Genomic DNA, 114,769 nt, shown 5'->3' with positions numbered 1-114,769 from the left:
CGCGTCCACCGGTCCCGGGTAGGGGCCGATCGGCGCATGCGTAAACTAACAAGAAACTTTCCTAAACAAAACCGCCCGTTAGCGGATTGAGACATCGAGGGGTGCCAAGGATGGCCAGACGCCCGGGAACGCCGCGGCTGCTGCGTGAGCTGAACGATCGCGCGGCGCTGGACCTGCTCGTGGAGCAGGGGCCGCTGACCCGCGCGCAGATCGGCGAGCACACCGGGCTGTCGAAGGTCACCGCCTCCCAACTGCTGTCCAGGCTCGAGGAGCGGGGGCTGGTGGCGGTGGTCGGGGAGCAGGCCGGAGGGCGCGGCCCGAACGCCGCCCTGTACGCCGTGGTGCCGTCGAGCGCCTATGTCGCGGGCCTCGAGGTGGGCCCGGACGGGGTCACCGCGGGCGTCGCCGACATCACCGGCCGGATGGTCGCCCAGGTTACCGTCGATCCGAACGGAGCGGACGATCCGGTCAAAACCGTACATAGTGCTGTAGTGAAGGCGTGCCGGTCGGCGAAGGTCGCGGTCGGACGGCTGAAGGCGTTCGTCATCGGCACCCCCGGCGTCGTCGACCCCCGCTCCGGCGACGTCCGGTTCTCCTTCGACCTGCCGTCCTGGCACGAGGGCGTCCTCGCGGCGCTGCGCACCGACCTGCGCCGCCCGGTGACGATCGAGAACGACGTCAACCTCGCCGCGCTGGCCGAGCGCGCGTACGGCGCCGCGCGCGACGCGGACGATTTCGCGCTCATGTGGTTCGACCGCGGCATCGGCCTGTCGGTGATGCTGGGCGGTCGGCTGATCCGCGGCCGGTCCGGCGGCGCGGGGGAGATCGGCTACCTGCCCGTCCCCGGGGCGCCGCTCCCGCTCGGCGCGGCCCGCCGCCCGCGGGACGAGGGCGTCACCGAGTCGACGACCTGGGGGATCCCGGCCCTCGCCGGCGGGTACGGCTCGCTCGTCGGCGCGGACGCCGTCCGCGCGCTGGCCCACGCGCACGGCCTCACCGAGCCGACCGCCGTCGAGTGCGTGCGCGCCGCGGCGGCCGACGAGGACCGCGGCGGCGCGTTCCTGGACGAGCTGGCCGACCGCATCTCCTACGGCGTCACCTCGGTCAACATCGTGCTGGACCCGGGCCTGGTCGTCCTGTCCGGGCATCTGGGGCACGCGGGCGGGGCGCCGCTGGCCGCGCGCATCGAGCGGGCCGTGGGCCGGCTCAGCCCGACGAGTCCGGTGGTCGCGGTGACCGAGGTGGAGGGCGACCCGGTGCTGCGCGGCGCCGTGCACGCCGCCCTGGAGCAGGCCCGCGACGACGTGTTCTCCGCCCCCGCGGAGGACTGAGCGGAGGACCGAGGGGACGGGACCGCCCCGGAAGCGCCGACGCCCCCGCCGGACGGACCGGCGGGGGCGTTCCGTGCTTCGCCGCTTCGGCGGCCCGGTGCGGCTACTTGTCCGCGGTGGACGGCGCGTCGGGCGCCTCGTCGTGGCGCCGCGGATCGTTCAGCGCGCGGTCGATGACGGTCTGGCTGATGATCTGGCGCTTGCGCCGCTGCGCGGCGGCCCACCGTGCGGTAGGTGTCATGCTGTTCCCCGTTCCGCGGCGAGCCCTTCCCCGACTCCCCGCAACCCCGTACCCCTTCATCATCCCAGAGAAAGGGCCCCGGGGTATCCGCCGCAAGGAGGAATCCGCAATCAGACTTCCCGCGTAGGCGGGGTCCGGCGGGAAAGGATCGCGTCGGCCGCGGTGCGCGCGATCGCCGCCGCGTCCCGCACGCCGCCGACGCTGTGGGCGATGTTCGCGCCCTCGTGGACGATCGCGAGCTGGTCGGCGAGCGTGCCGGTGGCGTCCTCCCCGGGGAGGGCCCGGACGAGCCGGGCGTACAGCTCGCGGGTCCACGCCTTCTGCTCGGCGGCCAGCCCGTGCACGGGATGGGACGCGTCGGGCAGCTCGGCGCACGCGTTGACCATCGAGCAGCCGCGTCCCGACCCGCCGGCGAGCCACTCGCCGAGCGCGTCGAACGAGGCGAGCACGCGCTCGCGCGGGTCGGCGACCGCCGCGAGCCGCTCTTCCATGAACGCGCGCCAGCGCTCGTCCCGGGCGCGCAGGTACGCCATGACCAGCGCGTCCTTCGAGCCGAACCGGTCGTAGACGGTCTTCTTCGTGACCCCGGCCTCGGCGGCGACGAGTTCCATCCCGACGCTCGTGATGCCGCGTTCGTAGAACAGCTCGCTCGCGACCTCCAGGACCCGGCGGGCGGCGGGGGTCAGCGGACGGTCCGTGTCGGTGGCGGGCATCGTGTGGCTCCTTCGGTCGGTGTGCACCACGAGTATACCCACCGGTATGGGTAGTGTGTAGGTATACCGGTATGTATACCTAGGGAGGAACGGATGACCCCGCGCCGCACGGACGCCCTGCTCGGCGCCGGTTTCGTCGTCCTGTGGAGCTCCGGCTTCATCGGCGCCGAACTCGGCGCGGCGAGCGCGCCCGCGAGCACCCTGCTCGCCTGGCGGTTCATCGTCGCGGTGGCACTGCTCGCCGTGTGGGCGGCATGGCGGCGCCCCCGCATACCCGCGCGCGAACTCGCCCTGCACGCGCTCATCGGCACGCTCGGGCAGGTCGGCTATCTCTACGGCGTCTTCCAGGCCGCCCAGGTGGGCGTCGACGCGGGCGTCAGCAGCCTGATCGCCGCCCTGCAGCCGCTCGTCGCCGTCGCCCTCGCCGCCCCGCTGCTCGGCGAGCCGATCGGCCGGTGGCAGCTCGCCGGTTTCGTCGGCGGGCTCGCCGGAGTCGGGCTGGTGGTCGGCGGCGAACTGCGCGGCGGCGTCCCCGCCTGGGCGTACCTGCTCCCGTTCGGGGCGATGCTCAGCCTCGTCGCCGCGACCCTGCTCGAACGCCGCACCCGCCCGAAGGCGGGGATCATGGAGGCGCTGGCGGTCCAGGCCGCCGTGAGCGCCGTGCTGTTCTCCGGGCTCGCGGCCGCCGACGGCGCGCTCGTCCCGCCCGCGGAGCCGGGCTTCTGGGCGGCCATCGCGGTGCTGGTGCTCCTGGCGATGTTCGGCGGATACGGCCTGTACTGGATCAACGTCCGCAGGACGGGCGTCGCCCGGGTGTCCGCGCTGCTCTACCTGACACCGCCCACCACCATGATCTGGGGCTGGGCGATGTTCGGCAGCACGCTCCCGCCGCTGTCGCTGCTGGGCGTGCTGGTGTGCGCCGTCGCGGTCGCCGTCGCGCTGCGCGCGGCGCCGGACGCCCGTCAGGCGCGCAGCCGCAGGCCCTTCGGCGTCGGATGGAAGCCCGCCGACTCCAGCGCGGCGGCGAGCGGCGACCCGGCGATCGCGGCGCCGTCCGCGCGCTCCACGGTGAGCTTGCCGAGCGCGCCCTCCCGGACGGCGAGGGCCAGCGCGTCCACCGCGGGCTGCAGGACGCCGGAGTCGTCGTCCCAGGTCAGCAGCGTGCGGCCGCCGCGCTCCACGTAGAGGACCAGCCGGCCCTCGACCAGCACGACCAGCGCCCCGGCCTTGCGGCCCGGCTTGTGCCCGCTGATCGCCTCGTCGGCGCGCGCCGGCCACGGCAGGGCGGCGCCGTAGGGGTTCGCGGGATCGGCGGCGGCCAGGACGAGCGCCCGGCCCGCCCCCTCCCGCCGCGCCCCCGGACGGGACGCGGGCGCCTCCCACAGCGCGGACAGGTCGTCCGGCGCGGCGGCGGCGGGGCGGAGCGCGCGGAGCCGGTCCACGGCGCCGGGCAGCGCGAACTGCGCGGCGCCGAGGCCCTCGACGAAGTAGCCCCGGCGGCACCGTCCGCTCTCCTCGAACGCGCGCAGCACCGGGTACACCCCGGCGAACCCGCCGGGCGTCCGCTCCGCCGCCACCGCGCCCCGGATGACGATGCCGTACCGCTCCAGCAGCGCCTCCGCCAGCGCGGTGGAGCGCAGCGTCGCGGTGCCCTCCCGCTCCGGCAGCGGCCACCAGCGGCCCCCGACCGTCGGCGGGCCGGTCCGCGACGGGAGCACCGGACGCCCGCGCCGCGCCGTGCGCGACCGGTGCGTCGGCCGCCCCGACCCGAGCGCGGCCCGCAGCGGGGCCAGCGTGTCGTTGGTGAGGACGCCCGCCCACACGAGGTCCCACACGGCGGTGACCAGGTCGGCGTCGGCCGCGGTGACGTCCCGGTTCACGCGGTCCGACAGCGTGCGGAAGAACAGCGCGCCGCCGTCGCCGAGCGCCGCCAGCACCGCCTCGTGCACCGGCGTGATCGTGATCTCGGCCGGTTCCGGCATGAGCAGCGGCGCGGTGTCGGCCAGGTACAGCGCGACCCAGCCGTCGCCGCCCGGCAGCCCGCCCTGCCCGGCCCAGACGACCTCGCCCGCCGACGTCAGCTCGTCCAGCATGGCGGGGGAGTAGCCGGGGACGCGCGACGGCAGGACGAGCGTCTCCAGCGCGGACGCCGGGACGGCCGCGCCCTGCAACTGCTCGATCGCCTGCGCCAGCGCGTCGATGCCGCGCAGCCGCGACCCGCCGGTGACGCCGTGCCACGCGGGCAGGAACCGCCCGAGCGACTCGGGCGGGGACGGCTCGACCTCCGCGCGCAGCCGCGCGAGGGAGCGGCGCCGCAGCGTCCGCAGCACCCCGGCGTCGCACCACTCGTTCGTCAGCGGACCGGACACCGCCTCGACCGGCAGGAACTCGCCCTCCGCGACGCGGCCCGCGCCCGCCAGCCGCCGCAGCGTCTCCACGACCACGGCCGGGCCCAGCCCGAACCGCGTGGCGGCGGCGGCCGCCCGGAACGGGCCGTGCGTCCGCGCGTACCGCGAGACCAGATCGCCGAGCGGGTCGTCCACCGGTTCCAGGAACGCCTCCGGGAGCCCGACGGGCAGCGGCGCGCCCAGCGCGTCGCGGAGCCGCCCGGCGTCCTCGATCGCGGCCCAGTGCTCGGTGCCCGCGATGCGCACCCGGATCGCCCGCCGGGTCGCCTCCAGTTCCGCGAGCCAGTGCGCCGGCTCCGTCCCGAGGGAGCGGTCGGCGACCTCGGCCGTCGTCAGCGGGCCGAGGGCGCGCAGCAGGTCGGCGACGCCCTCCAGGTCGCGGGCGCGCCGGTCCCCGGCGAGCCGCTGCAGCTCGCGTTCGGTGTCGGCGACGACCTCCGGGTCGAGCAGCTCCCGCAGGTCGGCCTGGCCCAGCAGCTCCGCCAGCAGCGAGGTGTCGAGCGCGAGCGCCTGCGCGCGGCGCTCCGCGAGCGGCGAGTCGCCCTCGTACATGAACGCGCCGACGTAGTGGAACAGGAGGGAACGCGCGTAGGGGGACGGCTGGGGCGTCTCCACCTCGACGAGCCGGACGCGGCGCCCCGACACGTCCCGCATGAGCTGGACGAACCCGGGGACGTCGAACACGTCCTGCAGGCACTCCCGCATCGTCTCCAGGACGATCGGGAACGACGGGTACTTGCTCGCGACCGCCAGGAGCTGCGCCGCCCGCTGCCGCTGCTGCCACAGCGGCATCCGCTTGCCCGGGCGGTTGCGCGGCAGCAGCAGCGAGCGCGCCGCGCACTCCCGGAACCTGGCCGCGAACAGCGCGGACCCGCCGAGCTCGTCGACGACGATCCGCTCGACGTCGTCCGGGTCGAACACGGCGACGTCCAGGCCGGGCGGTTCCTCCATGTCGGGGACGCGGATGACGATGCCGTCGTCGGCGTGCATGGCCTGCGCGTCGACGCCGTACCGTTCGCGCAGCCGCCCCGCGATGGCGAGCGCCCACGGCGCGTGGACGCGCGCGCCCAGCGGCGAATGCACCACCATCCGCCAGTCGCCCAGCTCGTCGCGGAACCGCTCCACGACCATCGTCCGGTCGTCGGGCACGTGCCCGGTCGACTCCCGCTGCTCCGCCAGGTACGACACGAGGTTCGCGGCGGCGAGCCCGTCCAGCCCGGCGGACGACGCCCGCCCGCGCGCGTCGTCCTCGTCCAGCCCGGACAGCTCGCGGGTGAACGAGCCGAGCGCCCGGCCCAGCTCCGCCGGGCGGCCGAGCGCGTCGCCGTGCCAGAACGGCAGCTTGCCCGGCTGCCCCGGCGCGGGCGACACCAGCACGCGGTCGGGCGTGATGTCCTCGATGCGCCACGAGCTGGCGCCGAGCACGAACACGTCGCCGACCCGCGACTCGTAGACCATCTCCTCGTCCAGCTCGCCGACGCGCGACGCCTTCTCGCCGACGAGGAACACGCCGAACAGGCCGCGGTCCGGGATGGTGCCGCCGCTGGTCACCGCGAGCCGCTGCGCGCCCGGACGGGCGTTGAGCGTGCCGTTCACCCGGTCCCACACGAGGCGGGGCCGCAGCTCGCCGAACTCGTCGCCCGGGTAGCGGCCCGCGAGCATGTCGAGGGTCGCCTCCAGCGCCGAGCGCGGCAGCGTCGCGTACGGGGCGGCCCGCTTGACCAGCGCCTCCAGGTCGTCGACCGGCCACTCGTCCATCGCCGTCATCGCGACGATCTGCTGCGCCAGGACGTCCAGGGGGTTGCGCGGGTACCGCAGCTCCTCGATCTCGCCGCCGCGCATCCGCTCGGCCACCACGGCCGTCTGCACCAGGTCGCCGCGGTACTTCGGGAAGATCACGCCCTTGGACACCGCGCCGACCCGGTGCCCGGCCCGCCCGACGCGCTGCAGCCCGTTCGCCACCGACGGCGGCGACTCCACCTGGACGACCAGGTCGACCGAGCCCATGTCGATGCCCAGCTCCAGGCTGGACGTCGCCACGACCGCGGGCAGCCGGCCCTCCTTCAGCGCGTTCTCGATCGCGGCGCGCTCCTCCTTGGACACCGACCCGTGGTGCGCGCGGGCGATCTCGCCGGGGGCGCCCTTCGCCGCCCCGGCCTGCGCCATCGCCTCGGCGGGGGAGTGGTTCTCCGGGAGCGCCTCGCCGGTCGCGCGCTCGTAGGCCAGCTCGTTGAGCCGCCCGCAGAGCCGTTCGGCGAGCCGCCGCGAGTTGGCGAAGACGAGCGTCGAGCGGGGCGCCTCGATCAGGTCGAGGAGGCGGTCCTCCACGTGCGGCCAGATGCTGCGCTGCCGCGGGTCCGCCGCGCCCGAGTCGTCCACGAACCGCCCGACCTCGCCCATGTCCTCGACGGGGACGACGATGTCGAGGTCGAAGACCTTGTCGGACGGGGGCTGCACGACCCGGGCGGGCCGCGTGCCGCCGAGGAACGCCGCGATCTCGTCCGCCGGGCGGACGGTCGCCGAGAGCCCGATCCGCTGCGCGGGCCGCTCCAGCAGCGCGTCCAGGCGTTCCAGCGACAGCGCCAGGTGGGCGCCGCGCTTGGTGCCCGCCACCGCGTGCACCTCGTCGACGATCACGGTCTCGACGCCGCGCAGCGACTCGCGCGCCTGCGAGGTGAGCAGCAGGAACAGCGACTCGGGCGTGGTGATGAGGATGTCGGGCGGCTTCGCGGCCAGCCGCCGCCGCTCGTCGGCCGGGGTGTCGCCCGACCGCATGCCGACCCGGGCGTCCGGTTCCGGGAGGCCGAGGCGGCGCGCGGCGTGCCGGATGCCGGTCAGCGGGGCCCGCAGGTTCCGCTCGACGTCCACGGCCAGGGCCTTCAGCGGCGAGACGTACAGGACGCGGCAGCGGCGCAGCGGGTCGGCGTCCGGCGGGGGACCGGCGGCGAGCCGGTCGAGCGACCACAGGAACGCCGCGAGCGTCTTGCCGGACCCGGTCGGCGCCACGACGAGCGTGTTGTCGCCGCCGGAAATGGAGTTCCACGCGCCGGCCTGGGCGGCGGTGGGCGCCGCGAACGCCCCCGCGAACCACTCACGGGTCGCCGGGGAGAAGCGTTCGAGCACGTCACCGCCCATGCCGCCATCTTGCCTCGCGGGTACGACAGAACGGGACGCGGGTGGCGCGCGTCACATTGTAAGCAAGCGCTTGTAAGGGCATGGTGGACGGCGACCGCCCCCAGGGAGCCGCCATGACCCACGTCCTCCTGGCACTCGGGATCCTGTTCGCCCTGCTCGCCGTCAACGCGCACCGGCCGAGCAGGCACCCGGTGCTGCTCGCGCCGAGCTTCTTCGCGGGCTGGTGGACGATCGAGCTCGCGCCGCACCTGCTCGCCGCCGAGGCCGCCGCGCTCGTCCTCACCGCCTGGAACGGCGGCCTGGACGGCTGGGCCGGCCGGGCGGGCCTCGTCCTCGGCGCCGCCGGGGCCGCCGGGCTCGCCGCGACCATCGCCGCCGCCCGCCGGACCACCGTCACCCTCCGGGAGTGCGGCGTCCCGTTCGAGCTCGACCCCGGGCCCGCGCCCCGCTACCCGCGCTCCCACCTGGTCGTCCCGCCGCTGTGCCTCATCCCGCGCAGGGGAGTGCGGGTGCAGCGCAACGTCACGTTCCACGAGGACGGACGGCTCCGCCTGAAGCTCGACGTGTACCGGCCGTCCGCCGAACCCGCCGAGGGAGAGCTGCGCCCAGGACTCATGCAGATCCACGGCGGAGGATGGATCATCGGCGACAAGCGCGAGCAAGGTCTGCCCCTGCTCAACCACATGGCCGTCCAAGGCTGGGTGGGTTTCAACGTCAACTACCGGCTCAGCCCCCGCGCCACCTGGCCCGACCACCTCATCGACCTGAAACGGTTCCTTGCCTGGTACCGCGAGCACGCGGCGGAATACGGCGCAGACCCCGACTTCCTCTGCGTGACCGGCGGTTCCGCCGGGGGCCACCTCACCGCGATGGTCGCGCTCACCGCGAACGACCCCGACTTCCAGCCCGGCTTCGAGGACGCGGACACGTCCGTCCAGGGCGCCGTCCCCTTCTACGGCGTGTACGACTTCTGCGAGCCCGGCCCCTGGCCCGTCCCATTCGGCTCCACCAGGCTCGTGGAACGGTGGGTCGTGAAACTGCCGTTCGCCGAGAACCGCGACGCGTACGCGAAGGCGTCGCCGGTCACCCACGTCCGCGAGGACGCGCCGCCCTTCTTCGTCGTCCACGGCAGCCACGACTCGCTCATCCCCGTCCCCGAGGCCCGCCGGTTCGTCGAACAGCTCCGCGCGACGTCCCGCGCGCCCGTCCTGTACGCGGAGATGAAAGGCGGCCAGCACGCGTTCGACGTGTTCCCCTCCTACCGGACCGCCCGCGTCGTCGAAGGCGTCGAGCGGTACCTCACCGGCCTGCACCGCCAGTACCGGCGGGGCACGGGACCGGCCGTCCCCGGCGAGGTCGCCGACTCCCTCGACCGGTCCGCGCAGGACGGACCCGTCGGATAGCGTGGGAGACGTGCGGCTCACGGTTTTCTGGGAACGGATGAACGAACAGTTCGGCAAGGGCTACGCCGACAGCGTCGCCAAGGATTACGTCATCGCCGACCTGGGCGGCCGCACCATCGAGCAGGCGCTCGCCGACGGCGAGTCCGCGAAGAGGGTCTGGCAGGCCGTCGTCGCCACGTTCGACGTCCCCTCACGGCTTCGATGACCACTCGGGCTTCAGCAGGCCCTCACGGCTTCAGCAGGGACGTCCTCTCCTTCACCAGGGACGTCTTCGCCGGCCCAACGACCCGATGCGGGACGAACGACGACGTGTCGTCGGTGATGAGCCCCGATGTCTCCCGGATGCCGATGCCCGCCGCCCCGTCATGGACGACCCACGCGCCCAGCACCGGATGCTCGCCGTCGAAGTCAGGCAGCGCGCAGAACTCCTGGAAGACGAACCCCTCCGCGCCGTACTCGCCCTGCGTGCGCTGCTCGCCGCCGTCCGGCGTCACGATCCGCATGCTGGCGCCCTCCCGGCCCAGCAGCGGCTTCTGCACGTAGGACGTGAGGTTCGACGGGGTGTTCAGATACGTCGGCAGCAGGTTCGGGTGATCCGGGAAGAGCTCCCACAGCAGCACCAGAAGCGCCTTGTTCGACAGCACCATCTTCCAGATGGGCTCGATCCAGGACGTGGACGCGAACCGGATGTTGCGGCCGAACGGCTCCGCGACGATCCACTCCCACGGGTACAGCTTGCAGAGCGTCCGGATCTCCCGCTCCTGCAGATCGACGAACCGGCGGCGCGCCGCGTCCCACCCGACGTCCTCCATGGCGATCGCCGTGCCCGGAAGCCCCGCCTCCTCGGCGGTCTCCTGCATGTAGGCGATCGTCATGACCTCCTCGCCGCTCTCGTCGTCGGTCGTCCACGCGAAGTGCGCCAGGTCCCCGTCCACGCTCGGCGCGATGTCCTTCCAGCGCGCGACCAGGCGCTCGTGGATCGAGTTCCACTGGTCGTCGTCCGGATAGACGTCCTGCAGCCAGAACCACTGGACGACCGAGCTCTCGACGAGCGCGGTCGGGGTGTCGGCGTTGTACTCCAGCAGCTTCGCGGGGCCGTCGCCGTCGTAACGCAGGTCGAACCGCCCGTACAGGTGCGGGTCGCCGCGCCGCCACGACGCCTCGATCAGCGGCGCGACCCACTCGGGTATGCCGAGCACGTGGTACCGGCCGGTGGACACCACGTGCTCGACCACCTGCAGGCACATGTCGTGCAGTTCCTCGACGACCCGCTCCAGCTCGAGGACCTCGTCCAGGTCGAAGACGTAGTGCACCGACTCGTCCCAGTAGGGACGGCTCAGATGCTCGGGGTGCGCGGTCCGGTGGAACGCCAGCCCGTGCGACTCGACCTTCTCGGCCCAGCCGTCCCGCGGCGTCGAACGCATGCGGCGCATCGGATCAGCCCCCGCCCCCGCCGCCGCGGCCCCCGAATCCGCCCCGGCTCAGCGTCGTCCCGCTCCGGGACTTGATCGTGCCCTTCGGGCGGACGGACGAGCCGCCCGACACGTAGCCGTTCCGGACGCTCCCGCCGTAGTACCAGTAGTACTGGCCGTACGAGCCGCCGTCGTCGATGTCGTCGGGGTCGCAGAACGAGTCGGACACCACCTTGCGGCCGCCCGGATCGTCGCGCTCGACGCAGCGCGCGACCGTCGACTTCGACCCGCAGGCGACCAGGGTCACCGACAGTGCGCTCACCATCCCGACCTTCACGGCACGGGACCTGAGCCGGCGGGCGGGCTCCTGAGGCGGCATGGAGAGCACATCCCTTCGGCGCGGAGGGGTTTTGAAGGATTGAGACGCGGCGAAACGGCGCCCGGTTCCCGCTGGAACGGAACAAAGGACTAATCGGGCACCGGGAGATGGGCGAACAGATCCATCGCGTCCACCGTGGACGGCAGATCGCTGACCTGGCCGTCGCCGACCTCCACCACCCGCCACCGGCCGTCCGACCGGTGCGCCAGGTCGGTGGTGATGAACCGGCAGCCGAGCGCCCGCACGGCGGGCGCCACGTCGGTCACGTCCGGGAGAGGCTCCACCTCGGGGCTGTCGGGATGCGGCCCCACCAGGACCGGCTCGCCGTCCACCCACCACACGCGGGCCTCGCCCGCGCCGGTGTACTCCTCGAACTCGCGGACCACCAGCCCGCCCTCGAGGAAGTCGCCGCGCAGGGCGATCATCTTCGCGGCGACGTCGCGGAGCCGGGCGGCGTTGTGCACGTCGGGCACGAAGCACGCCTCGTCCCACTCGTGCTTGCACGACTTCACGTAGTCCTTCACGACGCCCGGCCCCGGGCTCAGCGGCCGCACCAGCTCCGCCAGCTCGCCCGCCCCGCCGGGGTCGCCGCCCGGCGGCACCGGACGCCACACGCTGTGCGGCGTCAGCCCGGCGAACGTGTCGTGCCAGCCGGGCAGCTCGTGGGCGCGGCGGTAGTCGTCCGGGTGCGCCAGCAGCGCCGCCCCGCGCGCCTTCAGCGCGGACGCCAGCGCCGCGTACTCGCCCGCCGCCAGCATCCAGCCCCGGTACCAGACGGCGCCCAGGCCCTCCGGCACCCGGCGCACCGCCTCGCCCGCGTCACCGCGCCGGAGGGCGTCGTGGTCGATCAGGGCGATCTCGCCGTAGTGGTCCCGCACGGCCGCGGCCTCGCGGGCGAAGTGGGGGTCAACGCGCCGGGGGTGCAGCGGATCGACGCAGAAGAGGACGGTCAGCGTCATGATGGGATACCCCTCCGTGGACGCAGCCAGCGTACGGGGACGCGGCCCGGGCGCGCACGGAGATTCCGTCCGAAACGGCGCACCGGACGATGATCGAACGAGTGTTCGGTAAGCTGGTCCCGCCCGCGCCGTCGTCCACAGTCGCGCCGGGCGGTCGAAAATGTCGGTGGCCCGCCGTAACGTCGCCCTCGACATCGCAACCAGCGGCCCGAGAGCCGACAGTCACGACGAATAAGGACATCTCATGGCAGCGAACGACAGGGAGAAGGCTCTCGAGACCGCCCTCGCGCAGATCGAGCGGCAGTTCGGCAAGGGCTCGGTCATGCGGATGGGCGAGGAGGCCCGGGCCCCCGTCGAGATCATCCCGACCGGGGCGATCTCCCTCGACATCGCGCTCGGCATCGGCGGGCTGCCCCGGGGCCGCGTCGTCGAGGTCTACGGGCCGGAGGGCTCCGGCAAGACCTCGATCGCGCTGCACGCCGTGGCCAGCGTCCAGAAGAAGGGCGGCATCGCCGCGTTCGTGGACGCCGAGCACGCCCTCGACCCCGAGTACGCCAAGAACCTCGGCGTCGACATCGACGCCCTGCTGGTCTCCCAGCCCGACACCGGCGAGCAGGCCCTCGAGATCACCGACATGCTGATCCGCTCCGGCGCGATCGACATCGTCGTCATCGACTCCGTCGCGGCGCTCGTCCCGCGCGCCGAGATCGAGGGCGAGATGGGCGACAGCCACGTCGGCCTCCAGGCCCGCCTGATGTCGCAGGCGCTGCGCAAGCTCACCGGCGCGATCAACCAGACCAAGACCACGGCGATCTTCATCAACCAGCTCCGCGAGAAGGTCGGCGTCATGTTCGGCTCCCCGGAGACCACGACCGGCGGCCGGGCGCTGAAGTTCTACGCGTCCGTCCGGCTGGACGTGCGCCGCATCGAGACGCTCAAGGACGGCACCGAGGCCGTCGGCAACCGCGTCCGGGTCAAGGTCGTCAAGAACAAGATGGCCCCGCCCTTCCGCGTCGCCGACTTCGACCTGCTGTACGGCCAGGGCATCAGCCGCGAGGGCGGCCTGATCGACCTCGGCGTCGAGCACGGGTTCGTCCGCAAGTCCGGCGCCTGGTACACCTACGACGGCGACCAGCTCGGCCAGGGCAAGGAGAACGCCCGCAACTTCCTCAAGGCCAACCCCGACATGGCCGACGGGATCGAGAAGAAGATCAAGGAGAAGCTCGGCATCGGCCCGAAGGTCGACAAGGAGGCCGAGCCCGCCCCGGCGGACGCCGCCGCGGCGCCCCCGGCTCCCGCCGCCGCGCCCGTCAAGGCGCCGGCCGCCAAGAAGACCGCCAAGGCCAAGGCCGGTGAATCCTGACGGCGAATCCCGCGATATGGGTGACTCCTGACGATGAGTAGGCGATGATCTCGTATGTAGGGCGGCGGCGCCTGCTCCGGCACCGGCGCGCCGGTGCACGGACCTTCCCCGATGGCGCCGCCGCTCCCGCGGCATGACCGGCGACCCGAACGGCGACCCGACCGGCGACCCGGACGGCGCGGCCCCGTCCCGTCCGGTCGGCCGGGAGCGGGACCCGGAGGCCCGGGCCCGCGACATCTGCCTGCGGCTGCTGACCGGGTCCCCGCGGACCCGCGCCCAGCTCGCCGACGCCCTCCGCCGCAAGGAGATCCCGGACGACGTCGCCGAGCGCGTCCTGTCCCGGTTCACCGACGTCGGGCTCATCGACGACGAGGCGTTCGCCCAGGCGTGGGTGCAGTCCCGGCACGCCGGGCGCGGCCTCGCCAAGCGCGCCCTCGCCGCCGAGCTGCGCCGCCGCGGCGTCGCCGACGAGACCGTCAGCGACGCGGTCGAGAGCCTCGACCCGGGTCGGGAGGAGGAGACCGCCCGCGCCCTCGTCGCCCGCCGCCTTCCCGCCACCCGCGGCGTCGACCCCGCCAAGCGGATGCGCCGCCTCGTCGGCATGCTCGCCCGCAAGGGCTACCCGCCCGGCCTCGCCTACCGAGTCGTCAAGGACGCCCTCGCCGCCGAGGGGGCCGACATCGACGACCAGCCCGACGACCAGCCCGACGGCGATCCCGACGACATCCCCCTCGACTGACCGTCCCGCCGCCCTCTGGAGGCGGGGTTTCGGGCAGGGGAGGAGTGGGGCGGTCGTGACCGTAATGCCGCGGTGGCGGAGCGGAATCCGAGGGCGATTCGGCTTTCCCGCTGGGGCGGCCCCGGCCGGACGGGCGGCGCCCGCGGCGGCGCTGCCTGCGGCGATGCGGGAGACGGGTGGGTAAGGAAGGCGTCACGTCCGCGCGGGGTTAGTCCGGAATGCCCCGTGTTTGCTTGCTCATTACCTCCATGCCGCTTACCGTTACGGCAGTGAGGAGTTACTCCGCATAGCGCGGATTGCCATAGGACCGAACACGTTCGAGCAGCTGAGAGGCACCAGGGACACGTTCGCCGATCTGGACTCGGCCGGATCTCCGGGACGCGCGCGGCGCGGCCCGGTGATGGCGTCGCCGTGTCCCCGGCCGTCCGCAAGGCCGTCCGCAGGGCGCGAGTAAATCCTCGCTAGGCAGGGTTCCGAACTCCGGACGGGACCCGACGGCGAGGAAGGATCTGCCTCATGGAGAGCGTCCTGCTGGGTGCAGCGCTGCTGGTGACCCTGGTCGCTCTCGTCATCGTGATCCTGTGGCGCCCCGGTGCGTCGGGGAAGGCGGCCGCCGAGCTGGCGCTCGCGCGGAGCGAGGCCGACGAGGTCCGGGCGAAGGCCGAGCGGGAGGGCCGCGAACTCCTCGACCGGGCCGAGGGCGAGGCGCGGCGCCTCGAGTCGGAGTCCCGCGCGGCGGCCGAGCGGGAGGCCGTGGCCGTCCGGGACGAGCTGCGCGCCCTCCGCGCGGACCTCGAGCGCCGGGAGGCGCGGCTGGCCGAGCGGGAGCGGCGGCTGGACGGCGAGGCGCGGCGGCTGGAGACGTGGTCGGGCCGGCTCACCGTCACCGAGCGGGCCCTGGAGGAGCGCGGGCGGGAGCTGGACGGCGTCGAGGAGGAGCGGCGGCTGGTCCTGGAGCGGGCGGCGGGGCTCACCGCCGAGCAGGCCAAGGCGGAACTGGTCGCGTCCATCGAGAACCAGGCCAAGCGCGAGGCCATCCCGATCACGCGGGAGATCGAGAACTCGGCGCGGCAGGAGGGCGAGAAGCGCGCCCGCAAGATCGTCACGCTGGCGATCCAGCGGATCGCGAGCGAGCAGACCGCCGAGTCGGTCGTGTCGGTCCTGCACCTGCCCGGCGACGAGATGAAGGGCCGCATCATCGGCCGCGAGGGCCGCAACATCCGGGCGTTCGAGACGACCACCGGCGTGAACCTCATCATCGACGACACCCCCGAGGCCGTCCTGCTGAGCTGCTTCGACCCCGTGCGCCGCGAGGTCGGGCGGCTGACGCTGGAGAAGCTCGTCCTGGACGGGCGGATCCACCCGCAGCGCATCGAGGAGGTCTACGAGCGCAGCAAGCGGGACGTCGAGCAACTGTGCGTGCGGGCCGGTGAGGACGCCCTCGTCGACGTCGGCATCGCGGACATGCACCCGGAACTGATCGCGCTGCTCGGCCGGCTGCGGTACCGGACGTCCTACGGCCAGAACGTCCTCAAGCACCTCATCGAGTCGGCGCACATCGCCGGGATCATGGCGAGCGAGCTGCGGCTGCCCGTGGACGTCGCCAAGCGCGGCACCCTGCTGCACGACATCGGCAAGGCGCTCACCCACGAGGTCGAGGGCAGCCACGCGCTGATCGGTGCGGAGATCGCCCGCCGGTACGGCGAGCCCGAGGACGTGGTGCACGCGATCGAGGCGCACCACAACGAGGTCGAGGTGCGGACGGTGGAGGCGGTGCTGACGCAGGCCGCGGACGCCGTCAGCGGCAGCCGTCCGGGCGCGCGGCGGGAGTCGCTGGAGGCGTACGTGAAGCGGCTCGAGCGGCTCGAGGAGATCGCCCGCGACAAGCACGAGGGCGTGGAGAAGGTGTTCGCGATGCAGGCGGGCCGGGAGGTCCGGGTGATGGTCAAGCCGGACTCGGTCGACGACATCCAGGCGCAGGTGATCGCCCGCGACATCGCCAAGCAGGTCGAGGACGAGCTGACCTACCCGGGGCAGATCCGCGTCACGGTCGTGCGGGAGTCGCGGGCGACCGAGTACGCCCGCTGACCCGGGTTCCCGGCCCGGCGGCCCGCCGCGCGTCCGCGCCGGCCCGGGCACCGGCCGGGCAGGCGCCCGCTACCGCCGCCCGGCCGCCGGGTCCCCGACCGGCGGCTCCGGTGGCTCGGTGCCGCCCTCCCGGGTCGGCGAGGCACTTCTCGCAGGTGCTATTCGACGTCCGCTCCCGCATCGTCGCCCGAGCCCGCGCCGCCGTCGCGCTCCGCCTGCTTCGCCGGGGCGGCGCCCATCGTCAGCTCGATCGGGGTCACGTCGCGCGGCTCGAAGCCGAGGACCTGGCCGTAGAAGGCCAGCTCCGCCTCCAGGCACGCGACGATCGTGGCGCTCCTGCGGAAGCCGTGCGCCTCGCCCTCGAACGTCAGGTACGCGTGCGGGGTCTCGCCGGCGCCCAGCGCCATCGCGAACCGCTCGGACTGGTCCGGCGGGACGATCGGGTCGTCCAGCCCCTGCAGGAGCAGGACGGGGCACGCGGCCTCGTGGGCCCGGTTCAGCGGCGAGCGCTCCTCGTAGGCCCGCTCGAATCCGGGCAGCGGGCCGATCAGGCCGAACAGGTAGCGCGACTCGAAGTCGTGGGTGCCCTCGGCGAAACTCTGCAGGTCGGTGACGCCGAAGTAGGACGTGGCGGCCCTGAACACCCGCGTCTGCGTCACCGCCGCGAGCGTCGTCCAGCCGCCCGCGGAGCCGCCGCGGATGGCGAGCCTCTCCGGGTCGGCGAGGCCGCGGTCCACGAGCGCCCGGGCGGCCGCGACGGCGTCCTCGACGTCGACGACCCCCCACTGGCGGCTGAGCCGCTCGCGGTAGGTGCGGCCGTATCCGCTGGAGCCGCCGTAGTTGACGTCGACGACGCCGATGCCGCGGCTGGTGAAGTACGCCCGCTCGAGGTCGAGCACCGTGGAGACGCGGGAGGTCGGGCCGCCGTGGACGAACACGACGTACGGGGGGAGCTCGTCGGCGGGACCGGCGGCGAACGGGTTGGCGGGCGGGAAGACGTACGCGTGGACGGGACGCCCGAACGGGCCCTCCAGCCGTTCGGCGCGCGGCGCCGGCAGGTACGCGGCGTCGGGCACGTCCTCCAGTTCGGCCCGCAGCTCCTCGGCGCGGCCCGTCGCGGTGTCGATCCGCACGACGGTGCGGGGGGTGTCGGGGCCGCCGCCGATGCCGACGATCGTGGTGCCGTCCGCGGAGAGCTGCGGCAGCCAGTCCGCGTAGGGGACGTCGAGGTCCTCGAGGTCGAGGGTCTCGGGGTCGTAGATCCCGATGCGCAGGTCGCCCTCGCCGTGCAGGACCGCCAGGCGCCCGTCGCCCAGGAGCGCGTACGGCATGCCGCCCAGTTGCCAGAGCGGGCCGGCGAACTCCTCCTCGGCGGGGTAGAGCGCCTGGGCGGACTCTCCGTGCAGGCCCACCTGGTAGATGTTCCACCAGCCGGGCCAGTCCGAGATGACGTACAGGGTCTCGTCGTCCGCCCACAGCGGCGCCAGGACCGACTCCTTGAGCCCGCCTTTGACGGTGCGGGGCGAGACGGCGGCGCCGTCCTCGATCGCGGCGACGCGCAGCTCCGTCCCGTCCCAGGGCATGCGGGGGTGGTTCCACTGGACCCAGGCGAGGTGCCCGCCGCCGGGGGAGGGGGCGGGCGAGGCGTAGAAGTCCGCGCCGGACACCAGCTCGCGGATCGCGCCGGGGTCGTCCGCGGCGCTCCCGTCGAGCGGCACGGCGACGATGGCGCGCCGGATCCCGGTGCCGGCGCCGTCCTCGGCGGCGCCCTGCCCGGCGATGTGGCCCTCGCAGACGCACCAGACCTCGGCGCCGTCGGGGGACAGCACGTAGTCGGCGTAGCGGAGGCCGCCGGGGACCGCCGGTTCCGGGGTGAGCGGGTACGGCTTGGCGTCGCCCTCGTCGAGCCGGTGCAGCCGCTGGTCCTCGTAGTTGGAGAACACGATCGAGGTGCCCTCGGCGGTCGGCACCGGCAGGTACGACCGCCCGCCGTACTCGTGGACGCGCGTGCGCGCGTCCCACGGCGCGTGCAGGAGCTCCGTGCGCCGGCCGTCCCGCAGGCGGACCACCGTGTTCCGCCCGCCCTCCTCGGGGCGGGTCTCCTGCCACCACACGTCGTCGCCCGCGATGGAGGGGAAGGCGAGACGCAGCCGAGCGCGGGCGACGTCGGCCGCGGAGATGGGAGACGGCCAGGAGCCGTGGGGAAGGGTCGCACGAGCGGTCATACCGGAATCGTCCCGCATACGGGGATGCAGTGGGGCCATGACGGGCGGTTTGACTTCGGAAAGATACGCGCCGCCGACCCGGTGAAGCCACCCCCGGACCCCGTCTCACGTGCGAGGGGGCGCCGCCGGACGGTTCCGGCGGCGCCCCCTCGGGTCCCGTGCGCCCGCGTTCGCGGACGCGCGGGGAACGCTACTTCTTCTCGACTTCGCCGGGCTCCATCCCCGGTGCCGCGGGGACCCCCGCGGCGGGCGCGACGGAGTGCCCGGTCGTCCGGCGGTTGCGGCGCAGGCGCCCCTCCAGCCACGTCGCGAGCGCGCTCAGCGACATGTTGATCCCGATGTAGATGATCGAGACGACGATCGCCGCGGCGAGCAGGTTCTGGAAGTTCGGGCCGACCACCTTGAAGCCCGCGTGCAGCAGGTCCTCGAAGGCGATGATGAACCCGAGCGCGGTGTCCTTGAGCAGGACGACGAGCTGGCTGACGATCGCGGGCATCATGGCCGTGACCGCCTGGGGCAGCAGCACCAGCCGCATGACCCCGTTCTTGCGCAGCCCGATCGAGTAGGCGGCCTCCGACTGCCCCTTGGGCAGCGACAGGACGCCCGCCCGGACGACCTCGGCGAGCACCGAGCCGTTGTACAGCGTCAGCCCGAACACCAGCGCGGCGAACGCGGGGACGGTCACCACGCCGTAGTTGATCTCCACACCGAAGACGAACAGGAAGTTCTCCACGATGACGCGCTGCGCCTGCCCCAGCGGCGATTCGGCGATGACCGGGCTGACCAGCGGCGGCGCGAAGAACGCCAGGAAGATCAGGATCAGCAGCGGGATGGCGCGGAAGAACTCCACCACCGCGCCCGCGGGGCCCCGGATCCACCAGTGGTCCGACAGCCGGGCGAGACCGAACACCGCGCCGAACAGCATCGCCAGCACCGACGCGACGGCGGCGGCCTTCAGCGTGTTCCACAGGCCCGGCAGGATCAGGTTCGACCAGACATCGCCGCGCAGGAACGGTTTCCACAGCTTGGCGGCGAACTGGTCGAGCGTGTACAGCTTCCAGACCACCGCCGCCGCGACGGCCAGCAGGACGACGACCGAAACGACCGCCAGGATCCTGTTGCGCGCCTCGGCCCTCGGGCCGGGCGCGTCGAAGAGGACGTTGGCCTCCCTGCTCATCGCGCCACCGCCATTCGCTTGGCCAGCCAGCCGAAGAAGAACCCGGTCGGCAGGGTGAGGACCATGAAGCCGGCCGCGATCGTCAGGAACAGGGGGATGGCGGGCGGCTGGTTGTTGGGATCGTCGAACAGGGCGTACATCACCGCGGCGGCCTCGAGGTACCCGGCCGCGATCACCACGGTCGTGTTCTTGATCATGGCGATCAGCGTGCTGCCGAGCGGCGCGATCACCGCGCGGAACGCCTGCGGCAGGATGACCATCCGCAGCGACTGGGCGAAGGTCAGCCCGATCGACCGTGCGGCCTCGGCCTGGCCGAGCGGCACGGTGTTGATCCCCGAGCGCAGCACCTCGCAGATGAACGCCCCGGTGTAGAAGGACAGCCCGATGACCGCCCACCAGTAGGCGTCCACGGTGTTCTGCTCGGAGAACTTGAGCTGCAGGGTTGTGGAGATGCCCAGGCTGCACAGCAGCAGGACCAGTGTCAGCGGCGTGTTGCGCACCACGTTGACGTAGACGGTCCCCACCATCCGCAGCAGCGGGATGGGGGCGACCCGGAACGACACGGCGATCGTCCCGATCACCATCGACAGCAGCGCCGACATCAGCGCCAGCCGGATGGTCCCCCAGAAGCCTTCGAGGATGCGGTCGCCGTTCTCGAAGACCGGGCCGAAGTCGAGGAGGCCGAGCAGGTCTTCCATGACACTCCAGCGTGTTCAGGGCCGCGCCGGCGCCCCGAGCGGACGGGACGCCGGCGCGGCGCGGCCGGTCGTTACGGTCAGGCGCAGCCCTCGAACTGCGGAACCGTCGTCGTCGGCTTCAGGCCGGTGCCCCCGAACCACTTGTCCAGCAGCTTGGCGGCGGTGCCGTCCTCGTACATCTTCGTGATGGCCGCGTTGACGGCCTCGCAGGTCTCGGTGTCGCCCTTGCGCATGCCGACGCCGTACTTCTCGTCGGTGAAGGGGTCGTTGATGACCGTGAACTCGCCCTCCTGCTGCTTGGCGAAGCCCGCGAGGATCAGGTCGTCGGTGGTCACCGCGTCCAGGTCGCCGGCCTTCAGCTTCGCCACGCACTCGGAGTAGCTGGAGGCGGGGACCGGGGTCGCGTCGATGTCGAGCTTGCCGTCCGGCGGCGGGTCGATGACGCGCTTGTAGGAGTTGGAGCCGGCGGCCTGGCAGAGCTTCTTGCCCTTGAGGTCCGCGGCCTTCTTGATCGATTCGTCGTCGGCCCGGACCATGGTGTCCTGGTGGGCGACGTAGTACGGGCCGCCGAAGGTGACCTGCTTCTTGCGGGAGTCCGTGATCGAGTAGGTGGCGAAGATCAGGTCGACCTGGCCGCCGGTGATGAAGGTCTCCCGGTTGGCGGACCGGGTCTCCTTGAACGTGATGCCGTCCTCGGGGACGCCCATCTCCTTGGCGACGTACTTGGCGACGTCGACGTCGAAGCCCTCGACACCGCCGCTCGGCGTCTTCAGGCCCAGCGCGGGCTGGTCGTACTTGACGCCGATCGTGATCTTCTTGTTCTCCTTGACCCGGTCCACGATGCTCTGCGCATCGGTGGCCTCGGTGTCGCTGCCGCAGGCGCTCAGCACCAGCGAGAGCGCGGCCGCCGCGCCGATGGCGCCGCTGAAACGACGTGCTCGCATTTCTCTTCCTCTGCTTCTTTCGGGGCCGGTGGGCTCGGTGCTCGCTGTTCGCGGAGCCGGAACTCAGTGGGTCAGGATCTTGGACAGGAAGTCCTTCGCGCGGTCGGTTCGCGCGTTGGTGAAGAACTCGTCCGGAGTGTTCTCCTCCACGATCTGGCCGTCCGCCATGAACACGACCTTGCGCGCGGCCTTACGGGCGAACCCCATCTCGTGGGTGACGACGATCATCGTCATGCCCTCGCGGGCCAGGCCCGTCATGACGTCGAGGACCTCGTTGACCATCTCCGGGTCGAGCGCCGAGGTCGGCTCGTCGAAGAGCATCACCTTCGGCTTCATGGCGAGGGAGCGCGCGATCGCCGCGCGCTGCTGCTGCCCGCCGGAGAGCTGCGCCGGATACTTGTGGGCCTGGTTGGCGATGCCGACCCGCTCCAGCAGTTCCATCGCGTGCTTCTCGGACTCCTGCTTGCCCTGCTTGCGGACCTTGATCGGCCCGAGCGTGACGTTCTCGAGGATGGTCTTGTGGGCGAACAGGTTGAACGACTGGAACACCATGCCGACGTCCGAGCGGAGCTTCGCGAGCTCCTTGCCCTCCTTCGGCAGTTCCTTGCCGTCCACCTTGATCGTGCCGCCGTCGATGGGCTCCAGCCGGTTGATGGACCGGCACAGGGTCGACTTGCCGCCGCCCGACGGGCCGATGACGACGACGACCTCGCCGCGGTCCACGGTGAGGTTGATGTCGCGGAGAACGTGCAGATCGCCGAAGTGCTTGTTGACGTTCTCCATCACGACGAGGGGCCCGCCGCCCTGGGTCTTCCCCTGCGGGGCGGAGTCGTCCGGCCCGTCGCCCTTGGTGAGCTCGGGCCCGCCTTCGCTGTCCGTCATGGGCTCGGACTTTACGACATGGAATTCGCAGGGCAAGTTTCCGCGGGGTACCGATACGATCACGAAAACCCATGTCCGCAAGGGGTTGCGGCCCTATCGGGTGTAACCGGTGGGGTGCGCGTGACCACGGCGGCGTCCCGTTCCGTGATGCGACGGTTACCGCCATGAGACCCGGGGCGGCGCGTACCCTTGGGGACGTCATGAGTGCGCCTATGGAGACAGGCCCCCGCACGTACGAGATTCGTACCTACGGGTGCCAGATGAACGTTCACGACTCGGAGCGGCTGTCCGGCCTCTTGGAGGACGCCGGATACGTCCGCGCCGGCGAGGCCGAGCCCGACGTGGTCGTGTTCAACACCTGCGCCGTCCGGGAGAACGCCGACAACCGCCTGTACGGCAACCTGGGCCATTTGCGTCCGGTGAAGGACGGCCACCCGGGCATGCAGATCGCCGTGGGCGGTTGCCTCGCGCAGAAGGACCGGGACACGATCGTCAAGCGGGCCCCCTGGGTGGACGTCGTGTTCGGCACCCACAACATCGGGTCGCTTCCCGCGCTCCTGGAACGATCGCGCGTGCAGAGCGAGGCGCAGGTCGAGATCGAGGAGTCCCTGGTCACGTTCCCGTCGACGCTGCCGACGCGCCGGGAGTCCCCCTACGCGGCCTGGGTGTCGATCTCCGTGGGCTGCAACAACACGTGCACTTTCTGCATCGTGCCGTCCCTGCGCGGCAAGGAGAAGGACCGCCGGCCCGGCGAGATCCTCGCCGAGGTCGAGGCGCTGGTGGGCGAGGGCGTCCTGGAGGTCACCCTCCTCGGGCAGAACGTGAACGCCTACGGTTCGGGGTTCGGCGCCCTGGCGGCGGCCACGGACGGCGTGCGCGACGAGGTGCGCGCCCTGACGTCCGGCGGCGGTTCGGCGTTCGCGGGGCTGCTGCGCGCCGCCGGGCGGGTCGAGGGACTGGAGCGCGTCCGGTTCACCTCGCCGCACCCCAAGGACTTCACCGACGACGTCATCGCCGCGATGGCCGAGACCCCGAACGTGATGCCGTCGCTGCACATGCCCCTGCAGTCCGGTTCGGACGCGGTGCTGCGCGCCATGCGCCGCTCCTACCGGCAGGAGCGCTTCCTCGGCATCATCGACAAGGTCCGGGCGGCGATCCCGGACGCGGCGATCACCACCGACATCATCGTCGGGTTCCCCGGCGAGACCGACGCCGACTTCGAGGAGACGCTCCACGTCGTCCGGGAGGCGCGGTTCGCCTCGGCGTTCACGTTCCAGTACTCCAAGCGGCCCGGCACCCCGGCGGCCACCATGGACGGCCAGTTGCCGAAGGAGGTCGTGCAGGAGCGGTACGAGCGGCTCGTCGCGCTCCAGGAGGAGATCTCCTGGGCGGAGAACAAGAAGCAGCTCGGCCGCACGCTCGAGGTCCTGGTCGCCGAGGGGGAGGGCCGCAAGGACGGCGAGACCCGCCGGCTGTCCGGCCGTGCCCCCGACAACCGCCTCGTGCACTTCCGGGCCCCCGACGAGCACGTCCGTCCCGGCGACATGGTCACCGTCGAGGTCACCTACGCCGCGCCGCACCACCTCGTCGCCGACGGCGACGTCCGGTCCGTGCGGCGCACCCGCGCGGGCGACGCGTGGGAGGCGCGGCAGGGCGGCGGCGACGCACCGAAGGGCGTCGCGCTCGGGATGCCGTCCATCGGCCGCCCCGCCCCGGCCGCCGCGCCGTCCGGCCCCGGCTGCGCCACCGGCCGCTGAGGAGGCTCCGCGACGTGCTCATCTCGGCGGCGGTGTGCCCGCATCCGCCCCTCCTGGTGCCCGCCATGGCGGGGGGAGCGGCGCCGGAGCTCCAGGGGCTCCGCGCGGCCTGCGACGAGGCCGTCGGCCGCCTGGCCGCCGCACGGCCGGACGCGCTGGCCGTCGTGGGCGGCGCCCCGGGCACCGTCGCGTACGGGAGCGACGCCTACGCGACCCTGCGCCCGTACGGGCTGCCGTGGACCAGTCCCGAGGTTCCGGACGGCGGCGGCGAGCCGCTGCCGCTGTCGCTGACGATCGGGCGGTGGCTGCTCGAGCGCGCCGGTGCTCCGCTCGTCCGGGGGGCGGACGCCGGCGCGCGCTACCGCTCGGTCGCGTTCGACGCCCCGCCGGAGGAGTGCCTGGCGCTCGGCCGGGAAATCGCTGGATCCGCCGGCCGCGTCGCCCTGCTGGTGCTGGGCGACGGTTCGGCGTGCCGTTCCGAGAAGGCCCCCGGCTACCTCGACGAACGGGCGGGACCGTACGACGATTCGGTGGCCCGCGCGCTCGGGAGGGCCGACGCCGCGGCGCTGGCCGCGCTCGACGCCGGGACGTCCCGGGAGCTGCGGGCGGCCGGGCGGGCGGCGTGGCAGGTGCTCGCGGGCGCGGCCGCCGCGGGCCGGTTCACCGGCGAGCTTCTCGCCGACGAGGCGCCCTACGGGGTCGGCTACTTCGTGGCGTCCTGGACGGCGGACCCCGGGCGGTAGCGGGTCAGGCGCGGCCTCCGGGCTCGTTCGGGCCGGGCTCGTCCATGCCGTGCCGCCGCGGCTCGCCCTGCCCCATGTCACCCTGCCCCATGTCGCCCTGGCCCATGTCGGCCTGGCCCCTGTCGCCCTGGCCCGTGTCGGCCCGCCCCATGTCGCCCTGGCGCGCGTCGCCCTGGCCGCCGGTGGGCTCGTTCCCGCCCTCGCCCTGCCGGTCGATGTAGTCCCCGGCCTTGCTCTGGGCCTTGTCGACCTTGTCGGAGTACTTGCCGCCGGTGCGCTGGTCGACCATGTCCCCGGCCTTCTCCACGCCCTGCTTGGCCTTGTCGGCGTTCTGCCCGAGCATCTGCTTGACCTTGTCGACGATGGACATTGGAACATCCCCCCGGATCCCTCGTCTCGGACGGCGCCGCGCGACGTTCCCGCACGGCACCCGTACATCCCGGCTATACCCGTTCTGTTGCCACAATTAAGCCCGTGACCTCTCCTGATGTGATCGCGGTCGTGGGCGCGACCGCCGCCGGCAAGTCCGACCTCGCCGTGGAACTGGCCCTGCGGCTCGGCGGCGAGGCGGTCAACGCCGACTCGATGCAGCTCTACCGGGGCATGGACATCGGCACCGCCAAGCTCGCGCGCGACGAGATGCGCGGCGTCCCGCACCACCTCCTGGACGTCTGGGACGTGACCGCGACCGCGAGCGTCGCCGAGTACCAGCGGCTCGCCGCCGAGGCGATCGCCGCGGTCCGGGGGCGCGGCCGCGCGCCGATCCTGGTCGGCGGGTCCGGGCTGTACGTCCGGGCCGCGATCGACGAGATGGAGTTCCCGGGGACGGACCCGGCCGTCCGGGCGCGGCTCGAGGAGGAACTGGCGCGCGAAGGACCCGCCGTCCTGCACGAGCGTCTTCGCGGGGCCGACCCGGCGGCGGCGGAGGCGATCCTGCCGAGCAACGGGCGCCGCATCGTGCGGGCCCTGGAGGTCATCGAGATAACGGGACGCCCGTTCACCGCCACCCTGCCCGAGCACCGGTACCGCTACGACACGGTCGTGCAGATCGGCCTCGGCGTGCCCAGAGACGAGCTGGACGAGCGCATCGCCGTGCGGGTGCAACGGATGTGGGACGCCGGCCTGGTCGACGAGGTACGGGCCCTGGAGAAGCGGGGGCTGCGCGACGGCCTGACCGCCGGGCGCGCGCTCGGGTACGCGCAGGTGCTGCGTTACCTGGCGGGGGAGTGGACCGAGGAGCAGGCCAAGGAGGACACGATCCGCACCACGCGACGCTTCGCGCGCAGGCAGGAGTCGTGGTTCCGCCGCGACCCGCGCGTCCAATGGCTTCCGTACGACGCACCGGACCTCGTCGCGCGCGCGCTCGCGCTCGTCCACGGATGAGGACCCGCGCCCGGTCCCGGATCGATCGGGACAACTGTCCCTCGGCACCGGGACCCGTCACCGCGTAACTTCTTCCTTGCACACCCTCTGGTGAAATGGCCCGTACGGACCGAGATGGGAGCCTCGGTCCAGTGCGGTGCCAGAGGGCCGGTGGCGACCTTCTTGGCGGGGGGCGGTCACCGGCCCTCCCACCGGGTGCGGCATCTCCCCGATCGGGCAGCGGCCGGATCAGGCGGCGTCGAGGGGCTGGACCCCGTTGACGGGGAGACGGGCGCGGACGAGCGTGCCGCCCTTCGGGCCGGGGCCCACGGTGCAGGAGCCGCCGAGTTCCGTCGCGCGTTCGCGCATCGACGCCATGCCGATCCCCGCGCGCATCCGCTCGGGCAGCCCCACGCCGTCGTCGTCCACCGTGACGTGCAGATCCCCGTTCAGGCACAACTTCACCTCGGCCGACCGCGCGTTGGCGTGCCGGTGCACGTTGGTGAGGGCCTCCTGGACGATCCGGTACGCGGCGACCTCGGCGGCGGCGGGCAGGCACCCGACCTCCCCCTCCACGCGCACGTCCACTCTGGGGCCGTCCCCGGAGGCGACGACGCCGCCGAGCGCCCGGATCGCCCCGGCCAGGCCCAGGTCGTCCAGCGCGGGCGGCCGCAGTCCCTGCACCAGCTCGCGGATGTCGCCGATCGTGCGGCCCATGGTCGCCCGCAGATCCTCCAGCAGCGCGTCCGCGGCCTCCGGGTCGGTCCTGAGCGTGATGCGGGCGGCGTCCACGGTCATCGCGAGACTCGCCAGCGTCGGCCCGAGCCCGTCGTGCAGGTCGCGGCGCAGCCGGCGCCGCTCGTCCTCCCGGGCCCGCAGGATGCGCTCCTTGGAGCGCTGCACGTCGGCGGCCAGCCGCGCCGCGTTCGCGAGCTCCGCGAGGTTGCGGGCCAGGATGCCCGACAGGCGGGCGTCCGGCGGGCGGGTGACGCCGAACCGCAGCCGCCCCACCGGCTCCCCGTGCCACACCAGGGGGATGAGGTGCGGACGCTCGCCCGGGACGCCGTCCTCCGCCGAGATCGTCCGGCCGTCGCGGTCCAGGACCTCGATGACCACGCCCGTCGCGTGCAGCGCGGACCGCGCCACCTCGGCGCCGACGGCCAGCGCCGCGCCGGGATCGGCGGCGGTCTGGAGCCGCCGGTTGAGCCGGTCGGCGATCCGGTACGGGTCGCGCTCGCCGTGCACGACCCGGTCCACCGTCCGCTGGATGCGACGCCGCGCCGGCTCGAACAGCGCGCCCGCCGCGATCGCGCCCACCAGGCCGGCCAGCGCGCCGTGCCCCGCCACGAGCATGCTCGTCATGCCGAGCAGCGCGAAGTACACGCCGGTGATCACCACGGCGAGCCCCGCGTACACGAGCGTCCGGCCGACCACGAGGTCGATGTCGTACAGCCGGTACCGGGTGATGGCGATCGCGATGCAGATCGGGACGGCCACGATCGTCAGGCTGCGCAGCGGATCGCCGATCGCGGTGTTCTCCCCGGCGTAGATGACCGCCTCGGCGAGCACGCCCGGGTACACGACCCAGCCGATCTGCCGCCGCACGTCCGGCGCCGCCCGGACGAACCGGACCACCACCGACAGCACCGCCCCGGCCAGCGTGGCGACGATCAGCGCGGCGATGGGCGGCGGTATCTCCGCGAACGGGTAGATCGACACCCCGTTGTGGAACCGGCGCGCGCCGGGGTCGATCGTCAGGTGCACGCAGACGACGACCGGGACCAGGCACGCCATGGCCAGCACCGGCCGGAACCGGGCCGACACCAGCCGCCCGTCCGGGAAGATCAGCGGCAGCACCAGCGTGAGCACGAACGTGTCGACCGCCCACAGCCAGGTGCCGAGCCAGAGGAAGAACCCCGCGAGCGCCCAGCCCCGGAGCTCCAGCCACGGCCCCAGGTTCAGCGCCAGGACGTAGACGGCCGCGCTGACGCCCGCGCCCATCATCAGCCAGCCGACCCGCAGGCGGGGCCGGTGCCGCAGCAGGAGCGCGGCCACGCCCGTCCAGCACAGCGCCACGAGGATCTCCGGGTGCCACCAGACCATCCGCGCGTCCGCCGGCAGCGAGCCGCCCACGGCGAGCGACGCGGCGACCAGCAGGACCGCCCCGCAGGCGAGCGCGCCCGCCGCGCCCCCCGCGCCGCGGCCCGCCCCGCGACTCTGGGCCACCGTCACCATCCTGGGCTCCCGGGTCGGAAAGTAATGGAATGTTAAAGCGTCCGGGTCTCGGTCCCGCACTCATCGGGGCGTCCGCGTGCGGACGGCGTGGCCGGAACCGGCCGCGACCCGCCGCCGGGCACCGGGTGTGCCGAGATAGTAACCACGCAAAACGGAAACTAGCCATGAAAAGGCATGTCAGGGACCCATACGGAACCAGACGAACACCCCGCGGAGACCGGCCACGCCATCCCCGAGCCCCCAGGGAGAGCACAACCGCCGAACGTCCCCGGCGGCGCCGACTCGGCCGTCAGGGCCGCGATGCGGACAGATGGCCGCGAGGAAGCCGACCGGGTCGCGGCCCGTGCCCGGCCGGTACGGGCCCCACGGTTCTGCGGGTGCGGTCGTGGTGCGGCCGGCCTTGCGGACGCGTGGCCGGACGGGGGCGCCGGACGGGGCGCCGGACGCGCCTTGCGGAAGGCGATGCGGGGGTGGGCGGGTGCGCGTGTGGAGAGCGTGGGCGGGACCGCCGGATGGGAGCGGCGGGTGGCGCGGCGGTGTTCTGCGGGTGCGGTCGTGGTGCGGGGCGGGGAGGGTGGTCAGGGTTTGGGGGGCGGGTAAAGGCCCGCCAGGAGGGCCTGCGTGCCCCGGCGGACCTGGCCCGGGTCGACGTCGTCGAGGATGAGCCGCTGGAGCATGAAGCCGGGCACCACGCCGAAAAGGGTCCTGCCGGCGGCCTCGGGGTCGGTGTCGGCGGGCAGCCGGCCGGCGTCGACGAGCCGGTGCACGTAGCGGATCCACGTGTCGCGCAGCGTGCGTATGGTGGCGGCGACGTAGCCGTGGATCTCGGCGTCGTACATCGCGAGCGCCCAGCCCTGCGGGGCCAGGCGGAGGATGCCGTCCTCCCCGGACATGGCCATGGCGCGCACGGTGATCCGCTCGATCAGCTCGTCCGGCGGCAGGAGCGGGTCGGCGTCCACGAGCTCGGTCAGGTAGGTGTGGAGGTCCCCGACGACGGTCGACAGGATCGCCTCGATGATCTCGTTCTTGCTCTTGAAGTACCGGTAGACGGCACCGGCCGAGAGGCCCGCCTCCGCGAAGATGTCCTGCATCGACGTCGCGTGGACGCCCTGGCGGATGAAGCGCGCGCGGGCCGCGTCCAGGATCTGGCGGCGCCGCCGCTCCAGGTGCTCTTCGCTCACTCTCGGCATGTCCCCAATGTAAAACGAACGTTCGTTCTTGACAACACGGCGGGACGGTGTGAACCTCGTTAAGAGAACGGACATCCGCTTTTTTAGGAGCAGGTCGTGCAGTCCTCACTCGCCAAGCGCACCGCCGGGGTCGCCGTCGGCGCCGCGCTGCTACAGCTCTTGATGATCCTGGCCTTCACCTGGCCTGTCACCCGGACGGCCCCGCGCGACGTCCCGATCGTGGTGGCGGGGCCGGGCGCGGCCGCGACGGCCGAACGGCTCGAGCGGACGCGGCCCGGCGTGTTCGACGTCGCGGTGCTGACCGGCGCGGACGACGCCCGCGCCGCGATCGCCGACCGGGAGGCGTACGGCGCCATCGTCACGACGCCGTCGGGCCCCCGCGTGCTCACCGCGTCCGCCGCCTCGCCCATGGTGGCGCAGCAGCTCACCGAACTCGCCGGGAACCTCGCGGGCGCCCGGCCGGCCGCGCCCGTCCAGGACGTCGTCGCCGCCGACCCGGACGACCCGCGCGGCGCCGGCCTCGCGTCGCTCGTCCTGCCGCTGATCATGTCGTCGCTCGCCGCCGCGGTGCTGCTGACGTTCGCGGTCCCGAGCGCGGCGTGGCGGGCCGCGGGCGTGCTGCTGTTCGCGGTGCTCGGCGGTCTGGGCGTCGCCGGCCTCGCCTACGGGTGGCTGTCGCTCGTCCCCGGCCCCTACCTCGCGGTCGCCGGCGTCGCCGGGCTCACCGTCCTCGCGGTGACCGGGGCCGTCGCCGGCCTGGGCGCCGCGGTAGGACGGGCGGGCATCGGCATCGGCGCGCTCACGTTCCTGCTGCTCGGCAACCCGCTGTCCGGGATCACCACGGCACCGGAGATGCTGCCGGAACCGTGGGGCGCGATCGGGCAGTTCCTCCCGCCCGGCGCGGCGGGCACGCTGATCCGGTCGGCGACGTTCTTCGACGGCGCCGGCGCGGGCGCCCCGCTCGCGGTGCTGCTGGCCTGGTCGGCCGCCGGGCTCGCCCTGCTGGGCGTCGGAGCGCTGCGCAAGCCCCGCACCGAGGCCGCCCGCGAGAGCGATCCGGTGCCCGCCTGACCGGGACACGGAAGTCGCCGTTCGCCCGTCCCGGTGCGTATCTGGTCAGTAACCTTATGTGACCTGATCGCATCGGAAGGGCGGACATGGCGGCGTTCCTGCTGGGCCGGACGGTACGGGCCGTGCTCCAGGCCGTGCTCGGCGCGAGCCTCGTCTACCTGCTGGCCGCCGCCGCGCTCGACCCCCGCGCCCACCTCGCGGGCCGCGCGCAGCGCCCGCCGGACGCCGTCGTGGACGCCCGCCTCGCCCGGCTCAACCTCGACCCCCGGGTCCCGCCGCCCGCCCGTTACCGGGTCTGGGCGGCGGGCGTCGTGCGCGGCGACCTCGGCCGGACGCTGGACGGCCGCCCCGTCGGCGCCGAGCTGCGCCGCCGCCTCGCCGTCGGCGTCCGGCTCGTCCTCCCCGGCGCGGTGCTCGGCTCGGCCCTCGGGATCGCCCTCGGCGCCTGGTCCGCGGCGCGGCGCGGCCGGGCCGCGGACCGGATCGTCTCCCTGCTCGCGTACGCGCTCGCCGCCGTCCCGGTGTTCGTCCTCGCCGTCCTCCTGCAGATCGCCGCGGTCGCCGTCAACGACGCCGCGGGCGTCCGGATCCTCACCTGGACGGGCGAGACGGCCCGCGGGCTGCTGCTCCCGACCCTCGTGATCGCGCTCGCGCAGGCCGCCCTCATCGCCCGCTACCAGCGCGGGCCGACGCTCGACGTGCTGGACGCCGCGTTCGTCCGGGCGGCCCGCGCGAAGGGGCTGCGCCGCCGCGGGGCGCTGCTCCGGCACGCCCTGCGGCCCGCGCTGGTCCCGATGACCGGACGCCTGCCGCACACCGCCGCGATGCTGCTGCTCGGCGGCATGCTCGTCGAGCAGGTCTTCGGACGGCACGGGCTCGGCGAATGGCTGGCCGCCTCGGTCGCGCGCGGCGACGTCAACGCGGTCGCCGCCGTCGGCGGCCTCGCGGCCTGCGCGGTACCGGCGGCCGCGCTCGCCGCGGACGTCCTGCACGGGCTCCTCGACCCGCGCGTCCGGTCCGCGTGAGCCGCACCGCCGCCGGGCTGGCCCTGCTCGCCGCGCTCGTCCTGCTGGCCGCCGCGGGACCCGCGCTCTCGCCCTGGGCGTGGGACGAGATCGACTTCGCGTCCTTCGGTGCGGGACCGTCGCGGCGGCACTGGCTCGGCACCACGCAGAACGGGCGGGACGTGTTCGCGGTGACCGTGCACGCGCTCCGCAGGTCGCTCCTGATCGGCATCGGCGTCGCCGTGCTCGCGACGCTCCCGGCGGCCGTCGTCGGCACCGTCGCGGGATACGCGGGCGGGCGCGCCGACCGCGCGCTGATGTGGTGCGCCGATCTGCTGTTCGTCCTGCCGCCGTTCCTTCTCGTGGCCGTCCTGGCGCCCGGCGCGGGCGCGCTCGGGCTCGTCGCCGTCCTCGCCGCGCTCCACTGGCCGCCGTCCGCCCGGACGGTCCGGGCCATGGCCCGGTCGCTGCGCGAACGCGAGTACGTCCTGGCCGCCCGGCTCGGCGGGGTGGGCGCCCCGCGCACGGTCGTCCGGCACGTCCTGCCGTCGCTCGCGTCCCTGCTCGCGGTGGACGCGGGGCTGAACGTCGGCGCCGCGGTCATCGCCGAGAGCGGGCTCGCCCATCTCGGGTTCGGCGCGCGCCCGCCCGGCGTCTCGCTCGGCACCCTGATCGCCGACGGCGGCACGGCCGTCCTCGCGTTCCCCTGGCGGTTCGGGTTCCCGGCCGCGCTCCTGGTCCTGATCGCCGTCGCCGCGAACCTGCTCGCCGACGGCGTCCGCGCCGCCCGGTGACGGTGCTCGCGGTCACGGACCTGCGGGTCCGCCACGCACCGGACGTCCTGGCCGTGCGGGGCGCGAGCTTCGCCCTGCGCGCGGGCGAGACGCTGGGCGTCGTCGGCGCGTCGGGCTCCGGCAAGACCGCCCTCGCCCTCGCCGTGCTCGGCCTGCTCCCGGACGGCGCGCGCGCCGACGGGTCGGTGCGGCTGCACGGAAAGGAGCTGCTCGGACGCACCGACGCGGAACTCTCGCGGATACGCGGCAAGGACCTGGCGATGGTGTTCCAGGACCTCTCGTCCCTCAACCCCGTCCGCACCGTGGGCGCCCAGATCGCCGAGGCCGTCCGCGTCCACCGGCGCACCGGCCGGGCGGCGGCGCGCGCGCAGGCCGTCGAACTGCTCGACCTGGTGGGCGTTCCGTGCGCGGCCCGGCGCGCTCGGGCTCACCCGCACGAACTCTCGGGCGGGATGCGGCGGCGCGTGCTGATCGCGATGGCGATGGCGCACGATCCGTCCGTCCTCATCGCGGACGAGCCGACCGCGGGCCTCGACGTCACCGTGCAGGCGCAGATCCTCGACGTGCTCCGCACCGCACGGGCGTCCGGGACCGCGACCGTCCTCATCGCGCACGACCTCGGTGTCGTCGCGGGCCTCGCCGACCGCGTCCTGGTGATGCACGACGGGCGCGCGGTCGAGCAGGGCCCGGCCGCGGAGGTCTACCGGCGCCCACGGTCGTCCCGCACGATCGCCCTGCTGCGCGCGGCGCCCCGCATCGCGCCGCGCCCGGCCCGCGCCCGCCCGCCCGGCCCGGCGGTGCTCGCCGTCGAGGCGCTCGTCCGCCGGCACGGCGCCGTGCGCGCGGTCGACGGCGTCACGTTCGACGTCCGGCGCGGCGAGACGCTCGCGCTCGTGGGCGAGTCGGGCTGCGGCAAGACGACCGTGCTGATGGAGATCGCCCGCCTGGCCCGCCCCCGGAGCGGCCGGATCACCGTCCTCGGCGAGGACACCGGCGCGCTCCGCCGCGCGCGCCGCAGGGAACTGCGCCGCGACGTCCAGCTCGTCTTCCAGGACCCGGACGCGTCGCTGAACCCCCGCATGCGCGTCCGCGCGATCATCGCCGAGCCGCTCACCGCGCACGGCCTGCCCGCACGCGAGCGCGTCCGGGAACTCCTCGACCTCGTGGGGCTGGAGCCCCGGCACGCGGATCGCCGCCCCGGCGAGCTGTCGGGCGGACAGAGGCAGCGAGTCGCCATCGCCAGGGCGCTCGCCCTGGAGCCGCGCCTACTGCTCCTGGACGAACCCGTGGCCGCCCTGGACGCGAACGTGCAGGGACGCGTGCTGAACGTCCTGCGAGAACTCCGGTCCCGGCTCGGTGTCGCCTCCGTGTTCGTCGCGCACGACCTCGCGGCCGTGCACCGGGTCGCCGACCGGGCGGCCGTCATGCACGCGGGCCGCATCGTCGAACTGGGCGCGGTGGGCGGGATCTACGCGGCCCCCGCGCACCCGTACACGCGCGCGTTGCTGGACGCGATCCCGATCCCCGATCCCGTCCTCGAGCGCGCCCGCCCCCGCGTCGTCCTGCACGGCGAGGCCCCCGACCCCTCGGACCCGCCCAGCGGCTGCCGCTTCCGCGCCCGATGCCCGGTCCATCCCGTGCTCCCGCCCGCCGCCCGCGCCCGGTGCGCCGCCTCGGACCCCGAGCCCCGCCCCACCGGCCGTCCGGACCACCAGGTCGCGTGCCACCACCCGTTGACCGAACACGCACCCCCGACCCCCCGGAGGACCGCATGAAGCCGACTCCCGGCGGCGCCCCCCGCCACCTCGCCGCCGAGCGTGCCTACCCGCCCCCGCACCACATCGGTGCAGCGGGACCCGGTGCGCCGGGTCGCCCGCCGATGGCCCCGTCCACCTACGCCCAGGGCAAGACGGAGCCGGCCGCCCGCGGAGCCGAGGCGGGCGCCGCCGACGTGATGATCTCCGGGGAGGGGAGGCCGGACGGGCGGAGCGTCGGCAGCGGCCTCGGTGTGCGTGCCGGCGCGCGCCCGTGGAGCCCTCGCGGCGGGGCGGGGAACGATGAGGGGAGCCGTGACGGTGCCGCTCGCGCGTGGGGGGACCGGGGGTGGCGGACGGTCGCCGCCGGGCTTGTCGCGGTGCCCGCGGCCCTGGGCGGAGCGGGGTGCACCGGGGGTACGGCACAGGAAATCGCGCCGAACGCCGTGCTGCCCCGGGCGGACGTCAATCCGATGCCGCGCGATCGCGTGCAGGACGGCGGCACTCTGCATTGGGCCCTGCCTGAATTTCCCGCGCAGTGGAACTTCCACCACTTGAACGGGAAAACGGGCTCGGTCGACCGGGTCGTCCAAGGGGCATTGCCCCGGCTCATGCGGGCGGACGAGAAAGGTGTGGTGCACCGTGTTCCGGAGTACCTCCGTTCGGCCGAGGTAAAGCGCGCTGGACGTGGGCAGACGGTCGTCTACCGGCTCAACCCCGAGGCGCGATGGTCGGACGGGCGGGCCATCGGGTACCGGGACTTCGCGGCGCAGGCGCGCGCGCTGTCCGGGCGGGATCCACGCTATGAGATCGCCGACGACACGGGGTACCGGCGCATTGCACGTGTTGAACGGGGCGTGGACGAACGTGTCGTGGAAGTCGTGTTCGATCGGCCGTACGCGGATTGGCGGAGCCTGTTCAGCCCCCTGTATCCGGCGTCGGCGTACAGCGACCCTCGGGCGTTCAATACCGGGTGGCTCGAACGGCCGCCCGTCACCGCGGGGCCGTTCGAGGTCGGGGACGTCGACCGCACGGCGAAGACGATCACGCTCGTGCGGGATCCGGACTGGTGGGGCAGGTCCGCGAAGCTCGATCGGATCGTCTACCGGGCGATGGACCCGGTGGCGATGCCGGGGGCGTTCGCCAACGGGGAGATCGGCCTGATGGAGGCGGGGCCGGACGCCGGTGCGCTGCGGCGGGTGCGGGGGACGCGCGGCGGCGAGGTCCGGCGGGCGGGCGGCCCGGACGCGCGGGTGTTCACGCTCAACGCGGCCGGGGCGATCCTGTCGGACGTGCGGGTGCGGCGCGCGGTGATGCTCGGCCTGGACCGGGACGCGATCGCCCGGTCCGACCTCGCGGGCCTCGGGGTCCCCGTGCGGACGCTCGGGAATCACTTCTACGTCGGCACCCAGCACGGCTATCGCGACAACTCGGACGTTCTCGGACGGCACGACCCCGCGGAGGCGGCGCGTCTCCTCGACGATGCGGGCTGGGGGAAACGGGGCCGCCACCGCGTGAAGGACGGGCGGACGCTCGCGCTCCGGTTCGTCGTCGCGGCCGGGCAGCCGATCGGCGCACGGGAAGGGGAGCTGGCGCGCGCACTGCTCGCACGCATCGGCGTTCGGGTCGACATCGAACCCGTTCCGGCCGACGACCTGTTCGGCCACATCACCCGGGGAGACTTCGACATCGCGCCGTTCTCCTGGTTCGGGACGCCGTTCCCCGTGTCGTCGATGCGGGCGGTTTACGCACGCCCACGGAAAGGGGAAGTCCGGCAGAACTACTCGGGAGGCGGCACTGCGGAGATCGATGAGGCGCTCGAGAAGGCGGTGACGGCGGAGGACGCGGCCGAGGTCCACGCCCTTGTGAACCGGGCCGACCGACTCGTGTGGCGGGAGGCGCTCGTCCTGCCGCTGTACCAGCGTCCCCAACTGGTCGCCGCGCGGGTGGACTTGGCCAATATCGGCGCCTGCGGTTTCTACCAGCCCGCTTACGAGGACGTCGGTTTCGCTCAGGAACCGTCGGACGACGGGTAGGGCAGTTCGATGCCTTTACGGTCGCTGGTGTAGCGGGCGTTCCACACGTAAAGCTTCAGGTCGTCCGCCGACACGCCCTCCTGGACGGGAAGGTCGGACGCGATCCGCACGAGGTACGTCGCGCCCGCGGGCATCATCTGGGTGCCCGCCTCCTCGAACGGGGGCTCGGCCCCGTCGACGCGGGCGATGATCTCGCTGTGGTTGGGGAGGGTGCACATGTCCTCGGGGATGCCGACCTGCGGCATGCACCGCTCGCGCGCGTCCTCCGGCACCTGGGCCACGGGCATGAAGAGGTCGGCGGGGAAGTCCAGCATGACGGGGCGGCGCTGCGTGTTCGTCAGGACGTAGTCGGCGTAGGCGTAGGTGGTTCCCGAGGGAGGGGCCTCGGTGGCGCCGAGCGGCTCGGCGCCGGTCCCGGAACCGACGGCCGCGAGGCCGTAGCCGTACCCCTCGGGGGTCGTGAAGTTCACCGCGGTGCCCGTCGGGGGCGCCGGCTGCGACGTCAGCGACGGGGAGACCGCGCCGGCCCCGCTCGCCCGCGACGGCGGCGCCCCGCCGCTCCCGCCGTCCGCCCCCGGCCGCAGGACGACGATCCCGGCGGCGATCGCGGCGATGCCGACGGCGCCCGTGAGGGCGCCGGCCAGGCCGAGGCGGCCCGCGCCGGCCCGGCGGGGCTTTCGCCGCCGCCCCCCGGCGGACCGCGGCCCGTTGCTGTACGACATGGTCTCCGTGCTCCCCTCAGCCCGTTGCGTCCGGATCGGTAAGCGCGTGCTGCCCGTGGGTGGCAGGTCACGATACCGGACACCCGGATCAGCACTGGACAGGCCGCTCTTGACGTGAGAAACGCCGAACCAGTAGGGCGAACGCCTACGAACCGCGTTCGATGAGGGCGTCGCGGCCGAGTCCCCGCAGGGACGCGTCGAGCACCTGCGCGGTGTGCGCGATCGCGATCCCGGCGCCGCGGCGCCGCAGCGCGCCCGCGATCTGCATCGTGCAGCCCGGGTTGGCGGCGACCAGCAGTTCGGCGCCGGTCGCGGACACGTTCGCCGCCTTGCGGTCGCCCAGCTCACCGGCCGCCTCCGGCTGCAGCACGTTGTACGTGCCGGCCGAGCCGCAGCAGATGTCGGGGTCGGCGATCTCCCGGACCGTCAGCTCCGGGATCGCCGCGAGCAGCGCCCGCGGCTGCGCCCGCACGCCCTGCGCGTGGGACAGGTGGCAGGCGTCGTGGTACGCGACGGTGACCGGAAGCGGCCTGCGCTCCGCGCGGGGCCCCAGCTCGGCGAGGAACTCCGCGAGGTCGCGGGCGCGATCCGACAGCGCGTCCGCCCGGCGCGCCCACGCCGGGTCGTCCGCCAGCAGCGCCCGGTACTCCTTCATCGACGACCCGCAGCCCGCCGAGTTCACCACGACGACGTCCACGCCCTCGAACGCCTCGATCGTCCGGCGGGCGAACGCGCGCGCCTCGTCCGCGCGTCCCGCGTGCATCGACAGCGCGCCGCAGCAGCCCTGCCCGCGCGGGACGACGACGTCGCACCCCTCCATCGCCAGCACGCGGGCCGTCGCCGCGTTGACGTCCGGGAAGAACTCGCCCTGGACGCAGCCGACCAGCATGCCGACGGTGGCGCGCCGGTCCCCGCGCGCGGCGACCCGCTCGGGCAGCCGCGGCGCCCGGCCGAGCGGCGGCGCGAGCCGCTCCATCGCCGCGAGCGACGGCGAGACGCGCTCCAGCAGCCCCGAGCGGCGGACGACCCGGTCCAGGCCCGACCGCTGGTAGGCGCGCAGCGGCCCGCGCAGCGCCCGCAGCCGCCGCCGGTACGGGAACAGCCGGAAGACCAGCTCGCGGACGGCCCGCTCCCGCAGCGGCCGCGGATGGTCGCGTTCGACCTCGGCCCGCGTCAGCTCGATCAGCCGGTCGTACTGGACGCCGGACGGGCAGGACGTCACGCACGCCATGCAGGCGAGGCACCGGTCGAAGTGCTCGACCATCGGAGCGCCGAGCGGCTCGCCCTTCGCGTGCTGGTCCATCAGGTGGATGCGGCCGCGCGGCGAGTCCATCTCCTCGCCCCACAGCACGTACGTCGGGCACGTCGGCAGGCAGAACCCGCAGTGCACGCAGTCGCCGAGCAGGTTCGCCCGCTCGTCCGGCGAACCGGGGAGCGGTGGTCCGGTCTGAGGGGCGCTCATCAGATACCTCCCGTGAAACGGCCGGGGGACAGCCGGTGGTCGGGGTCGAACTGGTCCTTGACGCGCCGCATCAGCGCCAGCGCGGGGACCGGGCCCCACACGTCGACGGCGTCGCGCACGTCCCGGGGGGCATAGCGGACGACCGCGCCGCCCTTGTGCCGGGCCAGCGCGGCCCGGACGTCGGCGAGGACGTCCGCGACGTTCCCGGACGGGACCGCGCCGGGGGACAGGCCCACGTACCCGTGCCCGTCTCCGCTCCAGGCCACGGCGGCCCCGGCCGCGGGGAGCGCGGCCAGCAGGTCGCGGAGCGCGGGCGGGGGCGCGGCGACGTCGAGCAGGACGGTGCCGTCCGGGTAGCGGCCCCAGCCGCCGGGCGGGTCCTTTGAGACGCGTGCGGCTCCGCCCAGGAGCGCGGCCGTCTGCTCCGCGCGCGCGCCGACACCGTCCGGGACTCCCTCGAGCAGGACGGCCACCGTCCCGGGGGAGAGGTACTCGACGGCACTCGGAACCACGGGCGAATGCAGGACGGCCTGCACCGCCTCGTGCGCCTCCTCCGGGCCGTCGACGGAACGGGCGACGTACGCGTGGGCGGCCGGGATCGGGTGCAGGCGGAACGTGGCCTCGACGATGAGCCCCAGCGTCCCGTACGAGCCGCAGAACAGCCGCCCCAGGTCGTACCCGGCGACGTTCTTGACGACCTTGCCGCCCGACTTCGCCACTTGACCGTCCGCCCGGACGATCGTGAGCCCGATGACCAGGTTCCTCGGGGTTCCGTAAAGGGTCCGGAGCGGACCGGACGCTCCCGCAGCGATCGTCCCGCCGACCGTGGAGCCGGGCAAGGGCGCGTCCAGGGCGAGCCGCTGCCCCTCGCCCGCGAGCTCCTCGCCCAGCCGTTCCAGCGGCGTCCCCGCCTGCGCGGTGGCCACGAGATCGCCCGCGGCGTGCTCGACGAGGCGGTCGAGCCGCCGGGTGTCCACGATCAGGTCGCAGCGGTGCGGGGGCGTGCCCCAGTCCAGCCGCGTCTCGCCGCCGCGCGGGACGACCGCCAGCCCGTGCTCGGCGGCGACCCGCATCACCTCCGCCGCCTCGCCGACCGTGCCGGGCGCGGCGACGACGGCGGGCTCGACTCCCAGCACGCCCTCCTCCGGCTCGCCGGGACGGACGTCGCCACAGACCTTCGCCAGCGCGCCGAGCGCGTCATGAGGCCGCATCAGAACAGGTCCGCCTTTCCCTCGAACGGGTGGGGCCCTTTGCGCACACCGGGAACCTCCCCGCACAGGCGCGGCGTCGGGAACACCTTCCCGGGGTTGCAGACACCCGCCGGGTCGAACCCGCAGCGCACCATCTGCATGGTGTCCAGGTCGGCGTCGCTGAACATGCGCGGCATGTACCGGGACTTGTCCACGCCCACGCCGTGCTCGCCCGTAATGGACCCGCCGTGCTCGATGCAAAGATCCAGGATCGCGCCCGACACTTCCTCTGCGCGCGCGCCCGCACCTTCTTCGGCGTCGTCGAACAGCACCAGCGGATGCAGGTTCCCGTCTCCCGCGTGGAACACGTTCGCGACCCGCACCCCGGACTCCGCCGACAGCTCGTCGATCCGCGCGAGCACCCGCGGCAGGGCCGTCCGCGGGATGACGCCGTCCTGCACGATGTAGGCGGGGCTGATCCGCCCCACCGCGGCGAACGCCGACTTGCGGCCCGTCCAGATCAGGGCCCGTTCCGCGTCGTCGGTCGCGACCCGGATCTCGAACGCGCCCGCGTCCAGGCACATCCGCTCGACCTGCGCGAACTGCGCCGCGACCTCCGCCTCCGGGCCGTCCAGCTCCACGATCAGGACGGCGCCCGCCCCCGGCGGGTAGCCGCACCGCACCGCCGCCTCCGCCGCCTCGATCGACAGCGCGTCCATCATCTCGATCGCCGCCGGGACGACCCCCGCGCCGATGATCGCCGACACCGCCGTGCCGCCCGCCTCGATCGACCCGAACGCCGCCAGCAGCGTCTGCACGGTCTCCGGCACCCGCGTCAGCCGCACGGTGATCTTCGTTGCGATGCCGAGCGTCCCCTCCGCCCCGACGAACACGCCGAGGAGGTCGTAGCCCGGGCCGTCCGCCGTCAGCTCCACCAGCTCCCCGTCGGGGGTGACGACCTCGCAGGCCAGCACGTGGTGCGCGGTGAACCCGTACTTCAGGCAGTGCGCGCCGCCGGAGTTCTCCGCCACGTTCCCGCCGACCGAGCAGATCTGCTGGCTGGACGGGTCCGGCGCGAAGTAGTACCCGTACGGCCGCACGGCGCGCGTCACGTCCAGGTTGATCACCCCGGGCTCCACCACCGCCCGCTGCCCCGGAATGTCGATCTCCAGGATCCGCCGCATCCGCGACGTCACGATCAGGACGCCGTCCGCGCGGGGGAGCGCCCCGCCCGACAGCCCGGTCCCCGACCCGCGCGCCACGTACGGGACGCCCGTCGCCGCGCACTCGCGGACGATCGCCGCGACCTGCTCGGCGGTGTCGGGCAGCACGACGACGGCGGGCGAGCACCGATGGTTCGTCAGCCCGTCGCACTCGTACGTCCGCAGCCGCACGGGGTCGGTGATGATCCGTTCCGGTCCCAGCAACGCGTCCAGGCGCCCCGCGAGCGCCTTCAGCTCCGGCTCCATCGTCTCAACGATCCTCCCTGCCCCCGCCCGCCCGCAATGCATGGACGGCCGTGGCGGCCCGGGACGGAACCCGGACCGCCACGGCCGGACCGTTCGCTCAGCTCATCCGCTCGTAGGCGGGGGTGGTGAGGAACTCGGAGTAGTCGTCGGCGAGCGTGACCTCCTTGAACAGGGCCACCGCCTCGTTGTAGCGGGGCTCCTTGAACGCGTCGCCCAGCTCGGCGCGGATCTTGCCCAGCTCCTCGTCCAGCAGCCGCTCCACCCACTCCTTGGTGATCTTCTGGCCCTCGGCGGTGGAGACGCCGTTGTAGATCCACTGCCACACCTGCGAGCGGGAGATCTCCGCCGTGGCCGCGTCCTCCATCAGGTTGTGGATGGCGACCGCGCCCGCGCCGTCCAGCCAGGTGGCCAGGTAGCGCAGCGCCACGTCGATGTTGTTCCGCAGCCCCGCCTCGGTGATGTCGCCCGGGGTGGCCTTGACGTTGAGCAGGTCGGCGGCGGTGACGTCGACGTCCTCGCGGAGCCGGTCGCGCTGGTTCGGCTTGTCGCCGAGGACGCCGTCGAAGACCTCGCGGCAGATCGGGACGAGGTCGGGGTGCGCGACCCAGGAACCGTCGAACCCGTCGCCGGACTCGCGGGTCTTGTCCGCCCGCACCTTCTCCAGCGCGACCTTGTTGACCTCCTCGTCCCGGCGGGACGGGATGAACGCCGCCATGCCGCCGATCGCGTGCGCGCCGCGCTTGTGGCAGCTGCGCACCAGCAGCTCGGTGTAGGCGCGCATGAACGGCGCGGTCATCGTGATCGCGTTGCGCTCCGGCAGGACGAACTCGGCGCCGCGGTCGCGGAACTTCTTGATGACCGAGAACAGGTAGTCCCACCGGCCCGCGTTCAGCCCGGCGGAGTGGTCGCGCAGCTCGTAGAGGATCTCCTCCATCTCGAACGCGGCCGGGATCGTCTCGATCAGGACGGTCGCGCGGATGGTCCCCCGCGGGATGTTCAGGTGGTCCTGCGCCAGGTTGAACGCGTCGTTCCAGAGCCGCGCCTCCTGGTGCGCCTCCATCTTCGGCAGGTAGAAGTACGGCCCCTTGCCCTTGTCGATCTGCCGCTGCGCGCAGTGGAAGAAGTAGAGGCCGAAGTCGAACAGCGACCCGGACATGGGCTCGCCGTCGATCAGCAGGTGCTTCTCGTCCATGTGCCAGCCGCGCGGCCGGACGACGATCGTCGCCAGCTCGCCGTCCTCCTTGAGCGCGTACGACTTGCCGCTCTTGGGGTCGGTGAAGTCGATCGTGCGGTCGAGGGCGTCCCGCAGGTTGAGCTGGCCCTCGATCATGTTGTTCCACAGCGGGGTGTTGGCGTCCTCGAAGTCGGCCAGCCACACCTTCGCGCCCGAGTTCAGCGCGTTGATCGTCATCTTCCGGTCCGTCGGGCCGGTGATCTCGACGCGGCGGTCCTCGAGCCCCGGCGCGGGGTCGGCGACGCGCCACGAGTCGTCCTCGCGGATGTGCGCGGTCTCGGGGAGGAAGTCGAGCGTGCCGCCCTCCGACAGCCGGCGCTGCCGCTCCGCGCGGGCCCCGAGGAGCTCCTTGCGGCGCCCGCCCAGCTCGCGCTGGAGGGCGGCGAGCAGGCCGAGCGCCTCCGGCGTCAGGATCTCCTCGTACCGGTCGCCGAGCGGCCCGGTGATCTCGATGCCGTCCTGGTTGCCCATCTGCCCGCCCTTTCGTCTAGCGAAATTCCATTTCTGTTACGCGAAGAACGTTACTCGGGGGTACACGCGCCGGTCAAAGCGGGTGCGCCCCCGGCCGCCCTCCTCCCGATCTCCCCGCCGCGGCCCGCGGCAACCGCCCCGCGGAACCGGCGCATAAGCAGGTGACGCGGGAGACGCCGCGTGAGACGATCGACGGGAAGATACGGCCGCGCCGCGGCGTTCTACCGAGGACATATGACTCAACTTTTCACTGCAGACCAGACCGCGGACGAGCTCGAGCCCATGACCGGCGAGCTCGACCTCGAGGACCGGCGGGCACTGCGCCGCGTCGCCGGACTGTCCACCGAGCTGACCGACGTCACCGAGGTCGAATACCGTTCCCTGCGGCTGGAGCGGGTCGTCCTGGTCGGCGTCTGGACCGAGGGCACCGCCGAGGCCGCCGAGAACTCGCTGCGCGAACTCGCGCTGCTCGCCGAGACGGCCGGGTCCGAGGTGCTCGAGGGCCTCGTGCAGCGGCGCTCCCGTCCCGACCCGGCCACCTACATCGGGTCCGGCAAGGCCGCCGAACTGCGCGACGTCGTCATCGCGACCGGTGCCGACACCGTCATCTGCGACGGCGAGCTCGCCCCGAGCCAGCTGCGCCACCTGGAGGACACCGTCCAGGTCAAGGTCATCGACCGGACCGCCCTGATCCTCGACATCTTCGCCCAGCACGCCAAGAGCCGCGAGGGCAAGGCGCAGGTCGAGCTCGCGCAGCTCGACTACCTGCTGCCCCGCCTGCGCGGCTGGGGCGGCAACCTGTCCCGGCAGGTCGGCGGCCGCGCCGCCGGCGGCGTCGGGATCGGCGGCCGCGGCCCCGGCGAGACCAAGATCGAGCTGGACCGGCGGCGGATCCGCACCCGGATGGCCAAGCTGCGCCGGCAGATCGCCGAGATGTCCAAGTCGCGCGACACCAAGCGCGGCGGCCGCCGCCGCCACGACGTGCCGGCGGTCGCCATCGCCGGCTACACCAACGCGGGCAAGTCGTCCCTGCTCAACCGGCTCACCGGCGCCGGGGTGCTGGTGGAGAACGCCCTGTTCGCCACCCTCGACCCCACCGTCCGGCGCGCCGAGACCCCCGGCGGCCGCGCCTACACGCTGGCCGACACCGTCGGGTTCGTCCGGCACCTGCCGCACCAGCTCGTCGAGGCGTTCCGCTCGACGCTGGAGGAGGTCTCCGACGCGGGCCTGATCCTGCACGTCGTGGACGGCTCCGACCCCGACCCGGAGGCGCAGATCGACGCCGTCCGCGAGGTCCTGCGCGAGATCGACGCCCAGGACGTCCCCGAGATCATCGTGATCAACAAGGCGGACGCCGCCGACGAGCTCGCGATCGCCCGGCTGCGGCGCCGCGAGCCGAACAGCGTCGTCGTCTCCGCCCGCACCGGGGCCGGCATCGAGGAGCTGCGCGCCGCGATCGAGGCGGGGCTGCCCGGCCTCGAGGCCGAGCTGCACGTGCTCGTCCCGTACGAGCGGGGCGACCTGGTCGCGCAGGTCCACGAGCGCGGCGAGATCCTCGAGCAGGAGCACCTCGCCGAGGGCACGATGCTGCACGCGCGCGTCCCCGACGACCTCGCCGCCGAGCTCGCCCGGTTCGAGGCCGCCCCCGCCTGACCCTCCCCGCGAACCCCGCCGGATCCGATCCGGCGGGGTTTTCGGTCGAGAATCCACCGAATTCCGGCCATTCCTAAATGGACGCACGGTCGCCATGTGGTGACAGCTTCGCCAATCGGCTTGACCGGGCCGCCGAATTCCGTACGGTCATAGCTCTATGGGCGGGGCGGCGGGCGTCGACGAAAGGTTGTCGGAGGGGCCTCCGGTGCACTACCGTGACGGAACCGATATCTCCGGTCTCGTTGCCTGTGGTGGTCGCACGATCACCCGACCCTCCAACGGTGAATCGCCGGCACCCAGTCGGCGTCTCGGATCGAGAGCAGGTGGACCACTTCATGGCGTCCGGTACGTCGTCCCATCAAGGCCGGTGAACCAATGACGGTACGGCTGTTGACGAACATCGGCAGGCTCTGGACGGGCACCGACGTCTGCAGCAACGCCGCCGTGCTCATCCACGACGACCGGATCGTCTGGGCCGGCCCGGCATCGGACCTCCCGCAGAGCATCCCCGGCGTCATCGACGACATCGTCGACGTCGACCACGTGGAGAACCTCGGCGGCGGGCTCGTCACCCCCGGGCTCATCGACGCCCACGCCCACCCCGTCTACGCGGGCAACCGCTGGGCCGAACTCGCGATGCGCACCAGCGGATCGTCCCACTCGGCCATCGCGGCCGCCGGCGGCGGCGTCAACTCGACCGTCACCGTCACCCGCGGCACCGACCCCTGGACCCTGTGCAACGGCGTCCGCGAACGCCTCCGCCAGTGGATCATCGCCGGGACCACCACCGTCGAGGCCAAGACCGGCTACCACCTGACCCGCGACGGCGAACTCGCCGACATCCGGATGCTGCGCTCCCTCGAGTCCGAACCCTCGATGCCCCGCATCCACGCGACGTTCCTCGCCGCGCACATCCTCCCGCCCGAGTTCTTCGGCCGCCGCCGCGACTACATCGAGGCCGTCCGCCTGTGGGCCGGCGACGCCGCCGTCGCGGGCGCCGACAGCATCGACGTCTACTGCGACGAGGGCCACTTCACCGCCGAGGAGGCCCGCGCCCTCCTGCTCACCGGCAAGCGCGCCGGCCTGAAGGCCCGCATGCACGCCTGCGCCAACGAGCGCGTCGGCGCCGCGCAGGTCGCCGCCGAGGTCGGCTGCGCCTCCGCCGACCTGCTCACCCAGGCCAACGACGACGACATCAAGGCCCTCGCCCACGCCGGCGTCACCGCCACCGTCTGCCCGGGCAGCGCCCTCAACAGCAGCCGCGCCCCCGCGCCCGTCCGGCAGATGCTCGACCGCGGCGTCACCGTCGCGCTCGGCACCGACCACAACCCGGGCCAGTGCGGCATCACGTCCATGCCGCTGGTCATCGGCCTCGCCGTCGCCATGTTCGGCCTCAGCGTCACCGAGGCGCTCCGCGCCGCCACCCTCGGCGGCGCCGCCGCCCTCCGCTACGGCGACCGCGGCTCCCTCGCCCCCGGCATGCTCGCCGACATCGTGCTCTGGGACGCCGACCACGAGGGCGCCTTCGCCTGGGCCTTCGGCCTCCGCGCCCACCGCGTCTGGCGCGGCGGCGTCCCCGTCCAGCCCTGACGCCCCGCGCACCCGCGGGGTTCGCGCCGGCACGGTCGTCCACCACGCGCGGACGCGCGTCCCCGCCGTCGAGCCCGCCCGCACCGGCGAGGCGCCGCGGCCGCCGGTGCGCGGCAACGGCCCGCCCCCGCCGTCGAGTTATCCACAACCGATGATGAAGCGGCGACACCCCGTCACGGCCGCTTAACGTCGGCCGCATGAAAGCGTCCGACCGCCTCCAGGCACTCGTCGACCGCGTGCGGGACGCGCCCCCGCAGGACCCGCCCGCCGCCCGCCTGCGCGCGGCGCCCGACCGCCCGGGCGTCCGCGCGCTCGTCCTCCTCGCCGTGATCGCCGCCGTCGTGGCCGCCGGCTACCTGTGGGCGTCCCGCCCACGCCCCCACGCCGCACCGGCGCCGGACGCGAGCGTCGCGACCCTCGCCGCCGGACCGGCCTCGACGCCCGCGACGCCCGCGACGCCCGCATCGCCCGCGCCGCCCTCCGGCACGGTCGTCGTCCACGTGCTCGGAAAGGTGCGGAAACCGGGCGTGATCACCCTCCCGGCGGGCTCCCGCGTCGCCGAGGCATTGGAGGCCGCCGGGGGAGTGCGCCGCGGCGTGCGGACCGGCCCCCTCAACCTCGCCCGCAAGCTGGTGGACGGCGAGCAGATCCCGGTGGGCGTCCCCGCGCCCACACCCCCGCCCGGCGCCCCGCAGCCAACGCCGCCCGGCGACGCCGGGCAGCCGGTCGACCTGAACACCGCCACCGTCGACCAACTGGACGAACTGCCCGGCGTGGGCCCCGTCCTGGCCGGCCGCATCATCGAGTACCGCACCCAGAACGGCGGCTTCCGCTCGGTCGACCAGCTCCAGGACGTCGACGGCATAGGCGCGAGCCGCTTCGCCGACCTCAAATCGAAGGTCCGCGTATGACCGCCACCACCGGCCCCTTCACCGGGCCGCCGCCCGGCGCCGGGCGCCCGTGGGGGCTTCGGCTGGACGGTCGAGGTCGGGCCGTCTGGTGCGTCCGCCTCCGGCTTTGCGGCGGGGATGCGGTGTGCGCGGGGGCGCCTCGGTACCGCGAGCGGCGGTCGGGCGTGCGGGCGGGTGGCGTTCGGACGGTTCATACCGGCGCCTTGTTCAGGCCGGGCGGTCGAGTGCGCGGTGTGCGTGTCGGGTTCTTGGCCTCGGGCGACGCGCGTGCTTTGGACGGGGCGGGGTGGGGGCAGTGCGTGGGGCGGCCGGCTTCGGCGTTACGGCGTTGCGGCGGTCGGGTGCTACGGCGGCCGGGCGTTCGGGGGGCCGGGACGAGGTTGACGGCGGGGGAGTGGGATGAATCATGATCTGCGGCTCGTCCTGCCGGCTCTGGCGGCGTGGCTTACGGCCGCGGTCGCCATCGGGGTCGCGCCGGCCGTGTCGTACGCGCTCGCGGCGGTGGCGGCGGTGGCGGCCATCGGTGTCCTGGTGCCCCGCCGGGCAGGGGCCCACCGGCTCATCGCCGGGGCGGTGCTCGCCTGCGCAGCCGCGGCGGCCGTCGGCGTCGCGTTGCGCGCCACCGCGGTCGGCGGCGGTCCGGTGCCCGACCTGGCCCGTGCCGGAGGCACCGCGGCCGCCGAGGCCGTCGTCACGGGGGATCCGCAGGCCACGGGCGGCGCGACGCGGAAGACGATCACGCTCCGGGCGCGCGTGGAGACCGTGGGGCGGACGGACGTTCGTGTTCCCGTGCTGCTCATCGCGCACGATCGTCGCTGGCTGGGTCTCGTCCCCAGCCAGCGGGTGCGGTTCACCGGCAGGTTCCGGGAACCCCGCGGGGACCGGCTCCTGGCCGCCGTGGTGCTCGTCCGCGGCGCGCCGTCCGTCCGCTCCCCGCCGTCCGGGGCGCAGCGGGCCGCCGAGGCCGTCCGGGCCGAGCTGCGCGCGGCCACCGACGTCCTGCCGCCCGGCCAGCGCGGAGTACTGCCCGCGATGGTGGTCGGTGACACGTCGCGGATCCCGCCGGACCTCGCCGACGACTTCCGCACGGCGGGACTCGCCCATCTCCTCGTCGTGTCCGGCGCGAACCTCGCGATCGTCATCGGCGCGGTCGTCGGGCTGTGCCGCCTCGTCGGGCTCGGCCGCCGCGCGCCCCCGCTCGCCGTCATCGCGGTCTGCGCGTTCGTCGTCGTGGCACGGCCGGAGCCGAGCGTGCTGCGCGCCGCCGTCATGGGCGTCGTCGGCCTGCTCGCCCTGTTCGCCGGGCGCCGCCGGCAGGGGCTGCCCGCGCTCGGCGCCGCGGTGCTGCTGCTCGTCCTGATCGACCCCGCGCTGGCGCGTTCGTACGGGTTCGCGCTGTCGGTGGCGGCGACCGCGGGCCTGCTCGTCCTCGCGCCGCCCTGGCGGGAGCGTCTCGCCCGGTACCTGCCCGGCCCGCTGGCGGACGCCCTCGCCGTCGCGGCGGCGGCCCAGACGGCCGTCGCCCCGATCCTCGTCATGCTGTCCGGAGAGGTCGGTGTCGTCTCGGTGTTCGCGAACCTGCTGGCCGCCCCCGCCGTGGCGCCCGCCACGCTGATCGGGGCGCTCGCCGCGGTCGTCGCGCCCTTCGCGCCGCCGCTCGCCCGGCTGCTCGTCCGACCCGCGGGCCTCGCCGTCGGCTGGATCATCGGGGTCGCGCGCGTCACCGCCGACCTCCCGTACGCGACGGTGCCCTGGCTCGCGGGCGGGCTCGGCGCCGTGAGCCTGTCGGTGGCGGCGACCGCGGTCCTGCTCGTCCTGCGCAGCTTCCGCGCGCGGCTGGTCGTGGCGGCGCTCCTCACCGGGATCCTGGTCGCGGTGGTCGCCCTGCGGGTGACGGCGCCCGGATGGCCCCCGCCCGGCTGGCGGATGGTCGCGTGCGACGTCGGCCAGGGCGATGCGGTGGTGCTCGCGGCCGGGCCCGGCCGTGCCGTCGTCGTCGACGCGGGCCCCGAACCGGGCCCGGTCGACGCCTGCCTGGACCGCCTGCGGATCTCCGACGTCCCGCTCCTGGTCATCACCCACCCGCACGCCGACCACGTGGACGGGACGGCCGGGGTCCGCGCCGGCCGCGCCGTCCGGCAGGTCCTGACGACCCCGCGCACGTCCGGCCGCGCCGCCCGCGCGGCCCGCGGCGTCCCCGCCCGTCCCGCCCTCCCCGGCCAGCGGTGGCGCATCGGCGACCTCGCCCTGGCCGTCATCGGGCCGCTCGCCACCGGCCCGCCCCTCGCCCGCGGCGACGACGGCAGCACCATCAACAACGCCAGCGTCGTGCTGGTGGCGCACGGCCCGGGGTTCAGCGCCCTGCTCTCGGGCGACATCGAGGCCGACGCCCAGCGCGCCCTTGCGGGCAGTGTCCCGCCCGTCCAGGTCCTGAAGGTCCCGCACCACGGTTCCCGCAGCCAGGACGCCCGTTTCCTGGCGGCGGCCCGGGCGTCGATCGCGCTCATCTCCGTCGGCCGCGACAACGACTACGGTCACCCGTCGCCCGCGACGCTCGCCCTCCTGCGCGGCCTGAACGTCCGCGTCCACCGCACCGACCGCGAGGGAGACATCGCCGTCGTCCGCACGGCCGCCGGGCTCGCCACCGTCTCCCGCCGCTGAACCCGGCGCATCGGCGCGAGCGGCGCGTGCCGGGAGCGGACGCACGTGCGGCCGTGTGGGGGCGGTGTCAAGGCCACCGGGCTCCCGCCGCGCGCCTATGCCGAGTGGGCCCGCGACCGTGGCGCGGACTTCCGCCGACGGCGCGGGCGGGTGCGGGGGCGTGGCATGCTGCTAGGTGTGTCGGTAGAGCCCATCATCCTGGTCGTCGGTGACGAAGAGCTGCTGGTCGAGCGTGCGGTCGGCGAGGTCGTCGCGTCCGTGCGGGCCGGGGACCCGGACACGGAGGTCATCGACCTCGCGCCCGGGGGCCTGGAGCCCGGACGGATCTCGGAGCTGACGTCGCCGTCGCTGTTCGGCGGCGGCAAGGTCCTGGTGATCCGGTCGGCGCAGGACCTCGGCAAGGACCTCGCCGCGGAGGTGCTGAAGTACGCCAGGACGCCCGCGGACGACGTGGTGCTCGTGGCCCTGCACCCCGGTGGTGCCAAGGGCAAGGCGCTGGTGGACGGGCTGACGAAGCTCAAGGCGCGCAAGATCGTCTGCCCGAAGGTCACCAAGGTCGGCGAACGGGTCGACTTCGTCCGCGCCGAGATCCGCCGCGCGGGCGGCAAGATCTCGGCGGACGGCGCGCGCGGGCTGATCGACGCCGTCGGGAACGACCTGCGGGAGCTGGCGGCGGCGTGCAGCCAGCTCGTCGCCGACACGGGCGGGAAGATCGACGATGCCGCGGTGGCCCGGTACTACCGGGGACGGGCCGAGGTCAGCGGGTTCACGGTGGCGGACAAGGCCATCGAGGGGCAACTGGCCGACGCCCTCGAGCAACTGCGGTGGGCGCTCGCGACGGGGGTGCCGCCGGTGCTGATCGTCAGTGCGCTGGCGCAGGGCGTCCGGGGGCTCGCCAAGGTCGGCGGCGCGCCCCGCGGCGCCCGGGGGGCCGCCCTCGCCAAGGACCTGGGCATGCCGCCGTGGAAGATCGAGCGCGTGCAGAAGCAGTTGCGGGCGTGGTCGGCGGACGGTGTCGCGCGGGCGATCACGGTCGTCGCCGAAGCCGACGCGGCCGTGAAGGGCGCCGCGGCCGACCCCGCGTACGCGCTGGAACGGACGGTCGCGGAGATCGTCGCGGCCCGCGGCTGACCTGCGGACGACCGGCCCGCCGCGGTGCCGGGGTGGCCGCGCGCGGGCGGCGCCTCCCGGCGCGCTCAGGGCGTCTCGGCGGCCTTCTTCAGGGCGTTCGCCTCCATCGTGACGTAGGCGCGGGCGCGGCGGCCGAACAGCAGCCCGATCACGGGGGCGAGCGGGCCCTCCTGGACGAGCGTCAGTTGCAGCGACGCGCCGTCCGGCGCGGCCTGGACGAGGTGCCCGGCGGTCGTGGTGACGCCGGGCGCGCGCGACACCCAGGTGAACGACTCGCCTTCGGTGAACTCGGTGACCGACCAGACGGCGGCGGCGAGACGCGGCTGCCGGATCCGGGCGCGCGCGCCGAGGCGGAGGGGGCCGTCGAGCAGCTCGACGCTCTCCATCGACGGGGTCAGGCCGGGGAGCCGTTCGACGTCGGCCAGGACGCTCCACACCCGTTCGGGGGGCGCGGCGACGTCGACGGTGATCTCGAAGCGCATCAGGGACTCCGGAGGCTGGTGCGGACGGCCGACAGCAGGTCGGTGACGAGCGGATCGTCGGCGCGGGACGGCAGGTGCAGGGCGTGGTAGGGGACGGCGGGAAGGTCGATGATCTCGCGGGCGACCAGGCCGGGGGAAGGGGTCACGCAGCCGTTCACGACGGCGAGGCCGACGCCGAGGGCCACGAAGTGCAGCATCAGCGGCCAGCCCTCGGCCTCGACGGCGACCGACCACGGGACGTCCGCGGCGCGCAGCGCGCGTTCGAGGGCGACCCGGTGCGGCCCGGCGGGCGGCGGGACGATCAGCGCGGTGCCGGCGAGGTCGGCGAGGGAGAGGGCGGGCGCGGCGGCGAGGGGATGGTCCGCGGGCATGACCAGGACCTGCGGGAACGTCGCGAGGACGGTGGCGGCGAGGTCGGCGGGCTGGACGTCCAGGACGGCGACGCCCACGTCGGCGCGGCCGGTGCGGACGGCCGCGAGGGTGCGCGCGCGGTCCCCGTTGATCAGCCGGACGCCGGAACGGACGACGCCGCCCAGCAGGTACAGGTAGGCGCCCTCGCCGGCGGCGAGCGTGGGCGCCCGGGAGGTGCCGTCCAGGTCGGCGAGGAAGGACGCGACGCGGGCGTCGAGGTCGCGGGCGAGGCGGGCGGCGGCCTCGCCCGCCGGGGTCAGCGCGAGGCGCCGCCCGTGCCGGGTGTAGAGGGGACGGCCAAGCGTCTCGGCGAGCCGGCGCACCTTGACGTGCAGCGCCGGCTGCGAGATGTGCAGCTCCTCGGCGGCGCGGGTGAAGTTGAGGTGGTCGGCGAACACGGCGAACGAGGCGAGCGCGTCGGTGGACACCCGGTCCAGGTCCATAACCGTGGACTATAGCCGCGCGGGACATCCATAGTTCTGTTCGAGAGCCGGATGCCGGATCGTCGGGGCATGACCATCGAATCGCGGCTCGGCATCGACTTCGGCAGGGTGATCCAGGGCGGCGCGCGGGCGCCGGGGAACGCGGACACCGCCTTCCTCGGCGGCTCGCTGGAGCAGGCGCTGGCGTCCCCCGCGGCGGACGGCGTCTTCGACGTCCTCCCGGAACTGATCGCGCTCGTCGGCGGGCGCGCCTGGATCGTCTCCAAGGCGGGCGACCGGGTGCGGGCGCGGACGCTCGCCTGGCTCGACCACCACGACTTCTACCGGCGGACGGGACTCGCGCGGGAGAACGTGCGCTTCTGCAGGAAACGTGCGGACAAGGCCCTGCACTGCGCGGAACTCGGCATCACCCACATGATCGACGATCGCCTCGACGTCCACCGGGCGCTCCGCGGGATCGTCCCGCACCTGTACCTGTTCGGGCCGCAGGAGACCGTGCCGGAATGGGTGCGGCACGTCCCTTCCTGGGCGGACGCGCGGGTGCTCAGCAGAGATATCGGGGAGGGACGGACGCCGTCAGCCACACGCCGTTCGAGGTGACACGGAACTCGTGCCCGTCGGCCGCCATCCGCCCGGCCCGGACGACGAGGACGACCGGGGCGCCGCGGCGCGCGCCCACCCGCTCCGCCGTCTCGCGGTCGGGGGACAGGTGGACGGCGTGGCGGCCCATCGGCCGGAGACCCTCGCGCCTGATCGCGGCGACGAACCGTCCGGCGGTGCCGTGGTACAGGACGTCCGGCGGGGGAGCGACGGGCAGGTTCAGCTCGACGGGGACCGAGTGGCCCTGGACGGCGCGGATCCGGTTACCGTCGAGGGCGTAGCGCCCCTTGCCGTCGGACGCCACGACGCGTTCGAGCTCGCCGCGGCCGATGGGGAAGCCGTGCCGGGCGGCGGCCGCGAGGAGCTCGCCGACGTCGGCCCAGCCCTCCCGGTCGAGCACGAGGCCGATGTCGCCGGGGCGGTGCCGCAGGTGACGCGCGAGGTACTTCGAGACCCGCACCGCGCGGCGCTCGTCCCGCGGCCCGCCGCCGGGCGGCGCCTGCTCGTCCATCGTCCCGTCCCCGGACATGCATCAGGGCCGGTCCGCGGACCGGCCCTCGACGCGTGGTGCGGCCTTACCCGGCCTGCGGCTCGCTTACTTGGCCTGCAGCTCGGCGGCGCGCTTGGCGATCGCCGACTTGCGGTTCGCGGCCTGGTTCTTGTGGATGACGCCCTTGCTGGCGGCCTTGTCGAGCTTGCGGGCGGCGTTGCGCTGCGCGGCGACGGCGTCCTCGACGTTGCCGGCCTCGGCGGCCTCGCGGAACTTGCGGATCGCCGTCTTCAGCTCCGACTTGACGGCCTTGTTGCGCAGGCGGGCCTTCTCGTTCTGCTTGTTGCGCTTGATCTGGGACTTGATGTTAGCCACGTCGTAGTGCCTCAGCTTGGGTAGCGATCCTCGCCTGCGCGCCGGCAGGCTCTGACGAATGTCTGACGGGGGCGGTCGGTGTCGGTGCCCCCGGGGCACGACGGTACGCCACACGCAGTCGCACAGCTTAGCAATCACCCGGGCCCGCCCCAAACCGGGCCGTGCGGAGCCGTGCACAGAGCCGTGCACAGAGCATCGCGCCGGGCATGGGACCATGGGATGTACAGAACCCATGTCCACACCCTGAGTGAGTTTGCGAACGGACCCCGGTGGCAGCGCCTGAGCCCAACAAAACCGATCCCGCGATCATCCGCAACTTCTGCATCATCGCGCACATCGACCATGGAAAGTCGACGCTCGCGGACCGGATGCTGCAGCTGACCGGCGTGGTCGAGGAGCGCCAGATGCGCGCCCAGTACCTCGACCGCATGGACATCGAGCGCGAGCGCGGCATCACGATCAAGAGCCAGGCGGTCCGGCTGCCGTGGACGCGCGACGGCGTCGAGCACGTCCTGAACCTGATCGACACCCCCGGCCACGTCGACTTCTCCTACGAGGTGTCGCGGTCGCTGGCGGCGTGCGAGGGCGCGGTCCTGCTGGTGGACGCGGCGCAGGGCATCGAGGCGCAGACGCTCGCGAACCTGTACCTGGCGATCGAGGCCGACCTGCACCTGATCCCGGTGCTCAACAAGATCGACCTCCCGGCCGCGCAGCCCGACAAGTACGCCGAGGAGATCGCGGGCATCATCGGCTGCGACCCGTCCGACGTCCTGCGGGTGTCCGGCAAGACGGGCGAGGGCGTCGCCGAGCTGCTGGACCGGATCGTCGAGACGGTCCCGGCGCCGGTCGGCGACCCGGACGGCCCGGCCCGCGCGCTGATCTTCGATTCGGTGTACGACACCTACCGGGGCGTCGTCACGTACGTCCGGATCGTGGACGGGCACCTGTCGCGCCGCGAGAAGAGCCTGATGATGTCGACGGGCGCCGCGCACGAGACCCTCGAGGTCGGCGTGATCGCGCCCGAGCCGAAGCCGGTCGGCGGGCTCGGCGTCGGCGAGGTCGGCTACCTGATCACCGGGGTGAAGGATGTCCGGCAGGCGCGGGTCGGCGACACGGTGACGACCGCGTCGAAGGCGGCGCCCGAGGCGCTCGGCGGCTACCAGGACCCCAAGCCGATGGTGTTCTCCGGCCTGTACCCGGTGGACGGCGACCAGTACCCCGACCTGCGGGAGGCGCTGGAGAAGCTGCGGCTGAACGACGCCGCGCTGGTGTACGAGCCGGAGACGTCGGCCGCGCTCGGGTTCGGGTTCCGCTGCGGGTTCCTCGGCCTCCTGCACATGGAGATCGTCCGGGAGCGGCTGGAGCGCGAGTTCGGCCTGTCGCTGATCTCCACCGCGCCGAACGTCGTGTACCGCGCGGTGATGGAGGACGGCACCGAGCACACCGTCACGAACCCGAGCGAGTTCCCCGAGGGCAAGGTCGGCGGGGTGTACGAGCCGATGGTGAAGGCGACGCTGCTGTCGCCGTCCGAGCACATCGGCGCGATCATGGAGCTGTGCCAGGGGCGGCGCGGCGAGCTGCTCGGCATGGACTACCTGTCGCCCGAGCGGGTCGAGATCCGCTACACGCTGCCGCTCGCCGAGATCATCTTCGACTTCTACGACCAGCTCAAGACGCGGACCCGCGGGTACGCCTCGCTGGACTACGAGCCGAGCGGGGAGAAGGAGTCCGACCTGGTGAAGGTCGACATCCTGCTGCAGGGCGAGTCCGTCGACGCGTTCAGCCAGATCGTCCACCGGGACAAGTCCCGCGAGTACGGGCTGATGATGACGTCGAAGCTCAAGGAGCTGATCCCGCGGCAGCAGTACGAGGTGCCGATCCAGGCCGCGGTGGGCGCCCGCATCATCGCCCGGGAGAACATCCGCGCCATCCGCAAGGACGTCCTCGCCAAGTGCTACGGCGGCGACATCTCCCGCAAGCGGAAGCTGCTGGAGAAGCAGAAGGAGGGCAAGAAGCGGATGAAGACCATCGGGCGGGTGGACGTCCCGCAGGAGGCCTTCGTCGCGGCGCTGTCCACCGGCGGCGGGGGCGAGTCCACCGACAAGGGCAAGAAGTAGGCGTCAGGGGACGGCCCCGGCCCGGCGGGAGCGCGCGGCTCCCCGGGACCGGGGCCCGGCCCGCCGCTACTTCTTGATCAGCGGCCAGGCCACCGGGGCCGGCACGCGCCGGAACTCGCCGCGGTTGGCGGCGCGTCCCGCGTACACCAGGAAGAACATCACGACCGCGGTGAAGACCAGCGGCACCCAGATGAGGACGTCGACGGCCAGCGCCAGCAGCCCGCCGACGATCCAGACGGCGAGGGCCGCCAGCCCCATGTTGAGGCCCTGCGCGGCGTGCCGCCGGGCGAACGCCGAGCGCGGCTTGCCGAGGTAGACGATCGCGGGCGCGATCGCGCCGACGAGGAACTGCCCGATGTAGGCCATCAGCGACCAGGTCCGCTCGTCGTCGGCGACGGGACCCTGGTGGCCGGGCATCGGGCGGGTCCGCGGCGGCTGCTGCGGGCCGGGCCCGGGTGCGGCGCCGGGCGGCGGCGCGCCGGGCGGCTGCTGCTGCCACATGTTGCCGGGCTGCTGCCAGGGCGCCTGCCCGGGCTGTCCCCGGCCCTGCGAGGGGGGAGGCCCGTAGGCCATGGCGGGCTCCTCTCCGACGTCGCGCCTTCGCCGTCCGTTGTTCCGTGGTGAACTCTACGACTCCTCGGACGCGCGCGAGGTTCGCCCCGGTTCCGCGATTCCCGCCGGAGTCACGGACGCCACAGCACCGCGGACGGTTCCCCGGGCGTGAGCGTGGCGGAACCGTCCCAGGTGATCGCGGACGGGCCCGGCAGGAACGCGTCGTCGAGCTTGAACGCGCGATGGATCGCCGTGACCGAGATCGGGGCGCGGTCGTCGCCGAGCCCGGTCGGCCGCCGCACGGCCTCGACGCTCGCGATGTCGGACGTCCGGGTGCCCGGCGGCAGCTCGACGGCGGTGGCGACGGCGCCGTCGCGCCCGATCGCCCGGTCGGCCAGCCCGTGGTCGGACCGGTACGGGACGGACGGGTCGTCCTTCAGCCGCACGACGATCGCGACGCCCGGCGCGGACCCGAGCGCCGTCCCCGCGCCGACGTCCATGGCGAACTCGACGAACAGGTAGTCGCGGGGGTCGCCGGCCTCGGGCGTCGCCGGGTCGGACGGCTCCTCGACCTTCCCCTCCCGGACGAGTTCCTGCGCCATCACCCGGTACGTCCACGGCTCGCGGTCCATGACGGCCTCGCGGGCGCGCCCGTCCGGGCGGGTGCGGGACGCGTCCGGCAGGAACCGCAGCGGCGCGGCCGGGGAGATCACGTCGCACAGGTTGTTGTTCTGCGTACAGGTCTGCAGGACCGGATGGTCCCGCTCGTACCGGCCCGTGAAGTTCAGCGTGAAGTGGAACGGCCCGTGGTAGACGGCCGTCCCCGGCACCCGTGCGCCCGACGCGTCCACCTCGACCCGGTACGTCCACTCGATGTCGGTCGTCCGGCCCCACCGGGCGAGCAGGCCGGGCGTGTCGGTGCCGCCGTCCTCGTTGCTCCACACCAGCGAGTACTCGATGACGCGGTGCCCGGCCGTCGCCGCGGGCCGCGACTCGTGCCACGCGACGAGCGGCGTGTCGGTCGTCGCGTTCTGCAGCGGGTCGCCGAACGGCCAGCCCGTCCGTCCGACGATCACCGGCGCGTGCCGCAGCGCGAGCTGCCCGTCCTCCGGGACGGTGACGCGCGGGCGGGCGAGCGTCACGCGTTCGGCCGCGTCGGCGCTCCCGTCCGCGAACCGCAGCGCGACCGTGTGCCGGCCCTTCCCGACGTGCCCGAGCCCGAGGCTGCGCGATACCGGCTCGGACGACGGGACGACGAGGTCGGTGACGTGCCGTCCGTCCACCGAGATCGCCACCACGGCGGACTCGGCGCCCGCCCGGCCCCAGGAGACGCCCGGCGCCGACGCGGCGAAACCGAGCACCGCCTCCCCGGCCCGCTCGGCGGTGAACGCGAACGTCCGCGCGCCGCCGTCCCGCTCCAGGACGATCGCGCCCGGCGCGGCGGCGTGCGCGGCCGTCCCGGGGACGAGGGCGAGGGGTGCGGCCGCGAGGGCGGCGGTCAGAAACGAGGCGGCGTGACGCGCGCGGCTTCCCATGATCGGAGAACGTAGGGCCGCCGGGTTGCGGCACGGTGACGGATCGGTCCCTCGCCGGTGACGGGCCCGTTGCGCCGCGCCCGGTACCGGCCCGTCCGCAGGCCGGCGGGGGCCCGGACGGCGTGGCCGGATCCGGACGGCCGTCAGCGGCCCGCGGACGGGAAGCGCAGGGAGACCGTCGTGAACCGGCCCGGCCTCGGCGCCGGCGGGTCCGGTTCGTGCAGGGCGAGCCCCATCGCGGGGATCCGGGCCGTCCGGCCCCGCTCGACGACCTCGTGGCCGAGGTCCCGGAAGAGGGTGACGACGTCGCCGGCGGGATCGTCGAGCAGGTCGACGCCGTCCAGGCGCGGGCGGAGCTCCGGGTTGCCGCCCCAGCCGGGCCCGCGGGCGACGACGATCTCGGCGAGCCGCTCGACGCCGTCCGCGCCCTCCTCGGTCGACACCGCCAGCGACCCGCGCCCGACCCGCACGCTGCGATGCCCGGCGAAGCCGCACACGAACGCGGCCCGCGGCGCCGGGGACCCGCAGTGCTCGGCGACGGCGTCGAGCGCGGTCCACGCGTCGGCGGCGCGGGTGGAGAACAGCAGGTGGGCGTCCGGGAGCACCGCGCCGCGCCCCGGCTCGAGCGTGACGGCGAACGGCGGCACCCGCCCCGGGAACCGCGCCGGGTCCGGTTCCGCGAGGGTGACGAGCCCCTCCCACTCGACCGGTTCGTCGACGGCGAACCAGCTGATCGCGGCCTCGGCGCCGAACTCGGCGAACGTCGCGTCCGTCAGCCGTTCGCCGACGAGCCGGCGCAGCCCCTCGGCCGTGTCCGCGAGGCGCCCCCGCCACCACGGCGGCTCCGGGTCGTCGCGCCGCCCGTCCGGGTTCCAGCGCGTCCCGGACGCCGGCAGTACCGTGCGGCCCTCGCCGCCCGCGTCGTCCACGACCACGCAGTGCCAGCCGTCCGGGCCGCCGCGCAGCAGCACCCGCACGGGCGGCCGTCCGGTCTCGATGCGCATCCGACGACCCTATCCGGGGCGCGCCCGGCCCGGCGCCCGGCTCGTCCAAGATCGTCCGCGCGGCTCGCGGACGTTCGCGCGCGACACGCGGCAGGCCGTTCGCCCCGGGCGCCGATGTCGGTACGGTCGGAGGGCAGTGGCCGCGACGGGTAGCGGAGGTTCGAGGGTGGCCCACTCCGAGCAGGTTCTGCGTTCCCCCAAGGAGCGGGACACGGTGAACGGCGCCGTCCGCGCGCTGCGGTCGGCGGCCCCCGCGGGATGGGAGCGCCTCGGGCTCGACTTCCGCGCCATCGTCGGGATCGACTGCGCCTCCTTCGAGATCATCGACGCCGCCGGGGAGCGCCGCACCGCCACGCCGCCCGGCCACGCCGTCGGCAAGATGGACGAACTGCGCCGCGTCATGTACCGGCGGGGGAAGGGCGCGTGGTTCACCGCCCGGCTGCGCGTCGAACGGTCCGGGCGGTTCAGCGCCGAGTTCGACTACGACGGCGAACCCGACTTCGTCCCGCCGCTGCCGCCGTCCGCCTACGCGCAGGACCTTGACCGGTTCCCGCGCGCCGACGAGTACATCCCCGGCTGGCTGCGCGACAAGCTCCGGCGGGCCTGACCACGCCCCCGCGCGCGGCAGACTGGGGGCATGCCCGCGATCCTGCCCGACGGCGACCCCGTTCCGGCCGACGGCGCCCTGCCGTCCGGCGCCCTCGACGGCCTGGGCACGCGGCCCTTCGCGTTCTACGTGCACGTCCCGTTCTGCGTGACCCGCTGCGGCTACTGCGACTTCAACACCTACACGGCCACCGAGCTGGGGCCCGGCGCGAGCCGCGAGTCCTACGCCGACACCGCCGTCGCCGAGGTCCGGCTGGCGCGGCGCGTCCTCGGCGACGCCGACCTGCCCGTCGAGACGGTCTTCGTCGGCGGCGGCACCCCCACCCTCCTCGCCCCGGACGACCTGGGCCGCGTCCTCGCCGCGATCGACGCCGAGTTCGGGCTGGCCCCCGGCGCGGAGATCACCACCGAGGCGAACCCCGAATCCGTCGACGACGCGTACCTCGCCCGGCTCCGCGAGGCCGGATTCACGCGCGTCTCGTACGGGATGCAGAGCGCGCGCGAGCACGTCCTGGCCGTCCTGGAGCGGAGCCACACGCCCGGACGCGTCCCCCAAGTCGTCGACTGGACGCGCAAGGCGGGCTTCGAGCACATCAACCTCGACCTCATCTACGGCACCCCGGGAGAAACCGACGACGACTGGCGCGCGTCCCTGGAAGCGGCCCTGGAATCCGAACCCGACCACGTGTCCGCCTACGCGCTGATCGTCGAGGAGGGCACCCGCCTGGCCGCCCAGGTCCGCCGCGGCGAGCTGGCGGCCCCCGACGACGACGCCATGGCCGACCGGTACCTGCTGGCCGACGACCTGCTGTCCGCGCGCGGCCTGCACTGGTACGAGATCTCCAACTGGGCCACCGGCCCCGACGCCGCCTGCCGCCACAACCTCCTGTACTGGACGGGCGCCGACTGGTGGGGCGTCGGCCCCGGCGCGCACAGCCACGTCGGCGGGACCCGCTGGTGGAACGTCAAGCACCCCGCCGCCTACGCGTCCCGCCTCGCCGAGGGCGTCGCCCCGGCCCACGCCCGCGAGATCCTCGACGCCGGCGACCGCCGCGTCGAGCGCGTCATGCTCGAGCTGCGCCTCGCCGCCGGCTGCCCCACCGGCCTCCTCGACGACACCGCCGTGCGCCGCCTCATCGCCGACGGGCTCCTCGAACGGGCCCCGTACGCCGAGGGCCGCGCCGTCCTGACCCGCCGCGGCCGCCTCCTCGCCGACGCCGTCGTCCGGGAGCTGTGCTAGCGGCTCCGGGAGCGGCCCGGTCGGCCTCCGGGCGCCGAGCGCCCTACGGCCGCCCGGGGGCAACCCGCCGCCCGCGTGGTGGTCGGGTCTGCGCGTGGCGCGGTTCTTTCTGCGGGTTGAGCGTGTCTTCGGGTGGCGCCCCGGCCCGCTCCGCGTGGTGGTCGGGTTTGCGCGTGGCGCGGTTCTTTCTGCGGGTTGAGCGTGTCTTCGGGTGGCGCCCCGGCCCGCTCCGCGTGGTGGTCGGGTCTGCGCGTGGCGCGGTTCTTTCTGCGGGTTGAGCGTGTCTGCGCCTAGTACCCGGCCCGCGCGTGGTGATGGGGGCTGCGCTGGCGGGTGAGCGGGCCGTCGGGCGGGTGCACGGGTGGTCGTCCGGGGGTACCCGGGGGGGCGCGCCGGGCGCGGGGCGGCCCACGGCCGTCCGGACGGTCCCGGGCGGGTCAGGGGGCGGTCACGAAGTCGATCAGTTCCTCGACGCGGCCCAGGAGGGCGGGCTCCAGGTCCGTGAAGGCGTGCACGGAGGAGAGGATGCGCTTCCAGGCGGCGCCCACGTCGGGTTCCCAGCCGAGGGCGTCCAGCACGCCCTCCTTCCACGGGACGCCGCGGGGCACCCGCGGCCAGGCGGGGATGCCGACGGCCGCGGGCTTGACGGCCTCCCAGATGTCGACGAACGGGTGGCCGGTGACCAGGACGTGCGGGGACGACACCCGCGCGGCGATCCGGCTCTCCTTGGAGCCCTCGACGAGATGGTCGACGAGGACGCCGAGGCGGCGGCCCTCGGCGGGCCCGAACTCGTCGACGATCGCGGGCAGGTCGTCCACGCCCTCCAGGTACTCGACGACGACGCCCTCGACGCGCAGGTCGTGGCCCCAGATCTTCTCGACCAGCTCCGCGTCGTGGACGCCCTCGACGTAGATGCGGCTCTCCTTGGCGACCCGCGCGCGCAGGTCCCGGACGGCGACGGAGCCGGACGCCGAGCGCGCGGGACGGCGCGGGGCCGCCTCGGGGCGGACGAGCGTGACGGGCGCGCCGTCGATCAGGAACCCGGACCTGGTGAGCGGGAACACGCGGCGCTTGCCGAAGCGGTCCTCGAGGGTGACGCCGAACTTGTCGCAGGCCACGACGGCGCCGCAGAACCCGCTGTCGGGGTCCTCGGCGACCAGCCCCGGCTCGGCCGGGACCTCCGGGATCAGGCCCTTGCGGGGCCTGCGCCAGTCGCCGGACAGCACGTCGTTGCCGTAGTCCTTACTCCGCACAGGTCCGCACATTAACCCGGCGGAGGCCGCGGGCGGCGTCGTCCCCGGTCGTTCGGCGTGGCGCCCGATCCGGATAGGATCGCGCCGCCGCGGGGACGGGGACCCTCCAGAAGGGCCCCCGCGGGTCGTACACTTGGCACTCAAGAGTAAGGAGTGCCAGCGGCACGGGGCCGGAGGGCACCGGATGATCGGGGGGCCAGTGGCAGCGCACGAGGGAGGTGACAACGTGCTGGACGACCGGAAACTCGCGGTCCTGCGCGCCATCGTCGAGGACTTCGTGTCCACGAACGAACCGGTGGGCTCCAAAGCCCTGGCGGACCGGCACAACCTCGGCGTGTCCCCCGCGACGATCCGCAACGACATGGCGGTCCTGGAGGAGCAGGGGTACATCGCGCAACCCCACACGAGCGCGGGCCGCGTCCCCACCGACAAGGGCTACCGGCTGTTCGTCGACCGGCTGTCGACGATCAAGCCGCTGTCGGCGGCGGAACGCCGCGCGATCGAGACGTTCCTGTCCGGCGCGTACGACCTCGACGACGTCGTCGGCCGGACGGTGAAGCTGCTCGCGCAGCTGACCCGGCAGGTCGCGGTGGTGCAGTACCCGTCGCTGACGCGGTCGACGGTGCGGCACGTCGAGCTGGTGCGGGTGGCCGAGAGCCGGCTGCTGCTCGTCCTGATCACCGACACCGGGCGGGTGGAGCAGCGGGTCATCGAGACGCCCGGCGAGATCTCCGAGGAATCGATCGGGCACCTGCGGGCGTTGCTCAACACGTGCCTGGACGGGCTCGGGCTCGGCGAGGTGCCGACGGCCGTCGCGGACCTTCCGGACAAGGTCGGGCCGGACGAGCGGCCGGTGGCGGCCGCGGTGCTGTCGGTGCTGCTGGAGACGCTCGTCGAACGGCACGAAGAGAAGATCGTCTTCGCCGGGGCGGCGAACCTGGCCGCGGTGGACTTCTCGCAGAGCCTGCGGGAGGTGCTGGTCGCGCTGGAGGAGCAGGTCGTGCTGATGCGGCTGCTCGGCGAGTCCGGCGACTCCTCTACTGTTACGGTGCGGATCGGCACCGAGAACCCCGAATTGGGGCTCCGATCGACCTCGGTCGTCGCCGCCGACTACGGCGTCGGCGACCTCACGCTGGCCCGGCTGGGAGTGCTCGGGCCGACACGCATGGATTACCCCAGCACGATGGGAGCGGTACGGGCAGTGGCACGCTACGTGGGACAGATCCTGGCGGGGTCGTAAGGTGGCCAACGACTACTACGCGACCCTGGGGGTCGGCCGGAACGCCAGCGCCGACGAGGTCAAGAAGGCTTATCGCCGGCTCGCGCGGGAACTCCACCCGGACGTCAACCCCGACCCGGCGACCCAGGAGAAGTTCAAGGAGATCACCCAGGCGTACGAGGTGCTCTCCGACCCGAAGAAGCGGGAGATGTACGACCTGGGCGCGGACCCGTTCGCGCCCGGCGGCGGCGGGGGCGGCGCCGGCGGGTTCGGCGGCGCGGGATTCCCGTTCAGCGACATCATGGACGCGTTCTTCGGGACGTCGGCGTCGCGCGGCCCCCGGTCGCGGGCGCGGCGCGGGCGGAACGCGACGCTGCGGGTCGAGCTGGACCTGTCGGAGACGGCGTTCGGCACCACCCGGGAGCTGACCGTGGACACCGCGGTCGCCTGCTCGGCCTGCGAGGCGACGGGCTGCGCGCCCGGCACCCACCCGGAGACCTGCGACACCTGCCACGGGCGCGGTGAGGTGCAGCAGGTGCAGCGGTCGTTCCTGGGCCAGGTCATGACGGCCCGGCCCTGCCCGGCGTGCGGCGGGTTCGGCTCGGTGATCCGCACGCCGTGCACCGAGTGCTCCGGGGACGGGCGGGTCCGCACCCGGCGCACCGTCAAGGTCAAGATCCCGGCGGGCGTGGAGAACGGCATCCACATCCAGCTCGCCGGGGAGGGCGAGGTCGGTCCCGGCGGGGGCCCGCCCGGCGACCTGTTCCTGGAGATCGTGGAGCGCGCGCACCCGATCTTCGAGCGGGAGGGCGACGACCTGCACTGCACGGTCGAGATCCCGATGACGGCGGCGGCGCTCGGCACCAGCGTCACGATCGAGACGCTCGACGCGGCCGAGGAGGTCGACATCAAGCCGGGCACGCAGTCCGGCCAGGTGATCACCCTCTACAACCGGGGCGTGCGGCACCTCAACGAGAGCGGGCGCGGCGACCTGATGATCCACGTGAACGTGGAGACGCCGAACAGGCTCGACGAGGAGCAGGAGGAGCTCCTGCGCCGCCTGGCGGAGCTGCGCGGCGAGGAGCGTCCCCCCGGCAAGTTCGCCCCGGGGCAGCGGGGGATGTTCTCCCGCCTGCGGGACGTGTTCAACCAGCACTGAAGAGAGACGGTGACGGCCTACCGGGAAGGCCGTGACGGTGATGGCCGGCCGTGACGCCGGCCGGCCGTGGGAAGTCGGTACGGACCCCGGGGACGCGCCCGCGTCCCCGGGGTCCGGTGACGTTGGGGGAGAGCGATGAGCCCGCCGGTGTTCCTCGCCGGGACGGCCGCCCTGGAACGCGACCGCGTCATCCTGGACGGCCCCGAGGGGCGGCACGCCGCGACCGTGCGGCGGCTGCGTCCCGGGGAACGCGTCGACCTGACCGACGGGGAGGGGCTGCTCGCGGAGTGCGTCGTCACGGCGGCCGACCGGGCGTCCCTCACGCTGGAGGTCGCGGCCCGGCACCGGGAGCCGCCGCCCGAACCGCGCCTGGTCGTCGTGCAGGCGCTGCCGAAGGGCGACCGGGGCGAACTGGCCGTGGAGACGATGACCGAGGCGGGCGTGGACGAGATCGTCCCGTGGGCCGCCGCGCGCTGCGTCACCCAGTGGCGTCCCGAGCGCCGCGAGAAGGCCCTGAACCGCTGGCGGAACGCCGCCCGCGAGGCCGGCAAGCAGGCCCGGCGCAGCCGCCTGCCGCACGTGCCCGACCTCGCGTCGACCGACGCCGTCGCGCGGCGGCTCGCGGCCGCGTCCGTCGCGCTCGTCCTGCACGAGGATGCCGCCGAGCCGCTCAGCGGCGTCCGCCCGCCCGCGTCGGGGGAGGTCGTCCTGGTGGTCGGTCCCGAGGGCGGGATCACCGAGGACGAACTGGCCGCGTTCGGCGCGGCCGGGGGACGTCCGGTGCGGCTCGGCCCGACGGTGCTGCGCACCTCGACGGCGGGCGTCGCGGCGGCCGCCGTCCTGCAGGCCGCCTCCGGCCGCTGGTGACGACCCGCCGGTGGGCCGGCCCGCCGGGCGGCCGTCCCGGTCAGGGACCGGACTGCCCGGCGTCCTGCTCCTTCTTCGTGGTCGACGCGGTGTCCGACGGCGTCGGCGTCGGCTCGCCGCTCGGCTCCGGCGGGGAGGCCGGCGGCGGGGGCGTCGTCGGCGCCGGGTCGGTGGGCGACGTGGTCGGCGTCCGCCCGCCCGGGCACGGCGTCCCGCTGGGCGCGCCGGGCGTCGGGGTGGTGCTCGGCGTGGGCGTGCCGGGCGTGGCCGCGGCGCCGCCGCGCGGGATGACGCACGACGACAGCCCGGGCGACGACGAGGGCGCCCCGGCGTCCTCGGACGTGCTGGGCGTGGCGGACGTCGTCGGCGCGGGCGACGACGGGTCCCCGGGGGCGACCGGGGGCGGGTTCGCGCCGGTGCGGTCGCCGTCGCTGTCGCCGCCTCCGCCGCCGGACGGGCCGCCGCCGGTGACGGTGTGCTGGATCAGGTCGATCGTCTGCGGCCCCGCCGTGACGCCGAACCCGGCGATCGCGACGGCCGCGGCGACGGCGAGCACGGGCCGCGCCCAGCCCACGGTGAGGCCGCCCGCCCCGAACCGGGCGGGCGCGAACCGGCCGAGAAACCCGTGGCGGCGGCCGCTCTCGGCCGCGATCCGGGCCCGGATCCGGTCCAGGCCGTCGTCGGAGGGGATGACCGATTCCGCCTCCGCGTGCAGGGCCCGGCGAAGTACTTCGCCGTGCTCGTCGTGGGGGTCGGTGGTCATGAGAACTGCTCCAGGACGTTGCGTAGGGCGGTCATGCCGCGTGCGGTATGACTCTTGACCGCGCCGCGGGAGATCCCCATGGCGTTGGCGATCTCGGCTTCCGAGAGATCACCGTAGTAGCGCAGGACGAGCGCCTCCCGCTGGCGCGGTGGGAGCCGGGAGAGCGCGTCGACGACCGCCGAGCGTTCCAGTTCCCCGATGGCGCCCGCCTCCGCGCTGGGCGCGTCGGGGAGCCCCTTGGGGGCGTACTTCTCGACGACGGCGCGGTGGCGCAGCACCGAACGGGACCGGTTCACCACCGACTGCCGCAGGTACGACAGGGCCTTGTCGGGGTCCCGGAGGCGCCGCCAGCCGCCGTGCATCGCGACGAACGCGTCCTGGACGACCTCTTCGGCCGTCCCCGCGTCCCGCACGAGCATCGCGGCGAGCCGCACGAGCGAGCGGTAGTTGGCGCTGTAGAGCGCGGTCACCGCCTGGTCGGCGTCCCAGGCGACGGCAACGGCCCCGGCCGTGCCCCTGGCCACGAGGGTCTCGGTCACGTCTGTGGGACGCCCGCCCTCCTCGTCCGGTTTACGAAAGGGCATCTTCTGGTCTGCCTCGGTCACCTATCCGCCGCCTTTGCCGTCCCCCGGCCGCTCTTTCGGACGGCCACCCCGAGAGCGGCATGAATCGGGCGTTCCCGACCGAGCCGAGGCGCGCCGCATGCCTGCGAACCGGGGGGTACGCCTTGAATTGACAACCTTAACCAGTGGCCGGTCGGAAACGGCTCGACAACCGGAGATCGATCGCGGAAAACCTTATCGGCGGGGGCGTCGCGGGTCATGCCGGTGCGGGTCTCGATAGGATTCCGATCGCGGCCGCCGCCGCGGGAGGGGAGACAGATGACCGACTGCCTGTTCTGCAAGATCGTGTCCGGGGACGTGCCGGCGAAGATGGTCCGCTCGTCCGACCGGGCCGTCGCGTTCCGCGACATCAACCCGCAGGCGCCCACGCACGTCCTGGTCATTCCCAAGGACCACCACCCGACGGTGGGCGAGCTCGCCGCGGCCGACGCCGAACTCCTCGCCGAGGTGCTCCGCGAGGCGCACCAGGTCGCCGTGGACGAGGGCGTCTCCGACACCGGCTACCGGATCGTCTTCAACACCGGCGCGCAGGCCGGGCAGACCGTCTTCCACGTGCACGCGCACGTGCTGGGCGGCCGCGGCCTGAACTGGCCGCCCGGCTGACGTCCGGGCCGGGGCGGCCGGCGGGCGCCGTTTCGCGGGCGGCGGGGGCGCCGGGGCGAGCGGAAATACGGCGGCGCACCGGCGAGGGCGGTCGGTACCATGGAACCGACACACCTTGCACACCCGGAGCAGACAGAAGGCAGGTCTGAGGCCGCAAGGCCCGGCTGATGGTCGAATCAACTCACACGGGGCGCGACGGCCGCGCCCAGATCAAGATCGTGGTGCCGGACGACCATTCGATGGTGAGCCTGCTGGGCTCCCGGGACGAGTTGCTCCACGCGGTCGAGCGCGCGTTCGGCGACGGCATCGACATCCACGTCCGCGGCAACGAGATCACCGTGACCGGGTCCGAGACGGACACCGGACTGGTCTCCCGCCTCTTCACCGAGATGCTCGAGCTGCTCAAGGGCGGCACCCAGCTCACGCCCGACGCGGTCGAGCGGAGCCTGGCGATGCTGCGCGGGGAGGGCGACGCCCGTCCCGCCGAGGTGCTCACGCTGAACGTGCTGTCGGGCCGGGGGCGGACGATCCGGCCGAAGACGCTCAACCAGCGGCGGTACGTCGACGCGATCGACAGGCACACGATCGTGTTCGGCATCGGCCCCGCGGGCACCGGCAAGACGTACCTGGCGATGGCCAAGGCCGTCCGCGCGCTGCAGGACAAGCAGGTCAACCGCATCATCCTGACGCGCCCGGCGGTCGAGGCGGGGGAGCGGCTCGGGTTCCTGCCCGGCACGCTCTACGAGAAGATCGACCCGTACCTGCGGCCGCTGTACGACGCGCTGCACGACATGGTCGACCCCGACTCGATCCCCCGGCTGATGGCCGCCGGCACCATCGAGGTCGCCCCCCTCGCCTATATGCGCGGCCGGACCCTCAACGACTCGTTCATCATCCTGGACGAGGCGCAGAACACCTCGCCCGAGCAGATGAAGATGTTCCTCACCCGGCTCGGGTTCGGCTCCAAGGTCGTGGTGACCGGCGACGTGACGCAGGTCGACCTGCCGAACGGGACGCAGAGCGGGCTGCGCGTGGTCCAGGACATCCTCGACGGCGTCGAGGACATCCACTTCTCGCGGCTGTCCAGCCATGACGTCGTCCGGCACAAGCTGGTGACCGACATCGTGGACGCCTACAACCGGTACGACGAGTCGCGGGTGCCCGAGTTCAAGAAGGACTCGGCGCGCGGCGCCGGGCCCGGCCGCAAGCGGGGTTCCCGGTGAGCATCGAGGTGCTGAACGAGTCGGGCGCGGCGGTCGACGAGAACGCCCTCGCCGAGCTGTCCCGGCACGTGCTGGACGGGCTCCGCGTGCATCCGCTCGCGGAGCTGTCGGTCCTGCTCGTCGACGAGGACGCGATGACCGAGCTGCACGTCAAGTGGATGGACGAGCCCGGCCCCACCGACGTGCTGTCGTTCCCGATGGACGAGCTGCGCCCCGGTCACCTGTCGGGCGGCGCCGACGAGGACGAGGAGGCCGACCCGGGGCTGCTCGGCGACGTCGTCCTGTGCCCGTCGGTCGCCGAGCGGCAGGCCCGCACCGCCGGGCACAGCACCGAGGACGAGCTGGAACTGCTGTGCACGCACGGCATCCTGCATCTCCTCGGGTACGACCACGCCGAGCCGGAGGAGCACAAGGAGATGTTCGGCCTCCAGGCCGAGCTGCTCACCTCCTGGCGGGAGAAACGCGGCCGGCGGTGACCACGGCGCAGGCGTGGCTGGCGGGGCTGGCGGCCCTGCTGGTGGTTCTCGCGGGCCTCCTGGCCAGCACCGAGACGGCGCTCGCGCGCGTCTCCCGGGTGACCGTCGAGGAGTTCGCGAAGGAGCGGCGGCGCGGCTCGCACAAGCTCGCCGAGGTCGTCGCCGACCCGGCCCGCTACGTGAACATGGTGCTGCTGCTGCGCATCGGCTGCGAGCTGGTCGCCACCGTGATCGTCGCGGACCTGTGCATCTCGTGGCTGGACGAGACGTGGCCCGCCTACGTCGTCGCCGCCGCGTTCATGATCGTGGTGAGCTACGTGGCGGTCGGGGTCGCGCCCCGCACGCTCGGCATCCAGCACGCCGACCGGATCGCGCTCGCGGGCGCGGCCGTCCTGCACCCGGTGACGCGGGTGTTCGGGCCGCTGCCGCGGCTGCTGATCCTGCTCGGCAACGCGCTGACGCCCGGCAAGGGCTTCCGCGAGGGCCCGTTCGCGTCCGAGGCGGAGCTGCGCGACCTGGTCGACCTGGCCGAGCAGCGCAGCCTCATCGAGCCGGACGAGCGCGAGATGATCCACTCGGTGTTCGAGCTCGGCGACACGCTCGTCCGCGAGGTGATGGTGCCGCGCACCGACATCGTGTTCATCGAGCGGGACAAGACGCTGCGGCGGGCGATGTCGCTCGCGCTGCGCAGCGGCTTCTCCCGCATCCCGGTGGTCGGGGAGAACGAGGACGACGTCGTCGGCATCGCCTACCTCAAGGACGTCGTGCGCCGCAGCCACGAGCACCACGAGGCCGAGTCGGTCGAGACCGTCGACTCGGTGATGCGCCCGGCGACGTTCGTGCCCGACAGCAAGCCGATCGACGAGCTGCTGCGGGAGATGCAGGCCCGCCGGATCCACGTCGCGATCGTCATCGACGAGTACGGCGGCACCGCGGGCCTCGTCACGATCGAGGACATCCTGGAGGAGATCGTCGGGGAGATCACCGACGAGTACGACCGGGAGATCCCGCCGGTGACCTGGCTGGCGGGCGGCGCCGCCCGCGTCACGGCCCGGCTGCCGGTGGACGACCTCGCCGAGCTGTTCGACGTCGAGATCGACGCCGAGGACGTCGACACGGTCGGCGGGCTGCTGGCGCACGCCCTCGGCCGCGTCCCGATCGAGGGGTCGACGGCGGAGGTCGGTTCCGCGCCGCGCACGCCCGGCGACGACGGCGACGACGCGCCGGGCGGGGCCGTCCTGTCGCTCAAGGCGGAGACGATCGCCGGGCGCCGCAACCGCATCGGCACGGTGCTCGTGCGCCGTCTCGACACCGGTGACGCGGGCCCGGTCCGTCCCGACGCCTGACGCGCGCGCCGGGCCGGGCGGTCCCGGCTCGCCGGGGCGGCCGGGAGCGAGGGTCAGAGCGTCGTGCGGAGGGTCCCGTCGGGCCCGGCGACCAGGACGGGCGCCTTGGGGCCGAGGTCGCGGACGGCGGCGACGTCCGACGCGTCGGGCGCGTCGGCGGCGGTGACGACGGCGGCCGCCTCGAGGTCCTCGGCGCCGCTGGACACCGCCATCGCGACCGCGACCTTGAGCGCCGAGAGCCGCAGCGACGGCAGGTCCACGCTCGTCGCCGCGTAGGTGCGGCCCGTCTCGTCGCGCACCGCGGCGCCCTCGGCGGCCCCGGTGCGGGCGCGGGACGACCGCGCCAGGGTGATGATCTTCGCGTCCTCGGCGTTCAGCTCGCTCACGCCCCCGATCGTAGGGGACTCGCCTCGACCTCCCACAACTCGCTACGACCCGCCGCATGCGGCGCGGCAAGTCGGCGCCAAGTGGGCGGCAAGCGGCGGGCGCCACCCTCGGAGCCTCGAATCCGGATCTCTGGGGGAACGCGATGTCCCGTCTGCTGTACCGCCTGGGCAGGGCCGCCGCCCTGCGCCCGTGGCGGTTCGTCGTCGTGTGGCTGGCGCTCGTCGCCGCGGTGGGAGGCGCCGCGGCGGCGGGCGGCGGGTCGCTGCAGGACGACTACACGCTCGAAGGGACCGGGTCGCAGGAGGCCACGGAGCTCCTGCGGGACCGGTTCCCGGCGCTGTCGGGCGCCGACGCGCGCGTCGTGGTGCACGCGGCGGACGGCCGCGTCGACCCGGCCGCGCTCGCCGCCGCGGGCGGCGAGGTGCGCGGGCTGCCGCACGTCAGCGCCGTCGACCCGCCGCGGCCCAGCCCGGACGGCCGCACGGCCCTGATCACCGTCCGGTACTCGGCGCCGGTCACCGACCTGGAGACCGGGCCGACGCTCGACGCCCTCCGCGACGCGACCGGGAACCTCGAGGACGCCGGCTACCAGGTGGAGTTCGGCGGCCAGGTGCCCGAGAACGTCACCGCGCCCGGCGGCACCGCGGAGGCGGTCGGCGTGGTGGCCGCACTGGTGATCCTGCTGCTGGCGTTCGGGTCGGTGGTCGCGGCGGGGCTGCCGCTGGCGGTCGCGCTCGCGGGCCTCGGCGCGGGCGTGTCGGGGATCACGCTGCTTGCGGCCGTGACGAACGTGGCGACGACCGCGCCGACGCTCGCGATGATGGTGGGCCTCGGCGTCGGCATCGACTACGCGCTGTTCATCCTCACCCGGCACCGGGAGGGCCTCGCCGCCGGGCTGGACGTGCCCGAGTCGGCCGGCCGCGCCATCGCCACCGCCGGGCAGTCGGTGCTCTTCGCGGGGTTCACGGTTCTGCTGGCGCTGTGCGGGCTGGTGGTCTCGCGGATCCCGGTGTTCATGACCATGGGGTTCGCGACCGGGATCGTGGTGGCGGCGACCGTGGCGAGCGCGCTGACGCTGCTGCCCGCGGTGCTCGGCCTGGCCGGGCGGCGGGTGCTGCGCCGCCGCGACCGCGCGTCCGGCGCGGCGCCCGCGGCCGACTCGCCGCGGATCCGCCGCTGGGCGCTGCACGTGGGCCGCCGCCCGTGGCCGTGGCTGCTGGCCGGGCTGCTGCTGATGCTCACGCTGGCCGCGCCGGCGCTCGGCATGCGGACGTGGCCGAGCGACGCGGGCAGCGAGCCGGAGTCCAACACGGTCCGGCAGGCGTACGACCTGGTCGCCGAGGCGTACGGCCCCGGCGCGAACGGCCCCCTGATGGTGGCCGTCGACCTGACGGAGGTCGAGCGGGCGGCGCTGCCCGGCCTGCACGACCGGCTCGCCGCCACCGAGGGCGTCGCGTCCGTGACGCCGCCCCGGCTGTCGGACGCCCGCGACGCCGCGGTGATCGTGGTGACGCCCGAGTACGGGCCGCAGGACGAGCGCGTCACGCCCCTCGTCGACGGGATCCGCGCGGACGTCCTGCCGCCCGGGGCGGAGGTCACCGGGATGACGGCCGCGTACGTGGACCTGTCGCGGGTGCTGTCCGAGCGGCTGTGGCCGGTGATCGGCGTGGTGGTGGCGACCTCGTTCGTCATGCTGATGATCGTCTTCCGGTCGATCCTGGCGCCGCTGAAGGCCGCCGTCATGAACCTGCTGTCGATCGGCGCCGCGTACGGGGTGCTCACCGCCGTGTTCCAGTGGGGGTGGGGCGCGGAACTGCTCGGCCTGCCGCACAGCGTGCCGGTGTCCAGCTTCATCCTGCTGCTGATGTTCGCGGTGCTGTTCGGGGTGTCGATGGACTACGAGGTGTTCCTGCTGTCGCGCGTCCGGGAGGAGTGGCTGCGGACCGGGGACGCGCGCGGCTCGGTGTCGGCGGGTCTCGCCGCGACCGGCCGGGTGATCACCAGCGCGGCGCTGATCATGGTCGCGGTGTTCCTCGGGTTCGCCGCCGACCCGGGCCTGGTGATCAAGCAGATGGGCGTGGGGCTCGCGGTGGCGGTCGCGCTGGACGCGACGATCGTCCGGCTCGTCCTGGTCCCGGCGGCGATGGCGCTGCTCGGCCGCGGCAACTGGTGGCTGCCCGGATGGCTCGGCCGGGTCCTGCCGGACGTCGACCTGCACGGCGGCCGGGTGCCCGCCGAGGCGGGGGCCGAGCCGCGGACCAGGGAGCCGAGCCGGGCGTAGGAGGCGACCACGGCCGTCGGCTTGTCCCGGTTTAGGCTGATCGGGACATGTCGACTGTTGTGGACGCGCCCGTCGTCAGCGTGCTCGGCGCCTTCGGCGCGACGGTGGACGGCGCGCCCGCCGACCTCGGCGGGCGCCGCCGCCGGTCGGTGCTGGCCCGGCTCGCCGCCGCGCACGGCCGGATGGTCCCGGCCGACACCCTCGTCGAGGACCTGTGGGCCGGGACGGCGCCGCCCCGCGCGGGCGCGGGCCTGCAATCGTTCGTGTCGCACCTGCGCCGTGCCCTGGAGCCGCGCCGCCCGCCCCGCACGCCCGCCCGCGTCCTGGTCACCGCGCCGCCCGGCTACGCGCTGCGGCTCCCGGACGGCAACGTGGACGCGTGGCGGTTCGACGCGCTCGTCGACGAGGCGGGCGCGCTGCTCGCCGCGGGCGCCCCCGCCGTCGCCCGCAGCCGCGCCGAGGCCCCCCTCGGCCGCTGGGGCGGCCCCGCCTACGCCGAGTTCGCCGACCTGCCGTGGGCCGCCGCCGAGGCCGTCCGGCTGGACGAGCGCCGCCGGCTCGCCGTCGAGCGCCGCGCCGAAGCCCTGCTCGGCCTCGGCGGAGCTGCCGAGGCCGTCCCCGACCTGGAGGAGCACGCCGCCGCGAACCCGCTGCGCGAGGAGGCGTGGCGGCTGCTGGCGCTGGCCCTGTACCGGGCGGGACGGCAGGGGGACGCGCTCGCCGCGCTCCGCCGGGTCCGCGCCGTGCTCGGCGAGGAACTCGGCGTCGACCCGGGCCCCGCGCTGCGCGGCCTGGAGGCCGACATCCTCGCCCAGGCCCCCGAACTGGGCGACCCGCCGGCCGCGGACCGTCCCGTACCCCTGCGGCCGCTCCCGGCGCCGGCGGCGCGGCCGGAACCGGAGGCCGCGTTCGTCGGGCGGGAGAGCGAGCTGGCGCTGCTGGACGGCGCGGCCGGCCGGGGCGGCGTGATCCTCGTCGGCGGCGACGCGGGCATGGGCAAGACGGCCCTCGCCGAGCGGTTCGCGCGGCGGCTCGGCGACCGGGGCTGGACGTGCGCGTGGGGACGCGCGCAGGAGACCGGCGGGGCGCCCGCCGCGTGGCCGTGGGCCGAGCTGCTGCGCGACCTCACGGCCGCGGCGCCCCCGGACGCCGCCCTGGCCGCACGCCTCGCCCCTCTCCTGGACGACGCCGCCGCCGGCCTCGACCACGCCCTCGCGCGCCCGTACCCCGGTCCCGCCGCCGGGTCCGGGCCCGCCCCCGCCGGCCGCGGCGGCGCCGACGTCGCCACCGGCCGGTTCCGGCTGCACCTCGCCGTCGGCGACTACCTCGCCGGGATCGCCGCGCGCGCCCCGCTGCTGCTCGTCCTGGAGGACCTGCACTGGGCCGACGACGAGACCCTCGCGCTGCTGGTCCGGCTCGCCGAACGGCTCCGCGACCGCCGCGTGCTGATCGCCGCGACGTTCCGCCGCACCGAGGCGCCCGAGCGGCTCGCCGCCGCGCTCGCCGCGCTCGCCCGCCGCGAGCCGCTGCGCATCGACCTCGGCGGGCTCGCCCCCGCCGAGGTCGCCGAACTCGTCCGCGCGACGTGCGCGACCGGCGTCGCCGACGCCGAGCTGGCCGACATCGCCGCACGGACCGGCGGCAACCCCTTCTTCGTCCGCGAGACGGCCCGGCTGCTGGACGCCGAGGGGCTGCCCGCCGCCGTCCGCCGCGTGCCCGCCGGGGTGGGGGACGTCCTGCGCCGCCGCATCGCGCGGCTCCCGGAGCCCGCCCGGAACGTGCTGCGCGACGCCGCCGTCGTCGGCCGCGACGCCGACCTCGCCGTCCTCGCCGAGCTGGCCGCGGGCGGCGCCCACGGCGACGAGGACGCCGTCATCGACGCCGTCGAGGCCGCCCTCGCCGCCGGCCTCGTCGTCGAGCCCGCGCCCGGACGGCTGCGGTTCGTGCACGCGCTCGTCCGCGACACCCTCTACGACGGGTTGTCGCGGGCCCGCCGCACCCGGCTGCACGGCCGCGTCGCCGCCGCGCTGGAACGGCACCGCCCCGCCGAGGTCGCCGCGATCGCGCACCACTACCTGGAGTCGGGCGCCGAACCGGACAGGGCCGTCCGCTACGCGCGGCTCGCCGCGGCGGCCGCCGAGGCCAGGTTCGCGCACGGCCAGGCCGCCGACCTGTGGGTCGGCGCCGCCGAGACGCTGCGCGCGCGGGGCCCGGACGCCGCCCGCGACCGGCTGGAGACCGAGGTCGCGGCCATCCGCGCCTGCGGGCTCGCGGGGGACGTCATGCAGGCCCGCGACCGGCGGCTGCGCGCCATCGCCGACGCCCGCGCGCTCGGCGACGTCCGGCTGCTGGCCCGCGTCATCACCGCCTTCGACGTGCCCACGCTGTGGACCAGCCGCGAGTACGGCACCCTCGACCGGGAGATCATCGACGCCGCCGAGGAGGCCCTGCGCCGGCTCCCGGGCGGCGAGGACGAACTGCGCGTCCGGCTGCTGACCAGCCTGGCGATCGAGATGGAGGGCGAGTTCGACGACCGGGGCGTCACCGCGGCCGACGAGGCGGTCGCGCTGGCCCGCGCCGCCGGCCGCCCCGACCTGCTCGCCGTCGCGCTCAACGGCCGCTACATCAACGGCTACCGGAGCGCCGGCGACCTCGCGGTGCGGCAGCGGCTCGCCCGCGAACTGCTCGACCTCGCGGAGGAGCACGACCTCGCCGCCTACCGCGTCCTCGCGCACCTGCAGCTCCAGCAGACGTCCGTCGCCGCGCTCGACCGGGCCGCCGCGGCCGCTCACCTGGAGGAGGGGCGGCGCCTCGCGGACCAGTACGGGCTGCCGCTGCTCGCGCAGATCGCGAGCTGGTACGCCGGACTCGTGCACGTCCTCGCCTCGCGGTTCGACGCGGCCGAACGGGCGTACGCGACGGTCAGCGAGGACATCGGCCGCACCGGGATCTGGAGCAGCGAGGACGGCATCGTCGGGTTCGGCGCGTTCTGCCTGCGGCTCGTCCAGGGGCGGCCGGGCGAGCTGCTGGAGCAGGCCGCGTGGCTGTCGCGGCGGTGGTCCCATGTCGCCGCCACCGCCGACGTCCACGCGCTCGCGCTCGCCGACGTCGGCCGCGTCGCGGAGGCCCGCGCGGCCGTCGCCGCCGCGGGCCCCATCCGCCCCGACTACTTCTACGACCTCGCCACGGCGATCCGCGCCCACCGCGCGATCGTCCTGGACCAGCGCGACGTCGCCGAACGGGCGTACGCCGACCTGCTGCCGTACGAGGGGCACTTCGCCGGGGGCTGCACCACCTTCGCGACGATCGGGCCGGTCGCGCACGTCCTCGGCGACCTCGCCGGGTACCTCGGACGCCCCGCCCGGGTCGCCGCCGCCCACTACCGCCGGGCCGCCCGCGCCGCCGACACCCTCGGCGCGCCGCTCTTCTCCCGGCTGGCCCGGGAGGCCCTGGCCGCACTCGGCGACACCGCCGCCTCCGCATGACCGTCGGGCGGCGGGACGGGGCCCGCCGCAGGTGGGGGACAATCGAGGGGTGACATCGACGGGAGATCTGACCACCGCGCCGCAGCCCGAGGGTTTCCGGGCGGGCTTCGCCTGCTTCATCGGACGCCCGAACGTGGGCAAGTCGACGCTGATGAACGCGCTCGTCGGCACCAAGGTGGCGATCACCAGCAGCCGCCCGCAGACGACGCGGCGGGCGATCCGCGGCATCGTCCACCGGCCGGACGGGCAGCTCGTCGTGGTCGACACGCCGGGCCTGCACAAGCCGCGGACGCTGCTCGGCGAACGGCTCGACAGCCTCGTCCGGTCCACCCTCACCGAGGTCGACGTCATCGGGTTCTGCGTGCCCGCCGACCAGCCGGTGGGGCCGGGCGACAAGTACATCGCCCGCGAGCTGGCGGGGGTGAAGAAGACCCCGATCGTGGCGATCGTCACCAAGACCGACCTCGCCCCGCCCGAGCGGGTCGCCGAGCAGCTCCTCGCCGTGGGACGGCTGGGGGAGTTCGCCGACATCGTGCCCTGCTCGGCGCAGGACGGCTTCCAGGTCGACCTGGTCGGCGAGCTGCTGGTCTCGCGCCTGCCGGAGGGCATGCCGCTGTACCCGGAGGGCGATCTCACCGACGAGCCCGAGCAGGTGATGATCGGCGAACTGATCCGGGAGGCCGCGCTCGAGGGCGTCCGGGACGAGCTGCCGCACTCGATCGCCGTCGTCGTGGACGAGATGGCGCCGCGCGAGGGACGGGACGATCTCGTCGACGTCTACGCGCACCTGTTCGTCGAGCGGCCCAGCCAGAAGGGCATCATCATCGGGCATCGCGGCGCCCGGCTGCGCGAGGTCGGGGCGGCCGCACGGCGGCAGATCGAGGCGCTGCTCGGCACGAGGATCTATCTCGATCTGCGGGTCAGCGTCCTCAAGGACTGGCAGCGCGACCCCAAGCAGCTGCGGCGGCTGGGCTTCTACGACTGATCGCCGCTATGACCGGTCGTCGCGGCGGTCCGCCGGTTCGTCGCGAGGCGCGGACCCGTCCGCCCGCTCCCACCCGTCCTGCTGCGGCCACACCGCGTTCGGGTCGGGCGTGTAGTTCCCGTTCTGGTACTGCGCGTTCTGGTACTGCCCGTAGTACTGCTCCTGCGCGTACTGATCTTGGGTGTACTGATCTTGGGTGTACTGCTCCTGCGCGTGCTGCTCCTGCGCGTACGCCTCCGGCGGGTACGGGCCGGGACGGCCGCGCCCGCCCAGCCGCGCGCTGATCGGGCGCGCCAGGCTGAACCCGGTGACCAGCAGCGACGCGGCGACCGCCACGTACCAGCCGTACAGCACGCTGATCTCGTAGCCGACGTCCAGGCCGCCGGCGGGCAGGTCGTCGCGGGCGTCGCCGAGCCGGAGCAGGAACAGCAGGCACGCCAGCAGCGACAGGACGCCGGGGACGGCCGCGAGCCCGGTGATGCGGGTGTCGCGGGCGAGCAGGTCCCAGCAGGCCATCACGATCGCGACCACGGCGAACACCGGGACCGACAGCACCACGTCGTCGGCGTCGATGCCGGCCGCCGTGGCCACCTCCCGGGTGATCGCGCTGCCGAACAGGTCGACGACCACGGAGGCCCGCGCCCACGGCAGGAACGCCGACACCAGCAGCACCGCGGCCGACGCGATCAGCGCGATGCTCCAGCCGAGGCCGCCGCGCCGCGGCTCGTCCGGTGCGGGCTCGGGCACCGGCTCCGGGACGGCGTCGCCGGGACCGGGCGGCGGGAGACCGTCGTCGGGCGGCAGGAACTGCGGGCGCGACCGCGCGCCGCCCGCGTCGGAACCCAGGTCACCGGTCATGGACCCAGCGTAAGGGGGAGGAACCGCCGGGTCGCGGACGGGCGGGAATCTCCCGGACGGCCGATGACGTTACCGTGACGGAAGAGGCCCCGGACGTCTCACCATGCGGACGTCGGTTTCCGGAGCACGGATGTCATCTGTTACTTTGGCGAGCGTGTCTGGTGCGCTGCTCCTCCTTAGCGGCCGCAGCGGGGGCCTGTAACCAGGTCGGCTCCCTCGCTGCGGGACTCTGACGTGGACGTCGGCCGCAAGAGGTTCGAGCAGGGAGATCCCACCGCATGTACCCGGCACAGCAGCCCTCCGGTATGCCCTTCGAGCGCTACCGCCCCTTCGCCCCCGTCAAGCTGACCGGCCGCACCTGGCCGGACGCCGTCATCGAACGGGCCCCGCGCTGGTGCGCGGTCGACCTGCGCGACGGCAACCAGGCGCTGATCGATCCGATGGACGCCCACCGCAAGCTGCGGATGTTCGAGCTGCTGGTCCGGATGGGCTACAAGGAGATCGAGGTCGGGTTCCCGGCGGCGAGCCAGACCGACTACGACTTCGTCCGGCAGATCATCGACGAGGACCGCGTCCCCGACGACGTCGTGATCCAGGTGCTGACGCAGGCCCGCCCCGAGCTGATCGAGCGGACGTTCGAGGCCGTGCGGGGCGCGAAGCGCGCGATCGTCCACCTGTACAACTCGACCAGCACGCTGCAGCGCCGCGTGGTGTTCGGGCAGGACCGCGACGGCATCACCGCCATCGCCGTCGAGGGCGCGAAGCTGTGCGCCAAGCTCGCCGAGGACATGGACGGCACCGAGATCTTCTTCCAGTACTCGCCGGAGTCGTTCACCGGCACCGAGCTGGAGTACGCCGTCGAGGTCTGCAACGCCGTCAACGACGTGTGGAGGCCGACCCCCGACCGGAAGGTCATCGTCAACCTGCCGGCGACCGTCGAGATGGCCACGCCCAACGTGTACGCCGACCAGATCGAGTGGATGAGCCGGAACCTGGCCTACCGCGACTCGGTCATCCTGTCGCTGCACCCGCACAACGACCGCGGCACCGCGGTCGCCGCCGCCGAGCTCGGCTACATGGCGGGCGCCGACCGCATCGAGGGCTGCCTGTTCGGCAACGGCGAGCGCACCGGCAACGTCTGCCTGGTCACCCTGGGGCTGAACCTGTTCACCCAGGGGATCGACCCGCAGATCGACTTCTCCGACATCGACGAGATCCGCCGCACCGTCGAGTACTGCAACCAGCTGCCGGTCCACGAGCGGCACCCCTACGGCGGCGACCTGGTCTACACCGCGTTCTCCGGCTCCCACCAGGACGCCATCAACAAGGGCTTCGACCACCTGCGCCGCGACGCCGAGGCCGCCGGGACGCCCGTCGAGGACTACCGGTGGGAGGTTCCGTACCTGCCGATCGACCCGCACGACGTCGGCCGCACCTACGAGGCCGTCATCCGGGTCAACAGCCAGTCCGGCAAGGGCGGCGTGGCCTACGTCATGAAGACCGAGCACGCGCTGGAACTGCCGCGGCGCCTGCAGATCGAGTTCTCCCGGGTCGTGCAGGAGCACACCGACAGCGAGGGCGGCGAGGTCGACCCCGGCCGCATGTGGGAGATCTTCGAGGCCGAGTTCCTGTCCAACGGGCCCCGCGTCGGGCTGCTGGCGCACCGCGCGACGTCCCGCGTCGACGAGAAGGACGCCCTGAGCTGCGACGTCCGCGTCGACGGCGAGATCCGCGAGATCGAGGGCCTCGGCAACGGCCCGGTGTCGGCGTTCCAGGACGCGCTGTCGACCGTGGGGATCGACGTCCGCGTCCTGGACTACGCCGAGCACGCGATGAGCGCGGGCGGCGACGCCCGCGCCGCCGCCTACGTCGAATGCGACGTGAACGGCAGCACGGTATGGGGCGTCGGCATCGACGGCAACATCGTCACCGCCTCCCTGAAGGCGATGCTGTCCGCCGTGAACCGCGTCGCCCGCGCGCAAGCGAAGTAAGCGGTTTGCGGCCGGGCGCTCTATAGTTGCGTCCATGGCACGTCGACTGGCGGAGGTCGCCAAGAAGGTCGGAGTCAGCGAGGCCACGGTCAGCCGGGTCCTCAACGACAAGCCCGGCGTGTCCGACGCGACCCGCGCGGCGGTGCTGACCGCCCTCGACGTCCTCGGCTACGAGCGCCCCACGCAGCTGCGCGGCGAGCGCGCCCGCCTGGTCGGGCTGGTCCTGCCCGAACTCGGCAACCCGATCTTCCCGGCCCTGGCCGAGGTCGTCGGGGGCGCGCTCGCCCAGCGCGGGTTCACGCCCGTCCTGTGCACCCTCACCCCCGGCGGCCTGTCGGAGGCCGACTACGTCGAGATGCTGCTGCAGCAGCAGGCGTCCGGGGTGATCTTCGCGGGCGGCCTCTACGCCGAGGCCGACGCCGCCCACGACCACTACCACCGGCTGCTGGAGGTCCGGCTGCCGGTCGTGCTGGTCAACGCGGCCGCCGGCGGGCTCGACTTCCCGCAGGTGTCCACCGACGACGCCGTCGCCGCCGAGCAGGCGTTCGGCCACCTGCTGTCCCTCGGCCACGAGCGCATCGGCGTGGTCCTCGGCCCCGAGGACCACGTCCCGTGCCGCCGCAAGCTCGCCGCGGTCCGCGCCGCCGCCGAGCGCGCCGGCGTCGACCTGCCCGACTCCCGCGTCCGCCGCGCGATGTTCTCCCTCGAGGGCGGCCAGGCGGTGACCGGGCGCCTCATCCGCGACGGCGTCACGGGCGTGATCTGCGCCAGCGACCCCCTCGCCCTCGGCGTCGTCCGCGCCGTCCGCCGCCTCGGCATGTCGGTGCCCGGCGACGTCTCGGTCGTCGGCTACGACGACTCGGCGTTCATGAACTGCGTCGACCCGCCTCTGACGACCGTCCGGCAGCCCATCGAGTCCATCGGCCGCGCCGCCGTGACCCTGCTGGTCAACCAGGTCGACGGCGGCTCCGTCACCGCCGAGGAGCTCCTCTTCGAGCCCGAGCTGGTGGTCCGCGCCTCGACCGCGCCCAGGCCCGCGCCCGGCTCCGCGGCCTGACGCCCGTCCGCTCCCGCCTCCCGGCCCGCCGCGCACCGCGCGTGGCGGGCTTGCGCACGCTTGCATCTGATTACGCCAGGTCAGACGCAGTTTGTTTACTTTTTGCGTATTGTCATTCGTCTATTGCATTGCGGTGTAGCTCTCTGTATGTTCCTCGCAATTGGCCGACCCCCACGGCCCAGGAGGGAACCCCATGAGAGCCCGGATCCTCGCCGCCCTGCTCGCCGCGTCCGTCACGTCCGTCCTCGCCGGCTGCGGCGGGGACGGCTCCGACGGCGCGGACACCTCGCCGCTGAGCGCCGACACCGAGGTGACGATCACGGTCGGCTGCATGCCGGCCAAGAGCCAGAAGGCCCAGCGCGACGAGTGGAACGAGGACGTCGCCGCCTTCCAGAAGCTCCACCCCAACATCAAGGTCGTCGGCAAGGACGCCTTCCCCTGCCTGGACCCGAACACCTTCCAGGCGAAACTGGCGGGCGGGCAGATGGAGGACCTCTTCTACGTCTACTTCACCGACGTCAACGACATCATCGCCAAGGGCCAGGCCGCCGACATCACGCCGTATCTCGGGCGGGTCGAGAACCACGGGAACCTCGACCCGGCCGTGCAGCGCGTCTTCAAGGACGGCGACAAGGTGTACGGGCTGCCGCGGCAGAACTACACGATGGGCCTGTTCTACAACCGGACCCTGTTCGAGAAGGCCGGCCTGGACCCTGACGCCCCGCCGCGGACGTGGCCCGAGGTCCGGGCCGCCGCGAAGAAGATCAGCGACCTCGGAGACGGCGTCGTCGGGTTCGCCGAGCTCAGCGCGCAGAACCAGGGCGGCTGGCACTTCACCACGTCCCTGTACAGCCAGGGCGGCGGCATGGTGACGCCGGACGGGAAGAAGTCGGCGTTCAACAGCCCGCAGGGCAAGGCCGTCCTCCAGACCCTCAAGGAGATGCGCTGGACGGACGACTCCATGGGCAGCAAGCAGCTCCTCGTGGCCGCCGACGTGCAGCGCATGATGGCCGCCGGTGAACTCGGCATGTTCCTCGGCGCGCCCGACAACGCGACCGCGCTCGTCGACCAGTTCGACGGCGACTACAAGGACTACGGGATGGCGCCGATCCCGGGCGGGCACGGCACGCTGCTGGGCGGGGACGGCTACATGTTCAGCCCCGACGCGACCCCCGAGCAGATCAAGGCCGGGCTGATGTGGCTCGAGTTCTACGCGATCACGCCCGGCCAGGGACAGCTGAACTACGCGCGGGCCGCGCGGAACGGACGTCCGGTCGGGCTGCCGCAGCCGAAGCTGTTCGGCGACAACGCCGTCGGCCGGAAGGACCGGGAGCTGAGGGCCGCGTCCGCGAACCTGCCGGTCGCGAACTTCAAGCCGTACGAGGACGCCTACGCGTCCGTCCCGGCGAAGCTCGAGCCGCCGCACGCGCAGAAGCTCTACGCGATCCTCGACTCGGTCGTGTCCGCCGTGCTGACCAGGCGTGACGCGAAAATCGACGACCTGCTCGCGGACGCGCAGGAGAAGGCCGACGCCGTCCTCGCGCGGTCGGCGAACTGACGCGGGCGCGCCCCCCGGCCCCCTCGGCCCACCGTCCGGACCCGCTCCGGACCCCCGTCCCGACCCGCCTCCGATCGACCCCGACCGACACCCGAACCGGGGCGCCGGCCGCCGCCGGCGCCCCCGAGGGGACGACCCCATGCTCACACTGCGGACGCCGGCGCGCCCGGCCGCGCACGCCCGCCGCCGTCCGGCGACCCGGAGAGGGCGGGTCGTGCGGCGCAACCTGACGGCCTACGGATTCCTGTGCGGGGCGCTGATCTGCTTCGCGTTCTTCTCCTGGTACCCGATCCTGCGGGAGATCCTGCTCAGCTTCCAGCAGACGAACTTCGTCGGCGACACCCGCTGGGTGGGGCTGGAGAACTTCCGCACGGTCATCGCCGACCCCGTGTTCTGGGACGCCTGGAAGAACACCGCGGTCTTCACGCTGCTGGCGCTCGTGATCGGCTACGCCGTCCCGTTCACGATCGCGATCGTCCTGAACGAGCTGCGGCACGCGCGCGGCTACCTGCGCTTCGTCGTGTACCTGCCGGTGATGCTGCCGCCCGCCGTGGTGGTGCTGCTGTTCAAATGGTTCTACGACCCCGGGCCCGGCCTGTTCAACCAGGTCCTGGGCCTGGTGAACCTCCCGGGGCTGCAATGGCTCGACTCGACGGACACGGCGCTGGTGTCGCTCGTGCTGGTGTCGACGTGGATGAACCTCGGCAGCGGCACCCTCATCTACCTCGCCGCGCTCCAGACGATCCCCGGCGAGCTGTACGAGGCGGCCGAGCTGGACGGCGCGGGCCTCCTCCGACGCCTCTGGCACATCACGATCCCGCAGACCAAGCTCATCCTGCTGGTGATGCTGCTCCTTCAGGTGATCGCGACGATGCAGGTGTTCATCGAGCCGTACCTGCTCACCGGCGGCGGCCCCGAGAACGCGACCGTCACCGTCGTCTACCTGATGTACCAGTACGCCTTCAACTTCACGAACTTCGGCGGCGGCGGCGCGCTCGGGCTGATGCTCATGGCCGTGCTGATGGTGTTCTCCGCCGTCTACCTGCGCGTTTCGCGCGACGACCCGAGGTAGGCACCCATGACGCAGACCCGTACGCTCGTGTCGCCGCACACACTCGGCACCCCGCGCGGCAAGGCCGTCTACTGGACGGTCCTGACGACCGTCGTCGTGACGTTCACGCTCGTGTTCGTCTTCCCGCTGTACTGGATGGTCACGGGCGCGATGAAGTCGCCGGACCAGCTCGCCGAGGTCCCGCCGAGCCTCTGGCCGTCCGACATCGACCTCGGCGCCTACCGGGAGGCGTGGCGGCAGCTCGACCTCGGCCTCTACATGCGCAACACGTTCGTGTACGCGTTCGGCGCGTGGCTGTTCACCCTCGCTGTGGACGTCTCCGCCGCGTACGCGCTGTCGAAGCTGCGCCCGCTGTTCGGCCGCGCCGTCCTCGGCATGATGCTGGCGACGCTGATGATCCCGCCGATGGTGATCCTGCTGCCCGCCTACCTCACCGTGAAGGACCTGCCGATCCTCGGCGCCAACCTGCTGAACACCCCGTGGGCCATCTGGCTGCCGGCCGCCGCCAACGCGTTCAACATCTTCCTGCTCAAACGGTTCTTCGACTCGATCCCCACCGAGCTGATCGACGCCGCGGAAGTGGACGGCGCGTCGTCCTCGCGCATCCTGTGGTCGATCGTCCTGCCGGTGTCCCGCCCGATCCTCGGCGTCGTGTCGATCTTCACGATCGTCAACGTCTGGCGCGACTTCGTCTGGCCGCTGCTCGTCCTGCCCGACGGCGACAAGAAGACGATCAGCGTGGCGATCTCGTCGCTGGCCGTGCAGGTGCCGCAGAACGTGCTGATCGGCTCGTTGGTGATCGCCAGCCTGCCCACGATCGTCGTCTTCTTCGTCTTCCAGCGCCAGATCATGGCCGGCCTCACGGCGGGCGGCCTGAAGGGCTGACCGGACTCTCCCGCTCCCCGTGTTCAACGATTCCTAAGGAGTTCTCGCATGCCCGAAGCATGGTGGCGCGACGCGGTGATCTACCAGGTGTACCCGCGCAGCTTCGCCGACGGGAACGGCGACGGCGTCGGCGACCTCGCCGGCCTGCGCGACCGGCTGCCCTACCTCGCCGGACTCGGCGTCGACGCCCTGTGGCTGAACCCGTGGTACCCGTCGCCGATGGCGGACGGCGGCTACGACGTGGCCGACTACCGGGACGTCGCCCCGGAGTTCGGGACGCTCGCCGAGGCGGAGGCGTTCATCGCCGAGGCGCACGCGGCCGGCCTGCGGATCATCCTCGACGTGGTGCCGAACCACGCGTCCGACCAGACCGCCTGGTTCCGGGAGGCGCTCGCCGCCGGTCCCGGTTCGCCGGAACGCGAACGCTTCTGGTTCCGCCCGGGCCGGGGGGACGGCGGCGCCGAGCCCCCGAACGACTGGCGGTCGATCTTCGGCGGGCCCGCGTGGACGCGCGTCCCGGACGGCGAGTGGTACCTGCACCTGTTCGCCCCCGAGCAGCCCGACTTCAACTGGAACAGCCCCGACGTCGTCCGCGAGTTCCACGACGTGCTGCGGTTCTGGTACGACCGCGGCGTCGACGGCATCCGCATCGACTCGGCGGCGTTGCTGGTGAAGGACCCCGACGCCGAGCCGGACGGCCGCGACCCGTACACCGACCGCGACGGCGTCCACGACGTCTACCGGGGCTGGCGGGCGATCACCGACGGGTATCCGGGCCGGATGCTGGTCGGCGAGGTGTGGCTGCCCGACCAGGAGCGGTTCGCCCGCTACCTGCGCCCGGACGAGATGCACACCGCGTTCAACTTCGACTTCCTGAACTGCGCGTGGGATCCGCACGCCCTCCGCAAGGTCATCGAGACGACGCTCGCGACGCACGGCCCGGTCGGCGCCCCGCCGACCTGGGTGCTGGCGAACCACGACGTCGTCCGGCCCGTCACCAGGTACGGCCGCGCCGACACCTCGTTCGACCTGCAGGACCGCCGGCTCGGCGCCCCCACCGACCGCGCCCTCGGCGTCCGCCGCGCCCGCGCGGCCGCGCTGCTCGCGCTGGCCCTGCCCGGCTCCGCGTACGTCTACCAGGGGGAGGAGCTGGGCCTGCCCGAGGTCGAGAACCTGCCGGACGACCTGCGGCAGGACCCGATCTGGCACCGCTCCGGCCGCACCGACCCCGGCCGGGACGGCTGCCGGGTGCCGCTCCCGTGGTCCGGGGACGCCCCGCCGTTCGGCTTCGGCGGCGACCCGTGGCTCCCGCAGCCGCCCGACTGGAAGACGCTCACCGTCGAGGCGCAGGACGCCGACCCCGGCTCGATGCTCGCGCTGTACCGGTCGGCCCTCGCCCTGCGCCGCGACCACCTGCGCCTCGACGGCGCGGGCGGCGGCGCGGGGACGGGCGAGGGAGCCTTGGCCTGGCTGCCCGCGCCCGAGGACGTCCTGGCGTTCACCCGCGAGGCCGGCGTGACGTGCGTCGTCAACCTCGGCGACGGCTCCTTCCCGCTGCCGGCCGGGGAGGTGCTCCTGGCCAGCGGCCCCCTCGCGGGCCGCGACCTGCCGCCCGACACGGCCGCCTGGCTCCGCTGACCGGACCGCACGACCGCGCGCCCCGCCCCCCGAGTTCTGCCGCTCCTCCCAGGCAGGTGTCCCGCCCCCACCCCCACTACACCGACAGGGAGCAGAACCAGCGATGAGACAGAAGGCACTCCGCGTCCTGCTGGTCGCGGCGCTGGCCGTCACCGGGCTGTTCGGCCCGGTGACGGCCCCCGCCGCGGCGGCCGAGACGAACCTGGCGGCGGGCAAGACCGCCTCCGCCGCCTCCGCGAACGGCCGGCACGCCGCCGCGAACGTGAACGACGGCGACCGGGCCACCTACTGGGAGAGCGCGAACCACGCCTTCCCGCAATGGATCCAGATCGACCTCGGCGCGACGGTCGTCACGGACAAGGCCGTCCTCAAGCTCCCGGCCGCCGGCTGGGAACGCCGCACGCAGACCCTCGCCGTCCAGGCGAGCACGGACGGGACGCGCTTCACCGACGTCGTCGCGTCCGGCGCGCGCGTCTTCGACCCGGCGTCCGGCAACACCGTCACCCTCGCCTACGACGACGCCCCGACCCGGTTCCTGCGCGTCCACATCACCGGCAACACCGGCTGGCCCGCCGGGCAGCTCTCGGAGCTGGAGATCTACGGGCCCGGCACCGGCGACACGGCCCCGCCGACCGCCCCGTCCGGGCTCGCCTTCACCGAACCCGAACCGGGGAAGATCGAGCTGACGTGGAACGCCGCGTCCGACGCCGTCGGCGTCACCGGCTACGACGTCCACGCCGACGGCGAGCGGTTCGCGAGCGTCGCCGGGGACGTCCTGACCTACACCGACGAACGGCCCGCCACGGCCACCGTCTCCTACCACGTGCGGGCCAGGGACGCTGCCGGGAACGTGTCGCCCCCGAGCAACGTCGTCACCCGGCACGGCGAGGGCGGCGGGACCGACCTCGCCAGGGGCAGGCCGATCACCGCGTCGTCGCACGTCCACACCTATGTCGCGGCCAACGCCAACGACGGCGACGCCGCGACGTACTGGGAGTCGGGGCCGGGCGCCTACCCGGCCGCGCTGACCGTGAACCTCGGCCCGTCCGCCGACCTCACCTTCGTCGCCGTCGAGCTGAACCCGGACGCGGCGTGGGCGCGGCGCACCCAGACGATCGAGGTGCTCGGCCGCACCGGCCCCGGCGACGCCTTCACGCCCCTCAAGGAGGCCGCCGACTACACCTTCGACCCGGCCACCGGCAACACCGTGACGATCCCGGTCGTCGCGCGCGCGTCCGACGTGCGGCTGGCGTTCACCGCGAACTCGGGCGCGCCCGGCGGGCAGGTCGCCGAGCTGCGGGTGCTCGGCACCCCGGCGCCGACCCCGAACCTGACCGTCACCGACGTCTCCTGGACGCCGGCCGAACCGGTCGAGACCGACGAGATCACGCTGCGGGCGACCGTCGCCAACACCGGGACGGGACCGGCCGCCGCGAGCACCCTCGACTTCGTCGTCGACACCGAGCGGGCGGCGTCCGCCGAGGTCGGCGCGCTCGCGGCGGGCGAGTCCGCGACCGTGACGGCGTCCATCGGGGCGCGCGCGGCCGGGTCCCACACCGTCGCCGCCGAGGCCGACGCGGGCGACGACAACATCGAGCTGAACGAGACCGACAACGCGCGCGACGCGGACACGGCCCTGACCGTCGGGCAGGTGCCGAGCTCCGACCTGGTGGCGCGGGCCGTCACCTGGAACCCCGGCGACCCGCGGGCGGGCGACGACGTCGCGTTCTCGGTCACGCTGCACAACGCGGGCACCCGGCCGGCCGCGGGCGGCTCCCACGGGATCACCCTCGAAGTCCTCGACGGCGACGAGACCGTGCGGACGCTGACCGGCGCCCACACCGGACCGCTCGCCCCCGGCGCGTCCACCGCCCCGATCGGCCTCGGCGCCTGGACCGCCGCCGACGGCCGGTACACGATCCGGACGACCGTCGAGGCCGACGCGAACGAGGTCCCGGTCAAGCGCGAGAACAACACCGCCGAACGCGAACTGTTCGTCGGCCGCGGCGCGCACCTGCCGTTCGACACCCACGAGGCGGAGGACGGCCTGCTCGGCGGGGGAGCGGCGGTCGTCGGCTCCAACCGGGAGATCGGCGACGTCGCGGGCGAGGCGTCCGGGCGCCGCGCCGTCACGCTGAACACCACCGGGAGCAGCGTCGAGTTCACCACCGACGCGCCGACCAACACCCTCGTCACCCGCTACTCCATCCCGGACGCGCCGGGCGGCGGCGGCATCGACGCGACCCTCAGCGTGTACGTCGACGGCCGCTTCCTCAAGGCCGTCGAGCTGACCTCCAGGTACACGTGGGTGTACGGGCCCGAGGCGAGCCCGGTCGACTCGCCGGGCGCGGGACCGCCCCGGCACATCTACGACGAGGCCGGAATCCTGCTCGGGACGACCGTCCCCGCAGGCAGCAAGATCAAGCTGCAGAAGGACGCGGCCGACACCACCACCTACGCCATCGACTTCATCGACACCGAACTGGCGACGCCCATCGCCAACCCCGACCCCGCGAAGTACACCGAGCCCGGCGGGTTCACCCACCAGGACGTCCAGAACGCCCTCGACCGGGCCCGCCAGGACCCGGATCTCACCGGTGTCTACCTGCCGCCGGGCCACTACGACACCACGAGCAAGTTCCAGGTCTACGGCAAGGCGGTCGAGGTCGTCGGCGCCGGGCCGTGGTTCACCCGCTTCCGCACGCCCCGCGACCGGCAGAACACCGACGCCGGGTTCCGGGCGGACGCGACCGCGAACGGCTCCACGTTCGCCGGGTTCGGCTTCTTCGGGAACTACACGCAGCGCATCGACGGCCCCGGCAAGGTCTTCGACTTCTCGAACGTCGCGGACATGACCATCGACAACGTCTGGGCGGAGCACGTCGTGTGCCTGCTCTGGGGGACGAACGTCGACGACTCCACGATCAAGAACTCGCGCGTCCGCAACACGTGGGCGGACGCGCTCAACCTCACCAACGGCAGCAGCGGCAACCACGTCGTCGACAACGAGGCGCGGACGACCGGCGACGACGGCTTCGCGTTGTTCCCGGCGGTCGACAACAACAACGAGCAGCAGACCGGCAACGTCTACGAGGACCTGACCTCGCGGCTGACGTGGCGGGCCGCGGGCCTCGCCGTCTACGGCGGCGGCGGGAACACCTTCCGCAACATCCACATCGCCGACACCCTCACCTACCCGGGCGTCACCGTCGCGACCCTGCGGTTCGGGGGCATCCCGGCGCTCGGGTTCGAGGCGGACGCGCCGACGACGTTCGAGAACATCTCGCTCGTCCGGACCGGCGGCCGCTTCTGGGGCGCGCAGGCGTTCCCCGCGCTGTGGCTGTACTCGGGGGAGTACCCCTTCGAGGGCATCCGGATCAGCGACGTCGACATCGTCGACCCGACCTACTCGGGGATCATGTTCCAGACGAAGTACGCGGGCGGCCGGGCCCTCAACCCGATCACCGACACCGTCCTGACGGACGTGACCATCACCGGCGCCCGCAAGAGCGGTGACGAGCTCGACGCCAAGTCGGGCTTCGGCGTCTGGGTCAACGAGATGCCCGAACCGGGGCAGGGCCCGGCCGTCGGCTCGGCGACCTTCCGCGGTCTCGTGCTCCGCGACAACCACACCGACATCAGGAACACGACGTCCACGTTCACGATCAACCGGACTCCCTGACCGGGACGGGGACCGCGGGTGTTGGGAGGCCCCGCGGTCCCCGGACCTCCGCGCCGTCCGCCCGGGTCAGCGGGCCCGGCCGAGGACGTGGTGGACGAGCTCGCGGAGCGGCCCGCTCAGCTGCGCCTCGCCCACCGTCGTCCGCCGGCCGTCGATGTCGATCTCGTACAGGAACTGGTCGGGGATCCTCCCGGGCGGCGGGACCGAGTCGAGGTCGACGCGCCGGACGAGCCCGGCCAGCACCGGGTCACTCGCGCTGTCGGACTCGGCCCGCCGCTCGATCCCGGCGAATCCTCCGCTGCGGACGACTGTCACCTTCACCGTTCACCTCAACGCCTCCGCTGCGATGGACACGCCCACCCCCGTCCATCCGCGCCGCACCGCGTCCGTCTCCGCCGCGTCCGCGCCGAAGCGGCGGGCGGCGGCGCGGACCGTCTCGGCGGCGAATCCGGCGAAGTCGACGTCCACCGCCAGCGCACCGCCGGTGAGGACGTCATACCAGATGCGGCCCGCCTTGTCCCAGGCGTGGCCGCCGATCGCGACGGCCGCCAGGTGGAACGCGCGGTTCGGGATGCCGGAGTTGATGTGGACGCCGCCGTTGTCGCGGTACGTCTCGACATAGTCGTCCATGTGCCCCGGCTGCGGGTCCTTGCCGAGCCGCGGGTCGTCGTAGGCGGTCCCGGGCTCCTTCATCGAGCGCAGCGCGACGCCCTGGACGCCGTCGGCGAGCAGGCCCGCGCCGATCAGCCAGTCCGCCCGGTCGGCGGTCTGCCCGAGATGCCACTGCTTGACCAGCGACCCGAACACGTCGGACACCGACTCGTTCAGCGCGCCCGCCTGGCCGTAGTACTCCAGGTTCGCGGTGTGCTGGGTGATGCCGTGGACGAGTTCGTGGCCGGTGACGTCGAGCGGCCCGGTGAAGTCGGTGAACACCACCCCGTCGCCGTCCCCGTACACCATCTGCTCGCCGTTCCAGAAGGCGTTGGCGTACCCGTCGCCGTAGTGGACGGTCGAGAGCAGCGGCAGCCCGGACCCGTCGATGGAGTCGCGCCGGTAGATCTCCTCGAAGAAGTCGAACGTGGCGCCGAGCCAGTCGTAGGAGCGGTCGACGACGGCGTCCCCGGTCGCCGGGTCGCCCTCCTTCCGGACGGCCCGGCCGGGCAGCGACTCGCGGCCCCCGGCGTCGTGGACCGTCCGCTTCGGGACGAAGTCCTCCTCCGGGGAACGGGCGGGCGCGGGCACGAGGCGCTCGACGTACTGGGCGGAGGTGAGGGCCATGGTCCGGCGGGCGCGCGCGCTCACGACGGGGTCGTCGGCGTCGCGGGCGAGGCGTTCCAGCATGTGCGGCGGCACGATGTGGCATCTCATGCCGTCACGCTGACAGGTTCCCGGGCGCCCGGCCACGGATTTCACCGCGTGGCGGCGGCCGAATCCGGTCACGGTACGTGATGATGGCCCTGCGCAGCGACACGATCGTGGTGACTTGTGGAGATCCTGGGGAGATGTGCGGCCGGGCAACGGAGCACCCGGCCGGGTACGCCAGAATGAACGGGTGACCCTCTACCGCGACGAAGGCGTCGTCCTGCGCACCCAGAAGCTGGGCGAGGCCGACCGCATCGTGACGGTGCTGACCCGGCGGTCGGGCCGGATCCGCGCCGCCGCGAAGGGCGTCCGCAAGACCAAGTCCCGGTTCGGCGCCAGGCTGGAACCGTTCACCCACGTGGACCTCCAGCTGTACGAGCGGCGGTCGCTGGACCTCATCACGCAGGCCGAGACGCTCCGCCCCTACGGCGAGCGCCTCGTCTCCGACTACTCCCGCTACACGGCGGGCACGGCCATGCTGGAGACCGCCGAGAAGCTCACCGCGGAAGAGGGCGAGCCCGCGCTCCGGCAGTTCCTCCTCCTGGTCGGCGGGCTGCGCACGCTCGCCGACCGCAGCCACGACGCGCGCCTGGTGCTGGACGCCTACCTGCTGCGGTCCCTGTCGGTCGCCGGGTGGGCGCCCGCGCTGGACGAGTGCTGCCGGTGCGGCGCCCGCGGCGGGCTGCGCGGCTTCGCGATCGCCGCGGGCGGCGCCGTCTGCGCGAACTGCCGCCGTCCGGGCGCCGCGACCCCGGCGCCGCCCACGTTCCGGCTCATGCTGGCGCTGCTGCGCGGCGACTGGGAGTACGCGGACGCCAGCGAGCCGCGGCACCGCGTGGAGACCAGCGGCCTCGTCGCCGCTTACCTGCAGTGGCATCTCGAGCACGGGATCCGCTCGCTGCGGCACGTGGAGCGCGACGGCGGCCTCGAGGAGACCACCGGCGACCCGGCCGGGGGAGACGACATCAGGGAGAGAGTGTGAGCAGGGCTGTTCTGCCGCCGGAGCCGCATCGGGACGGGGCGCGGCCGCCCGCGATCCCGGCGGACCTGGTGCCGCGGCACGTCGCCATCGTGATGGACGGCAACGGCCGCTGGGCCAAGGAGCGCGGGCTGCCGCGCACCGAGGGGCACAAGCGCGGCGAGGACTCGCTCTTCGACGTCATCATGGGCGCGATCGAGCTGGGCGTCCCGTACCTGTCGGCGTACGCGTTCTCCACCGAGAACTGGAAGCGCTCCCCGGACGAGGTGAAGTTCCTGATGGGCTTCAACCGGGACGTGATCCGCCGCCGCCGGGACCAGCTCCACTCGATGGGCGTCCGCGTCCGCTGGGCGGGGCGGCGTCCCCGGCTGTGGCGCAGCGTCATCAAGGAGCTGGAGACGGCCGAGGAGATGACGCGCGACAACGACGTCCTCACCCTGCAGTTCTGCGTGAACTACGGCGGCCGCGCGGAGATCGTGGACGCGGCGGCGGCGATCGCCCGCGACGTCCGCGACGGCCGCCTCAACCCCGACAGGCTCGACGAGAAGGTGTTCGCCCGCTACCTGGACGAGCCGTCGATCCCGGACGTCGACCTGTTCCTGCGCTCGTCCGGCGAGCAGCGCACGTCCAACTTCCTGCTGTGGCAGTCGGCGTACGCGGAGATGGTGTTCCTCGACACCCTGTGGCCCGACTTCGACCGCCGCCACCTGTGGCACGCGTGCGAACTCTACGCGTCCCGCGACCGCCGCTACGGCGGCGCCGTCCCCAACCCGGTGGAGCCCGCCGCGAGCGGCACCTGAGGCGGCACGGCCGGTCGGCGTGCCCGCGCCCGGCGGTTCTTTCGCCCGGTGCGGCGGACTCGTCCACGGGGCCGCGCCCGGGGTTCCGCGGCGGCGGGCCGCTCGTGCGAGGGCCCGCCCGCGGTCGGACCGCGGGCGGGCCCTTCCGGCCGGGGCGGCGTCCTACACCAGCGCCGCGTCCAGCGTGATCTTCACGCCCGCGAGGGCCTTGCTGACCGGGCAGCCCGCCTTGGCGTCCTGCGCGGCCTTCTCGAAGTCGCCCGCCGACAGCCCCGGCACGCCGGCCCGGACCGTCAGGTGGATCCCGGTGATGCCCTCGCCCGGCTGGAACGTGACCTCGGCCTTGGTGTCGACCTTCTCCGGCGGCGTGCCCGCCCCGGCGAGGGCGTGCGAGAGGGCCATCGAGTAGCAGGTGGAGTGCGCGGCCGCGATGAGCTCCTCCGGGCTCGTCTTCCCGCCCGGCTCCTCCGCCCGCGACGGCCACGTGACGTCGAACGTGCCCGTCTTGGAGGAGTCCAGCGAAACCGTGCCCTGGCCGCCCATCAGCGGCCCTTCCCAGTGCGCGTTGGCGGTGCGAGTCGTAGCCATGTGCGCATTCTTTCGTGATCGTGCGGCGGGCGTCACATCGGGTCCGCTCACGGGGCCGGCGCGGCCGTCCGCGGCGGCCCGGCGGCCTTCCCCGGTCGGGCCTTCCGTGGCCGCCCGCCGTGGCCGGGCCGCGGCTTTAGGTCGCTTTTCGGGGGCGGTTGATCGACTTGGCGGGTCGATGGCCTTCCGAGGAGGCCGGATCAATCCCGGAAAGGGAGCAGATGAGAAGACTCGCCTGTGCCGTGCTGACCCTGGTGCTGCTGGCGCTGATCCCCGCCCCCGCGATCGCGGACGCGAGCGCGGACGGCCTGCCCGACGCCCACGTCGTCCCCGGCGACCGCGCGTTCCCGACGGGCATGACGTACGACCGCCGCACCGGCCACTTCTACGTCGGCAGCGCCGAGGACGGCACCATCTACCGGGGGCACGTGACGCGGCGCGACCTGGAGGTCTGGTCGCCCGACGGGACGGACGGGCGGCGCGTCACCTCCGGCATGGCACTGGACCGGGCCGGGCGCCTCTACGTGGGCGGGGCCGACACCGCCACCCTGCGCGTGTACGACGTGCGCACGCGGCGGCTGCTCGCCACGCTGCACGGGACGGGCGGCGGGTTCGTCAACGAGATCGCCGTCGCCGGGGACGGCACCGTCTACGCCACCGACTCGTTCCGGCCGGTCGTCTACCGGATCACCGAGCGGGACGGCGACTGGCGGATCGAGAACTGGCTGGACGTCGCCGCGACGCCGGTCGACTGGGTCGACGGCCGGCACAACCTCAACGGCGTCATCGCCGTCGGCCGCCACCTGCTCACCGTCAACAGCGCCACGGGATCCCTGTGGCGGATCGACCCCCGCGACGGAGAGACCGTCGAGGTCGACCTGGGCGGGCACCGGCTGCACAACGGCGACGGGCTCGCCTGGCGCGACGGCCGGCTGTACGCCGTCCAGGGCAACCTGAACCAGATTCCCGGCCTGGTTCCGCAGGTCGCGGTGGTCGCGATGCCGCCCGACCTCGACCGCGGCCGGTACGTCGCCCGGTACGTGCCGCCGGGAGGGTTCCGTCACCCGAGCAGCATCGTGCTCACCCCGGCGCGCGTCATGGTCGTCAACAGCCAGTACGACCGGTGGCTGGCGGGCCTTCCGCCGGTGACCCCGTTCACCGTCTCCAGCATGAGGCTCGGCGCCGCGGAGCCCGTCACCGGCTGACGGCGCGGCCCGGCGGCCACGGCCGGACGGGCGCCCGGCGCGGTCCGCGAAGGGGCCCGGAGGAACCGGCGCGGCCGCCGGGCGGTTCCGTCCGGCGGGTCAGGAGGAGGCGCAGTCGGCGCAGGTGCCGAAGACCTCGACGGTGTGCGTGATCTCCGTGAAGCCGTGCTCGGCGCCGATCGCGTCGGCCCAGCGTTCCACGGCGGGACCCTCCACCTCGACCGTCCTGCCGCAGCCCCGGCAGACCAGGTGGTGGTGGTGCTCCTCGGTCCGGCAGGCGCGGTAGACGGCCTCGCCCTCGTCGGTGCGGAGCACGTCGACCTCGCCCGAGTCGCTGAGCGCCTGCAGCGCCCGGTAGACCGTCGTCAGGCCGATCTTGGAGCCGTCGGCGCGCAGGTCGGCGTAGATGTCCTGGGCGCTGCGGAATCCCTCGCAGCCGGCCAGCGCCTGCCGCACCGCGTCCCGGCGGGCCGTCGTCATCCTCTGAGCACCTCCGCCTCGGCTTCCATGCCGGGACCGGTCCGGTCCGGGATCACCTCCCGGGCCTCGCCCGCCCGCGCACGTCTGCGTCGAACCACGGTCCCCCCGGCGACCGCGACCGCGAACACCGCCAGGGCGAGCAGCACGATCGAGGGACCCGGGGGCAGATCGTACTCGAAAGACCCCGCCAGCCCCGTCACGGCCGACAGTACCCCGACGACCATCGCCAGCAGCATCGTCCCCTTGAACCCGCGGGTGACCTGCTGCGCGGCCGCGACCGGCACGATCATCAGCGCGCTGACCAGCAGGAGGCCGATCGCGCGCATGGCGATCACGACGGTCGCCGCGGCCGTCACCGCGATGAGGATGCTGAGGAACCGGACGGGCAGGCCCGCGGCCCGCGCCACCTCCTCGTCCTGGCACAGCAGGAACAGCTCGCGGCCGAACACCGCGACGACGCCGAGGACGACGACGGCCAGTCCCGCGACGACGTAGAGGTCGGAGGCCGACACGCTGGTGATCGAGCCGAACAGGTAGGACTGGAGGCTCGCGCCGCCGCCCTCCCGGTTCGTCAGGATCACGCCGCCGGCCAGCCCGCCGTAGAAGATCAGCGCGAGGGCGACGTCGCCGCCGCTGCGGCTGCGCGCCCGCAGCACCTCTATCGTGATCGCGCCGAGCACCGACACCGCCAGCGCGGCGAGCACCGGCGAGGTCCCCGTCAGCAGGCCGATCCCGATGCCGGTCAGCGCGATGTGCCCGACGCCGTCGCCGAGCAGCGACAGCCGCCGCTGCACCAGGAACGTGCCCACGGCCGGGGCGGTCAGCCCGATCAGCACCGCCATCACGAGGGCGACGCGCATGAAGTCGTACTGGAGCATCTCGATCACGCGGGCCTCCCCAGCGGCGCGGTGTCGCGGACGACGCGGCCGTGCGCCAGCTCGACCGTCCGGGTGACGAGCGGCGCCATCGGCCCCAGTTCGTGCGCGACCAGGACGACCGTGCGGCCGGCCCCGGTCAGCGTGCCGAGCGTCGCGGCGAGCGCCTCCTGGCTGCCCGCGTCGACGCCCGCGGTCGGTTCGTCCAGCACGAAGGCGTCCGGTTCCCCGGCGAGCGCGCGGGCGATCAGCACCCGCTGCTGCTGGCCGCCCGACAGCAGGTGCGCGGTGTCGCGGGCCCGGCCGGAGAGCCCGACCGCGGCGAGGGCGTCGTCCACGGCGGCGCGGTCGGCGGCCGACGCGGGACGCCACCGGGACCGCCGGGCGACGCGGCCGGACGCCACGACCTCGCGGACGGTCGCGGGGACGCCGCCGCCCATCGGCAGCCGCTGCGGCACGTATCCGATCCGCTTCCAGTCGCGGAACCGCGCGGGCGGGTCCCCGTAGATCTCGGTGCGGCCCGCCGCCAGCGGGACCAGCCCGAGCAGCGCCTTGACCAGCGTCGACTTGCCCGCGCCGTTCGGGCCGAGGATCGCGACGACGTCGCCGGCGTCGACCCGCAGGTCGACGCCGGCCAGCACCTCGCGGCCGTCCCGCCGGACGTGCCCGCCCGTCATGGCGAACGGCGGTGCGAACGGTGCCGCGTCGTCTCGTTTCATGAGCATCCCAGTGCCGGTCGCAGGGTCTCCAGGTTCCGGTTCATGATCGTCAGGTAGTCGTCCGACGATCCCTCCTCGACGCCCTCGACCGGGTCGAGCACGGCGGTCTTCACGCCGGCCTCCCGGGCGAGCGTCTCGGCGACCTTCGGGCTGACGAGCGTCTCGGTGAACACGGTCGTCGCGCCGGCCTCCTTGACGTGCTCGGTCAGCTCGGCCAGCCGGGCGGGGGAGGGCTCGTTGGACGGGTCGACGCCGGCGATCGAGATCTGCGTGAGCCCGTACCGGTCCGTCATGTAGCCGAACGCGGCGTGCGCCGTGACGATTCCCTTGCGCTCGCAGGTCGCGAGGCCGTCCTTGAACTTCGCGTCCAGGTCGGTGAGCTTCTTCGCGACCGCCTGCGCGCGGCTCTTGTACTCGCCGGCGTTCTCCGCGTCGGCCTTCGCGAGCCGGTCGCCGAGCGCGGTGGCGATGGTGGCCATGCGGCTCGGGTCCAGCCAGATGTGCGGGTCGTACCCGGCGTCGCCGTGGTCGTGGCCCTCGTGGCCCTCTTCGTGACCCTCGTGCCCCTCTTCGTGGGCGTGCTCGCCCTCGTGGCCGTGCTCGTGGCCGTGCTCGTGCTCCGCCTCCTCGGCGGGCGGGGGGAGCGTCCGCACCACGCTCGCGGCGTCGAGCGCCGACTTCTCCCCGTGCTTGCGCACGGCCTCGTCCACGGCGGGCTGCAGGCCCTTCACGTAGAGGGCGAGGTCGGCCTGCTGGACGCTCGCGACCTGCTTGGCGGTCAGCTCCAGGTCGTGGGGCTCGGCTCCCGGCGCGGTGAGGGTCCGCACGTGGACGTCGTCGCCGCCGACCTCACCGGCCAGCCACGCCATCGGGTAGACGGACGCGACCACTTCGGTGGCGCCGGGGGGCGCGTCGGCGCCCGCGTCGCCGCAGGCGGTGAGCCCGGCCGCCAGCCCGGTCAGGGCGAGCGCGGCCGCAGGGAGGTTTCGCAGGATTTTGCGGGATCTGAGCACGCTATTAGTATGCTCAAACCTGAAAATGATTGTCAAAACCGGCCGATGGCGCGTGCTATACCGAAACCGGCCAGAACGGTCACCGTGACGACCCGCAGCAGCCGTCCGGACGTGTCCAGCGCGGGCCAGTTGAGGTAGGCGAACCAGGCGAGGAACAGCGCGAGCACGAACAGTCCCGCCGCCGCGGCCCAGCCCGTCCCGGCCATCCCGAGCACCAGCAGCGCGAACACCGCGGCGAGCAGCGTCCAGCGCGGCAGCCGGTGCAGCAGCACCACCGCCGCGGCGCTCCGCCGCTCCACCGAGGCCCGCAGGCCCGTCGATCCCGTCGTGCGTCCGCCCGGCATCCCGCCTCCCCTCTCCACGCGCCCAACGTACTGCCAGGATGGGCGGATGATCGCGATAACCCGGTACCGGGTGCCCGGCGAGGACGCCGACGGCTTCGCCGCCCGCATGAGCGCGGTGCTCACTGCCCTGTCCGCCAGTCCCGGATTCCGCACCGGCCGGCTCGCCCGCACCGTGGACGACCCCGTCCTGTGGGCGCTCGTGACCGAATGGGACGGGGCAGGATTTTACCGGCGGGCCCTGGGTGCGCCCGCCGTCCGGATGGAGTTCATCCCCCTCGCCGCGTACGCCGTGGACGAGCCGGGCGCCTACGAGATCGTCACCACCGTGTAGCGGGCACCGCCGCGGCTTCGCCGTCGCGTGAACGGGCGTTCGCGACACGCGCGGGCGCGTCCCAAAACCGGGCAACCGCCGGGCAAGATCCTTCCGGGCGTCGTTTCGTACCCGCGTCCAAGGTCATCTTTGCCGCGTCACGATCACGTCGCGGGCCGCCCGGCCCGGCGTTCCACGGGGGAGACGCGATGCGCCATGTCGTCCTGCTCAGCGCACTGTCCGCGGCCGCGGTCCTCGCGCCCGCCGGCGCGGTCCTGTGGGAGGCCCCCGCCCGACCGGCGGCCGGGGCGCCCGCCGCGCTGACCGCCGCGACCGCCGAACCGGACCGGGCCGAGCCGGGGGAGACGGGGCGCGTCGTCCGGTACCGGGGGCTGAGCATCCCGGTACCGGACGGGTGGGAGGTGCACCGGCTCGACCGCGATCCCACCCGCTGCGTCCGCTACGACCGGCGGGCCGTCTACCTCGGACGGCCGGGCGAGCGTCCCGACTGCCCCGCCCGCGTCGTCGGCCGCACCTCGGCCGTCCACATCGCGCCGCTCGGCGACGGCCGGTCGTCCCGGACGGCCGTCCGCGCCGACCGGCTCGCCGCGTTCACCGTCGAGCGGTCCGCCGACCACGAGACCCGGCTCGCGCTGCCCGAGGCGGGCGTGGCGATCACCGGCGTGTACGGGGACGACCCCGCGCCGCTCCAGCGGGTGCTGCGCGGCGTCCGGCTCAGCCCGTCGTGGCCCGGCGAGCACGCTGAGCCCGGCGCGTCCGGGGAGGACGCCCCGGCCGCCGGGAGCCGCCGCGCCGGCTCCGAGCCGCCCGCCCCGGGTGCGTCCGGCGGCGACTCCGCGGACCCGCCGGACGCGGAGCCGCGGCGCCCCTGGACGCGCGGGCGCGGGTTCGACACCTGCACCGCGCCGTCCCTCGACACGATGGCGCGCTGGCGGGACGCGTTCGAGGTCACCAACATCTATATCGGCGGCGCGGCGCGCGGCTGCGCCCAGCCGAACCTCACCGAGGCGTGGGTGCGGGAGGTCCGGGCCATGGGCTACCGCATCACCCCGACCTACGTGGGATTGCAGGCGCCGTGCGGGCCCCGCCCGCAGCGCTTCACCAAGCGCAAGGCCGCCGAGCAGGGCCGCGAGAACGCCGTGGACGCCGCCCGCAAGGCGCGCGAACTCGGGATCCCGCCGGGCGAGCCGATCTACCTCGACATGGAGGCGTACGACGGCCGCAAGAAGGGGTGCCGCAAGGCGGTCCTGGACTTCATCGACGCCTGGGTGGGGGAGCTGGAGAAGCAGGGCTACCGGCCGTGCATGTACAGCAGCGCGGCGTCCGGGGTCCGCGACGTGGCGCGGGCGTCCGGGATCAACAAGCCGGACGGCATCTGGTTCGCCAACTGGGACGGGCGCGCGAGCGTCTACGGGGACCCGCACTTCCCGGACGACCTGTGGTCGCCGCACCGCCGCATCAAGCAGTACCGGGGCCCGCACAAGGAGCGGCACGGCGGCGTCACGCTCAACATCGACAGCAACGTCGTCGACGGGTACGTCTACTGACCGGGCGCGCGGGCGGGCCGGCGGCCGGACGCGCCCGCCCGAAAAGCCGTCGCGGATGTGCGGCGACGTGTGCGAGCCTCGCGGCAGGGAACACGCACCGGTGCCCTAAGCTGGGGAATGCTCTGAGGCGCCGGGGAGGACCGCGCCTCGGACGCACATCACCGGGGATCACACTCGCCGCCGTCCGCCGTACTCGCGGAGCGGGGGCGCACTCACTGTCCCGCCGACCGCCAGCCGGATGGAGAAGAATTCATGGCACGCCGTTCCGACGTGATGGAGACGATCGTCAACCTCGCCAAACGGCGGGGCCTGGTCTACCCGTCGAGTGAGATCTACGGCGGGCTCCGCGCCTCCTGGGACTACGGCCCCCTCGGCGTCGAACTGAAGAACAACGTCAAGCGCCAGTGGTGGAAGTCCATGGTGCAGGGCCGCGACGACATCGTCGGCCTCGACTCGTCGGTGATCCTCGCCCGCGAGGTCTGGGAGGCCAGCGGCCACGTGCAGGCGTTCGTGGACCCGCTGACCGAGTGCCAGTCCTGCCACAAGCGCTTCCGGGCCGACCACCTCGAGGAGGCCTACGAGGAGAAGCACGGCCGCCCGCCCGCGAACGGCCTGCACGACCTGTCCTGCCCCAACTGCGGCGTGAAGGGCTCCTTCACCGAGCCGCGGATGTTCAACGGCCTGCTCAAGACCTACCTCGGCCCCGTCGAGGACGAGTCCGGCCTGGCCTACCTGCGGCCCGAGACCGCGCAGGGCATCTTCATCAACTACAAGAACGTGGAGCAGTCCGCGCGGCGCAAGGTCCCGTTCGGCATCGGCCAGATCGGCAAGTCGTTCCGCAACGAGATCACCCCCGGCAACTTCATCTTCCGGACCCGCGAGTTCGAGCAGATGGAGATGGAGTTCTTCGTCAAGCCCGGCACCGACGAGGAGTGGCACCAGTACTGGATCGACGAGCGGTTCCAGTGGTACGTCGACCTCGGCATCCGCAAGGAGAACCTGCGGCTCTACGAGCACCCGGCCGACAAGCTGTCGCACTACTCCAAGCGCACCGTGGACGTCGAGTACCGGTTCAACTTCGTCGGCGGCGAGTGGGGCGAGCTGGAGGGCGTCGCGAACCGCACCGACTACGACCTGTCGACGCACTCCAAGGCGTCCGGCGCCGACCTGACGTTCTTCGACCAGGAGTCCGGCGAGCGGTACACCCCGTACGTCATCGAGCCCGCGGCCGGCGTCGACCGCTGCACGCTGACGTTCATGATGGACGCCTACGCCGAGGACGAGGCCCCGAACGCCAAGGGCAAGATGGAGAAGCGCACGGTGATGCGCCTCGACCGGCGGCTCGCCCCGGTCAAGGTCGCGGTGCTGCCGCTGTCGCGCAACGCCGACCTGTCGCCGAAGGCCCGCGACCTCGCGGCGCGGCTCCGCAAGAACTGGAACGTCGACTTCGACGACGCGGGCGCCATCGGCCGCCGCTACCGCCGGCAGGACGAGATCGGCACCCCGTTCTGCGTCACGGTCGACTTCGACACGCTCGAGGACGACGCGGTGACCATCCGGGAGCGCGACACGATGAGCCAGGAGCGCATCGCGATCTCGCAGGTCGAGTCGTTCCTCGCGGCGCAGCTCGTCGGCTGCTGACCGCCGGGCGCCCGCACGCGGCGTCCGCACGCCGTACGCACGCGGCGTCCGCACGCGATGAGGACGGGCCGCCCCGGGGGATGGGGGCGGCCCGCCGTCATGGGAGTCGGGGCTCGGTGGGGGAGTCGGGTCAGCCGGTGACGTAGAGCGCCTGGTCGTAGGTGCCGGAGCCGGGCGTCGACTCGCCTTGCAGCTCGTACGTCGCGGTGACGGTCGCCGTGGACGGGCACAGCCAGCTGCCGCCCTGCTTGGACACCGTCGCGCCGTTCACGCCGACCTGCGCCTGCCCGTTGCTCGTGTCCGGCCGGTTCGGGTTGTCGCCGTTGAAGCCGTCGGCGGTCAGGGTGCCGCCGAACACGCAGGTGATGCCGCCGAACAGGTCGACGACGGCCTGGACCCGGAAGTTGGCGATCGTGACGCTCGCGTCGCGGCCGCGGGTGCCGTTCGGGTCGTGGGCGACGGCGCCGCCCGTCCACGGCAGGTTCTGCGCGGTGATGGTGGACGACGTGCTCCCGGAGCAGGGACCGCCGTTCGCGCCGCTGAAGCTCGCCGCGTCGATCGCGAGGCCCGTGCCGTCGGAGTTCACCGACCCGGTCATCGTCGACTCCTCGCAGGAGCCGCTGCCGATCGACGTGGAGACCGTCGCGACGCCGAGCAGGGACGCCTGGACGTTGCCCGCGTAGGGAGCGGCGGTCGCCGAGCCCGCGCGGATCGTGGTGGTCGCCGCCGAGGCGGGGGAGACGCCCGCGGCGAGGACGGCCACGGCGGCCGTCCCGATGATTGCAGCTTGCCTGATTCGTGCCACCGGATGCTCCTTTGTCCGGTTTGGGGTGGGCATTGTGAAAGTAATTCGCTTTCCAGGGCGCGGCAATACCGGCCGGTAAGTACAGTGCCGACCGGATCCGGACACGCGGCCGTCCACGCAGGTCGGGCGGCCTTGGCCGGAATGGGAAGGCCGATGTGGCGGCGGACGCCCTTGACAGGAAAGTTCGTCGGTTGGTCAAGCCCTCGGCGAACCCGAAGCGTCCGCCCGCCGGTGTCCGCTAGGTTTGCCACAGCATCGTGGCGAGCCGAGGACCGACGACGGGAGGGACCATGCAGCGCCCTCCCTCCGCACCCGCCCGGACGGCGCTGCGGGCGCGGGCGTCGCGGTACGCGGGACACCGCACCGGACGCCGCGCCGCGACTCCCGGGGAGCTCCTCGCCCGGATGCTCGTCGTCGCGCTCGGCCTCCTCGGCCTGGTCGGCGGGCAGGGGCCGCACACCGCCGCCTCCGGCGCGTCCGCGACGCCCGCCTCCGTCTCCGGGGCCGGGCCGCGCACCGGCGCGGTCCAGGGCGTCCCGTCACGGGGACGCCCGGCGCCCGCGGGACTCGCCGACCGCGGCAACGCCCGGCACGCCGAGACCGCCGCGGCCGCGCTCGCCCGGCAGACCGACGGGACGGCCGCCCCCCTCTGGCAGTCCGCGCCGCCGCCCCCGGACACGGACGTCCGGCCGCCGCACGCACCGGCCGTCCGTCCGGCGGCCGCTCCCGGCCGCCCCGCGGTGGCGCCGCGCGCCGGCCCGCGCGGCCGCGCCCCGCCCGCCTCCGCACGGATCTGACGACCCGTTCGCGGTGCCGCGCCCCCCGCGGCCCCTCAAGTCCCCGTGTGGAGAGGTTTCCCTTTTGACTCGCGCCAACCTGGTGCGGGCGGTACTGGCGTTCGCCGTGCTCGCCGCATCGCTGTACTTCGCGCTGAACGAACCCGCCCGGCTCGGCCTCGACCTGCGCGGCGGAACGCAGATCGTCCTGGAGGCGCAGGACACCCCGCAGGTCGAGGCGAACCGGGAGTCGACCGACCGGGCCCGCGAGGTCCTGCTGCGCCGGATCAACGCGCTCGGCGTCGCCGAGTCGTCGATCACCCGCTCCGGCGAGCGGCGGCTCATCGTCGAGCTGCCCGACGTGCAGGACCCGTCCCGCGCCGCCGAGGTGATCGGCCGCACCGCCCAGCTCACCGTGCACCCCGTCCTGCCGCCCACCACCGGTGAGCTCGAGCAGGGGCAGCAGCGGATCAACGACGAGAGCGGCCAGCCGATCGTCATCGGGCCGGCGAAGCTCACCGGCGACCAGATCGGCGGCGCGGAGGCGGTCTACGACCCGCAGAACCTCAGCGGCTGGGCCGTCACCATCGACTTCCGCGGCAACGGCGACGACATCTGGCAGCAGATGACGGCCGAGGCCGCCTGCAAGACCGGCGACGAGCGGCGCGCCGCGATCGTCCTGGACGGACGGGTGATCTCCTCGCCCGGGGTCGTGCAGAGCGTCCCGTGCGGCGTCGGGATCAGCGGCGGCTCCACCCAGATCACCGGCGACTTCACCGCCGACGAGGCCAAGGACCTCGCGGCGCTGATCCAGGGCGGCTCCCTGCCCGTCCCCGTCAAGATCATCGAGCAGCGGGTGGTCGGCCCGACGCTGGGCGAGGAGGCCATCGACGCCAGCGTCCGGGCGGCGATCATCGGCATGGTGCTGACCGGCCTGTTCATCACGGCCGTCTACCGCCTGGCGGGCCTGCTGGCGATCATCGGGCTCTGCACGTACGCGCTGATCTCCTACGCGGCGCTCGTCGCCATCGGCGCGACCCTGACCCTCCCGGGCCTCGCCGGATTCGTCCTCGCGATCGGCATGGCGATCGACGCGAACGTCCTGGCCTTCGAACGGGCCCGGGAGGAACGCGGCCTCGCGCCCGGGCGGCATCCGCGGCTCGCGCTCGCGACCGGCTTCAACAAGGCGTGGTCGGCGATCGCCGACTCCCAGGTCACGACCCTGCTGGCCGCCGCCCTGCTGTTCTTCCTCGCGTCCGGTCCGGTCAAGGGCTTCGGCGTCACCCTCACCATCGGTGTCATCGCCTCGCTGATCTCGGCGATGCTGATCAGCCGCATGCTGACCGACGCCGCGGCCGCGTCGATGCCGCGCGTGATGAGGTCGCGGATCGGCGGCCTCAGCGGGCCGGGGCGCATCCGCCGGTGGCTGGAGACCAGCGGGCCCGACCTGATGAAGCGGCGCCGGGTCTGGCTCGCGGTCTCCGGGCTCGCGGTCGTCCTCGCCGTCACCGGGATCGCCACCCGCGGCCTGAACTTCGGCGTCGAGTTCACCGGCGGCCGCATCGTCGAGTACTCCACGGCCCGGACGGTCGACATCGACGTCGCCCGCTCCGCCGTCGCCGACGCCGGGTTCCCCCGCGCGATCGTCCAGACGTCGGGCGAGAAGGACATCTCCGTCCGCACCAGCGACCTGTCCAACCAGGAGGTCGAGGAGATCCGGAAGGCGCTCGCGGAGGAGGGCGGCGGCGCCACCAAGCAGCGCGACGAGCTGATCGGCCCGAGCCTCGGGGACGAGCTGCGGCAGAAGGCGCTGATCGCGCTCGGCGTCGCGCTGCTCGCCCAGCTCGCCTACCTGACCATCCGGTTCCGCTGGTCGTTCGGCGCGGGCGCCGTCCTCGCGATGTTCCACGACGTGCTGATCGTCGTCGGTGTCTTCGCGTGGCTCGGCAAACCCATCGACGGCGTCTTCCTCGCCGCCCTGCTCACCGTCATCGGCTACTCGGTCAACGACTCGGTCGTCGTGTTCGACCGCGTGCGTGAACTGTGGGGCGCCAACCCGAAGAAGCCGTTCGCCGAGGTCGCGAACATGGGCGTGCTGCAGACGATCCCGCGGACGATCAACACCGGCATGGGCGCCCTGTTCATCCTCGGCGCCCTCGCCGTCCTCGGCGGCGACTCGCTCACCGACTTCGCGATCGCGCTCCTGATCGGCATCGTCGTCGGCACGTACTCCAGCGTGTTCACCGGGACGCCGCTCGCGATCATGTTCGAGCGGTACGCCAAGTCGCCGCCGCCGCACGAGAAGGGGAAGTCCCGCCCGTCCCGTCCCCGCTCGTCGGACGACTCGGGCGCCGTCGTGTGACCGGCCGCGCCGCCGGTGCCCCGGGCACCGGCGGCGCGGACATGGACCTTGCCGCCCTCCGTGATCCCGCCGGACGCGTCCCGGTCGACCGAGAACGTCGACACCACCATGGTCGCCGCGACGGCCACCGCCGCCACGACCCAGGCCGACGCGACGGCCAGGGCGCCGATGGCGAGGTCCTTGCCCTTGCGCGTCCGGCGCCGCAGCACGGCGATCGCCGCGATCGCACTTGTCGCCAGAACGTGACCGTGACCGGCCGCCCCCCGGCGGAGGGCGGCCGTGCCGTCAGCCGCCGACGATCGACTTCCGCAGCGGGGCGCCGTCCATCAAGCCGACGAAGCAGACGACTTCGCGGCTGAGGCTCCAGGAGGCCTCCGTGGGGACGACCCAGAGGATCCCGTAGTCGGCCTGCGGCGCGTTTCTGAGCGGCGCGTCGGACCGTCTATCGCACTCCTGCTCCCCCTTCTGATCGAGGAGCTTCTGTGAGGGGGCCTGCGCGGAGCCGGAGAGGTTCTCGGGCAGGTCGAACGTGGCGAACACCTGGTAGCGGTGGGCAGCGTCGCAGGGGAGGAGCTTCACGCTCCCGACGGCCGCGGATTCGCCCCCCTCCTCGATCTCCGCGACGCAGTCGCCGGCCTCGAGTTCGTCGTAGATCCGCCGGTCGGCCTCCACCGTCTCGGCGAGCGGGCCGTCGAGCGTGCCGGACCCGGTGTAGTGCATCGCGCAGACGACCTTCCCCTCGCTGTCGGCCGAGGTGGAGCCGCCCGGCTCGGGCAGGTACACGTACGGGTAGAGATCGGGGTAGAGACGGCTCTTGCCCACCCATTCGGTCCGGCTGTGGCAGTACAGGTCGGCCCGGTCGAACATGGGGCCGGTGCCGAAGCCCTTCGCGGGCCCGACCGGCAGCCGCGCGGTGATCTCGCCCCGGTGCGGTTCGCTGCACGGCACCGCCTTCACGAACATCACCTCGTCGGCGTCCGGGTCGAACCCCGTGTAGCAGTCGCCCTTCTGCAGCGACGCGAAGTGGACCCTGCCCCCGTCCGTGATCGCGCCCGACGCGTCCCGCTCGACGGTGAACGCCGACAGCAGCGAGCCGCTCGCCGAGGCCACCCCGACCACGACCCAGAACAGCGCCGCGGCGAGCCCGCCGATCGCGAGGTTGCGGCCCGTGTGCGTCCGGCGCCGGACCTGGACGAGCGCGGCAATGCCGTACCCGACCGCGATGGGCACGATGCCGATGATCCCGGTGACCAGCGCGGTGATCGCGTACGGGCTCGTCCGCGGCGGAGCGGGAGGCGGCATCGGTCCCGGCGCCTGTCCCGCGGGCGGCCACGGAGCGGCGCCCCCGGGCGGGTACGGATGGGGCGCGGCGCCCGCCGGCGGCGGGCCCGGGAACGGCGCGGCGCCCGGCGGCGTCCAGCCGCCCCCGGGGGCGCCGCCGTGATTCCCGGGCCGGCCGCCGCCGGCGTTATCAGCGTTGGGTGGCATGGTCACGGCGGAGGAGCCTAATGATCTTCGGTAACGACCCGTGCCCCATTCGGTATTGGCGCCAGAATGTGGCAAATACCGGACATCTCACTGGGGTGTAAGGGGACCCACGAGCCCCGGACCGGTGACGTCGAGATAACAGACGACGGTCAGGATGCCGATCTCCCAGTCCTCGGGTGTCGGCCAAATGGCGCCGATCTCCACGCCCGGCTTCGGCGGAACCCTTTTGAACATTCTCCGGGCCTCCGCGGTGCATCTGCGTTCCGCCCCGAGACGGAGAACATCATCGGCGGGACGGGGCGGGAGAGTGCCCGGAGCGTAGGTACCGCCCAGGGAAAGCTCGTAGGTGGCGAACACCTCGGACCAGTGCGGTTCGCCGCACGGCACGGTCGGGATGATCGTCTTGTCCGCTCGCCTGTCGAAGCACGTTCCCGGGGTCAGTTCCTGGTACGCCGTCAGCGAGGTGTCCACCGTGTCGGCCAGCGGGGTCGTGAGCTCACCGCCCGCGTGATGCATGGCGCAGATGACGTCGCCCCGAGACGTCCGGGGTAGGCCGATGTAGGGCTCGAGCCGGGTGCGCACGCGGCTCTTCCGGAGATAGGTTGTCTTGCCCCTGCACAGGCTGAGCGCTTCATCGATGCCGAGGGGGAATGTCTGGAAGACACGCGCGATGACCTCGCCGGTGTGGACTTCGGCGCAGGGAACGGCTCGCACCGTTGCGGGCCGGGCGATCCTCGTGGCGTAGTCGTACCGGTACCCGGTGAAGCAGTCACCCTCGCGCAAGTCCGAGAACAGGGCCGTACCGCCCGCCGTGATCGTTCCCGCCGCGTCCCTTTCGAGCGTGGACTCCGGTGCGACGACGACCACCACGATCGTTCCCGCGGCCGTCCAGGCGAGGGACGCGGCCAGCGCGGTCACCGCCAGGGCCGCCCCCTTCCGCGTGCCCCGGCGGAGCCGGACGAGCGCCGCGACGGCGAACGGGACCGCGAGGGGGACGAGGCCGATCAGCCCGGTGACCAGCGCGACGACGGCCGTCCGGTCCGTCCGCCGGGCCGGCGTGCTCTCCGCGGGTTCCGAGGCCGCCGGTGCGGGGGCCTCGGGTGACGGCGGCGGGGCAAGGGCGTCCGGTGGAGCCCAGGGACGGTTCCGGTCGACGTCATCGGCGTTGGGCGGCGTGGTCACGGTCGGGAATGTAATGATCTTGCATAACGAACCGTGCACGTTCGGCGCTTGTCGCCGGACCGTGACCGTCGGCCCGTTCGCGGTCAGCGTGGGGCGAGGGAGCCTCGCATCGGTTCGCCGGGCGAGGTGAGCATGCACACGACCTTCCGGATCCCGATCTCCCAGTCGTGCGGGTTGGGCGGGACCACGAACAGTTGCAGGCCCGCCCGCGGCGGCCGGGGCCACGTCTTGACGGCCAGCGCCTCACACTGACTCATCACCTGCTGCTTGAGCGTCTCGGCGGCCGGATACGGCGGGTACGCGAGCGGGTCGTCCTCCAGCCCGGGCTGGACCTCGTAGGTGGCGAAGACCTGGGCGAAGTGCTTCCTGGAGCAGGACACCGGGGAGACGAGGGGATGCTTTTCCGGATCCCAGTTCTTGATGCAGCGCCAGCGGCGGAGCTCGTCGTAGGCCCGCAGCCTGGTGTTCACCGTGTCGGCCAGCCGGCCCTTCCGTTCGGCGTCGTGGTGCAAGGCGCAGATGATCTCCCGGCTGCCCAGCTTCCAGCCCACGACGTTGGGCACCTCGGAGTAGGGCCGCAGGGTCGGGTACACGGAACTCTTGCGCAGCCGGACGATCTCGCTCCCGCAGGTGACGATGGCCGCCCGCGCGGCGCGATCTTCCCCCGGCCACGGGCCGTCGGGCAGTTTCGTGCGCATGACGACCTCGCCCGTGTGGGGTTCGGCGCACGGCACCGCCGTGACGAGCTGGAGCCGCGACGTGGCGTCGTAATCGGTGAAGCAGTCGCCCTTCCGCAGCGCCCGGAACGCCGCCGTGCCGGACCTCGAGATCGAGCCCGACTCGTCGCGGTCGGGTTCGAGCACCGTCGCGAGCGCGGTGGGCAGGAGCATCGAGACGGCTGTCGACCAGGCGGCGGCGGCCGCGATGCCGATGACGGCGAAGCTCTTGCCCGTCCGCGTCTTGCGACGCCGGTGGACGAGCGCGGCGATGCCGAACCCGAGCGCGAGCGGCACCAGTCCCAGGAGCCCGGTCACCAGCGCGGTGACGGCGAGCCGGCTGGTGCGCGGCGGCTCGTCCGGCGGCCGCGGGCCGGGCCCGGCCGGGGCGGGCGCGGCCGGGGCGGGCGCGGGCCAGGAGGACGCGGTGAAGGGGGCGGGGCCCGTGCCGGGAGGGCCCGGGGGCGGGGCGGCGTCCATCTCGGGGAGGTCGGTGAAAGGCAGCGCACCCGTTCCGGGCGGGTCCGCGAACGGGACGGCGCCCGACGGGGCCGTGGGGGAGGGGGCGTCGCCCGGGCCCGGGGTGTCCGGGAAGGGGACGGCGCCGGTCCGTCCCCAGGCGGGTTCGCGCTGGTCGTCGGCGCCGTGGGCGTCCGGTGGCGTGGTCACACGCGCAATTTAATGATCTTGGACGACCGAACGAGCCCGTTTTCGGGTTTTGCGTCGAAAATGACCATTATTGGCCGCTTTGGTGGAACGTGCCGTGGCCGGGGGCGGGGCCCGGCCACGGCGGCGGGCGGTCAGGCGAGCGGCGGCTGGTCCTCGTCGTTCTCCGCCCGGATCACCTGCATGACCGCGTTGATCAGCGCGAGGTGCGTGAACGCCTGCGGGAAGTTGCCGAGGTGGCGGCCCGTGTGCGGGTCGATCTCCTCGGCGTACAGCTGCAGGGGGCTCGCGTACGACAGCAGCTTCTCGCACAGCGCCCGGGCGCGGTCCAGCTCACCGATCAGGACGAGCGTCGACACCAGCCAGAACGAGCAGATCGTGAACGTGCCCTCGTCGGACTCGAAGCCGTCGTCGGTCTCCGACGCGCGGTAGCGCAGGACGAGATCGTCCTCGGAGAGCTCGTCGGCGATCGCCAGCACGGTCTCGCGGACCCGCTTGTCGTCGGCGGGCAGGAAGCCGAGCAGCGGGATCAGCAGCGCGGACGCGTCCAGCGCCGTCGCGCCGTAGTGGGCGACGAAGACGCCGCGGTCGTCGAGCGCGTTGGCGAGCACGTCCGCGTGGATCTCGTCGGCCGCCGCCTGCCAGCGGCGGGCGCGTTCGGCGTCGCCGCGGATGCGGGCCAGCCGGGCCCCGCGCTCGGCCGCCACCCAGCAGAACACCTTGGACGAGGTGAAGTGCTGGGGTTCGCCGCGCACCTCCCACATCCCGCAGTCGGGGGAGCGCCAGTTGGCGAGCGCGTCCTCCACCTGCTTCACGATGATCTTCCACAGCCGGTCGTCGAGCCGGTCGCGCTTGCGCACGAACAGGTACACCGAGCCGATGATCGCGCCCCAGACGTCGTGCTGGGCCTGCATGTACGCCTCGTTGCCGATCCGGACGGGACGGGCGTTGTCGTAGCCCGACAGGTGTTCGAGCGTCGACTCGGGCAGCTCCTCCCGGCCGTCCAGCCCGTACATGATCTGGAGCTTGCCCTCGGCGGCCTCGGCGACGTCGGTGATGAAGTAGAAGAAGTCGTTGGCCTCCCAGTCGTAGCCGAGCGTGTAGAACGCCCACAGCGCCATCGTGGAGTCGCGGATCCAGGTGTAGCGGTAGTCCCAGTTCCGGTCGCCGCCGGGCGTCTCGGGGAGCGAGGTCGTCGCCGCCGCCGCGACCGCCCCGGACGGCGCGAACGTCAGGCCCTTGAGGGTGAGGGCGCTGCGCTGCAGGTGGGCGCGCCACGGATGGTCGGGGAACCGGCCCCGGTCCAGCCAGTGCTGCCAGTGGTGGACGGTCCAGATGAGCCGCTCCTGCGCCTCCTTGTAGGTGGCGGGGGCGGAGTGCTCGCTCCAGGACAGGGCGACGAACCGGGCCTCGCCCTGCTTGAGCAGCGTGCGGGCGGTCGCGAGGGACCCCTCGAAGCCGACGTTCATGTCGGTGGTGAGCCGCAGCCCGACGCCGTTCCCGCGCGCGACGGCCTCGTGGTAGCCGGCGCCCGTGTGCTCCCAGCGGGCGGGCGTCTGCCCGTAGTCGAACACCGGCATGCAGTCGAGCCGGACCTGCACCTGGCCGTTCACGCAGCGCACCATCCGGAGCAGGACGTGGTCGGCGTCGTAGTCCGTGGGGGCGCGACGGTGCGTGTAGGACCGTTCCGTCTCGTGGTGCCAGGGCCCCATGAGCAGGGCGTCCGTCACCACCAGCCAGCCCCCGTGCACCCACCAGGTCGTCTCCATGACCATGGTGCCGGGGATGTAGCGCTGCGCCGCGGGCACCTCCACCCCGGCCGGCCCGACCCGGAAGTAGCCGGCGTCGCGGTCGAGGATGGACCCGAACACGCTCGGGGAGTCCATCTTGGGCAGGCACATCCACTCGATGTTCCCGCTGGGGGCGACCAGCGCGGTCGTCTCGCAGTCGGACAGGAACCCGTAATCGGCGATGGGGGCGAACGGATCTCCCGCCCGGCCGCCGGCGACCTTCGGCCTCACAGCCTCACCTCCTTGATCCTCCATCATTCCCTCTCGCGTCCGGTGGGTACGCCATCGACGGGCGCGAATGTCGCCCCGGGCGCGCTCCGCCCGGGGAATCTGTGACGCATGTCCCGAATGCCGTAGTGGAATAGACCACTATCCAGGATCTGACCTGCGAGAACGCCACTCCGGTGACGGGGCGCCGAACAAACCCTCACAGCGCGGGTACAGTCCCGGCAAACAGGGCAGCGGACCCGCCACTGCCTGGGGGAACGCGATGACGCGCGCCTCCGGGGAAGCGGGACCGGAACTGTCCCTGGCAGAAACCGGAGCGAGAAGGAGCTCCCCGTGGCGAAGTTCGTGTACGACTTCACTGAGGGCAACAAGGACCTCAAGGATCTGCTGGGCGGCAAGGGCGCCAACCTGGCCGAGATGACCAACCTCGGACTGCCCGTTCCTCCCGGGTTCACGATCACCACGGAGGCGTGCCGGCACTACCTCGAGCACGGGGGCCTCCCCGACGGGCTCGAGGACGAGGTGGACCGGCACCTGGCCGAGCTCGAGCGCGCGATGGGCAAGCGCCTCGGGCAGAGCGACGACCCGCTGCTGGTGAGCGTCCGGTCCGGCGCGAAGTTCAGCATGCCGGGCATGATGGAGACCGTCCTGAACGTCGGCCTCAACGACGAGTCGGTGCACGGCCTCGCGGCCCAGGCGGGCGACGAGCGGTTCGCGTGGGACTCCTACCGCCGCCTCATCCAGATGTTCGGCGGCACCGTCCTCGGCATCGAGGGCGAGCTGTTCGAGGACGCCGTGGAGGCCGCGAAGAAGGCGCGCGGGACGAACGACGACGTGGACCTCACCGCCGAGGACTTCAAGGACCTCGTCGAGCGGTTCAAGGCGATCGTCCGCGAGCAGGCCGGACGGGAGTTCCCGACCGACCCCCGCGAGCAGATGGACCTCGCCGTCCGCGCCGTGTTCGACTCCTGGAACGCCCCCCGCGCGATCCTGTACCGCCGCCAGGAGCGCATCCCGGTCGACCTCGGCACCGCCGTGAACATCTGCTCGATGGTCTTCGGGAACCTCGGCATGGACTCCGGGACGGGCGTGGCGTTCACCCGCGACCCCGCCTCGGGCCAGCAGGGCATCTACGGCGACTACCTGCAGAACGCGCAGGGCGAGGACGTCGTCGCCGGCATCCGCAACACGGTCCCGCTGACCGAGCTGGAGCGCCTCGACAAGGCGTCCTACGACCAGCTCCTCCAGATCATGGAGAAGCTGGAGAACCACTACCTCGACATGTGCGACATCGAGTTCACGATCGAGCGCGGGAAGCTGTGGATGCTGCAGACCCGGGTCGGCAAGCGGACCGCCGCGGCGGCGTTCCGCATCGCCTGCCAGCTTCTCGACCAGGGGCTCATCGACGCGGACGAGGCCGCCCGCCGCGTCAAGGGCGACCAGCTCGCGCAGCTCATGTTCCCCCGCTTCACGTCCACCACCGACGGCATCACCAAGCTGACGCGCGGCATGAACGCCTCGCCGGGCGCCGCCGTCGGCAAGGTCGTGTTCACCTCCGCGCGGGCCGTCGAGCTGGCCGAGCGGGGCGAGGACGTCATCCTCGTCCGCCGCGAGACCAACCCCGACGACCTCGCCGGGATGATGGCCGCCCGGGGCGTCCTGACGTCCCGCGGCGGCAAGACCTCGCACGCCGCGGTCGTCGCCCGCGGCATGGGCAAGACGTGCGTGTGCGGCGCGGAGGAACTCGACGTCGACGTCAAGGCGGGCCGGTTCACCGCCCCGGACGGGACGACCGTCACCGAGGGCGACGTCATCTCGATCGACGGGTCGTCCGGCGACGTCTACCTCGGCGAGGTACCGGTCGAGGACTCCCCGGTCGTCCGGTACTTCGAGGGCGAACTCGCGGTCGCCGACGGAGACGACCTCGTCAAGGCCGTCGACCGCCTCATGCGGCACGCGGACGGCCGCGCCGCGCTGGCCGTCCGCGCCAACGCCGACAACCCCGAGGACGCGGCCCGCGCCCGCCGGTTCGGCGCGCGGGGCATCGGCCTGTGCCGCACCGAGCACATGTTCCTCGGCGACCGGCGGCGCCTCGTGGAGGCGCTGATCCTGGCCGAGGACGACGCGGAGCGGCAGGCCGCCCTGGACGCCCTGGAGCCGCTGCAACGCAGCGACTTCGAGGGCATCTTCGCGGCCATGGACGGGCTGCCGGTCACGATCCGGCTGATCGACCCGCCGCTGCACGAATTCCTCCCCGACCTCACCGAACTGTCGGTGAAGGTCGCGCTCGCCGGCGACGGCGCGGACCCCCGGGACCGCAGGCTCCTGGAGGCGGTCAACCGACTGCACGAGCAGAACCCTATGTTGGGATTGCGGGGCGTGCGGCTGGGTTTGGTGATTCCCGGCCTGTTCTCCATGCAGGTGCGCGCGATCGCCGAGGCCGCGGCGGCGCGGCGGAACGCGGGCGGCGACCCGCGCCCCGAGATCATGATCCCGCTCGTCGGGGCGGTGCAGGAGCTGGAGGCGGTCCGCGACGAGGCCCGCGGGATCCTCGCCGACGTCGCCCGGGAGACCGGCGTGGACGTCCCCGCGCTGATCGGCACCATGATCGAGCTGCCCCGCGCGGCGCTGACCGCCGGGCAGATCGCCGAGGCCGCCGAGTTCTTCTCCTTCGGGACGAACGACCTCACCCAGACGACGTGGGGTTTCTCACGCGACGACGTCGAGGCCGCGTTCTTCTCCCGGTACCTGGAGCTCGGCATCTTCGGCGCGTCCCCGTTCGAGACGCTGGACCGCGACGGCGTCGGGCGGCTCGTCCGGATCGCCGCCGAGGAGGGCCGCCGCGCCCGCCCGGGCCTCAAGCTCGGGATCTGCGGGGAGCACGGCGGCGACCCCGACTCGGTCCACTTCTGCCACGAGGTCGGCCTCGACTACGTGTCGTGCTCGCCGTTCCGGGTGCCCGTGGCGCGGCTCGAGGCCGGGCGCGCCGCGATCGCCGCGGCGGACGCGTCCGGCAGGCGCTGACCGGTGCTCCGCGCGGCGGCCGGGCGCACCGGCCGCCGCGCGGCG

94 protein-coding genes and 1 pseudogene are annotated in these 114,769 nt (G+C 73.7%); 51 read left to right on the top strand and 44 right to left on the bottom strand.

Features of this window, described 5'->3' with window-relative positions:
• Positions 1 to 110 precede the first annotated feature (110 nt).
• Positions 111 to 1,331: an ROK family transcriptional regulator gene (locus ACFQ11_RS05795; RefSeq protein ID WP_378296793.1), complete on the top strand. Its 1,221-nt coding sequence runs from the start codon at positions 111 to 113 to the stop codon at positions 1,329 to 1,331.
• 103 nt (positions 1,332 to 1,434) lie between these two features.
• On the opposite strand, the gene ACFQ11_RS05790 is transcribed toward ACFQ11_RS05795, so the two are convergent.
• Positions 1,435 to 1,572: a hypothetical protein gene (locus ACFQ11_RS05790; protein ID WP_378296792.1), complete on the bottom strand. Its 138-nt coding sequence runs from the start codon at positions 1,570 to 1,572 to the stop codon at positions 1,435 to 1,437.
• Positions 1,573 to 1,682: 110 nt separating this feature from the next.
• The gene (locus tag ACFQ11_RS05785) at positions 1,683 to 2,285 is read right to left on the bottom strand and encodes a TetR/AcrR family transcriptional regulator (RefSeq protein ID WP_378296791.1); all 603 of its coding nucleotides are present in this window, start codon (positions 2,283 to 2,285) and stop codon (positions 1,683 to 1,685) included.
• Positions 2,286 to 2,378: 93 nt separating this feature from the next.
• Between ACFQ11_RS05785 and ACFQ11_RS05780 the strand changes: the two are divergent.
• Positions 2,379 to 3,164 (top strand): annotated as a pseudogene (locus tag ACFQ11_RS05780) (DMT family transporter); the annotation flags it as partial.
• Between the two features lie 83 nt (positions 3,165 to 3,247).
• On the opposite strand, the gene ACFQ11_RS05775 reads toward ACFQ11_RS05780, so the two are convergent.
• Positions 3,248 to 7,828 (bottom strand): ATP-dependent helicase, encoded by a 4,581-nt coding sequence (locus ACFQ11_RS05775; protein WP_378296790.1) that lies wholly within the window; start codon positions 7,826 to 7,828, stop codon positions 3,248 to 3,250.
• 113 nt (positions 7,829 to 7,941) lie between these two features.
• Between ACFQ11_RS05775 and ACFQ11_RS05770 the strand changes: the two genes are divergently transcribed.
• Positions 7,942 to 9,231 (top strand): alpha/beta hydrolase fold domain-containing protein, encoded by a 1,290-nt coding sequence (locus tag ACFQ11_RS05770; protein ID WP_378296789.1) that lies wholly within the window; start codon positions 7,942 to 7,944, stop codon positions 9,229 to 9,231.
• Positions 9,232 to 9,241: 10 nt separating this feature from the next.
• Entirely contained in the window at positions 9,242 to 9,436 is a 195-nt protein-coding gene (locus tag ACFQ11_RS05765) for a DUF3046 domain-containing protein (protein WP_378296788.1), read from the top strand.
• Positions 9,437 to 9,458: 22 nt separating this feature from the next.
• Here the strand turns inward: ACFQ11_RS05765 and ACFQ11_RS05760 are convergent, their stop codons facing one another.
• The 3 genes from ACFQ11_RS05760 to ACFQ11_RS05750 all read right to left on the bottom strand — a co-directional run bounded on the left by ACFQ11_RS05760 (position 9,459) and on the right by ACFQ11_RS05750 (position 11,981).
• The gene (locus ACFQ11_RS05760) at positions 9,459 to 10,664 is read right to left on the bottom strand and encodes a glutathionylspermidine synthase family protein (protein WP_378296787.1); all 1,206 of its coding nucleotides are present in this window, start codon (positions 10,662 to 10,664) and stop codon (positions 9,459 to 9,461) included.
• Positions 10,665 to 10,668: 4 nt separating this feature from the next.
• Complete coding sequence (locus tag ACFQ11_RS05755; RefSeq protein ID WP_378296786.1) at positions 10,669 to 11,022, bottom strand: hypothetical protein; 354 nt, start codon at positions 11,020 to 11,022, stop codon at positions 10,669 to 10,671.
• An 89-nt stretch (positions 11,023 to 11,111) separates the two neighbouring features.
• On the bottom strand, positions 11,112 to 11,981 hold the full coding sequence (locus ACFQ11_RS05750) for an ATP-grasp domain-containing protein (protein WP_378296785.1): 870 nt from the start codon (positions 11,979 to 11,981) through the stop codon (positions 11,112 to 11,114).
• Positions 11,982 to 12,225: 244 nt separating this feature from the next.
• Here ACFQ11_RS05750 and recA point away from each other — a divergent pair, with 244 nt between their 5' ends.
• The 3 genes from recA to rny all read left to right on the top strand — a co-directional run bounded on the left by recA (position 12,226) and on the right by rny (position 16,171).
• Positions 12,226 to 13,344 carry a recombinase RecA gene (gene recA / locus ACFQ11_RS05745; RefSeq protein WP_378296784.1) on the top strand — a complete coding sequence of 373 codons (1,119 nt, stop codon included), beginning with the start codon at positions 12,226 to 12,228 and terminating at the stop codon, positions 13,342 to 13,344.
• A 133-nt stretch (positions 13,345 to 13,477) separates the two neighbouring features.
• Positions 13,478 to 14,083, top strand: a complete 606-nt coding sequence (gene recX, locus ACFQ11_RS05740) for a recombination regulator RecX (RefSeq protein ID WP_378296783.1) — start codon at positions 13,478 to 13,480, stop codon at positions 14,081 to 14,083.
• A 528-nt stretch (positions 14,084 to 14,611) separates the two neighbouring features.
• The gene (gene rny, locus ACFQ11_RS05735) at positions 14,612 to 16,171 is read left to right on the top strand and encodes a ribonuclease Y (protein ID WP_378296837.1); all 1,560 of its coding nucleotides are present in this window, start codon (positions 14,612 to 14,614) and stop codon (positions 16,169 to 16,171) included.
• 158 nt (positions 16,172 to 16,329) lie between these two features.
• Here rny and ACFQ11_RS05730 read toward each other — a convergent pair whose 3' ends face one another.
• The 5 genes from ACFQ11_RS05730 to ACFQ11_RS05710 all read right to left on the bottom strand — a co-directional run bounded on the left by ACFQ11_RS05730 (position 16,330) and on the right by ACFQ11_RS05710 (position 21,998).
• A complete protein-coding gene (locus tag ACFQ11_RS05730; protein ID WP_378296782.1) occupies positions 16,330 to 18,396 on the bottom strand; it encodes a S9 family peptidase in 2,067 nt (688 codons plus the stop codon).
• Between the two features lie 190 nt (positions 18,397 to 18,586).
• A complete protein-coding gene (locus ACFQ11_RS05725; RefSeq protein ID WP_378296781.1) occupies positions 18,587 to 19,573 on the bottom strand; it encodes an amino acid ABC transporter permease in 987 nt (328 codons plus the stop codon).
• The gene (locus ACFQ11_RS05720) at positions 19,570 to 20,271 is read right to left on the bottom strand and encodes an amino acid ABC transporter permease (RefSeq protein ID WP_378296780.1); all 702 of its coding nucleotides are present in this window, start codon (positions 20,269 to 20,271) and stop codon (positions 19,570 to 19,572) included. The genes ACFQ11_RS05725 and ACFQ11_RS05720 overlap by 4 nt, the downstream gene beginning before the upstream one ends.
• Positions 20,272 to 20,348: 77 nt before the next feature.
• Positions 20,349 to 21,215: a glutamate ABC transporter substrate-binding protein gene (locus tag ACFQ11_RS05715; protein ID WP_378296779.1), complete on the bottom strand. Its 867-nt coding sequence runs from the start codon at positions 21,213 to 21,215 to the stop codon at positions 20,349 to 20,351.
• Positions 21,216 to 21,278: 63 nt separating this feature from the next.
• Positions 21,279 to 21,998 carry an amino acid ABC transporter ATP-binding protein gene (locus ACFQ11_RS05710; RefSeq protein WP_378296836.1) on the bottom strand — a complete coding sequence of 240 codons (720 nt, stop codon included), beginning with the start codon at positions 21,996 to 21,998 and terminating at the stop codon, positions 21,279 to 21,281.
• 311 nt (positions 21,999 to 22,309) lie between these two features.
• Between ACFQ11_RS05710 and miaB the strand changes: the two genes are divergently transcribed.
• Together miaB and ACFQ11_RS05700 are read left to right on the top strand one after the other, a co-directional pair.
• Positions 22,310 to 23,854: a tRNA (N6-isopentenyl adenosine(37)-C2)-methylthiotransferase MiaB gene (gene miaB, locus ACFQ11_RS05705; protein ID WP_449193546.1), complete on the top strand. Its 1,545-nt coding sequence runs from the start codon at positions 22,310 to 22,312 to the stop codon at positions 23,852 to 23,854.
• A gap of 14 nt (positions 23,855 to 23,868) precedes the next feature.
• Complete coding sequence (locus tag ACFQ11_RS05700) at positions 23,869 to 24,597, top strand: class III extradiol dioxygenase subunit B-like domain-containing protein (protein WP_378296777.1); 729 nt, start codon at positions 23,869 to 23,871, stop codon at positions 24,595 to 24,597.
• Between the two features lie 4 nt (positions 24,598 to 24,601).
• Here the strand turns inward: ACFQ11_RS05700 and ACFQ11_RS05695 are convergent, their stop codons facing one another.
• Entirely contained in the window at positions 24,602 to 24,967 is a 366-nt protein-coding gene (locus ACFQ11_RS05695) for an antitoxin (RefSeq protein ID WP_378296776.1), read from the bottom strand.
• Positions 24,968 to 25,086: 119 nt separating this feature from the next.
• Here ACFQ11_RS05695 and miaA point away from each other — a divergent pair, with 119 nt between their 5' ends.
• Entirely contained in the window at positions 25,087 to 25,980 is an 894-nt protein-coding gene (gene miaA / locus ACFQ11_RS05690) for a tRNA (adenosine(37)-N6)-dimethylallyltransferase MiaA (RefSeq protein ID WP_378296835.1), read from the top strand.
• A 228-nt stretch (positions 25,981 to 26,208) separates the two neighbouring features.
• Here the strand turns inward: miaA and ACFQ11_RS05685 are convergent, their stop codons facing one another.
• Together ACFQ11_RS05685 and ACFQ11_RS05680 are read right to left on the bottom strand one after the other, a co-directional pair.
• Complete coding sequence (locus ACFQ11_RS05685) at positions 26,209 to 28,185, bottom strand: sensor histidine kinase (protein ID WP_378296775.1); 1,977 nt, start codon at positions 28,183 to 28,185, stop codon at positions 26,209 to 26,211.
• Between the two features lie 587 nt (positions 28,186 to 28,772).
• Positions 28,773 to 29,384, bottom strand: coding sequence for a TetR/AcrR family transcriptional regulator (locus tag ACFQ11_RS05680; RefSeq protein ID WP_378296774.1), 612 nt, complete (start codon positions 29,382 to 29,384; stop codon positions 28,773 to 28,775).
• Between the two features lie 96 nt (positions 29,385 to 29,480).
• Here ACFQ11_RS05680 and ACFQ11_RS05675 point away from each other — a divergent pair, with 96 nt between their 5' ends.
• From ACFQ11_RS05675 to ACFQ11_RS05655, 5 genes are all read left to right on the top strand, one after another.
• Positions 29,481 to 30,455, top strand: coding sequence for a hypothetical protein (locus ACFQ11_RS05675; RefSeq protein ID WP_378296773.1), 975 nt, complete (start codon positions 29,481 to 29,483; stop codon positions 30,453 to 30,455).
• 86 nt (positions 30,456 to 30,541) lie between these two features.
• Positions 30,542 to 31,480, top strand: a complete 939-nt coding sequence (locus ACFQ11_RS05670; RefSeq protein ID WP_378296772.1) for an ABC transporter permease — start codon at positions 30,542 to 30,544, stop codon at positions 31,478 to 31,480.
• Positions 31,477 to 32,253, top strand: a complete 777-nt coding sequence (locus ACFQ11_RS05665; protein WP_378296771.1) for an ABC transporter permease — start codon at positions 31,477 to 31,479, stop codon at positions 32,251 to 32,253. The genes ACFQ11_RS05670 and ACFQ11_RS05665 overlap by 4 nt, the downstream gene beginning before the upstream one ends.
• Positions 32,250 to 34,028 (top strand): dipeptide ABC transporter ATP-binding protein, encoded by a 1,779-nt coding sequence (locus ACFQ11_RS05660; protein ID WP_378296770.1) that lies wholly within the window; start codon positions 32,250 to 32,252, stop codon positions 34,026 to 34,028. Before ACFQ11_RS05665 ends, ACFQ11_RS05660 begins: the two co-directional genes overlap by 4 nt.
• Positions 34,029 to 34,642: 614 nt before the next feature.
• Entirely contained in the window at positions 34,643 to 36,043 is a 1,401-nt protein-coding gene (locus ACFQ11_RS05655; protein ID WP_378296769.1) for an ABC transporter family substrate-binding protein, read from the top strand.
• Here ACFQ11_RS05655 and ACFQ11_RS05650 read toward each other — a convergent pair.
• The 5 genes from ACFQ11_RS05650 to aceB all read right to left on the bottom strand — a co-directional run bounded on the left by ACFQ11_RS05650 (position 36,019) and on the right by aceB (position 42,591).
• Complete coding sequence (locus ACFQ11_RS05650) at positions 36,019 to 36,765, bottom strand: hypothetical protein (RefSeq protein WP_378296768.1); 747 nt, start codon at positions 36,763 to 36,765, stop codon at positions 36,019 to 36,021. The two genes, ACFQ11_RS05655 and ACFQ11_RS05650, sit on opposite strands and share 25 nt — an antisense overlap.
• Positions 36,766 to 36,910: 145 nt before the next feature.
• A complete protein-coding gene (locus ACFQ11_RS05645; RefSeq protein WP_378296767.1) occupies positions 36,911 to 38,227 on the bottom strand; it encodes a (Fe-S)-binding protein in 1,317 nt (438 codons plus the stop codon).
• Positions 38,227 to 39,438 (bottom strand): FAD-binding oxidoreductase, encoded by a 1,212-nt coding sequence (locus ACFQ11_RS05640; protein WP_378296765.1) that lies wholly within the window; start codon positions 39,436 to 39,438, stop codon positions 38,227 to 38,229. The genes ACFQ11_RS05645 and ACFQ11_RS05640 overlap by 1 nt, the downstream gene beginning before the upstream one ends.
• Positions 39,438 to 40,886, bottom strand: coding sequence for an FAD-linked oxidase C-terminal domain-containing protein (locus ACFQ11_RS05635; protein WP_378296764.1), 1,449 nt, complete (start codon positions 40,884 to 40,886; stop codon positions 39,438 to 39,440). Before ACFQ11_RS05635 ends, ACFQ11_RS05640 begins: the two co-directional genes overlap by 1 nt.
• A 97-nt stretch (positions 40,887 to 40,983) precedes the next feature.
• Positions 40,984 to 42,591, bottom strand: coding sequence for a malate synthase A (gene aceB / locus ACFQ11_RS05630; protein WP_378296763.1), 1,608 nt, complete (start codon positions 42,589 to 42,591; stop codon positions 40,984 to 40,986).
• A 234-nt stretch (positions 42,592 to 42,825) separates the two neighbouring features.
• Here aceB and hflX point away from each other — a divergent pair, with 234 nt between their 5' ends.
• The 5 genes from hflX (at position 42,826) to holA (ending at position 50,537) form a co-directional block, all read left to right on the top strand.
• On the top strand, positions 42,826 to 44,244 hold the full coding sequence (gene hflX, locus ACFQ11_RS05625; protein WP_378296762.1) for a GTPase HflX: 1,419 nt from the start codon (positions 42,826 to 42,828) through the stop codon (positions 44,242 to 44,244).
• Between the two features lie 375 nt (positions 44,245 to 44,619).
• Positions 44,620 to 45,834: an imidazolonepropionase gene (hutI, locus tag ACFQ11_RS05620; RefSeq protein ID WP_192761248.1), complete on the top strand. Its 1,215-nt coding sequence runs from the start codon at positions 44,620 to 44,622 to the stop codon at positions 45,832 to 45,834.
• Between the two features lie 197 nt (positions 45,835 to 46,031).
• Entirely contained in the window at positions 46,032 to 46,745 is a 714-nt protein-coding gene (locus ACFQ11_RS05615; RefSeq protein WP_378296761.1) for a helix-hairpin-helix domain-containing protein, read from the top strand.
• Positions 46,746 to 47,144: 399 nt separating this feature from the next.
• On the top strand, positions 47,145 to 49,406 hold the full coding sequence (locus ACFQ11_RS05610; RefSeq protein ID WP_378296760.1) for a ComEC/Rec2 family competence protein: 2,262 nt from the start codon (positions 47,145 to 47,147) through the stop codon (positions 49,404 to 49,406).
• Positions 49,407 to 49,571: 165 nt separating this feature from the next.
• Positions 49,572 to 50,537: a DNA polymerase III subunit delta gene (gene holA / locus ACFQ11_RS05605; RefSeq protein ID WP_378296759.1), complete on the top strand. Its 966-nt coding sequence runs from the start codon at positions 49,572 to 49,574 to the stop codon at positions 50,535 to 50,537.
• A gap of 65 nt (positions 50,538 to 50,602) precedes the next feature.
• On the opposite strand, the gene ACFQ11_RS05600 is transcribed toward holA, so the two are convergent.
• Entirely contained in the window at positions 50,603 to 51,019 is a 417-nt protein-coding gene (locus tag ACFQ11_RS05600) for an SRPBCC family protein (protein ID WP_378296758.1), read from the bottom strand.
• Positions 51,019 to 51,873 (bottom strand): LysR family transcriptional regulator, encoded by an 855-nt coding sequence (locus ACFQ11_RS05595; RefSeq protein ID WP_378296756.1) that lies wholly within the window; start codon positions 51,871 to 51,873, stop codon positions 51,019 to 51,021. The genes ACFQ11_RS05600 and ACFQ11_RS05595 overlap by 1 nt, the downstream gene beginning before the upstream one ends.
• A 69-nt stretch (positions 51,874 to 51,942) precedes the next feature.
• Here ACFQ11_RS05595 and ACFQ11_RS05590 point away from each other — a divergent pair, with 69 nt between their 5' ends.
• Positions 51,943 to 52,473, top strand: coding sequence for a hypothetical protein (locus ACFQ11_RS05590; RefSeq protein ID WP_378296755.1), 531 nt, complete (start codon positions 51,943 to 51,945; stop codon positions 52,471 to 52,473).
• On the opposite strand, the gene ACFQ11_RS05585 is transcribed toward ACFQ11_RS05590, so the two are convergent.
• A complete protein-coding gene (locus ACFQ11_RS05585; protein WP_378296754.1) occupies positions 52,418 to 52,984 on the bottom strand; it encodes an RNA 2'-phosphotransferase in 567 nt (188 codons plus the stop codon). The genes ACFQ11_RS05590 and ACFQ11_RS05585 overlap by 56 nt on opposite strands.
• An 84-nt stretch (positions 52,985 to 53,068) precedes the next feature.
• The gene (rpsT, locus tag ACFQ11_RS05580) at positions 53,069 to 53,338 is read right to left on the bottom strand and encodes a 30S ribosomal protein S20 (protein ID WP_378296753.1); all 270 of its coding nucleotides are present in this window, start codon (positions 53,336 to 53,338) and stop codon (positions 53,069 to 53,071) included.
• Between the two features lie 269 nt (positions 53,339 to 53,607).
• Between rpsT and lepA the strand changes: the two genes are divergently transcribed.
• Complete coding sequence (gene lepA / locus ACFQ11_RS05575) at positions 53,608 to 55,455, top strand: translation elongation factor 4 (protein ID WP_378296752.1); 1,848 nt, start codon at positions 53,608 to 53,610, stop codon at positions 55,453 to 55,455.
• A gap of 66 nt (positions 55,456 to 55,521) precedes the next feature.
• Here the strand turns inward: lepA and ACFQ11_RS05570 are convergent, their stop codons facing one another.
• The 3 genes from ACFQ11_RS05570 to ACFQ11_RS05560 form a co-directional block, all read right to left on the bottom strand.
• On the bottom strand, positions 55,522 to 56,028 hold the full coding sequence (locus tag ACFQ11_RS05570; RefSeq protein ID WP_378296751.1) for a DUF4870 domain-containing protein: 507 nt from the start codon (positions 56,026 to 56,028) through the stop codon (positions 55,522 to 55,524).
• A gap of 110 nt (positions 56,029 to 56,138) precedes the next feature.
• Positions 56,139 to 57,542 (bottom strand): hypothetical protein, encoded by a 1,404-nt coding sequence (locus ACFQ11_RS05565; RefSeq protein WP_378296750.1) that lies wholly within the window; start codon positions 57,540 to 57,542, stop codon positions 56,139 to 56,141.
• Between the two features lie 143 nt (positions 57,543 to 57,685).
• Entirely contained in the window at positions 57,686 to 58,546 is an 861-nt protein-coding gene (locus ACFQ11_RS05560) for a hypothetical protein (protein WP_378296749.1), read from the bottom strand.
• 166 nt (positions 58,547 to 58,712) lie between these two features.
• Here ACFQ11_RS05560 and ACFQ11_RS05555 point away from each other — a divergent pair, with 166 nt between their 5' ends.
• Entirely contained in the window at positions 58,713 to 59,153 is a 441-nt protein-coding gene (locus tag ACFQ11_RS05555; RefSeq protein WP_378296748.1) for an antitoxin YezG family protein, read from the top strand.
• A 30-nt stretch (positions 59,154 to 59,183) separates the two neighbouring features.
• Positions 59,184 to 60,392, top strand: coding sequence for a radical SAM family heme chaperone HemW (hemW, locus tag ACFQ11_RS05550; RefSeq protein WP_378296746.1), 1,209 nt, complete (start codon positions 59,184 to 59,186; stop codon positions 60,390 to 60,392).
• Positions 60,393 to 60,829: 437 nt separating this feature from the next.
• Here the strand turns inward: hemW and ACFQ11_RS05545 are convergent, their stop codons facing one another.
• Positions 60,830 to 61,645, bottom strand: a complete 816-nt coding sequence (locus ACFQ11_RS05545; RefSeq protein ID WP_378296745.1) for a DUF3097 domain-containing protein — start codon at positions 61,643 to 61,645, stop codon at positions 60,830 to 60,832.
• Positions 61,646 to 61,871: 226 nt separating this feature from the next.
• Here ACFQ11_RS05545 and hrcA point away from each other — a divergent pair, with 226 nt between their 5' ends.
• The 3 genes from hrcA to ACFQ11_RS05530 all read left to right on the top strand — a co-directional run bounded on the left by hrcA (position 61,872) and on the right by ACFQ11_RS05530 (position 64,890).
• Positions 61,872 to 62,885, top strand: a complete 1,014-nt coding sequence (hrcA, locus tag ACFQ11_RS05540; protein ID WP_378296834.1) for a heat-inducible transcriptional repressor HrcA — start codon at positions 61,872 to 61,874, stop codon at positions 62,883 to 62,885.
• 1 nt (position 62,886) lies between these two features.
• Entirely contained in the window at positions 62,887 to 64,023 is a 1,137-nt protein-coding gene (gene dnaJ / locus ACFQ11_RS05535; protein WP_378296744.1) for a molecular chaperone DnaJ, read from the top strand.
• Positions 64,024 to 64,158: 135 nt separating this feature from the next.
• Complete coding sequence (locus ACFQ11_RS05530; protein WP_378296743.1) at positions 64,159 to 64,890, top strand: 16S rRNA (uracil(1498)-N(3))-methyltransferase; 732 nt, start codon at positions 64,159 to 64,161, stop codon at positions 64,888 to 64,890.
• A 40-nt stretch (positions 64,891 to 64,930) separates the two neighbouring features.
• On the opposite strand, the gene ACFQ11_RS05525 is transcribed toward ACFQ11_RS05530, so the two are convergent.
• Both ACFQ11_RS05525 and ACFQ11_RS05520 read right to left on the bottom strand, forming a co-directional pair.
• Positions 64,931 to 65,653: a hypothetical protein gene (locus ACFQ11_RS05525; protein ID WP_378296742.1), complete on the bottom strand. Its 723-nt coding sequence runs from the start codon at positions 65,651 to 65,653 to the stop codon at positions 64,931 to 64,933.
• Positions 65,650 to 66,237: a SigE family RNA polymerase sigma factor gene (locus ACFQ11_RS05520; protein WP_378296833.1), complete on the bottom strand. Its 588-nt coding sequence runs from the start codon at positions 66,235 to 66,237 to the stop codon at positions 65,650 to 65,652. The genes ACFQ11_RS05525 and ACFQ11_RS05520 overlap by 4 nt, the downstream gene beginning before the upstream one ends.
• Before the next feature lie 297 nt (positions 66,238 to 66,534).
• Here ACFQ11_RS05520 and ACFQ11_RS05515 point away from each other — a divergent pair, with 297 nt between their 5' ends.
• From ACFQ11_RS05515 to ACFQ11_RS05500, 4 genes are all read left to right on the top strand, one after another.
• Positions 66,535 to 66,879 carry a histidine triad nucleotide-binding protein gene (locus ACFQ11_RS05515; RefSeq protein ID WP_378296741.1) on the top strand — a complete coding sequence of 115 codons (345 nt, stop codon included), beginning with the start codon at positions 66,535 to 66,537 and terminating at the stop codon, positions 66,877 to 66,879.
• A 167-nt stretch (positions 66,880 to 67,046) separates the two neighbouring features.
• Complete coding sequence (locus tag ACFQ11_RS05510) at positions 67,047 to 68,102, top strand: PhoH family protein (RefSeq protein WP_378296740.1); 1,056 nt, start codon at positions 67,047 to 67,049, stop codon at positions 68,100 to 68,102.
• Complete coding sequence (gene ybeY, locus ACFQ11_RS05505; protein ID WP_378296739.1) at positions 68,099 to 68,578, top strand: rRNA maturation RNase YbeY; 480 nt, start codon at positions 68,099 to 68,101, stop codon at positions 68,576 to 68,578. Before ACFQ11_RS05510 ends, ybeY begins: the two co-directional genes overlap by 4 nt.
• Positions 68,575 to 69,924 carry a hemolysin family protein gene (locus ACFQ11_RS05500; protein WP_378296738.1) on the top strand — a complete coding sequence of 450 codons (1,350 nt, stop codon included), beginning with the start codon at positions 68,575 to 68,577 and terminating at the stop codon, positions 69,922 to 69,924. Before ybeY ends, ACFQ11_RS05500 begins: the two co-directional genes overlap by 4 nt.
• 53 nt (positions 69,925 to 69,977) lie before the next feature.
• On the opposite strand, the gene ACFQ11_RS05495 is transcribed toward ACFQ11_RS05500, so the two are convergent.
• Positions 69,978 to 70,310 carry a cytidine/deoxycytidylate deaminase family protein gene (locus tag ACFQ11_RS05495; RefSeq protein ID WP_378296737.1) on the bottom strand — a complete coding sequence of 111 codons (333 nt, stop codon included), beginning with the start codon at positions 70,308 to 70,310 and terminating at the stop codon, positions 69,978 to 69,980.
• Positions 70,311 to 70,453: 143 nt separating this feature from the next.
• Between ACFQ11_RS05495 and ACFQ11_RS05490 the strand changes: the two genes are divergently transcribed.
• From ACFQ11_RS05490 to era, 3 genes are read left to right on the top strand one after another with little or no spacing between them, the layout of a single operon-like run.
• Complete coding sequence (locus ACFQ11_RS05490) at positions 70,454 to 72,592, top strand: MMPL family transporter (protein ID WP_378296736.1); 2,139 nt, start codon at positions 70,454 to 70,456, stop codon at positions 72,590 to 72,592.
• 47 nt (positions 72,593 to 72,639) lie between these two features.
• Complete coding sequence (locus tag ACFQ11_RS05485) at positions 72,640 to 76,077, top strand: BTAD domain-containing putative transcriptional regulator (protein ID WP_378296735.1); 3,438 nt, start codon at positions 72,640 to 72,642, stop codon at positions 76,075 to 76,077.
• Between the two features lie 49 nt (positions 76,078 to 76,126).
• The gene (era, locus tag ACFQ11_RS05480) at positions 76,127 to 77,062 is read left to right on the top strand and encodes a GTPase Era (RefSeq protein ID WP_378296734.1); all 936 of its coding nucleotides are present in this window, start codon (positions 76,127 to 76,129) and stop codon (positions 77,060 to 77,062) included.
• A 6-nt stretch (positions 77,063 to 77,068) separates the two neighbouring features.
• Here era and ACFQ11_RS05475 read toward each other — a convergent pair whose 3' ends face one another.
• Positions 77,069 to 77,920 carry a hypothetical protein gene (locus tag ACFQ11_RS05475; protein WP_378296733.1) on the bottom strand — a complete coding sequence of 284 codons (852 nt, stop codon included), beginning with the start codon at positions 77,918 to 77,920 and terminating at the stop codon, positions 77,069 to 77,071.
• Between the two features lie 278 nt (positions 77,921 to 78,198).
• On the opposite strand from ACFQ11_RS05475, the gene leuA reads away from it, so the two are divergent.
• The 7 genes from leuA to ACFQ11_RS05440 all read left to right on the top strand — a co-directional run bounded on the left by leuA (position 78,199) and on the right by ACFQ11_RS05440 (position 89,803).
• Positions 78,199 to 79,911 carry a 2-isopropylmalate synthase gene (gene leuA, locus ACFQ11_RS05470; protein WP_378296732.1) on the top strand — a complete coding sequence of 571 codons (1,713 nt, stop codon included), beginning with the start codon at positions 78,199 to 78,201 and terminating at the stop codon, positions 79,909 to 79,911.
• Between the two features lie 34 nt (positions 79,912 to 79,945).
• Entirely contained in the window at positions 79,946 to 80,968 is a 1,023-nt protein-coding gene (locus ACFQ11_RS05465) for a LacI family DNA-binding transcriptional regulator (protein ID WP_378296731.1), read from the top strand.
• Between the two features lie 193 nt (positions 80,969 to 81,161).
• On the top strand, positions 81,162 to 82,526 hold the full coding sequence (locus tag ACFQ11_RS05460) for an ABC transporter substrate-binding protein (protein ID WP_378296730.1): 1,365 nt from the start codon (positions 81,162 to 81,164) through the stop codon (positions 82,524 to 82,526).
• 139 nt (positions 82,527 to 82,665) lie between these two features.
• Positions 82,666 to 83,598, top strand: a complete 933-nt coding sequence (locus ACFQ11_RS05455; RefSeq protein ID WP_378296729.1) for a carbohydrate ABC transporter permease — start codon at positions 82,666 to 82,668, stop codon at positions 83,596 to 83,598.
• A 6-nt stretch (positions 83,599 to 83,604) separates the two neighbouring features.
• Positions 83,605 to 84,483, top strand: coding sequence for a carbohydrate ABC transporter permease (locus tag ACFQ11_RS05450; protein ID WP_378296728.1), 879 nt, complete (start codon positions 83,605 to 83,607; stop codon positions 84,481 to 84,483).
• 48 nt (positions 84,484 to 84,531) lie between these two features.
• Complete coding sequence (locus ACFQ11_RS05445; protein ID WP_378296727.1) at positions 84,532 to 86,121, top strand: glycoside hydrolase family 13 protein; 1,590 nt, start codon at positions 84,532 to 84,534, stop codon at positions 86,119 to 86,121.
• A 103-nt stretch (positions 86,122 to 86,224) separates the two neighbouring features.
• The gene (locus ACFQ11_RS05440) at positions 86,225 to 89,803 is read left to right on the top strand and encodes a discoidin domain-containing protein (RefSeq protein WP_378296726.1); all 3,579 of its coding nucleotides are present in this window, start codon (positions 86,225 to 86,227) and stop codon (positions 89,801 to 89,803) included.
• Positions 89,804 to 89,869: 66 nt separating this feature from the next.
• Here the strand turns inward: ACFQ11_RS05440 and ACFQ11_RS05435 are convergent, their stop codons facing one another.
• Both ACFQ11_RS05435 and ACFQ11_RS05430 read right to left on the bottom strand, forming a co-directional pair.
• On the bottom strand, positions 89,870 to 90,124 hold the full coding sequence (locus ACFQ11_RS05435) for a protealysin inhibitor emfourin (RefSeq protein WP_378296724.1): 255 nt from the start codon (positions 90,122 to 90,124) through the stop codon (positions 89,870 to 89,872).
• A gap of 3 nt (positions 90,125 to 90,127) precedes the next feature.
• Complete coding sequence (locus ACFQ11_RS05430) at positions 90,128 to 91,171, bottom strand: M4 family metallopeptidase (RefSeq protein WP_378296723.1); 1,044 nt, start codon at positions 91,169 to 91,171, stop codon at positions 90,128 to 90,130.
• A 184-nt stretch (positions 91,172 to 91,355) separates the two neighbouring features.
• Between ACFQ11_RS05430 and recO the strand changes: the two genes are divergently transcribed.
• Positions 91,356 to 92,147 (top strand): DNA repair protein RecO, encoded by a 792-nt coding sequence (gene recO / locus ACFQ11_RS05425; protein WP_378296722.1) that lies wholly within the window; start codon positions 91,356 to 91,358, stop codon positions 92,145 to 92,147.
• Complete coding sequence (locus tag ACFQ11_RS05420; RefSeq protein ID WP_378296721.1) at positions 92,144 to 92,944, top strand: isoprenyl transferase; 801 nt, start codon at positions 92,144 to 92,146, stop codon at positions 92,942 to 92,944. Before recO ends, ACFQ11_RS05420 begins: the two co-directional genes overlap by 4 nt.
• Positions 92,945 to 93,106: 162 nt before the next feature.
• On the opposite strand, the gene ACFQ11_RS05415 is transcribed toward ACFQ11_RS05420, so the two are convergent.
• Positions 93,107 to 93,532: an OsmC family protein gene (locus ACFQ11_RS05415; protein WP_378296720.1), complete on the bottom strand. Its 426-nt coding sequence runs from the start codon at positions 93,530 to 93,532 to the stop codon at positions 93,107 to 93,109.
• A 221-nt stretch (positions 93,533 to 93,753) separates the two neighbouring features.
• On the opposite strand from ACFQ11_RS05415, the gene ACFQ11_RS05410 reads away from it, so the two are divergent.
• A complete protein-coding gene (locus tag ACFQ11_RS05410; protein WP_378296719.1) occupies positions 93,754 to 94,737 on the top strand; it encodes an SMP-30/gluconolactonase/LRE family protein in 984 nt (327 codons plus the stop codon).
• A 99-nt stretch (positions 94,738 to 94,836) separates the two neighbouring features.
• On the opposite strand, the gene ACFQ11_RS05405 is transcribed toward ACFQ11_RS05410, so the two are convergent.
• The 5 genes from ACFQ11_RS05405 to ACFQ11_RS05385 are packed head-to-tail and all read right to left on the bottom strand — an operon-like array spanning position 94,837 to position 98,186.
• A complete protein-coding gene (locus ACFQ11_RS05405) occupies positions 94,837 to 95,217 on the bottom strand; it encodes a Fur family transcriptional regulator (protein ID WP_378296718.1) in 381 nt (126 codons plus the stop codon).
• Positions 95,214 to 96,104: a metal ABC transporter permease gene (locus ACFQ11_RS05400; protein ID WP_378296716.1), complete on the bottom strand. Its 891-nt coding sequence runs from the start codon at positions 96,102 to 96,104 to the stop codon at positions 95,214 to 95,216. Before ACFQ11_RS05400 ends, ACFQ11_RS05405 begins: the two co-directional genes overlap by 4 nt.
• A complete protein-coding gene (locus ACFQ11_RS05395) occupies positions 96,101 to 96,811 on the bottom strand; it encodes a metal ABC transporter ATP-binding protein (RefSeq protein WP_378296715.1) in 711 nt (236 codons plus the stop codon). The genes ACFQ11_RS05400 and ACFQ11_RS05395 overlap by 4 nt, the downstream gene beginning before the upstream one ends.
• On the bottom strand, positions 96,808 to 97,824 hold the full coding sequence (locus ACFQ11_RS05390; protein WP_378296714.1) for a metal ABC transporter substrate-binding protein: 1,017 nt from the start codon (positions 97,822 to 97,824) through the stop codon (positions 96,808 to 96,810). The genes ACFQ11_RS05395 and ACFQ11_RS05390 overlap by 4 nt, the downstream gene beginning before the upstream one ends.
• A 32-nt stretch (positions 97,825 to 97,856) precedes the next feature.
• On the bottom strand, positions 97,857 to 98,186 hold the full coding sequence (locus ACFQ11_RS05385; RefSeq protein WP_378296713.1) for a DUF6703 family protein: 330 nt from the start codon (positions 98,184 to 98,186) through the stop codon (positions 97,857 to 97,859).
• Positions 98,187 to 98,214: 28 nt separating this feature from the next.
• Here ACFQ11_RS05385 and ACFQ11_RS05380 point away from each other — a divergent pair, with 28 nt between their 5' ends.
• The 3 genes from ACFQ11_RS05380 (at position 98,215) to ACFQ11_RS05370 (ending at position 101,687) form a co-directional block, all read left to right on the top strand.
• Positions 98,215 to 98,499 carry an antibiotic biosynthesis monooxygenase family protein gene (locus ACFQ11_RS05380; RefSeq protein WP_378296712.1) on the top strand — a complete coding sequence of 95 codons (285 nt, stop codon included), beginning with the start codon at positions 98,215 to 98,217 and terminating at the stop codon, positions 98,497 to 98,499.
• A gap of 188 nt (positions 98,500 to 98,687) precedes the next feature.
• Positions 98,688 to 100,046, top strand: coding sequence for a glycoside hydrolase domain-containing protein (locus tag ACFQ11_RS05375; protein ID WP_378296711.1), 1,359 nt, complete (start codon positions 98,688 to 98,690; stop codon positions 100,044 to 100,046).
• 273 nt (positions 100,047 to 100,319) lie between these two features.
• Positions 100,320 to 101,687, top strand: a complete 1,368-nt coding sequence (locus ACFQ11_RS05370; protein WP_378296831.1) for a glycine--tRNA ligase — start codon at positions 100,320 to 100,322, stop codon at positions 101,685 to 101,687.
• Positions 101,688 to 101,817: 130 nt separating this feature from the next.
• On the opposite strand, the gene ACFQ11_RS05365 is transcribed toward ACFQ11_RS05370, so the two are convergent.
• Positions 101,818 to 102,492, bottom strand: a complete 675-nt coding sequence (locus ACFQ11_RS05365; protein WP_378296710.1) for a hypothetical protein — start codon at positions 102,490 to 102,492, stop codon at positions 101,818 to 101,820.
• Between the two features lie 290 nt (positions 102,493 to 102,782).
• Here ACFQ11_RS05365 and ACFQ11_RS05360 point away from each other — a divergent pair, with 290 nt between their 5' ends.
• The 3 genes from ACFQ11_RS05360 to ACFQ11_RS05350 all read left to right on the top strand — a co-directional run bounded on the left by ACFQ11_RS05360 (position 102,783) and on the right by ACFQ11_RS05350 (position 105,876).
• Complete coding sequence (locus tag ACFQ11_RS05360) at positions 102,783 to 103,289, top strand: hypothetical protein (RefSeq protein ID WP_378296709.1); 507 nt, start codon at positions 102,783 to 102,785, stop codon at positions 103,287 to 103,289.
• 64 nt (positions 103,290 to 103,353) lie between these two features.
• Positions 103,354 to 105,630 carry a protein translocase subunit SecD gene (gene secD / locus ACFQ11_RS05355; protein WP_378296708.1) on the top strand — a complete coding sequence of 759 codons (2,277 nt, stop codon included), beginning with the start codon at positions 103,354 to 103,356 and terminating at the stop codon, positions 105,628 to 105,630.
• A 48-nt stretch (positions 105,631 to 105,678) separates the two neighbouring features.
• Complete coding sequence (locus tag ACFQ11_RS05350; protein WP_378296707.1) at positions 105,679 to 105,876, top strand: hypothetical protein; 198 nt, start codon at positions 105,679 to 105,681, stop codon at positions 105,874 to 105,876.
• A 39-nt stretch (positions 105,877 to 105,915) separates the two neighbouring features.
• On the opposite strand, the gene ACFQ11_RS05345 is transcribed toward ACFQ11_RS05350, so the two are convergent.
• The 4 genes from ACFQ11_RS05345 to ACFQ11_RS05330 all read right to left on the bottom strand — a co-directional run bounded on the left by ACFQ11_RS05345 (position 105,916) and on the right by ACFQ11_RS05330 (position 111,703).
• Complete coding sequence (locus tag ACFQ11_RS05345) at positions 105,916 to 106,932, bottom strand: DUF4190 domain-containing protein (protein ID WP_378296705.1); 1,017 nt, start codon at positions 106,930 to 106,932, stop codon at positions 105,916 to 105,918.
• A 273-nt stretch (positions 106,933 to 107,205) separates the two neighbouring features.
• Positions 107,206 to 108,300 (bottom strand): septum formation family protein, encoded by a 1,095-nt coding sequence (locus tag ACFQ11_RS05340; RefSeq protein WP_378296704.1) that lies wholly within the window; start codon positions 108,298 to 108,300, stop codon positions 107,206 to 107,208.
• An 83-nt stretch (positions 108,301 to 108,383) separates the two neighbouring features.
• The gene (locus tag ACFQ11_RS05335; RefSeq protein ID WP_378296703.1) at positions 108,384 to 109,685 is read right to left on the bottom strand and encodes a DUF4190 domain-containing protein; all 1,302 of its coding nucleotides are present in this window, start codon (positions 109,683 to 109,685) and stop codon (positions 108,384 to 108,386) included.
• Between the two features lie 131 nt (positions 109,686 to 109,816).
• A complete protein-coding gene (locus ACFQ11_RS05330) occupies positions 109,817 to 111,703 on the bottom strand; it encodes a glycoside hydrolase family 15 protein (protein ID WP_378296702.1) in 1,887 nt (628 codons plus the stop codon).
• 330 nt (positions 111,704 to 112,033) lie between these two features.
• Here ACFQ11_RS05330 and ppdK point away from each other — a divergent pair, with 330 nt between their 5' ends.
• Positions 112,034 to 114,724: a pyruvate, phosphate dikinase gene (ppdK, locus tag ACFQ11_RS05325; protein WP_378296701.1), complete on the top strand. Its 2,691-nt coding sequence runs from the start codon at positions 112,034 to 112,036 to the stop codon at positions 114,722 to 114,724.
• Positions 114,725 to 114,769: the final 45 nt, after the last annotated feature.

The organism is Actinomadura sediminis (assembly GCF_042675525.1).
GTDB lineage: Bacteria > Actinomycetota > Actinomycetes > Streptosporangiales > Streptosporangiaceae > Spirillospora > Spirillospora sediminis.
The sequence above is the reverse complement of the archived record's forward strand: the minus strand, read 5'-3'. Positions and strand labels throughout refer to the sequence as shown.

Excerpts from the sequence above, each read along its gene's own strand:
- leuA (WP_378296732.1), top strand. The coding sequence starts at position 78,199 with ATGTACCCGGCACAGCAGCCCTCCGGTATGCCCTTCGAGCGCTACCGC.
- ACFQ11_RS05635 (WP_378296764.1), bottom strand. The coding sequence starts at position 40,886 with ATGGAGCCGGAGCTGAAGGCGCTCGCGGGGCGCCTGGACGCGTTGCTG.
- recA (WP_378296784.1), top strand. The coding sequence starts at position 12,226 with ATGGCAGCGAACGACAGGGAGAAGGCTCTCGAGACCGCCCTCGCGCAG.
- ACFQ11_RS05370 (WP_378296831.1), top strand. The coding sequence starts at position 100,320 with ATGGAGACGATCGTCAACCTCGCCAAACGGCGGGGCCTGGTCTACCCG.
- ACFQ11_RS05440 (WP_378296726.1), top strand. The coding sequence starts at position 86,225 with ATGAGACAGAAGGCACTCCGCGTCCTGCTGGTCGCGGCGCTGGCCGTC.
- ACFQ11_RS05375 (WP_378296711.1), top strand. The coding sequence starts at position 98,688 with ATGCGCCATGTCGTCCTGCTCAGCGCACTGTCCGCGGCCGCGGTCCTC.
- ACFQ11_RS05510 (WP_378296740.1), top strand. The coding sequence starts at position 67,047 with ATGGTCGAATCAACTCACACGGGGCGCGACGGCCGCGCCCAGATCAAG.
- miaB (WP_449193546.1), top strand. The coding sequence starts at position 22,310 with ATGGAGACAGGCCCCCGCACGTACGAGATTCGTACCTACGGGTGCCAG.
- ACFQ11_RS05485 (WP_378296735.1), top strand. The coding sequence starts at position 72,640 with ATGTCGACTGTTGTGGACGCGCCCGTCGTCAGCGTGCTCGGCGCCTTC.
- ACFQ11_RS05450 (WP_378296728.1), top strand. The coding sequence starts at position 83,605 with ATGACGCAGACCCGTACGCTCGTGTCGCCGCACACACTCGGCACCCCG.
- ACFQ11_RS05760 (WP_378296787.1), bottom strand. The coding sequence starts at position 10,664 with ATGCGCCGCATGCGTTCGACGCCGCGGGACGGCTGGGCCGAGAAGGTC.
- ACFQ11_RS05645 (WP_378296767.1), bottom strand. The coding sequence starts at position 38,227 with ATGAGCGCCCCTCAGACCGGACCACCGCTCCCCGGTTCGCCGGACGAG.
- ACFQ11_RS05590 (WP_378296755.1), top strand. The coding sequence starts at position 51,943 with ATGACCATCGAATCGCGGCTCGGCATCGACTTCGGCAGGGTGATCCAG.
- ACFQ11_RS05455 (WP_378296729.1), top strand. The coding sequence starts at position 82,666 with ATGCTCACACTGCGGACGCCGGCGCGCCCGGCCGCGCACGCCCGCCGC.
- ACFQ11_RS05755 (WP_378296786.1), bottom strand. The coding sequence starts at position 11,022 with ATGCCGCCTCAGGAGCCCGCCCGCCGGCTCAGGTCCCGTGCCGTGAAG.
- ACFQ11_RS05715 (WP_378296779.1), bottom strand. The coding sequence starts at position 21,215 with ATGCGAGCACGTCGTTTCAGCGGCGCCATCGGCGCGGCGGCCGCGCTC.
- ACFQ11_RS05415 (WP_378296720.1), bottom strand. The coding sequence starts at position 93,532 with ATGGCTACGACTCGCACCGCCAACGCGCACTGGGAAGGGCCGCTGATG.
- holA (WP_378296759.1), top strand. The coding sequence starts at position 49,572 with ATGCTGCTAGGTGTGTCGGTAGAGCCCATCATCCTGGTCGTCGGTGAC.
- ACFQ11_RS05600 (WP_378296758.1), bottom strand. The coding sequence starts at position 51,019 with ATGCGCTTCGAGATCACCGTCGACGTCGCCGCGCCCCCCGAACGGGTG.
- ACFQ11_RS05785 (WP_378296791.1), bottom strand. The coding sequence starts at position 2,285 with ATGCCCGCCACCGACACGGACCGTCCGCTGACCCCCGCCGCCCGCCGG.
- ACFQ11_RS05530 (WP_378296743.1), top strand. The coding sequence starts at position 64,159 with ATGAGCCCGCCGGTGTTCCTCGCCGGGACGGCCGCCCTGGAACGCGAC.
- ACFQ11_RS05380 (WP_378296712.1), top strand. The coding sequence starts at position 98,215 with ATGATCGCGATAACCCGGTACCGGGTGCCCGGCGAGGACGCCGACGGC.
- ACFQ11_RS05445 (WP_378296727.1), top strand. The coding sequence starts at position 84,532 with ATGCCCGAAGCATGGTGGCGCGACGCGGTGATCTACCAGGTGTACCCG.
- ACFQ11_RS05565 (WP_378296750.1), bottom strand. The coding sequence starts at position 57,542 with ATGGGAAGCCGCGCGCGTCACGCCGCCTCGTTTCTGACCGCCGCCCTC.
- ACFQ11_RS05525 (WP_378296742.1), bottom strand. The coding sequence starts at position 65,653 with ATGACCACCGACCCCCACGACGAGCACGGCGAAGTACTTCGCCGGGCC.
- ACFQ11_RS05750 (WP_378296785.1), bottom strand. The coding sequence starts at position 11,981 with ATGACGCTGACCGTCCTCTTCTGCGTCGATCCGCTGCACCCCCGGCGC.
- ACFQ11_RS05410 (WP_378296719.1), top strand. The coding sequence starts at position 93,754 with ATGAGAAGACTCGCCTGTGCCGTGCTGACCCTGGTGCTGCTGGCGCTG.
- ACFQ11_RS05795 (WP_378296793.1), top strand. The coding sequence starts at position 111 with ATGGCCAGACGCCCGGGAACGCCGCGGCTGCTGCGTGAGCTGAACGAT.
- ACFQ11_RS05465 (WP_378296731.1), top strand. The coding sequence starts at position 79,946 with ATGGCACGTCGACTGGCGGAGGTCGCCAAGAAGGTCGGAGTCAGCGAG.
- ACFQ11_RS05670 (WP_378296772.1), top strand. The coding sequence starts at position 30,542 with ATGGCGGCGTTCCTGCTGGGCCGGACGGTACGGGCCGTGCTCCAGGCC.
- ACFQ11_RS05770 (WP_378296789.1), top strand. The coding sequence starts at position 7,942 with ATGACCCACGTCCTCCTGGCACTCGGGATCCTGTTCGCCCTGCTCGCC.
- ACFQ11_RS05405 (WP_378296718.1), bottom strand. The coding sequence starts at position 95,217 with ATGACGACGGCCCGCCGGGACGCGGTGCGGCAGGCGCTGGCCGGCTGC.
- aceB (WP_378296763.1), bottom strand. The coding sequence starts at position 42,591 with ATGGGCAACCAGGACGGCATCGAGATCACCGGGCCGCTCGGCGACCGG.
- ACFQ11_RS05595 (WP_378296756.1), bottom strand. The coding sequence starts at position 51,873 with ATGGACCTGGACCGGGTGTCCACCGACGCGCTCGCCTCGTTCGCCGTG.
- ACFQ11_RS05725 (WP_378296781.1), bottom strand. The coding sequence starts at position 19,573 with ATGAGCAGGGAGGCCAACGTCCTCTTCGACGCGCCCGGCCCGAGGGCC.
- ACFQ11_RS05695 (WP_378296776.1), bottom strand. The coding sequence starts at position 24,967 with ATGTCCATCGTCGACAAGGTCAAGCAGATGCTCGGGCAGAACGCCGAC.
- ACFQ11_RS05585 (WP_378296754.1), bottom strand. The coding sequence starts at position 52,984 with ATGGACGAGCAGGCGCCGCCCGGCGGCGGGCCGCGGGACGAGCGCCGC.
- ACFQ11_RS05775 (WP_378296790.1), bottom strand. The coding sequence starts at position 7,828 with ATGGGCGGTGACGTGCTCGAACGCTTCTCCCCGGCGACCCGTGAGTGG.
- ACFQ11_RS05650 (WP_378296768.1), bottom strand. The coding sequence starts at position 36,765 with ATGTCGTACAGCAACGGGCCGCGGTCCGCCGGGGGGCGGCGGCGAAAG.
- hflX (WP_378296762.1), top strand. The coding sequence starts at position 42,826 with ATGACTCAACTTTTCACTGCAGACCAGACCGCGGACGAGCTCGAGCCC.
- ACFQ11_RS05570 (WP_378296751.1), bottom strand. The coding sequence starts at position 56,028 with ATGGCCTACGGGCCTCCCCCCTCGCAGGGCCGGGGACAGCCCGGGCAG.
- ACFQ11_RS05720 (WP_378296780.1), bottom strand. The coding sequence starts at position 20,271 with ATGGAAGACCTGCTCGGCCTCCTCGACTTCGGCCCGGTCTTCGAGAAC.
- ACFQ11_RS05680 (WP_378296774.1), bottom strand. The coding sequence starts at position 29,384 with ATGCCGAGAGTGAGCGAAGAGCACCTGGAGCGGCGGCGCCGCCAGATC.
- hutI (WP_192761248.1), top strand. The coding sequence starts at position 44,620 with ATGACGGTACGGCTGTTGACGAACATCGGCAGGCTCTGGACGGGCACC.
- ACFQ11_RS05360 (WP_378296709.1), top strand. The coding sequence starts at position 102,783 with ATGCAGCGCCCTCCCTCCGCACCCGCCCGGACGGCGCTGCGGGCGCGG.
- ACFQ11_RS05345 (WP_378296705.1), bottom strand. The coding sequence starts at position 106,932 with ATGCCGCCTCCCGCTCCGCCGCGGACGAGCCCGTACGCGATCACCGCG.
- ACFQ11_RS05640 (WP_378296765.1), bottom strand. The coding sequence starts at position 39,438 with ATGCGGCCTCATGACGCGCTCGGCGCGCTGGCGAAGGTCTGTGGCGAC.
- ACFQ11_RS05710 (WP_378296836.1), bottom strand. The coding sequence starts at position 21,998 with ATGGAGAACGTCAACAAGCACTTCGGCGATCTGCACGTTCTCCGCGAC.
- ACFQ11_RS05490 (WP_378296736.1), top strand. The coding sequence starts at position 70,454 with ATGTCCCGTCTGCTGTACCGCCTGGGCAGGGCCGCCGCCCTGCGCCCG.
- ACFQ11_RS05520 (WP_378296833.1), bottom strand. The coding sequence starts at position 66,237 with ATGCCCTTTCGTAAACCGGACGAGGAGGGCGGGCGTCCCACAGACGTG.
- ACFQ11_RS05460 (WP_378296730.1), top strand. The coding sequence starts at position 81,162 with ATGAGAGCCCGGATCCTCGCCGCCCTGCTCGCCGCGTCCGTCACGTCC.
- ACFQ11_RS05560 (WP_378296749.1), bottom strand. The coding sequence starts at position 58,546 with ATGCGCATCGAGACCGGACGGCCGCCCGTGCGGGTGCTGCTGCGCGGC.
- ACFQ11_RS05790 (WP_378296792.1), bottom strand. The coding sequence starts at position 1,572 with ATGACACCTACCGCACGGTGGGCCGCCGCGCAGCGGCGCAAGCGCCAG.
- ACFQ11_RS05515 (WP_378296741.1), top strand. The coding sequence starts at position 66,535 with ATGACCGACTGCCTGTTCTGCAAGATCGTGTCCGGGGACGTGCCGGCG.
- hemW (WP_378296746.1), top strand. The coding sequence starts at position 59,184 with ATGCCCGCGATCCTGCCCGACGGCGACCCCGTTCCGGCCGACGGCGCC.
- recX (WP_378296783.1), top strand. The coding sequence starts at position 13,478 with ATGACCGGCGACCCGAACGGCGACCCGACCGGCGACCCGGACGGCGCG.
- ACFQ11_RS05610 (WP_378296760.1), top strand. The coding sequence starts at position 47,145 with ATGAATCATGATCTGCGGCTCGTCCTGCCGGCTCTGGCGGCGTGGCTT.
- ACFQ11_RS05730 (WP_378296782.1), bottom strand. The coding sequence starts at position 18,396 with ATGACCGCTCGTGCGACCCTTCCCCACGGCTCCTGGCCGTCTCCCATC.
- ACFQ11_RS05430 (WP_378296723.1), bottom strand. The coding sequence starts at position 91,171 with ATGAGATGCCACATCGTGCCGCCGCACATGCTGGAACGCCTCGCCCGC.
- ACFQ11_RS05475 (WP_378296733.1), bottom strand. The coding sequence starts at position 77,920 with ATGACCGGTGACCTGGGTTCCGACGCGGGCGGCGCGCGGTCGCGCCCG.
- ACFQ11_RS05615 (WP_378296761.1), top strand. The coding sequence starts at position 46,032 with ATGAAAGCGTCCGACCGCCTCCAGGCACTCGTCGACCGCGTGCGGGAC.
- ACFQ11_RS05395 (WP_378296715.1), bottom strand. The coding sequence starts at position 96,811 with ATGAAACGAGACGACGCGGCACCGTTCGCACCGCCGTTCGCCATGACG.